The sequence below is a fragment of the Ralstonia sp. OTU4908 genome, assembly GCF_038440115.1.
GTDB lineage: Bacteria > Pseudomonadota > Gammaproteobacteria > Burkholderiales > Burkholderiaceae > Ralstonia > Ralstonia pickettii.
This window is the reverse complement of record NZ_JASATD010000006.1, coordinates 1-113,344: the sequence shown is the minus strand read 5'-3', so window position 1 is coordinate 113,344 and position 113,344 is coordinate 1. Positions and strand designations below refer to the sequence as shown.

General features: G+C 64.7%; 103 protein-coding genes, 3 tRNA genes, 1 other RNA gene and 1 riboswitch (1 of these 108 cut by a window edge). Of the genes, 65 read left to right on the top strand and 42 right to left on the bottom strand.

What is annotated here, in order from left to right:
- Positions 1–815: the 5' portion of a CDP-6-deoxy-delta-3,4-glucoseen reductase gene (locus tag AAHM38_RS07730; protein ID WP_116575464.1), read on the bottom strand. It extends 235 nt beyond the left edge of the window; the window shows 815 of its 1,050 coding nt (coding positions 1–815); its start codon is at positions 813–815; its stop codon lies beyond the left edge, outside the window.
- 80 nt (positions 816–895) lie between these two features.
- Between AAHM38_RS07730 and AAHM38_RS07725 the strand changes: the two genes are divergently transcribed.
- Entirely contained in the window at positions 896–1,897 is a 1,002-nt protein-coding gene (locus AAHM38_RS07725; protein ID WP_179817527.1) for an NAD-dependent epimerase/dehydratase family protein, read from the top strand.
- Between the two features lies 1 nt (position 1,898).
- Positions 1,899–3,566 (top strand): GGDEF domain-containing protein, encoded by a 1,668-nt coding sequence (locus AAHM38_RS07720; protein ID WP_116575463.1) that lies wholly within the window; start codon positions 1,899–1,901, stop codon positions 3,564–3,566.
- A 2-nt stretch (positions 3,567–3,568) separates the two neighbouring features.
- On the opposite strand, the gene AAHM38_RS07715 is transcribed toward AAHM38_RS07720, so the two are convergent.
- On the bottom strand, positions 3,569–5,386 hold the full coding sequence (locus tag AAHM38_RS07715) for a chloride channel protein (RefSeq protein ID WP_116575462.1): 1,818 nt from the start codon (positions 5,384–5,386) through the stop codon (positions 3,569–3,571).
- Between the two features lie 4 nt (positions 5,387–5,390).
- The gene (locus tag AAHM38_RS07710; protein WP_012762682.1) at positions 5,391–5,828 is read right to left on the bottom strand and encodes a MarR family winged helix-turn-helix transcriptional regulator; all 438 of its coding nucleotides are present in this window, start codon (positions 5,826–5,828) and stop codon (positions 5,391–5,393) included.
- Positions 5,829–6,158: 330 nt separating this feature from the next.
- Here AAHM38_RS07710 and AAHM38_RS07705 point away from each other — a divergent pair, with 330 nt between their 5' ends.
- Together AAHM38_RS07705 and dkgB are read left to right on the top strand one after the other, a co-directional pair.
- Positions 6,159–7,361 carry an MFS transporter gene (locus AAHM38_RS07705; protein ID WP_116575461.1) on the top strand — a complete coding sequence of 401 codons (1,203 nt, stop codon included), beginning with the start codon at positions 6,159–6,161 and terminating at the stop codon, positions 7,359–7,361.
- Between the two features lie 24 nt (positions 7,362–7,385).
- Positions 7,386–8,192 carry a 2,5-didehydrogluconate reductase DkgB gene (dkgB, locus tag AAHM38_RS07700; RefSeq protein ID WP_116575460.1) on the top strand — a complete coding sequence of 269 codons (807 nt, stop codon included), beginning with the start codon at positions 7,386–7,388 and terminating at the stop codon, positions 8,190–8,192.
- Between the two features lie 83 nt (positions 8,193–8,275).
- Here the strand turns inward: dkgB and ilvD (AAHM38_RS07695) are convergent, their stop codons facing one another.
- Both ilvD (AAHM38_RS07695) and AAHM38_RS07690 read right to left on the bottom strand, forming a co-directional pair.
- Complete coding sequence (gene ilvD / locus AAHM38_RS07695) at positions 8,276–10,135, bottom strand: dihydroxy-acid dehydratase (protein ID WP_116575459.1); 1,860 nt, start codon at positions 10,133–10,135, stop codon at positions 8,276–8,278.
- A 202-nt stretch (positions 10,136–10,337) separates the two neighbouring features.
- Positions 10,338–10,418: transfer RNA gene (locus tag AAHM38_RS07690), tRNA-Leu, on the bottom strand.
- 153 nt (positions 10,419–10,571) lie between these two features.
- Here AAHM38_RS07690 and AAHM38_RS07685 point away from each other — a divergent pair.
- Positions 10,572–12,563: an acyltransferase family protein gene (locus AAHM38_RS07685; protein ID WP_116575458.1), complete on the top strand. Its 1,992-nt coding sequence runs from the start codon at positions 10,572–10,574 to the stop codon at positions 12,561–12,563.
- 172 nt (positions 12,564–12,735) lie between these two features.
- Here the strand turns inward: AAHM38_RS07685 and AAHM38_RS07680 are convergent, their stop codons facing one another.
- Entirely contained in the window at positions 12,736–13,305 is a 570-nt protein-coding gene (locus tag AAHM38_RS07680) for a hypothetical protein (RefSeq protein ID WP_116575456.1), read from the bottom strand.
- A gap of 138 nt (positions 13,306–13,443) precedes the next feature.
- On the opposite strand from AAHM38_RS07680, the gene AAHM38_RS07675 reads away from it, so the two are divergent.
- Positions 13,444–13,899 (top strand): site-specific integrase, encoded by a 456-nt coding sequence (locus AAHM38_RS07675; protein WP_116575455.1) that lies wholly within the window; start codon positions 13,444–13,446, stop codon positions 13,897–13,899.
- Between the two features lie 22 nt (positions 13,900–13,921).
- Here AAHM38_RS07675 and AAHM38_RS07670 read toward each other — a convergent pair.
- From AAHM38_RS07670 to AAHM38_RS07655, 4 genes are all read right to left on the bottom strand, one after another.
- Positions 13,922–14,006: transfer RNA gene (locus AAHM38_RS07670), tRNA-Leu, on the bottom strand.
- 66 nt (positions 14,007–14,072) lie between these two features.
- Positions 14,073–14,957 (bottom strand): NAD(P)-dependent oxidoreductase, encoded by an 885-nt coding sequence (locus tag AAHM38_RS07665; RefSeq protein WP_116575454.1) that lies wholly within the window; start codon positions 14,955–14,957, stop codon positions 14,073–14,075.
- Between the two features lie 35 nt (positions 14,958–14,992).
- A complete protein-coding gene (locus tag AAHM38_RS07660; protein ID WP_116575453.1) occupies positions 14,993–16,162 on the bottom strand; it encodes an ABC transporter substrate-binding protein in 1,170 nt (389 codons plus the stop codon).
- 40 nt (positions 16,163–16,202) lie between these two features.
- Positions 16,203–17,144 carry a CysB family HTH-type transcriptional regulator gene (locus tag AAHM38_RS07655; RefSeq protein WP_012762606.1) on the bottom strand — a complete coding sequence of 314 codons (942 nt, stop codon included), beginning with the start codon at positions 17,142–17,144 and terminating at the stop codon, positions 16,203–16,205.
- A gap of 153 nt (positions 17,145–17,297) precedes the next feature.
- Here AAHM38_RS07655 and AAHM38_RS07650 point away from each other — a divergent pair, with 153 nt between their 5' ends.
- From AAHM38_RS07650 to AAHM38_RS07615, 8 genes are all read left to right on the top strand, one after another.
- Positions 17,298–18,071: a sulfite exporter TauE/SafE family protein gene (locus tag AAHM38_RS07650; RefSeq protein WP_012762605.1), complete on the top strand. Its 774-nt coding sequence runs from the start codon at positions 17,298–17,300 to the stop codon at positions 18,069–18,071.
- A 125-nt stretch (positions 18,072–18,196) separates the two neighbouring features.
- On the top strand, positions 18,197–19,858 hold the full coding sequence (locus tag AAHM38_RS07645; RefSeq protein ID WP_116575452.1) for a nitrite/sulfite reductase: 1,662 nt from the start codon (positions 18,197–18,199) through the stop codon (positions 19,856–19,858).
- 18 nt (positions 19,859–19,876) lie between these two features.
- The gene (locus AAHM38_RS07640; RefSeq protein WP_116575451.1) at positions 19,877–20,425 is read left to right on the top strand and encodes a DUF934 domain-containing protein; all 549 of its coding nucleotides are present in this window, start codon (positions 19,877–19,879) and stop codon (positions 20,423–20,425) included.
- The gene (locus AAHM38_RS07635; RefSeq protein ID WP_116575450.1) at positions 20,422–21,237 is read left to right on the top strand and encodes a phosphoadenylyl-sulfate reductase; all 816 of its coding nucleotides are present in this window, start codon (positions 20,422–20,424) and stop codon (positions 21,235–21,237) included. The genes AAHM38_RS07640 and AAHM38_RS07635 overlap by 4 nt, the downstream gene beginning before the upstream one ends.
- Before the next feature lie 10 nt (positions 21,238–21,247).
- The gene (cysD, locus tag AAHM38_RS07630; protein WP_004632053.1) at positions 21,248–22,198 is read left to right on the top strand and encodes a sulfate adenylyltransferase subunit CysD; all 951 of its coding nucleotides are present in this window, start codon (positions 21,248–21,250) and stop codon (positions 22,196–22,198) included.
- A 2-nt stretch (positions 22,199–22,200) separates the two neighbouring features.
- Complete coding sequence (locus AAHM38_RS07625; protein WP_116575449.1) at positions 22,201–23,508, top strand: sulfate adenylyltransferase subunit 1; 1,308 nt, start codon at positions 22,201–22,203, stop codon at positions 23,506–23,508.
- Between the two features lie 56 nt (positions 23,509–23,564).
- Positions 23,565–24,374 carry a uroporphyrinogen-III C-methyltransferase gene (gene cobA, locus AAHM38_RS07620; RefSeq protein WP_012762600.1) on the top strand — a complete coding sequence of 270 codons (810 nt, stop codon included), beginning with the start codon at positions 23,565–23,567 and terminating at the stop codon, positions 24,372–24,374.
- Between the two features lie 134 nt (positions 24,375–24,508).
- A complete protein-coding gene (locus AAHM38_RS07615) occupies positions 24,509–24,910 on the top strand; it encodes a 5-carboxymethyl-2-hydroxymuconate Delta-isomerase (RefSeq protein WP_012762599.1) in 402 nt (133 codons plus the stop codon).
- A 10-nt stretch (positions 24,911–24,920) separates the two neighbouring features.
- Here AAHM38_RS07615 and AAHM38_RS07610 read toward each other — a convergent pair whose 3' ends face one another.
- From AAHM38_RS07610 to lptF, 3 genes are read right to left on the bottom strand one after another with little or no spacing between them, the layout of a single operon-like run.
- Positions 24,921–25,292 (bottom strand): sirohydrochlorin chelatase, encoded by a 372-nt coding sequence (locus AAHM38_RS07610; RefSeq protein WP_012762598.1) that lies wholly within the window; start codon positions 25,290–25,292, stop codon positions 24,921–24,923.
- A complete protein-coding gene (lptG, locus tag AAHM38_RS07605) occupies positions 25,292–26,485 on the bottom strand; it encodes an LPS export ABC transporter permease LptG (RefSeq protein ID WP_116575448.1) in 1,194 nt (397 codons plus the stop codon). Before lptG ends, AAHM38_RS07610 begins: the two co-directional genes overlap by 1 nt.
- A complete protein-coding gene (lptF, locus tag AAHM38_RS07600) occupies positions 26,485–27,603 on the bottom strand; it encodes an LPS export ABC transporter permease LptF (RefSeq protein ID WP_116575447.1) in 1,119 nt (372 codons plus the stop codon). Before lptF ends, lptG begins: the two co-directional genes overlap by 1 nt.
- A gap of 114 nt (positions 27,604–27,717) precedes the next feature.
- Between lptF and AAHM38_RS07595 the strand changes: the two genes are divergently transcribed.
- The 3 genes from AAHM38_RS07595 to AAHM38_RS07585 are packed head-to-tail and all read left to right on the top strand — an operon-like array spanning position 27,718 to position 30,099.
- A complete protein-coding gene (locus AAHM38_RS07595) occupies positions 27,718–29,226 on the top strand; it encodes a leucyl aminopeptidase (protein ID WP_116575446.1) in 1,509 nt (502 codons plus the stop codon).
- A 22-nt stretch (positions 29,227–29,248) separates the two neighbouring features.
- The gene (locus AAHM38_RS07590) at positions 29,249–29,677 is read left to right on the top strand and encodes a DNA polymerase III subunit chi (RefSeq protein ID WP_024972287.1); all 429 of its coding nucleotides are present in this window, start codon (positions 29,249–29,251) and stop codon (positions 29,675–29,677) included.
- A complete protein-coding gene (locus AAHM38_RS07585) occupies positions 29,674–30,099 on the top strand; it encodes a DUF2486 family protein (protein ID WP_012762593.1) in 426 nt (141 codons plus the stop codon). Before AAHM38_RS07590 ends, AAHM38_RS07585 begins: the two co-directional genes overlap by 4 nt.
- A 55-nt stretch (positions 30,100–30,154) precedes the next feature.
- On the opposite strand, the gene ilvD (AAHM38_RS07580) is transcribed toward AAHM38_RS07585, so the two are convergent.
- Positions 30,155–31,828, bottom strand: coding sequence for a dihydroxy-acid dehydratase (gene ilvD, locus AAHM38_RS07580; protein WP_116575445.1), 1,674 nt, complete (start codon positions 31,826–31,828; stop codon positions 30,155–30,157).
- Between the two features lie 128 nt (positions 31,829–31,956).
- On the opposite strand from ilvD (AAHM38_RS07580), the gene AAHM38_RS07575 reads away from it, so the two are divergent.
- Both AAHM38_RS07575 and lgt read left to right on the top strand, forming a co-directional pair.
- Positions 31,957–32,901: a LysR substrate-binding domain-containing protein gene (locus AAHM38_RS07575; protein WP_116575444.1), complete on the top strand. Its 945-nt coding sequence runs from the start codon at positions 31,957–31,959 to the stop codon at positions 32,899–32,901.
- A 14-nt stretch (positions 32,902–32,915) separates the two neighbouring features.
- Positions 32,916–33,818 carry a prolipoprotein diacylglyceryl transferase gene (gene lgt, locus AAHM38_RS07570; protein ID WP_065859932.1) on the top strand — a complete coding sequence of 301 codons (903 nt, stop codon included), beginning with the start codon at positions 32,916–32,918 and terminating at the stop codon, positions 33,816–33,818.
- Between the two features lie 66 nt (positions 33,819–33,884).
- Here the strand turns inward: lgt and AAHM38_RS07565 are convergent, their stop codons facing one another.
- The 5 genes from AAHM38_RS07565 to AAHM38_RS07550 all read right to left on the bottom strand — a co-directional run bounded on the left by AAHM38_RS07565 (position 33,885) and on the right by AAHM38_RS07550 (position 36,390).
- Positions 33,885–34,586 (bottom strand): SIMPL domain-containing protein, encoded by a 702-nt coding sequence (locus tag AAHM38_RS07565; RefSeq protein ID WP_037028204.1) that lies wholly within the window; start codon positions 34,584–34,586, stop codon positions 33,885–33,887.
- Between the two features lie 94 nt (positions 34,587–34,680).
- Entirely contained in the window at positions 34,681–35,151 is a 471-nt protein-coding gene (locus AAHM38_RS07560; RefSeq protein ID WP_037028206.1) for an EVE domain-containing protein, read from the bottom strand.
- A gap of 163 nt (positions 35,152–35,314) precedes the next feature.
- A non-coding RNA gene (gene ssrS, locus AAHM38_RS25675) (6S RNA) lies at positions 35,315–35,534 on the bottom strand.
- 215 nt (positions 35,535–35,749) lie between these two features.
- Positions 35,750–36,067 carry a cell division protein ZapA gene (locus AAHM38_RS07555; protein ID WP_012762587.1) on the bottom strand — a complete coding sequence of 106 codons (318 nt, stop codon included), beginning with the start codon at positions 36,065–36,067 and terminating at the stop codon, positions 35,750–35,752.
- A 2-nt stretch (positions 36,068–36,069) separates the two neighbouring features.
- The gene (locus AAHM38_RS07550; protein WP_037028208.1) at positions 36,070–36,390 is read right to left on the bottom strand and encodes a hypothetical protein; all 321 of its coding nucleotides are present in this window, start codon (positions 36,388–36,390) and stop codon (positions 36,070–36,072) included.
- A 167-nt stretch (positions 36,391–36,557) separates the two neighbouring features.
- A riboswitch (cobalamin riboswitch) is annotated at positions 36,558–36,808 on the top strand.
- A 125-nt stretch (positions 36,809–36,933) separates the two neighbouring features.
- Here AAHM38_RS07550 and AAHM38_RS07545 point away from each other — a divergent pair.
- From AAHM38_RS07545 to cobC, 7 genes are read left to right on the top strand one after another with little or no spacing between them, the layout of a single operon-like run.
- Complete coding sequence (locus AAHM38_RS07545; RefSeq protein ID WP_165835779.1) at positions 36,934–38,823, top strand: TonB-dependent receptor domain-containing protein; 1,890 nt, start codon at positions 36,934–36,936, stop codon at positions 38,821–38,823.
- Complete coding sequence (locus AAHM38_RS07540; RefSeq protein WP_116575443.1) at positions 38,820–39,839, top strand: FecCD family ABC transporter permease; 1,020 nt, start codon at positions 38,820–38,822, stop codon at positions 39,837–39,839. Before AAHM38_RS07545 ends, AAHM38_RS07540 begins: the two co-directional genes overlap by 4 nt.
- Complete coding sequence (locus AAHM38_RS07535) at positions 39,836–40,675, top strand: ABC transporter ATP-binding protein (RefSeq protein WP_116575442.1); 840 nt, start codon at positions 39,836–39,838, stop codon at positions 40,673–40,675. Before AAHM38_RS07540 ends, AAHM38_RS07535 begins: the two co-directional genes overlap by 4 nt.
- Positions 40,665–41,285, top strand: coding sequence for a cob(I)yrinic acid a,c-diamide adenosyltransferase (cobO, locus tag AAHM38_RS07530; protein ID WP_065859976.1), 621 nt, complete (start codon positions 40,665–40,667; stop codon positions 41,283–41,285). Before AAHM38_RS07535 ends, cobO begins: the two co-directional genes overlap by 11 nt.
- Positions 41,285–42,349: a nicotinate-nucleotide--dimethylbenzimidazole phosphoribosyltransferase gene (gene cobT / locus AAHM38_RS07525; protein ID WP_116575441.1), complete on the top strand. Its 1,065-nt coding sequence runs from the start codon at positions 41,285–41,287 to the stop codon at positions 42,347–42,349. Before cobO ends, cobT begins: the two co-directional genes overlap by 1 nt.
- Positions 42,346–43,116, top strand: coding sequence for an adenosylcobinamide-GDP ribazoletransferase (locus tag AAHM38_RS07520; RefSeq protein WP_116575440.1), 771 nt, complete (start codon positions 42,346–42,348; stop codon positions 43,114–43,116). Before cobT ends, AAHM38_RS07520 begins: the two co-directional genes overlap by 4 nt.
- The gene (cobC, locus tag AAHM38_RS07515) at positions 43,101–43,679 is read left to right on the top strand and encodes an alpha-ribazole phosphatase (protein ID WP_116575439.1); all 579 of its coding nucleotides are present in this window, start codon (positions 43,101–43,103) and stop codon (positions 43,677–43,679) included. Before AAHM38_RS07520 ends, cobC begins: the two co-directional genes overlap by 16 nt.
- A gap of 12 nt (positions 43,680–43,691) precedes the next feature.
- Here cobC and AAHM38_RS07510 read toward each other — a convergent pair whose 3' ends face one another.
- Genes AAHM38_RS07510 through cobU form a run of 4 tightly spaced genes read right to left on the bottom strand, consistent with a single transcriptional unit; the run spans position 43,692 to position 47,217 of the window.
- A complete protein-coding gene (locus AAHM38_RS07510) occupies positions 43,692–44,648 on the bottom strand; it encodes a cobalamin-binding protein (RefSeq protein ID WP_116575438.1) in 957 nt (318 codons plus the stop codon).
- Between the two features lie 12 nt (positions 44,649–44,660).
- Entirely contained in the window at positions 44,661–45,668 is a 1,008-nt protein-coding gene (gene cobD, locus AAHM38_RS07505) for a threonine-phosphate decarboxylase CobD (RefSeq protein WP_116575515.1), read from the bottom strand.
- Positions 45,665–46,645 (bottom strand): adenosylcobinamide-phosphate synthase CbiB, encoded by a 981-nt coding sequence (cbiB, locus tag AAHM38_RS07500; protein WP_116575437.1) that lies wholly within the window; start codon positions 46,643–46,645, stop codon positions 45,665–45,667. The genes cobD and cbiB overlap by 4 nt, the downstream gene beginning before the upstream one ends.
- Entirely contained in the window at positions 46,642–47,217 is a 576-nt protein-coding gene (gene cobU, locus AAHM38_RS07495; protein WP_116575436.1) for a bifunctional adenosylcobinamide kinase/adenosylcobinamide-phosphate guanylyltransferase, read from the bottom strand. Before cobU ends, cbiB begins: the two co-directional genes overlap by 4 nt.
- A 61-nt stretch (positions 47,218–47,278) precedes the next feature.
- Between cobU and AAHM38_RS07490 the strand changes: the two genes are divergently transcribed.
- Both AAHM38_RS07490 and AAHM38_RS07485 read left to right on the top strand, forming a co-directional pair.
- Entirely contained in the window at positions 47,279–48,775 is a 1,497-nt protein-coding gene (locus tag AAHM38_RS07490; protein ID WP_116575435.1) for a cobyric acid synthase, read from the top strand.
- Between the two features lie 75 nt (positions 48,776–48,850).
- Positions 48,851–49,516 (top strand): ParA family protein, encoded by a 666-nt coding sequence (locus AAHM38_RS07485; RefSeq protein ID WP_116575434.1) that lies wholly within the window; start codon positions 48,851–48,853, stop codon positions 49,514–49,516.
- 51 nt (positions 49,517–49,567) lie between these two features.
- Here the strand turns inward: AAHM38_RS07485 and panC are convergent, their stop codons facing one another.
- From panC to AAHM38_RS07470, 3 genes are read right to left on the bottom strand one after another with little or no spacing between them, the layout of a single operon-like run.
- Positions 49,568–50,419: a pantoate--beta-alanine ligase gene (panC, locus tag AAHM38_RS07480; protein ID WP_116575433.1), complete on the bottom strand. Its 852-nt coding sequence runs from the start codon at positions 50,417–50,419 to the stop codon at positions 49,568–49,570.
- Between the two features lie 38 nt (positions 50,420–50,457).
- On the bottom strand, positions 50,458–51,339 hold the full coding sequence (locus AAHM38_RS07475; protein WP_116575432.1) for a segregation and condensation protein A: 882 nt from the start codon (positions 51,337–51,339) through the stop codon (positions 50,458–50,460).
- A gap of 38 nt (positions 51,340–51,377) precedes the next feature.
- Positions 51,378–51,566: a DUF3460 family protein gene (locus AAHM38_RS07470; RefSeq protein ID WP_012762570.1), complete on the bottom strand. Its 189-nt coding sequence runs from the start codon at positions 51,564–51,566 to the stop codon at positions 51,378–51,380.
- Positions 51,567–51,803: 237 nt separating this feature from the next.
- On the opposite strand from AAHM38_RS07470, the gene AAHM38_RS07465 reads away from it, so the two are divergent.
- From AAHM38_RS07465 to AAHM38_RS07455, 3 genes are all read left to right on the top strand, one after another.
- Positions 51,804–53,591: an autotransporter assembly complex protein TamA gene (locus tag AAHM38_RS07465; RefSeq protein ID WP_116575431.1), complete on the top strand. Its 1,788-nt coding sequence runs from the start codon at positions 51,804–51,806 to the stop codon at positions 53,589–53,591.
- An 8-nt stretch (positions 53,592–53,599) separates the two neighbouring features.
- Positions 53,600–57,508: a translocation/assembly module TamB domain-containing protein gene (locus tag AAHM38_RS07460; protein ID WP_442591166.1), complete on the top strand. Its 3,909-nt coding sequence runs from the start codon at positions 53,600–53,602 to the stop codon at positions 57,506–57,508.
- A gap of 95 nt (positions 57,509–57,603) precedes the next feature.
- Positions 57,604–58,146, top strand: coding sequence for a hypothetical protein (locus AAHM38_RS07455; RefSeq protein WP_012762567.1), 543 nt, complete (start codon positions 57,604–57,606; stop codon positions 58,144–58,146).
- A gap of 573 nt (positions 58,147–58,719) precedes the next feature.
- Here the strand turns inward: AAHM38_RS07455 and metG are convergent.
- Complete coding sequence (gene metG, locus AAHM38_RS07450; protein WP_041668518.1) at positions 58,720–60,789, bottom strand: methionine--tRNA ligase; 2,070 nt, start codon at positions 60,787–60,789, stop codon at positions 58,720–58,722.
- Between the two features lie 305 nt (positions 60,790–61,094).
- Positions 61,095–61,724, bottom strand: a complete 630-nt coding sequence (locus tag AAHM38_RS07445) for an OmpA family protein (protein ID WP_012762565.1) — start codon at positions 61,722–61,724, stop codon at positions 61,095–61,097.
- A 205-nt stretch (positions 61,725–61,929) separates the two neighbouring features.
- On the opposite strand from AAHM38_RS07445, the gene apbC reads away from it, so the two are divergent.
- From apbC to AAHM38_RS07370, 15 genes are all read left to right on the top strand, one after another.
- Positions 61,930–63,018: an iron-sulfur cluster carrier protein ApbC gene (gene apbC / locus AAHM38_RS07440; RefSeq protein WP_041668517.1), complete on the top strand. Its 1,089-nt coding sequence runs from the start codon at positions 61,930–61,932 to the stop codon at positions 63,016–63,018.
- A 4-nt stretch (positions 63,019–63,022) separates the two neighbouring features.
- A complete protein-coding gene (locus AAHM38_RS07435; RefSeq protein ID WP_012762563.1) occupies positions 63,023–63,550 on the top strand; it encodes a DUF3305 domain-containing protein in 528 nt (175 codons plus the stop codon).
- 11 nt (positions 63,551–63,561) lie between these two features.
- A complete protein-coding gene (locus AAHM38_RS07430; RefSeq protein ID WP_116575429.1) occupies positions 63,562–64,122 on the top strand; it encodes a DUF3306 domain-containing protein in 561 nt (186 codons plus the stop codon).
- Positions 64,123–64,202: 80 nt separating this feature from the next.
- Positions 64,203–66,362 (top strand): 4Fe-4S binding protein, encoded by a 2,160-nt coding sequence (locus tag AAHM38_RS07425; protein ID WP_116575428.1) that lies wholly within the window; start codon positions 64,203–64,205, stop codon positions 66,360–66,362.
- A gap of 44 nt (positions 66,363–66,406) precedes the next feature.
- The gene (locus tag AAHM38_RS07420; protein ID WP_004632137.1) at positions 66,407–67,078 is read left to right on the top strand and encodes a TorD/DmsD family molecular chaperone; all 672 of its coding nucleotides are present in this window, start codon (positions 66,407–66,409) and stop codon (positions 67,076–67,078) included.
- 235 nt (positions 67,079–67,313) lie between these two features.
- A complete protein-coding gene (locus AAHM38_RS07415) occupies positions 67,314–67,565 on the top strand; it encodes a twin-arginine translocation signal domain-containing protein (RefSeq protein WP_037028240.1) in 252 nt (83 codons plus the stop codon).
- Positions 67,566–67,632: 67 nt separating this feature from the next.
- Entirely contained in the window at positions 67,633–70,638 is a 3,006-nt protein-coding gene (locus AAHM38_RS07410; RefSeq protein ID WP_012762559.1) for a molybdopterin-dependent oxidoreductase, read from the top strand.
- Positions 70,639–70,654: 16 nt separating this feature from the next.
- Positions 70,655–71,323, top strand: coding sequence for a formate dehydrogenase FDH3 subunit beta (fdh3B, locus tag AAHM38_RS07405; RefSeq protein ID WP_012762558.1), 669 nt, complete (start codon positions 70,655–70,657; stop codon positions 71,321–71,323).
- Positions 71,320–71,565 carry a hypothetical protein gene (locus AAHM38_RS07400; protein WP_012762557.1) on the top strand — a complete coding sequence of 82 codons (246 nt, stop codon included), beginning with the start codon at positions 71,320–71,322 and terminating at the stop codon, positions 71,563–71,565. The genes fdh3B and AAHM38_RS07400 overlap by 4 nt, the downstream gene beginning before the upstream one ends.
- A 23-nt stretch (positions 71,566–71,588) precedes the next feature.
- Positions 71,589–72,752 (top strand): formate dehydrogenase subunit gamma, encoded by a 1,164-nt coding sequence (locus tag AAHM38_RS07395; RefSeq protein WP_012762556.1) that lies wholly within the window; start codon positions 71,589–71,591, stop codon positions 72,750–72,752.
- 35 nt (positions 72,753–72,787) lie between these two features.
- Positions 72,788–73,111: a hypothetical protein gene (locus AAHM38_RS07390; protein ID WP_116575514.1), complete on the top strand. Its 324-nt coding sequence runs from the start codon at positions 72,788–72,790 to the stop codon at positions 73,109–73,111.
- Positions 73,112–73,193: 82 nt separating this feature from the next.
- Positions 73,194–73,745: a superoxide dismutase family protein gene (locus tag AAHM38_RS07385; protein ID WP_037028249.1), complete on the top strand. Its 552-nt coding sequence runs from the start codon at positions 73,194–73,196 to the stop codon at positions 73,743–73,745.
- A gap of 90 nt (positions 73,746–73,835) precedes the next feature.
- Positions 73,836–74,711, top strand: coding sequence for a formate dehydrogenase accessory sulfurtransferase FdhD (locus tag AAHM38_RS07380; protein WP_116575426.1), 876 nt, complete (start codon positions 73,836–73,838; stop codon positions 74,709–74,711).
- A 195-nt stretch (positions 74,712–74,906) separates the two neighbouring features.
- Positions 74,907–75,473, top strand: coding sequence for a dCTP deaminase (gene dcd / locus AAHM38_RS07375; protein ID WP_012762552.1), 567 nt, complete (start codon positions 74,907–74,909; stop codon positions 75,471–75,473).
- 73 nt (positions 75,474–75,546) lie between these two features.
- Positions 75,547–77,826, top strand: a complete 2,280-nt coding sequence (locus AAHM38_RS07370) for an arginine/lysine/ornithine decarboxylase (RefSeq protein ID WP_116575425.1) — start codon at positions 75,547–75,549, stop codon at positions 77,824–77,826.
- Positions 77,827–77,898: 72 nt separating this feature from the next.
- Here AAHM38_RS07370 and argH read toward each other — a convergent pair whose 3' ends face one another.
- The 3 genes from argH to AAHM38_RS07355 all read right to left on the bottom strand — a co-directional run bounded on the left by argH (position 77,899) and on the right by AAHM38_RS07355 (position 80,784).
- Entirely contained in the window at positions 77,899–79,314 is a 1,416-nt protein-coding gene (gene argH, locus AAHM38_RS07365) for an argininosuccinate lyase (protein ID WP_116575424.1), read from the bottom strand.
- A gap of 103 nt (positions 79,315–79,417) precedes the next feature.
- Positions 79,418–80,137, bottom strand: a complete 720-nt coding sequence (locus AAHM38_RS07360) for an anti-sigma factor (protein WP_116575423.1) — start codon at positions 80,135–80,137, stop codon at positions 79,418–79,420.
- Positions 80,137–80,784, bottom strand: coding sequence for an RNA polymerase sigma factor (locus tag AAHM38_RS07355; RefSeq protein WP_065859905.1), 648 nt, complete (start codon positions 80,782–80,784; stop codon positions 80,137–80,139). The genes AAHM38_RS07360 and AAHM38_RS07355 overlap by 1 nt, the downstream gene beginning before the upstream one ends.
- A 206-nt stretch (positions 80,785–80,990) precedes the next feature.
- Between AAHM38_RS07355 and AAHM38_RS07350 the strand changes: the two genes are divergently transcribed.
- Positions 80,991–81,596 carry a ferritin-like domain-containing protein gene (locus tag AAHM38_RS07350; RefSeq protein WP_012762548.1) on the top strand — a complete coding sequence of 202 codons (606 nt, stop codon included), beginning with the start codon at positions 80,991–80,993 and terminating at the stop codon, positions 81,594–81,596.
- A gap of 32 nt (positions 81,597–81,628) precedes the next feature.
- Here the strand turns inward: AAHM38_RS07350 and AAHM38_RS07345 are convergent, their stop codons facing one another.
- Positions 81,629–81,871, bottom strand: a complete 243-nt coding sequence (locus AAHM38_RS07345; protein WP_257019821.1) for a substrate-binding domain-containing protein — start codon at positions 81,869–81,871, stop codon at positions 81,629–81,631.
- A gap of 48 nt (positions 81,872–81,919) precedes the next feature.
- Between AAHM38_RS07345 and AAHM38_RS07340 the strand changes: the two genes are divergently transcribed.
- Positions 81,920–82,582, top strand: a complete 663-nt coding sequence (locus AAHM38_RS07340) for an MFS transporter (protein WP_310735534.1) — start codon at positions 81,920–81,922, stop codon at positions 82,580–82,582.
- Here the strand turns inward: AAHM38_RS07340 and ppc are convergent, their stop codons facing one another.
- Positions 82,583–85,570: a phosphoenolpyruvate carboxylase gene (gene ppc / locus AAHM38_RS07335; RefSeq protein ID WP_116575422.1), complete on the bottom strand. Its 2,988-nt coding sequence runs from the start codon at positions 85,568–85,570 to the stop codon at positions 82,583–82,585.
- A 109-nt stretch (positions 85,571–85,679) separates the two neighbouring features.
- Between ppc and hemC the strand changes: the two genes are divergently transcribed.
- The 3 genes from hemC to AAHM38_RS07320 are packed head-to-tail and all read left to right on the top strand — an operon-like array spanning position 85,680 to position 90,033.
- Entirely contained in the window at positions 85,680–86,696 is a 1,017-nt protein-coding gene (gene hemC / locus AAHM38_RS07330; protein ID WP_116575421.1) for a hydroxymethylbilane synthase, read from the top strand.
- Between the two features lie 14 nt (positions 86,697–86,710).
- Positions 86,711–88,837, top strand: coding sequence for a fused uroporphyrinogen-III synthase HemD/membrane protein HemX (gene hemDX, locus AAHM38_RS07325; protein ID WP_116575420.1), 2,127 nt, complete (start codon positions 86,711–86,713; stop codon positions 88,835–88,837).
- Between the two features lie 2 nt (positions 88,838–88,839).
- Positions 88,840–90,033, top strand: a complete 1,194-nt coding sequence (locus tag AAHM38_RS07320; RefSeq protein ID WP_116575419.1) for a heme biosynthesis protein HemY — start codon at positions 88,840–88,842, stop codon at positions 90,031–90,033.
- 47 nt (positions 90,034–90,080) lie between these two features.
- Here AAHM38_RS07320 and AAHM38_RS07315 read toward each other — a convergent pair whose 3' ends face one another.
- From AAHM38_RS07315 to AAHM38_RS07305, 3 genes are all read right to left on the bottom strand, one after another.
- Positions 90,081–91,415 (bottom strand): MFS transporter, encoded by a 1,335-nt coding sequence (locus tag AAHM38_RS07315; protein WP_116575418.1) that lies wholly within the window; start codon positions 91,413–91,415, stop codon positions 90,081–90,083.
- Between the two features lie 122 nt (positions 91,416–91,537).
- On the bottom strand, positions 91,538–92,296 hold the full coding sequence (locus tag AAHM38_RS07310) for an SDR family oxidoreductase (protein ID WP_116575417.1): 759 nt from the start codon (positions 92,294–92,296) through the stop codon (positions 91,538–91,540).
- A 39-nt stretch (positions 92,297–92,335) separates the two neighbouring features.
- The gene (locus tag AAHM38_RS07305) at positions 92,336–93,772 is read right to left on the bottom strand and encodes an aldehyde dehydrogenase family protein (RefSeq protein WP_116575416.1); all 1,437 of its coding nucleotides are present in this window, start codon (positions 93,770–93,772) and stop codon (positions 92,336–92,338) included.
- A gap of 168 nt (positions 93,773–93,940) precedes the next feature.
- On the opposite strand from AAHM38_RS07305, the gene ppa reads away from it, so the two are divergent.
- Both ppa and AAHM38_RS07295 read left to right on the top strand, forming a co-directional pair.
- Positions 93,941–94,468, top strand: coding sequence for an inorganic diphosphatase (ppa, locus tag AAHM38_RS07300; protein WP_004636370.1), 528 nt, complete (start codon positions 93,941–93,943; stop codon positions 94,466–94,468).
- 301 nt (positions 94,469–94,769) lie between these two features.
- Positions 94,770–94,976 (top strand): hypothetical protein, encoded by a 207-nt coding sequence (locus tag AAHM38_RS07295; protein WP_009277435.1) that lies wholly within the window; start codon positions 94,770–94,772, stop codon positions 94,974–94,976.
- 65 nt (positions 94,977–95,041) lie between these two features.
- On the opposite strand, the gene AAHM38_RS07290 is transcribed toward AAHM38_RS07295, so the two are convergent.
- On the bottom strand, positions 95,042–96,274 hold the full coding sequence (locus AAHM38_RS07290; RefSeq protein ID WP_116575415.1) for a GNAT family N-acetyltransferase: 1,233 nt from the start codon (positions 96,272–96,274) through the stop codon (positions 95,042–95,044).
- A 55-nt stretch (positions 96,275–96,329) separates the two neighbouring features.
- Here AAHM38_RS07290 and AAHM38_RS07285 point away from each other — a divergent pair, with 55 nt between their 5' ends.
- Genes AAHM38_RS07285 through AAHM38_RS07275 form a run of 3 tightly spaced genes read left to right on the top strand, consistent with a single transcriptional unit; the run spans position 96,330 to position 98,956 of the window.
- Entirely contained in the window at positions 96,330–97,967 is a 1,638-nt protein-coding gene (locus AAHM38_RS07285) for an NAD+ synthase (protein ID WP_116575414.1), read from the top strand.
- 9 nt (positions 97,968–97,976) lie between these two features.
- Positions 97,977–98,603: a class I SAM-dependent methyltransferase gene (locus AAHM38_RS07280; protein WP_116575413.1), complete on the top strand. Its 627-nt coding sequence runs from the start codon at positions 97,977–97,979 to the stop codon at positions 98,601–98,603.
- Positions 98,604–98,617: 14 nt separating this feature from the next.
- Positions 98,618–98,956 (top strand): P-II family nitrogen regulator, encoded by a 339-nt coding sequence (locus tag AAHM38_RS07275; RefSeq protein WP_004631293.1) that lies wholly within the window; start codon positions 98,618–98,620, stop codon positions 98,954–98,956.
- Positions 98,957–98,999: 43 nt separating this feature from the next.
- On the opposite strand, the gene AAHM38_RS07270 is transcribed toward AAHM38_RS07275, so the two are convergent.
- The 3 genes from AAHM38_RS07270 to trxB form a co-directional block, all read right to left on the bottom strand.
- A complete protein-coding gene (locus AAHM38_RS07270; RefSeq protein ID WP_065859894.1) occupies positions 99,000–99,623 on the bottom strand; it encodes a trimeric intracellular cation channel family protein in 624 nt (207 codons plus the stop codon).
- Between the two features lie 45 nt (positions 99,624–99,668).
- Entirely contained in the window at positions 99,669–100,334 is a 666-nt protein-coding gene (locus tag AAHM38_RS07265) for a Smr/MutS family protein (protein WP_116575513.1), read from the bottom strand.
- Positions 100,335–100,462: 128 nt separating this feature from the next.
- Positions 100,463–101,419: a thioredoxin-disulfide reductase gene (gene trxB, locus AAHM38_RS07260; RefSeq protein WP_116575412.1), complete on the bottom strand. Its 957-nt coding sequence runs from the start codon at positions 101,417–101,419 to the stop codon at positions 100,463–100,465.
- A 209-nt stretch (positions 101,420–101,628) separates the two neighbouring features.
- Here trxB and AAHM38_RS07255 point away from each other — a divergent pair, with 209 nt between their 5' ends.
- The 3 genes from AAHM38_RS07255 to AAHM38_RS07245 all read left to right on the top strand — a co-directional run bounded on the left by AAHM38_RS07255 (position 101,629) and on the right by AAHM38_RS07245 (position 105,192).
- Entirely contained in the window at positions 101,629–103,974 is a 2,346-nt protein-coding gene (locus AAHM38_RS07255) for a DNA translocase FtsK (protein WP_116575411.1), read from the top strand.
- 98 nt (positions 103,975–104,072) lie between these two features.
- The gene (gene lolA / locus AAHM38_RS07250) at positions 104,073–104,720 is read left to right on the top strand and encodes an outer membrane lipoprotein chaperone LolA (RefSeq protein WP_116575410.1); all 648 of its coding nucleotides are present in this window, start codon (positions 104,073–104,075) and stop codon (positions 104,718–104,720) included.
- 46 nt (positions 104,721–104,766) lie between these two features.
- Positions 104,767–105,192 carry a hypothetical protein gene (locus AAHM38_RS07245; protein ID WP_116575409.1) on the top strand — a complete coding sequence of 142 codons (426 nt, stop codon included), beginning with the start codon at positions 104,767–104,769 and terminating at the stop codon, positions 105,190–105,192.
- Positions 105,193–105,209: 17 nt separating this feature from the next.
- On the opposite strand, the gene AAHM38_RS07240 is transcribed toward AAHM38_RS07245, so the two are convergent.
- The gene (locus AAHM38_RS07240; protein WP_116575408.1) at positions 105,210–106,106 is read right to left on the bottom strand and encodes a LysR family transcriptional regulator; all 897 of its coding nucleotides are present in this window, start codon (positions 106,104–106,106) and stop codon (positions 105,210–105,212) included.
- A 133-nt stretch (positions 106,107–106,239) separates the two neighbouring features.
- Here AAHM38_RS07240 and speB point away from each other — a divergent pair, with 133 nt between their 5' ends.
- The 6 genes from speB to AAHM38_RS07210 all read left to right on the top strand — a co-directional run bounded on the left by speB (position 106,240) and on the right by AAHM38_RS07210 (position 112,024).
- Positions 106,240–107,199, top strand: coding sequence for an agmatinase (gene speB, locus AAHM38_RS07235; protein ID WP_116575407.1), 960 nt, complete (start codon positions 106,240–106,242; stop codon positions 107,197–107,199).
- 31 nt (positions 107,200–107,230) lie between these two features.
- Positions 107,231–108,418 (top strand): MFS transporter, encoded by a 1,188-nt coding sequence (locus AAHM38_RS07230; RefSeq protein ID WP_116575406.1) that lies wholly within the window; start codon positions 107,231–107,233, stop codon positions 108,416–108,418.
- 90 nt (positions 108,419–108,508) lie between these two features.
- Positions 108,509–109,816, top strand: coding sequence for a replication-associated recombination protein A (locus tag AAHM38_RS07225; protein ID WP_037028287.1), 1,308 nt, complete (start codon positions 108,509–108,511; stop codon positions 109,814–109,816).
- 79 nt (positions 109,817–109,895) lie between these two features.
- On the top strand, positions 109,896–111,212 hold the full coding sequence (gene serS, locus AAHM38_RS07220; protein WP_116575405.1) for a serine--tRNA ligase: 1,317 nt from the start codon (positions 109,896–109,898) through the stop codon (positions 111,210–111,212).
- A gap of 79 nt (positions 111,213–111,291) precedes the next feature.
- Positions 111,292–111,381, top strand: a tRNA-Ser gene (locus AAHM38_RS07215).
- Between the two features lie 52 nt (positions 111,382–111,433).
- Entirely contained in the window at positions 111,434–112,024 is a 591-nt protein-coding gene (locus AAHM38_RS07210; protein ID WP_342234284.1) for a recombinase family protein, read from the top strand.
- Positions 112,025–112,222: 198 nt separating this feature from the next.
- Here AAHM38_RS07210 and AAHM38_RS07205 read toward each other — a convergent pair whose 3' ends face one another.
- Positions 112,223–113,152, bottom strand: coding sequence for a rolling circle replication-associated protein (locus AAHM38_RS07205; protein WP_342234283.1), 930 nt, complete (start codon positions 113,150–113,152; stop codon positions 112,223–112,225).
- Between the last annotated feature and the right edge of the window lie 192 nt (positions 113,153–113,344).

The window sequence follows — 113,344 nt, the reverse complement described above, 5'->3', positions numbered from 1 at the left end:
ACGTAGGTGAAGTTCGGCAGCGTGCGCGCCCATTCTTCGGCCTTGGCGTGCATGTACAGGTCTTGCGGGCGGCGCCCGCCCCAGTACAGCGTCATGGGGCGCGTGCTGCCGATGAACTGGGCATGCTCGATGATCGCCTTGATGGGCGCGAAGCCAGTGCCCGAGGCCAGCAGGATGATCGGCTTGTCGGATTCTTCACGTAGGAAGAAGCTGCCCAGCGGGCCTTCGAAGCGCAGGATGTCGCGCTCTTTCATGGCCGGGGCGCCTTCCTTGGCGCCGAAGACGTAGTCGGTAAAGGCGCCGCCCGGCATGTGGCGGATGTGCAGCTCGATCGGGCCGTCGCCGTGGGGCGGGTTGGCGATCGAGTAGCTGCGGCGCTTGCCGTCGCGCAGGAGGAATTCCACGTACTGCCCGGCCAGAAATTGCATACGCTCGGTGGCAGGCAGTTGCAGCTTGACGATAGTGACGTCCGGCGCGGCCTTTTCCAGCGACGCGACGCGGCACGGGATCTTCTTGATGGGGACATCGCCGGCGCCGTGCACTTCGCGCACTTCGATGGTGACGTCGGTGGCCGGCGTGGCACAGCAGAACAGCGCGCGGCCTTCGGTGGCCTCCTGGGCGGTCAGCGCGTTGGGCGAGTGGTTGCCCTGGACGACAGAGCCTTCGCGCACATGGCCCTTGCACGAGCCGCACGCGCCGTTCTTGCAGCCGTATGGCAGGCCGATGCCCTGGCGCAGCGCCGCTGCAAGGATGGTCTCGCCGTCTTCGGCCTGGAACTGGCGGCCGCTGGGCAGCACGTTGATCTGATAAGCCATACTACAATCCGAATATGTTGAAAAGAGTGTCTGGTCGCCCGTCTGGGCATGCAATGGTGGTCAATCCGGCAGCACGGCCGATGATGAATCAGTCAGTCGCCCGGCCATCCAAACCTGCGCCACGCCTGGGACTTCCACGCGTGCTGATCGTCGGCTGCGGCGATGTCGGGCAACGCTGCCTGACATTGCTCCGCACGCGTTTTCGCGTCTTTGCCGTCACCTCGCGTCTCGAAGGCCGCGCTGCGTTGCGCGAGGCGGGTGCCGTGCCGATTGTCGCCAATCTGGACGATGCCGCATCGCTGCGCCGCCTGCGAGGGTTAAGCCCTCGCGTGCTGCATCTGGCACCGCCGCCTGCTGTCGGCAACGACGATCCACGTACGGCCGCGCTGCTGCATACGCTGGCGCAACCGTCTCCGGATTCCACCGCCACAAAGCATCGCATTTTACCCGAGCGGGCGCGCAGGACGGGTGGCCTCACTGGCCGCTTGAAAACCCGCCTCCAAGCGCGCGCGTTCGTATATGCCAGCACCAGCGGCGTCTACGGCGATGCGGGCGGTGCCTGGGTCGACGAATCCCGCCCCGTGAAACCGCGCACCGCGCGTGCACAACGCCGCGTCGCCGCCGAACGCCGCGTGCGCTGGTTCGGTGCGGGCGGCGCTTGGCGCACGTCGATTTTGCGTATTCCCGGCATCTATGCAGCGGACCGGCTGCCCGTTGCCCGGCTCGAACGCGGAACGCCCGCGTTGCGCGCGCAGGACGATGTCTACACCAACCACATCCACGCCGATGACCTGGCCCGCGCGGTCATTGCCGCGCTGTTCCGGGGGAGACCGCAGCGCATCGTGCATGCCACAGACGCATCGGAGCTGCGCATGGGCGATTACTTTGACGCCGTGGCCGACGCGCGCGGCTTGCAGCGCCCGCCGCGCATTTCCCGCGCGGAGGCCCTCCAGCAGATCGAGCCTGCGCTGCTGTCCTTCATGAGCGAGTCGCGCCGGCTGCGCAACACGCGGCTGGCGCGCGAGTTGCGCGTGGCGCTGCGCTACCCGACGGTGGCGGATTTCCTGAGCAGCGAGGTCTGACGTGAAGGCGCCTGAGCCCGCCCCTGCAACGTCGTCGCACGGCGCCTGGCTGCGCGTTGCGCCGCTGGCGCTTTGGCTGTCGGTGGCGGTGGTGGGCGTAGGAGCGTCGTGGTTTGCCGCCTGTTTCGTGGCGGATTCGATGGGTGCGCGCGACATGCAGCAGATGGTCGATGCGCGGCGCCAGTTGGCTGCGCAGGTAGCGGAGGGAATGTCGAGCCAGATCACCGCCGACGTGGCCCTGCTGCGCGCGCTGCCGCAGACGCTCGCGCAGATCGACGCCATCCCGCGCGCGGTGGCGCGCGTCGACACCCGGCGCTGGAACTTGATGGACCAGGGCTCATGTGCCGAAGAGGCGATGTCGCACCCGGAAGTGGTCGACATCGATGCTTTCCTCAACGCCACCGCAGGCAATCTCGGGCTGGACTACGTGTGGGTCGTGAACCAACACAATTACGTGGTGCTGGCCAATAACGCCGGTCATGCCGATTCGTTCGTCGGCGTGCAGTTGAGCATGCAGCCGTACATGAAGGAGGCGATGCTCGGTGGCCTGGGCGAGCAGTTCACGATCGGCCCGGTGACGGGCGTGCCGGGCCTGTTCTTCGCCGCGCCGGTATATGACGCCGGAGGTTACCTGGTCGCAACAATGGGCACCAAAGTGAGCCTCGCGAGGCTGCAGCACTGGGTATCGCACCCGACATCGTTGGTGACCGATCCGAACGGCTTGATCATTCTGTCGACCGATGCATCGCTGGTCGGCAAGGTCCTGCCGGATACTCGCCTGCAGCACATGGGCGCCAGCGACCGGTACAACGCCTACCAACGCGTCGACTTCGAGCCCTGGCCCTATCAGCCTACCGCGAGGGCGCATCGCGATGTGCCCGCCTGGGTGCCGGCCGAGGTGCGCGATACGCTGGCCTGGCGCGAGGGCAGTGCGATGCCATCGCTGACCGTGTCGCGCAATGCCAGTGCGGACCTCACGGTCGTCGTGGCCGAGCCGCTGCCGGCGTGGGGCCAGCAAATCGCCAACCATGCGCGCAACCGCATGATCGGCTTTGTGCTGTTCGTGAGTGTGTTGGTGACGTTCGCGCTGGTGGCGTGGTCTTTGGTGCGCGAGCGGCAGCACCACCGCGTGACGCGCCATCTGAACCAGCGGCTGCAGCGCACCAACAGCGCGCTCGCCAACGAGGCGCATTTCGACCATCTGACCGGTGTGCTGACGCGCCGCCGCTTCCTGGCGCTGTTCGATACGGTGCTCGCGCGTGCGCACAATCGTGCCGAACCGCTTGTGCTCGTGCTGGCCGATCTGGATCACTTCAAGCGCATCAATGACACATGGGGCCACGCTGTGGGGGACATGGCGCTGCAGCGCTTTGCGTCGCTTGCCACGGGCGTACTGCGCAGCAGTGACTTGGTCGGGCGCTTGGGCGGCGAGGAATTTGCCATGGTGATGGGCCGCACCACGCTGGAAACCGCCACCGAGGTGGCGGAGCGCCTGCGTACGGCGGTGGCCGAGACGGACGAAAGCTTCCCGACCGGGCTGTCGATGACCGTCAGCATGGGCATGACGGTCTGCCGGCCGGGCGATACTGCCTCGGAGATGCTCAAGCGCGCCGATCTGGCGCTGTATCGCGCCAAGGAAACCGGGCGCAACCGGCACGTGGCCGGCTGAGACTAGCGCGCGACGCGGCTTGCGCGCCGGCGGCGAAGTGCGAGCTGCGTGCGCGTGCCCGACAGCGGCACGCGGCGGAAGCGCTCGCGGCGCTGTTCCTCATCAAAAAATGCCAGCGAAGGTTTGACGAGGTCGCTGCGCGAGACAATGCCCACCAGCGCGCGTGATTGTGAATCGGCCACCACCGGCAGCCGCTCCAGCCCATGCACTGCCAAGCGCGTGGCGACGATGCGGCAGGTCTCACCGGGCAGCGCCATCACGGGGGCATTCGCACCAAACAACTCGGCCACGGTGACGGCACCGCGCTTCTGGCCCGCCAGCAGCGCATCGCGGTCGAGCATGCCGATCAACGTGCCATTCGGCCCACCTCGCACCACGGGAAACGCTCGGTGCGCCTGCGTGGCGCCAAAGCGGTCGGCGAGTGTATCGGCCAGCGTGGCCTGTGCGTCGATGGTCTGCACCGAACGCGTCATCACCTCTTCCACGGCGTGGCGCTCGAGCGGGTCAACAGCGTATTCGCGATAGATGTGGAAGCCGCGTCGCGCGATCTTCTCGGTCATGATCGAGCGCGGCATGGTCAGCACGACAAAACCGTAGGACACCGCCACCGCCAGCAGAATCGGCAGCAGCGCGTTCACATCGTGTGTGAGCCCGAAGGCGAAGACGATGGCTGTGAGCGGGGCGCCCAGGACGCCGGCCAGCATGGCCGCCATGCACACGAGCGGCCACAGGCCCGGGTCGCCGCCGGGGAGCACCGGGCCGATCAACACCCCCAAGCCGGCGCCCATCATCAGCAGCGGGGCAAGCACCCCGCCCGACGTGCCCGAGCCCAGCGCGATCACCCAGATGATGGCCTTGACCACCAGCAGCGCCAGCGCCACGCGGATAGCGAGATGGTTGTGCAGCAAATCCCCGATGACGTCGTAGCCGACGCCCAGCGCACGCGGCTCGAAATAGCCGCCGATGCCGACCACCAGGCCACCGAGGGCCGGCCACCACATCCAGTGGATCGGCAGGCGGCCGAACAGGTCTTCCGTTTTGTACAGCGCCATCGACAGCGAGCGCGCCAGCGCGCCGCACAGCAATCCGGCGACCACGCACGAGCCCAGCGCAGGCAGCGTCGCGGGTGCGGTGTCCAGCGGGAAGAGGGGGCCGGGCTCCAGCACCAGTACACGCAGGAAGCCCGCCACCGCGCATGCCACCGCCACGGGCAGCATGCTGCGCGGGCGCCATTCGAACAGCAGCAGTTCCACCGCCAGCAGCAGCGCGGCCACGGGCGTGCCGAACACGGCCGTCATGCCGGCCGTGGCGCCAGCCACCAGCAGCGTCTTGCGCTCGGCGGCCGTCAGCTTGAAGAACTGCGCGAACAGCGAGCCGAGCGCGCCGCCCGTCATGATGATCGGGCCTTCCGCGCCAAACGGGCCACCGCTGCCGATCACGATGCCTGACGACAGCGGCTTGAGCACCGCCACCTTCGGCGACATCTTGCTTTTGCCGAACAGGATGGCCTCGATGGCCTCGGGAATGCCGTGGCCGCGGATCTTCTCCGAGCCGAAACGCGCCATCAGCCCGACGATCAGCCCGCCGATAAGCGGTACCGCAATCACCCAGGCGCCGAGCGTGTTGGTAGCCGGCGAGCGGTCCGCGAGCGACAGCGTCTGGAAAAAGAACAGGTTGGTGAAGAAGCGGATCAGGTTGAGCAGCACCACGGCTGCCAGCGTGGCAAACGCCGCGATGACGACCGCCAGCGCAGTGGTGCGGAACAGCGTGGTGTCGGTCGCAAAGTCGCGCCGATGCGGTTGGTGTTCAAGGGCTTGCATGACGTTACTGCTCGGCGGCTGGTTCGGTGGGTTGATCGAGGTGCGGAAGCTTGAAAGCGCGGCTGAAGGCCGACAGCTCGCTCTGGTGCAGCCCGGCCAGCAGTGCGACGAGGTGGTCGCCCTTCCTGGAGAGATGGACTTCGACCTGGCGTGCGTCGGTGTCGCTCTGGCGCCTTTCGACCAGACCCGCTTCTTCGCAGCGCGTGATGAGTGCCGCTGTGCCGTGCGGCGCGGCCTGCAGGCGCTCGGCCAGTTCGCCGACGGTGGCCCATTCGCGCCCGGCATAGCCTTTCACGTGCAGCAGCAACTGATACTGCAGGGGCGTAATGCCCTTGGCGTGGATCAGATCTTCGGAGGCGCGCAGGAAGCGACGCAGGTGGTAGCGGAAATCGGAGAGGTTCTCGAAATCCTGCTTGGACAAAGGGCGTGCGGGGGTGGACATGGCGGAATTAAAACGTTCGTGGCGGAATATATCACGATATGACATATTTTGGTGCCAACCCGGAATGCGTTCTGAGTGACACCGATTGTTGATTGGCAATCAAGACTGTTTCGTCGACGGACGGGTTTTTCTGCAAAGGTGGAGCACGCACACTACGGTCCATGCTTATTGTGCCGGTCGCGGACGCTCGCTGCTGCGACCATCGCCTTGGCGCACGCATCGGACGCATCGCATTTCCGCAGGAATCGTCGCCCGCTTGCTGAAAGGTTTGCGGAAATCGCGGCAGAGGTTCTGCCCGCTTTCCAACCCCCCTGCTTTGGAGTACACCGCATGAACCCCACCCACACTTCCGTCGAGCCCGCGCGCAGCAGCGCGACGCTGCCGTTGCTCGCGCTTGCCGCCGGCGCCTTTGGCATCGGCACCACCGAGTTTTCGCCGATGGGCTTGCTGCCCGTGATTGCCGACGGCGTGCATGTATCGATTCCGCAGGCTGGCATGCTGGTCAGCGCGTATGCGATCGGGGTGATGGTCGGCGCGCCGATCATGACGCTGCTGCTCGCACGCTGGCCACGGCGCAAGGCGCTGATTGCGCTGATGAGCATCTTCACCATCGGCAACCTGCTGTCAGCCGTTGCGCCGGACTACACGACGCTGCTGCTCGCGCGGCTCGTCACCAGCCTCGATCACGGCGCGTTCTTCGGGCTGGGATCGGTGGTTGCTGCCAGCCTCGTACCGCGCGACAAGCAGGCCAGCGCCGTCGCAACGATGTTCATGGGCCTGACGATCGCCAACGTTGGGGGCGTGCCGGCTGCGACTTGGCTCGGCCAACTGATCGGCTGGCGCATGTCGTTTGCCGCCACGGCAAGCCTCGGCCTGATCGCCATTGCGGGTCTGATTACCGCGTTGCCGAGAGGCGATGCCGGCAAGATGCCCAACCTGCGCGCCGAACTCGCGGTCCTGACGCGTCCCGTCGTGCTGGGCGCGCTTGCCACCACGGTGCTCGGCGCGGGCGCGATGTTCACGCTCTACACGTATGTTGCGCCGACGCTTGCGCAACTGACCGGCGCCTCGCCGGCATTCGTGACGGCGATGCTGGTGCTGATCGGCATCGGTTTTTCGATTGGCAACATGGCCGGCGGCCGCCTGGCCGATCGCTCGCTCGACGGCAGCCTGATCGGCTTTCTGTTGCTGCTGATCGTGACGATGCTCGCGTTCCCCGTGCTCGCCAAGACGCACATCGGTGCGGCCGCCGCGTTGCTGGTGTGGGGCATCGCCTCCTTCGCGGTCGTACCGCCGCTGCAGATGCGCGTGATGCGTGCCGCAGCTGAGGCACCGGGGCTTGCATCGTCCGTGAACGTGGGCGCGTTCAACCTCGGCAACGCGCTGGGCGCAGCGGCGGGCGGCGCCGCCATCTCCGCAGGACTGGGCTATGCGGCGGTGCCGATTGTCGGCGCAGTGATCGCCGCGTCAGGCCTTGCGCTGGTGGTTCTGCAGGTCGTGCAGCGCCGGGCGCGCCTTGCCATGAACCCCTGATTCGATTTCCCCTTGGAGCACACGATGAACAAGATTCCCGCTTTTGGCCTCGGCACGTTTCGCCTGAAGGGCCGGGTTGTCATCGACTCGGTCCGCAACGGCCTCGAACTCGGCTACCGCGTCATCGACACCGCCCAAATCTACGGCAATGAAGCGGAGGTAGGCGAGGCCATTGCCAGCTCCGGCGTGCGCCGCGAAGACCTGTTCCTGACGACCAAGATCTGGGTCGACAACTACGCCCGGAGCAAGCTAGTGACGAGTCTCGAAGACAGCCTCACCAAGCTGCGCACCGATTACGTCGACCTCACGCTCATCCATTGGCCGGCGCCCAACAACGGCGTGTCGCTCGAAGAATTCATGACCGCGCTGGCCGAAGCCAAGGCTCGGGGTTTGACGCGCGAGATCGGCGTCTCGAACTTCAATATCGCCCTGACGCAGCAGGCGATTGCGGTGGCTGGCAAAGACGCCATCGCCACCAACCAGATCGAACTGAGCCCGTATCTGCAAAATCGCAAGCTCGTCGAATTTCTGCAGCGCGAGGGCATCCACGTCACGTCGTACATGACGCTCGCCTACGGCAAGGTGCTGGGCGATCCGGTGATCGGCGCGATCGCACAGCGGCACGAAGCGACGCCGGCGCAGGTCGTGCTGGCGTGGGCGATGCAGCTCGGCTACTCGGTGATCCCGTCGTCAACCAAGCGAGAGCATCTTGCGAGCAACCTGCGCGCGCAAACGCTGCACCTGACGGACGAAGACATGGCTCAGATTGCCGGGCTTGAGCGCAACGGCCGCGAGGTTTCACCAGACGGGCTCTCGCCGCAGTGGGATTGAGCATCGCGCCACCAGCGCAATAGAAAAAGCCGCTCCGAAGAGCGGCTTTTTTCACGTGGATCGCGCGCTGGGCCCGTGTTGCATCAGTCGTCCAATTGCGACAGGTCGCGCACCGCGCCCTTGTCCGCCGACATGACCAACTTGGCGTACGCCTTGAGTGCGGCCGATACCTTGCGCGGACGCGGCTGCGCGGGCTTCCAACCCTTGGCGTTCTGCTCTTCGCGGCGTCGTGAGAGTTCTTCGTCCGACACCAGCACGTTGATCGTGCGGTTGGGGATGTCGATGCGGATCTTGTCGCCGTTGCGCACCAGGCCGATCGCGCCGCCTGCAGCCGCTTCCGGCGAACAGTGACCGATCGACAGCCCCGACGTACCACCCGAGAAGCGGCCGTCCGTCAGCAGCGCACAGGCTTTGCCCAGGCCCTTGGACTTGATGTAGCTGGTCGGGTACAGCATTTCTTGCATGCCGGGGCCGCCCTTCGGGCCTTCGTAGCGCACGACCACCACATCGCCGGCTTTGACCTTGTCGGCCAGGATGTCCGCGACCGCTTCGTCCTGCGATTCCGTCACGTGCGCCGTGCCTTCGAACACGAGGATGCTTTCATCCACGCCGGCGGTCTTCACCACGCAGCCGTCCATCGCGATGTTGCCCCTCAGCACGGCCAGGCCGCCTTCCTTCGAGAACGCATGCTCGTTCGAGCGGATGCAGCCCTCGGCGCGGTCCAGGTCCAGGCTCGGCCAGCGCGTGTTCTGGCTGAACGCGACCTGCGTCGGAATACCCGCCGGGCCGGCGCGGTAGAACGTCTGCACGGCTTCATCCGATGTGCGGACGATGTCCCACTGGTCCAGCGCATCCTTCAACGTGGGCGCGTGCACGGTGGGTGCGTCGGTGTGCAGCTTTCCGGCGCGGTCCAGCTCACCCAGGATGGCCATGATGCCGCCGGCACGGTGCACGTCTTCGATGTGGTACTTGTTCGTGTTCGGCGCGACCTTGCACAGCTGCGGCACGACGCGCGAAAGGCGGTCGATGTCCGCCATCGTGAAGTCGATCTCCGCTTCCTGCGCGATGGCCAGCAGGTGCAGGATCGTGTTGGTCGAGCCACCCATCGCAATGTCGAGCGTCATGGCGTTCTCAAATGCCTTGAAGCCGACCGAGCGCGGCAGCACGCGCTCGTCTTCCTGCTCGTAGTATTGGCGGGCGAGTTCAACGATGCGGCGGCCGGCGCGCTTGAAGAGCTGCTCGCGGTCTGCGTGCGTGGCGACCACGGTGCCGTTGCCCGGCAGCGACAGGCCTAGCGCTTCGGTCAGGCAGTTCATCGAGTTGGCCGTGAACATGCCCGAGCACGAACCGCAGGTCGGGCACGCCGAGCGCTCGACTTCCGCCACTTCCTCGTCGGAATACTTGCTGTCGGCCGCGATCACCATCGCGTCGATCAGATCCAGCTTCTTGATTTCGATGGCTTTGGTGACGGGGTTGGCGAGGCGCGTCTTGCCCGCCTCCATCGGGCCGCCCGAGACGAAGATCACCGGAATGTTCAGGCGCATGGCGGCCATCAGCATGCCCGGGGTGATCTTGTCGCAGTTGGAGATGCAGACCATGGCATCGGCGCAGTGCGCGTTGACCATGTATTCAACCGAGTCGGCAATGATGTCGCGGCTGGGCAGCGAATACAGCATGCCGTCGTGGCCCATGGCGATGCCGTCGTCCACGGCGATTGTGTTGAATTCCTTGGCAACCCCGCCCGCGGCTTCGATTTCACGCGCGACGAGCTGCCCCAGGTCTTTCAGGTGCACGTGGCCGGGAACAAACTGGGTGAACGAATTGACCACCGCGATGATGGGCTTCTGGAAGTCTTCGTCTTTCATGCCGGTGGCGCGCCAGAGCGAGCGTGCCCCCGCCATGTTGCGGCCGGCGGTGGAGGTTTTGGAACGGTATGCGGGCATTTTGGGTGCTGAAGGATGTCGATGGTGGGGCGGGCCACGCGGATAAAGGCCCTCGCGCGCCCGTGCGATCAACCTCTTGAGCCGCGCCCGGGGCAAAACCGGCATTATCCCACGCCGCGCGGGGCGTGTTGCCGGCTGCCGTTGCGTTGCCGGGCGTCCAATGAAAAAGCCGCTTCTGCGTGAACAGAAGCGGCTTGAATTCTGGTGCCCGAGGCCGGAATCGAACCGGCACGCCTTGCGGCGGGGGATTTTGAGTCCTAGTTGCCTGTACGTAAACACAGGCTTCGCTATTGGTGCTATAGGAAAATCAAGCACTTACGCGAGCATACAATGCTGTATATAACGACAGTACATTGCATGTGAAGGCAAGATTTCCCCCACCTTTGGCGCCTGCCACTTGCTAGAATCCCGGTCGCCTAGACAATGACCACACAATATGAATTACCGGGCGGATATTGACGGCCTGCGCGCCGTTGCGGTTGTCAGCCTTCTCTTGTTCCACGCTGGGTTCGAGCGGATCACTGGAGGCTTCGTCGGAGTCGATGTTTTTTTCGTCATCAGCGGCTACCTGATCACGAAGATCCTGACCGATGCATGCGCTCAAGAGCGTTTCAGCTACTGGCGCTTCTTGGAAAAACGGTTCTTCCGACTATACCCGGCACTGCTCGCCACGCTGGCGCTGACACTGATTGGAGGTTTCCTGCTCCTGTCGCCTGAGCATTTCAAGCTGCTGGGCGAGTACGCATTGAGTGCGCAGTTCTCGGCCTCCAATATCCTGTTTCTGCACAAGGCCGGGTATTTCTCTGAGGGTTCGGGGACCAATCCACTGTTGCATACCTGGTCGCTAGCTGTCGAGCAGCAGTTCTATCTGGCGTGGCCGATCCTGATCTACCTTGCGCACCGGTTGCGGGGCGCGGCAGTACCTGTAGCTGTAGGGGTTGCGGGTGTGGCCTCCCTTCTATGGTCGCGCCACCTGATCAATACCGCGCCGGATAGCGCCTATTTTTTGGTGCAGTCGCGCGTTTTTGAGTTCGCCATCGGCGCTCTTGTCCTCTGGATTCCGCGCGTGCACAAGCGATTCCGCGCGGCAGAGGAACTGCTCTTGCTGGTAGGGTTAGCTGCGATCCTGTACGCCGTGCTGATGTTCGACAAGCACACGCCTTTCCCCGGCAAGATGGCGCTGATCCCGTGCATTGGCGCCGCACTGTGTCTCTACGCCGGGCAAGCCAGATTTGCCGGTCTGCTGCTGCGCAATCCACTGGCGACTTGGATTGGAGCGATCAGCTATTCGGTGTACCTGATCCACTGGCCGGTCTTCGTTTTGTATCGCTACTACCGGTTCGGGCCGATTTCCGATCACGAGATGATGGCCATGGCCATGGTGCCGTTCCTGTTGGCCTACCCGATGTATCGGTTTGTGGAGTCGCCGATGCGTCGCCTTAGCTTCCGCCAGATGGCGCGCTCAGGTGCTGTCGTAACTGCGGCACTTTCGGCTGTCGTTGTTGGAGCATCTACATTCGCATATGCAGCCAACGGGTTGCCTTGGCGAGTCGCCAATGACAATGCGGAAGCCTTGAACGATGCCAAAGGATTCTATGAGTCCAAGTTCGGCGGCATTGGCTTCCCGTGGGAATCGGTGCTGGGCGACAAGTCGCAAGAGAAGGTGAGCGTGCTGCTCATCGGAGATAGCTTCGCCGGACACCTGACCAGTGGGCTCGACAAGGTGCTACGTGAGCGGCATCTCAAAGGCATCAGCGTCTGGGAATCTGGCTGCCTAATTTCGCCTGATTACGTTACGTCACGCAATGGAGTGGCTGATGCGGCGTGCTTGAAATCTGGCGCGCGCGCGTTGGAGTTGCTACGCACGTTGGATGTGCCCGTGATTTACGCGCAGAGCTGGGGCGGTGGCTACCAGTGGATGACGATGAGGAAGGGTGGCACGAGCCCAATCAAGTTCGCGAGCAATCAGGAGTACCACGACTTCATGGCTCGCAACGTCGAAACGCTGGCTGGCATTGCCGGACACGGTAGGCCATTCGCCGTGATGGGATCGCCGCCTGGTGATGGGTCGCGGCAGGGCGTTGATATGAAAACATGCTTGCAACGACCACGCTACATCCCATCAGACTGCCAAAATTATTTGATGTTCAAACAGGATCTGGGATACACCTACGCGGAGAACACCGGCATCAAGGCGGCACTACGTGGGGTCCGTGGCATTACCTTCATTGATCCCTATGAATTGTTCTGCAAGAACGGCGAGTGTCATGCGTTGCTAGAGAACAAGATCCCCTATGCGGATGGATTCCACCTATCGATTGATGGCTCAAAATTGGTGGCGGAGCATTTCGCCAATCAACTTTTGGGAGGTCAATCTGGAATAGTGGCGTTAGCCCCGTCGTCGGGATTTACCGAGCGCAAACAGTGATCTTTCTGGAACAGGTCAAGGAAGCGGCAAAGCACGCACGCCCACCGCTTTCCTTCCTTAACGCCTTTTCCAGCGCGGCTGCTCATTGTCTCGTTCGCGTCTCCGCCCGTCAGCACGTTTAGACCTTCATCGAGCCAACGTAGCCAATTCATGATGTAACGTCCCAGCGCGCTCATTGCTGGGCTCCCGTCTGCTGAGCCAGCAATTCGGTTTTGCGCCCGCTGTCTTGCGTGGTGCCGAAGTAATACGCTGCAGCTGCCTTGGCTTCTGCCGCTAGGTAGCCGCTGATGTTCCCGATGATCACCCAGCCCTGCGGCGGGATCTTGGCCGCCTCTTCTGGCCAGCCCATCAGAGCCACCAGCTGGGTCGCCGCGATGCCGAAGAAGCCGCCAAGGATCATGTACGCCAGATGCGCGGGCGTGCGGTCCTTGACCTGAATTTCTCGGTTGCGCGCGCTGTCCCGGTCCTTAACCTCGGCGTCGACCAACTTGTCCAGGTGGTCATAGCCGATCTGCGTCATGAACTCTTGGTGCTTGAGGTCGGCCTGCTTGAGTGCAATCAGTTGATCAGGCGTCGCACCAGCCAAGGCCGCCGTCACGTTCTCGGGCGTTGCGGTGCTGCTGTTCAAACCGAACAGATCGCAAATCGCCTTCACTGCAACCCCAGCCACCGGCGTTCCAAGTGTGCCAGCCAGCCACGGGGCAATCGTCCCAATGGCGCTCTTTACTTTTGACCAATCCATTTCACGCTCCTTTTTGAGCTAGCAGCACATCTGCATAGCGCTTTGCTCGTGCTTCAACTTGCTGCCCATATTTCGATCCTAGAATTCCAGCCGCTGCCATATCCCATTTGTTGAAGTGGATACCCGAAGCGGAGAGAGATGCTACAGATCGCTTGGGCCTGTACAGACATGCAGGCTAGGGCGGCGATCAGGATCGCGTTCTACTCGGGCATGCGACGCGGCGAAGTGCTGCGGGCCAAGCCTAGGAAGAATGGCTACTTGCTGGAAGAGACGAAGAACGGAGAGCGTCGGCTTGTGCCGATCCATCCAAAGATTGCTGTGCTGGCTCGCCGGGTCCGATTCACGATCACCGAGAACAAGCTAGGCCATGAGTTTGCGAAGGCGCGCAGGAAGGCCGAGCTAGAGCATGTGCGGTTTCACGACCTGCGGCATGCTGCGGCGTCGGAGATGGTGAATAGCGGGATCGACCTGTACACCGTGGGCCAGGTGTTAGGCCATAAGACGGTGGTTTCTACGCGGCGTTACAGCCACTTGTTGAGCGACAAACTTGCCGAGGCGGTGGGCAAGATTGGCAGAAAAACCCACATCCCATGAAGGCTGAAAAGCCAGAAATCGTTGGTGCCCGAGGCCGGAATCGAACCGGCACGCCTTGCGGCGGGGGATTTTGAGTCCCCTGCGTCTACCAATTTCACCACTCGGGCAGGTGCTGATGAGCCGGCAATTATGCCAGAAGTCCGGCCATCCGAACAAGGCGGGCCGAAAGGCGCTCAATCGGTCTGCTGCTTGTTCTGCTGCTCGAGCACGCGCAGCAGCGACGCCGTATCGTCATACCCCCAGCCGTTGGCGACCAGCTTATTGAGCTGCGAAGCCACCAGCTCCATCGCCGGCATCTGCAGGCCGAGTTCCTGGGCGATCTCGCGCACCAGACCGAAATCCTTGTCGTGCAGGCGCGCTTCGATGCCGGCGGCAAAGTTGCGCTCGGCCATCTTGGGCCCTTCCAGGTCGAGCATGCGGCTGCCCGCAAAGCCCGGGCCGATGGCAGCCAGCACACGCGACGGGTCGGTCCCCTGGGCGCGCGCAAACAGCATGGCTTCGGCAATGCCCTGGATATTGATGACCTGCACGATCTGGTTGCACGCCTTGGCGACTTGGCCCGCGCCGTGATCGCCGACGTGCGTGATCGTGGTGCCCAGCAGTTGGAGCAGCGGCCGCACGCGCTCCAGCACTTCGGCCTTGCCGCCAACCATGATCGACAGCGTGGCCTTCTGCGCGCCTGCGGTGCCGCCTGAGACCGGCGCATCCAGGAACTCCAGTCCCGCCGCTTCCAAATCGGCCGCGATCCGGCGCGTGGCCACGGCGGAGATCGTGCTGTGATCGATGCACACGGCACCACGCGGCGCGCCATGGATGACACCATCCGGCCCCAGCAGCACGCTTTCCACATCGGCCGTGGACGTGACGTTGGTGAAGATGACCTCCGCGTCGCGCGCCGCTTCAGCGGGGGTGTTGCAGGGCTCGGCGCCGAGGGTGCGGGCGTTGTCGGCGGCTTCCGGACGGCGCACATAGGCGCGCACGGTGTGCCCGGCGGCAATCAGGTGTTGGACCATCGGCGTGCCCATGTTGCCGAGGCCGATGAAGGCAATGCGTGTCATGGCGAGTCTCTGCGTATTCCGTATTCCGTATTGAGTTAGCGCGGGCCGGCGTATGCGAAACGGCCGTTCTTGATGATGCCCATCACGCGCGAACGTTGGTCGAAGCCCTGGTGATCCTGGGCATTCAGGTTCAGCACGCCGTTGGGCACGGTCAGATCGCGCGTGGTTTCCAGCGCGTCGCGCAGGGCGGCGCGGAAGGCAGGTGTACCAGGCGTGGCGCCGGTCTTGAGCGCACGGGCCGTGGCATTGTCGAGCAACTGCCACGCGCCCCATGCGTCTCCCGCGAACTGCGTGACGGTGTTGGGGCCGTACTTGGCCTCATAGCGATCAGCAAATTCCACTGCAACCTTGCGCACCGGATGGCTGGCCGGCAGCTCGCGCGCCACGACCACGGGGCCGGTCGGGAAGAGGGTGCCTTCCACGTCCTTGCTACCCACCTTCAGGAATTCGGTGCTGGCGATGCCGTGTGTCTGGTAAATACGGCCCTTGTAGCCGCGCTCCACCAGCGTGCGTTGGGGCAGGGCGGCGGGGGTGCCGGCCCCGGCAATCAGGATGGCGTCGGGCTTGGCGGCCATCAGCTTGAGAATCTGCCCCGTCACGCTGGTATCCGTGCGCGCAAAGCGCTCGTTGGCCACCACGCGCAACTTGCGCACGTCGGCCAGCTTCGAGAATTCACGCGACCAGCTCTCGCCATACGCATCGGTAAAGCCGATGAAGCCGACGGTGTGCACGCCGTTGTCGGCCATGTGCTGGGTGACGAGCGTGGCCATCTGCGAATCGTTCTGCGGCATCTTGAAGGCCCAGCGGCGCTTGGCGTCCTGCGGCTCGACGATGGAGGCAGATGCTGCCAGCGTGATCATTGGCGTTTGCCCCTCGGCCACGGCATCGAGCGACGCCAGCGCCGTCGGCACGATCGTCGGGCCAACAATCGCGTCCACCTTGTCTTCGGCGATCAGCTTGCGCACGTTGCGCACCGCCATCGACGGGTCGGAGGCATCGTCCAGCACGATGACCTGCGCGCGCTGACCGCCGATGGTCGCCGGCCACATCTGCACGGTGTTCTTGCTGGGAATGCCGATGGCGGCGGCGGGGCCGGTGGTCGACAGGACCACGCCCACGCGAATGTCGGCGCGGGCGGGCAGGGCAAGTGCGGCAGCGCTGGCAAAGAGGGCCATGCCGCACAGCAGGCGACGTCGGGTCGTCATGAAGTCTCCGGGAAGTTCAGGCATTGCGAATGCGGGCGAATCACAGCTCGTATGCTTCGTGATCGCCCGACATGAGTTGTTCGACCAGCTTGCGCGTCAGCGTTGGCGCAAACAGTTCGATGAAGGTGTAGACGAAGCCGCGCAGGTACGCGCCTTGTTTGACGCCCAGGTGCGTGACGTTGGTGCCGAACAGGTGGCCTGCCGGAATGGCGCGCAGGTTGCGGTCACGCTCGGCGTCAAATGCCACGCCGGCCACGATGCCGACACCCAGGCCCACTTCCACGTAGGTCTTGATGACATCCGCGTCGATGGCTTCGAGCACGATATCGGGCTTGATCTGGCGTAGTTCGAACGCGTGGTCGATTTTGGGCCGGCCGGCAAAGTGGTGGTCGTACGTGATGATCGGATAACCCTTCAGGTCGTCCAGCGTCAGGTGCTGGCGCGACAGAAGCGGGTGGTCAGGCGGCGTCACCACCACATGCTGCCACTGGTAGCCGGGGATCGAGATCAGATCCTTCACATGCGACATGCCTTCGGTGGCGATGGCAATGTCGGCCTGGTCGTGCAGCACCATCTCGGCAATCTGCGCGGGCGTGCCCTGCTGAATGGAAAGGCGCACCTTGGGATATTTGCGCGTGAATTCGGCGATGGCCTTGGGCAGCGCGTAGCGCGCCTGCGTGTGTGTGGTCGCGATGGTGAAGTTGCCCTGGTCCTGTGCGGCGTAGTCCTTGCCGACGCGCTTGAGGGTTTCAACTTCTTCGAGCACGCGCTCAACGGAGGCGAGGATGCGCCGCCCCGGCTCTGTGAGACCCCGGATGCGCTTGCCGTGACGGGTGAAGATATCGACGCCCAGTTCCTCTTCCAGCTCGATGATGGCCTTGGAGACACCTGGTTGTGATGTATAGAGCGCTTTTGCGGCCTCTGTCAGGTTGAATTTCTGCCGCACGGCTTCGCGCACGAAGCGGAATTGGTGGAGGTTCATGGCTGCGCGGTCAATAAGAAGAACAGGTGCGAACTGAACGCTACTTATAACCGACACCATATAAACAAACAATTTTTTATTGGTTTGGGATATGAGGCCAGTTCATTACGATGCTCGAACTTCGTGATAACACGCCCTCACTGTCCCTGCGCCATGACGCTTGCCTATACGATTTCCGGTCTGCTGGTCGGCCTGTTGGTCGGCCTGACGGGCGTTGGCGGCGGCTCGCTGATGACGCCGCTGCTGACGCTGATGTTCGGCTTTTCGCCGGCGACCGCAGTGGGCACGGACCTGGCATTCGCCTCGCTGACCAAAGGCGCGGGCACGATCGCGCATCGCAGCCACGGTCATATCCGCTGGGACATCGTCAAGCGCCTCTGCCTGGGCAGCCTGCCGGCGGCGCTGGTGACCGTGATCGTGCTGAAGAGCGCCGGCAACCTCGACGCCGAATGGATGCACGTGATTCGCCTGACGATTGGCGTGTCGGTCATCCTGACCGTGATTTCGCTGTTGTTCCGTCAGCGCGTGCTGGGGTGGTTGGCCCGCAACCCGCGCTATCGCCTGCAAGGCACGGCGCTGGCCGCAGCCACCGTTCTCGTTGGCGCGGTGCTGGGCGTGCTGGTGACGGTGTCGTCCATCGGTGCCGGTGCCGTGGGTGCGACGCTCATCCTGATTCTGTATCCCGAATTGAAGAGCGCCGAAGTGGCCGGCACCGACATCGCCTATGCCGTGCCGCTGACCGCCGTGGCGGGCCTGGGCCACATGTACCTGGGCACCATCGACTGGAACCTGCTGGTGTCGCTGCTGGTGGGCTCCATCCCGGGTATCTGGCTGGGCGCGCGCCTGTCCAAGAATCTGCCGGAACGTCTGGTGCGCGGCGCGCTTGCCGCCACGCTGACGATCACGGCCATCAAGCTGGTGTCGTGATGCATGACTTCATGCCGACCCTGCTTGACTGTGGCTGCTGTCGTTGAATCGGCAGCAGCGCCATAACGAAACGCATTCCCCCAATTGAATCGCACGCCGGCCCAGCCGGATTGGACTGAACAGTCATGTACCAATACGACGCTTACGATCACCGCCTCGTCGCCGACCGCGTCGCGCAGTTTCGCGACCAGGTGCGCCGCCGTATCGCTGGCGAACTGACCGAAGAAGAGTTCCTGCCGCTGCGCCTCCAGAATGGCCTGTACTACCAGCGCCACGCCTACATGCTGCGTGTGGCGATTCCGTATGGCCACCTGCGCGCCAAGCAACTGCGCATGCTCAGCCACATCGCCGCCGAGCACGACCGCGGCTACGGCCACTTCAGCACGCGCCAGAACATCCAGTACAACTGGATCGAGCTGGAGCAGGTGCCGGACATCCTGGCCAAGCTCGCCTCGGTCGAAATGCACGCCATCCAGACCTCGGGCAACTGCATCCGCAACATCACGACCGACCAGTTTGCCGGTGTGGCGCCGGACGAGGTGATCGATGCGCGCCCGCTGGCGGAAATCCTGCGCCAATGGTCGACGTTCATCCCGGAGTTCGCGTTCCTGCCGCGCAAGTTCAAGATTGCTGTGTCGGCCTCGCGAGACGACCGCGCCGTGACGCAACTGCATGACATCGGCGTCTACGCCTATGAGAAGGACGGGCAGACGCTGCTGCGCATCCTGGCCGGCGGCGGCATGGGCCGCACGCCGATCCTGGGCGCGATCATCAAGGAAGACCTGCCGTGGCAGCACATGCTGTCGTACATCGAGGCCGCCGTGCGCGTGTACAACCGCTACGGCCGTCGCGACAACAAGTACAAGGCGCGTATCAAGATTCTCGTGAAGGCCATCGGCGCTGAGGAATTTGCGCGCCAGGTGGAAGAAGAGTGGCAGCACATCAAGGACGGCCCGTCGACCATCACGCAGGCCGAGTTCGACCGCGTGGCGCAGTTCTTCGCGCCGCCTGCGTATGAAAAGCTGGCCGATACCGATGCCGGCTATGAAAAGGCGCTGCTGGAGAACAAGGCGTTCGCACGCTGGGTCAGCCGCAACGTGCATCCGCACCGTGTGCCGGGCTATGCCGCGGTCACGCTGTCGCTCAAGCCGGGCGCGGCGCTGCCGCCGGGCGATGCCACGGCCGAGCAGATGGCGCTGGTGGCGGATTGGTCGGAGCGCTTCGGCTTTGGCGAGGTGCGTGTCGCGCACGAGCAGAACCTGATCCTGCCGGACGTGAAGAAGCACGACCTGCTGGAGCTGTGGCAGCTGGCAAAGGAGCACGGCATGGCCACCGCCAACATCGGCCTGCTGACCGACATCATTGCCTGCCCGGGCGGTGACTTCTGCTCGCTGGCCAACGCCAAGTCGATTCCCATCGCGCAGGCGATCCAGGCGCGCTTCGACGATCTCGATTACGTGCACGACCTGGGCGAGCTGTCGCTCAACATCTCGGGTTGCATCAACTCGTGCGGTCACCACCACGTCGGCAACATCGGCATCCTGGGTGTCGATAAGCACGAAGAAGAGTGGTACCAGGTGTCGCTGGGCGGCGCACAGGGTAACGATTCGGCGATCGGCAAGATCATCGGGCCGTCGTTCAAGGCCGAAGAAATGCCCGACGTGATCGAGCGCATCATCGATACCTTCGTCGCCAATCGCACGGAAGACGAACGCTTCATCGACACCTATCACCGCATCGGCATGGCCCCGTTCAAGGAACGCGTCTACGCCCGTGCAGAAGCCTGAAAGCCGAGGGAAACGAACATGAGCAAGATCATCAAGCTGCAAAACGGTGCCCCGCAAATTGTGGCTGACGAATGGACCGTGCTGCGCGCCCCGGAAGGCGGCGAACTGACGCAAGCCGAAGTGGATGCCGCCGCGCACGCCATCGTGCCGCTGGCCTATTGGCAAGCCCACCGTGACGCACTGCTCGGCCGCGCTCGCGCCGGTACGCTGGCCGTCTGGCTCGCTCCGGACGACGAGCCATTCGCGCTGGAGGCAGACCTGCCCAGCTTTTCGCTGGTGGCGGTGGATTTCCCGGTCTTCCGTGATGGCCGTGGCTACAGCACGGCGTTCCTGTTGCGCCAGCGCCTGGGCTTCATCCGTGAACTGCGCGCTATCGGCGATGTGCTGCGCGACCAGCTCGACTTCATGCGCCGTTGCGGTTTCGACGCGTACGCCGTGCGTGCAGACAAGAACATCGACGATGCACTGAACGGCTTCGGCGAGATCAGCGTGCGCTACCAAGGCGCCGTCGACGAGCCGCGTCCGTTGTTCCGGCGTGAGCGTGCTACCGAGGCGAGCGCAGTATGAGCGAGTTCCAAGAGGCTGCCCTGTCCGAAGTGCCGGTGTCCGCAATCGGTCGCCCGGTGCTCTGGACGCGTCCGGCCTACACCGGCACGGCCGAAGCCCTGGCGGCGAAGGAAGCCGCGCTGTTCGAGCGCCTGGCTGAGATCGCTGCCAAGCACGGCGTGGCGAAGTTCGCCACCAGCCTCGCTGCAGAAGACATGGTCGTGACCGATGCGATTCTGCGCAGCCCGGAGGCCGTGCGCGCGCACCTGCCGATCTTCACGTTGCAGACGGGCCGTCTGCACGCCGAAACGCTGGAGATGCTCGATCGTGTTCGCACGCATTACGGTTACGCCATCGAGCAGTACGCGCCGGACGCTCGCGCGGTGGAAGCCTATGTGCGCGACCACGGCCTCAACGCGTTTTACGACAGCATCGAACTGCGCAAGGCGTGCTGCAACATCCGCAAGGTGGTGCCGCTGAATCGCGCGTTGAAAGACGCGGACGCGTGGCTCACGGGCCAGCGCCGCGAACAGGCGGTCACGCGTGCCGACCTGCCGTTTGCCGAAGACGACGAGGCCCGCGGCATCGCCAAGTACAACCCGCTGTTCGACTGGTCCGAGCCTGAAGTCTGGGCTTACCTCGAGCAGCACAACGTGCCCACCAACGCGCTGCACGACAAGGGCTATCCCAGCATTGGCTGCGAGCCTTGTACGCGTGCGGTGCGCGCTGGTGAGGATGTGCGCGCTGGCCGCTGGTGGTGGGAATCGCGCGACAGCAAGGAATGCGGTCTGCATGTGACAAATTCGGCGACGAATCTGTCGCAAAAGAGCTAAGGAACGGAACATGGGAGTCATGAGCGAAATCCCCGGCACGGCATTGACGCCTGTGCAGAACGAGCACCTCGACTGGCTGGAAGCCGAGTCGATTTACATCATCCGCGAGGTGGTGGCCGAGTGCCGCAACCCGGCGCTGCTGTTCTCGGGCGGCAAGGATTCGATCGTCATGCTGCATCTGGCGCTCAAGGCCTTCCGCCTGGGCGAGCGCAAGATCGAGCTGCCGTTCCCGCTGGTGCACATCGACACGGGTCACAACTACCCCGAAGTGATCACTTTCCGCGACGAGCAGGTCGCCAAGCTTGGTGCTCGCCTGGTGGTGGGCCATGTGGAGGATTCCATCAAGCGCGGCACCGTGCGCCTGCGTAAAGAGACCGATTCGCGCAACGCCGCACAGGCCGTCACGCTGCTGGAGACGATCGAATCGCATGGCTTCGACGCCCTGATGGGCGGTGCCCGCCGCGACGAAGAAAAGGCCCGTGCGAAGGAACGCATCTTCTCGTTCCGCGACGAATTCGGCCAGTGGGATCCGAAGGCCCAGCGCCCGGAACTCTGGAGCCTGTACAACGCACGCATGGCGCAGGGCGAGCAGATGCGCGTGTTCCCGATCTCCAACTGGACGGAACTCGACGTGTGGCAGTACATCGCCCGCGAGAACTTAGCCCTGCCGCCGATCTACTACGCGCACGAGCGTGAAGTGGTGCGCAAGAACGGCCTGCTGGTGCCCGTCACGCCGATCACGCCCAAGGCGGATGGGGACGTGAGCGAGGTCCTGTCGGTGCGCTTCCGCACCGTGGGCGACATCAGCTGCACGTGCCCGGTGGCGAGCACGGCCGCAACGCCGGCCGAGATCATCGCCGAAACGGCCGTGACTGAAATCACCGAACGCGGCGCCACGCGCATGGACGACCAGACGAGCGAAGCCTCGATGGAAAAGCGCAAGAAGGAAGGGTATTTCTGATCATGACAAATCAAGCATCGCACCAGGGCCTGCTGCGCTTCATCACTGCCGGTTCCGTTGACGACGGCAAGAGCACGCTGATCGGCCGCCTGCTGTATGACAGCAAGGCTGTGCTGACCGACCAGCTGCAAGCGCTGGCCAACGCGAAAAACAAGCGTACCGCCGGCGAGCAGATCGACTTCTCGCTGCTGACTGATGGCCTGGAAGCCGAGCGCGAGCAGGGCATCACGATCGACGTGGCGTACCGCTATTTCTCGACCGCGCGCCGCAAGTTCATCATTGCCGACACGCCGGGCCACGAGCAGTACACGCGCAACATGGTGACGGGCGCCTCGACCGCGCATGCCGCCATCATCCTGATCGACGCCACGCGAGTGGCGACCGTCGACGGCAAGACCGAGCTGCTGGCCCAGACCAAGCGCCATTCGGCCATCGTCAAGCTGCTGGAGCTGCAACACGTGATCGTGGCCATCAACAAGATGGACCTGGTCGACTACAGCGAAGCGCGCTTCAACGAAATCCGCACCGCTTACGATGCGCTGGCTACGCAACTGGGCCTGCACGACGTGCGCTACGTACCGGTGTCGGCGCTGCGCGGCGACAACATCGTGCATGCCTCCGAAGCCATGCCGTGGTATCAGGGCGAGCCGCTGCTGGCTTTGCTCGAAGACCTGAAGGTGGAAGAGACCGCCCCGACCGGCGACGATGCGCTGCGCTTCCCGGTGCAGCTCGTGGCACGTCAGGATGGCTCGCAGGCCGATGACTTCCGCGGCTACATGGGCCGTGTGGAAGCCGGCACGGTGCGCGTCGGCCAGTCCGTACGCGTGCTGCCCGCCAACCGTGAGACCACCGTGGCCGAAGTGCTGACGCCCAATGGCGCAGCCGATTCCGCCGGCCCTGGCGAGACCATCACCGTGCGTCTGGCCGACGATGTGGACATTTCGCGCGGCGACACCATCGTCGCGGCCCCGACGACTGCCGCCAACGCCGCCAAGAAGCTCCACGCCGACCTGTGCTGGTTCGACGAACACGAGCTGAACCCGGCCCGCAAGTACGTGCTCAAGCACACCACGGCCACCGTGTTCGCACGCGTGTCGGATGTGGAGCGCGTGCTGGACGTGCATACGCTATCGCATGAAACCGGCCGCAAGCAGATCGCGCTCAACGATATCGGTACGGTCAACATCAGCCTGCAGAAGCCGATCGTCTGCGACGCATATGGCGACAACCCGGCCACCGGCGCATTCATCCTGGTGGACGAAGCCACGCACCATACGGTGGCGGCTGGCATGATCCGTGCATTTTCCTAATGTGGATGGCGCGTGCTAAGTTGCGCGCCGCAGGAAAAAGCAAAGGAATCCAGGCAATGGAAGCGAAGACCCCCAAAACACTTGGCCACGTGAGCCTGATTGGTGCGGGCCCCGGCGCCGCGGACCTCATCACGGTGCGCGGTGCACGGTTGTTGGGCGAAGCCGAGGTCGTGCTGCATGACGCACTGGTCTCGCCGGAGGTCTTCCAGTACTGCCCGCAGGCCGTGTTGATTGCGGTCGGCAAGCGCTGCGGCAAGCGTTCGACCGCGCAGCGCTTCATCAATCGCCAACTCGTCGATCTGGCCACCAAATATCAGCGCGTCGTGCGCCTGAAGGGGGGCGATCCGATGCTGTTCGGCCGTGCCGACGAGGAACTGCAGGCGCTCGAGCAAGCCGGCATCGACTACGAAATCGTTCCGGGCATCACGGCCGCGCTGGCAGCCGCCTCCGCCATTCGCCAGCCATTGACCAAGCGCGGCGTTGCCCGCAGCGTCGCGTTTGTTACGCAAGCCAAGGCGACCGACCCGGATACGCCGCAACCCGAAGGCGCCGTGCCGGAACCCGTAGCGCAGGCCGATTCGCTCGTCTACTACATGGGCCGTGATCAGGCAGCCTCCATCGCAGCAGACCTGATCGCCCGTGGCCGCGCGCCGTCCACCCCCGCCTGGGTGGTCGAGGCTGCCACCACGCCCGAGCAGCGCTCGGCGTGCTTCACGCTGCAGCAGATGGCCGATGGTGCCGCCGCGCAGTGGATCAACGCCGAGCATCCGAGCCTGTTGATGATCGGCGACGCGTTGGCCGTGCGGGCGTCGGCGGCCGCATCCGAACCCGCGCTTGACGCGCATCCCCATAGCTTGGCCGCCTGAGCTGCGCTCGGCGCGCCAGCGCTTTCTCTCACTCCCCCTTCTTCACGCAGTCAAAACCGGCCCGGGTACAGCGACAACGCTGCCGGGCATGAGATGCTTTGACCTATTTCATTCTCCGGGGGGAGATCAGTGCCATGCCGCACGTCATCATCGAATACACCGCCAATGTCGAAGCCGATGCGCGCATTCCCGAGCTGATGCGCGTGCTCAACGATGTGCTGATCGGCTATGCGGATGTGTTTCCCATTGGTGGCATCCGCACGCGCGCGCTGCGCCTCGACCAGTACCGCATGGCCGATGGCGCGGAAGACGACGCCTTCATCCACGTGACGTTCCGCATCAAGGCGGGGCGCCGTAAAGCCGTGACGGGGCCGATCTGTGCAGCAATGTTCGCCGCCATGCGCACGCATCTGGACGACGTGTTTGCGCGCCGTTATCTTGGATTAACACTGGAGCTGGTGGAGTTCGACGCGCATGGCTTTCACGTCGAGAACAACGTGCATGCGCGCTTCGCGCGCGCGGCAGAACCGCAGTAGGGCGTCTGGTTTAGCCCAGTTGCCGGACGCAGTAACCCGCGATGGCGTCGAGTACGGCGTCGTCTTCGCCAACGGCGTCGGCGCAGCGGATGGAGAGGGCGGGATGCGCCTGCGTGCATTGCGCGACCAGCGCAGGCAGATCGCGCCGCAGGTGGCCGCCCTGGCCGAAGAACACGGGCACGATGGTGATGCTCTGCGTGCCGTTTGCGGCCAGGTCAGCGATGGTGCCCGGCAGATCGGGCGCCATCAGTTCGAGAAAGGCGAGGCGCGTGTCAATGTCGGGCTGCTGCGCAGCCAAACGCTCGCGCAGGCGGTCGAACGGTTCACGCCAGCGCGCGTCGCGCGCGCCGTGCGCAAACAGGACAAGTGCGCGGGCCGCCATCAGTGACGCTCCACCCAGCGCAGGCTGATCAGGGCCAGTGCCAGATACAGCGCGCCCGGCACGATGGCCGTGAAGATGGCCGGCCAGGTGTTCAGCAGACCGACGTGCGAGAAGAGGTTGTTCACCAGTTGGAACGACAACCCGAGCATGATGCCGCCGAACACCTTCAGGCCGACCGCGCCCGCACGTGCATGCAGATACGCAAAGGGCAAGGCCAGCGCCATCATCACCAGCACGGTGAACGGATAGACCACCTTCTTCCACAGCGCGATCTCGTAGCGCTGCGTGTCCTGCTTGTTGTCGCGCAGGTGGCGGATGTACTGGAAGAGGTCCAGCGTGGCCATGCGGTCCGGTGTGACCATCAGCACCGACAGGATCTGCGGCGTGAGTTCGGAGCGCATCTCCTGGTGCGGCAGCTTGGTCTGCTCGCCGCGGAAGTCGGGCGCCAGCGCATCGGGTGCGCCGGGCACGGCCTGCACGGTGTCTTGCGGGGCGACCGTGCCGGGCTTGCGCGGGAATTCAACGAAGCGCGTCTCAGTCACGTCGTTCAGTTGCCAGTTCTGGTGGCCTTGGTAGCGCGCCTGTTCGGCAACGCGAATCGAACTCAGGCGGTAATCCGAATCGAATTCATAGATGCGCAGGCCTTTGATGGACTGGTCCGGCTGCAGTGCCCCCACGTTGACGAAGCGCGTGACTTCGCCGCCCGTGCCGTCCGGCTTGGCGGGGCCGCGATCCTTCACCCACACGCCCGAGCGGAAGCCGGCCGACACCGTCGCGCCCAATGCTTCCAGCCGCACCTTCTGCGCGCACTCTTCCGCCTTCGGCCCGATGAATTCACCGAAGATGTACGTGACCAGTGCCAGCGGCAGCGCAATCTTGAACAACGACAGCAGCGCACGGCGCGTATCGAGCCCCGCCACGCGAAAGATAGTGAACTCCGATTGGCTCGCCATTTGCGAGAACACATAGATGGCGCTGATGAGCGCTGCGACCGGAATCACTTCGTACACGCGCGTCGGCGCCTGCAGCATCACGTGGAAGAACGCGACCAGCGTGGTGTAGCGTCCGACTACCGAGCCCAGCTCGCCCAGCATGTCGAAGAAGATGAACAGGGCCAGCACCGCAAACAGGATGAAGACGAACACGCCGTAGATCTGACGCGCGAAGTACTTCTCATAGACCGGCATCTTCATCACGCACCCGCCTTCTTGGGTGCGAAGCCCAGCAGGGCAGAAATGCCCTTCAGGCCGGCCGCGCTGTAGTGGCGGAAGCGGAACAGCAGCACCGCGCAGATGAAGGCGGCCAGGTGGATCGGCCACCAGGCCATGAACACGTTCATCTTGCCCTGCGAAACCCACGCTTGCGACAGGTTCAGCAGGTTCGAATACGTCAGGTAGATCAGCACCGCGAAGATCATCGGGGTGTAGCGCCCCAGACGCGGGTTGACGTAGGCCAGCGGAATGGCGATCAGCACGAAGTTCAGCGCCAGCAGCGGCAGGCCGATCCGCCAGACCAGTTCACCGAGGTTCTCGGGCGTCGGATTGGCGAGCAAGTCCTTGGTGGAGCGGCTCTTGGTCGGCAGCTTGGCGTCTGCCTGCGGTGGCTTGTTGGCGACCTTCACGCCGTATTTGTCGAATTCGACGATGCGGTAGTCGAGCTTGCCGGGTGTGCCTTCATAGCGGCGGCCCTTGTCGAGCACGATAAACCGGTCGCCATTGGGCATGGTCTTGAATTCGCCGGTCTTGGCCATCGCGACGCCGATCTTGTCCTGCTCGGCATTGGCGACGAACACGTTGCGGGCGTGCTTCATGCCGTTATCGACGCCCTCGATGAAGAGCACGTAGTTACCGTGCGCCGGCTCGATGAAGCGGCCGGCGGAGATCATCGACAGCACATCGCGTTGCTCGAAGCGGTCTCGGAACAGCGCGCTCTGCTGGTTGGCCCACGGCCAGCCGAACAGCGCCAGCAGCGCTACCAGCAAGATGAACGGTAGCGAGAAGCGCAGCACCGGGCGGATGAAATCCGTCAGGCTGATGCCCGAGGTGAACCACACCACCATCTCCGAATCCTTGTACCAGCGCGTCAGCACCAGCAACACCGAGATGAACAGCGTGGCGCACAGCAGAATCGCCAGGTAGCCCAGCGTTGCCAGGCCGATGAGGAGCAGGACGTCGTTCGGGTTCGCTTCGCCGTTGGCGGCCATGCCGAGAATGCGGATCACCAGGGTGGTCAGCATGAACGTCAGCAGCACGAGAAAGACGGCGCCGGCGGTAAAGGACAGCTCGCGTCGCAGGGCTTGTTCGAAAATCATGCGGATGCGGGATGGGAGGGCGAGGTCATGACCAGTGTGCGTTCCACCGGAGCCCCTGCGCAAAATCGCGGATAATATGGGCTTTCGTTGACTCGCCTCATAGAGAGAAGCGCGATGGAATTTAGCACAAAAGCCCTGGACTGGGCCAAAGCCGGCGCCCTGGCCGCCAAGAGCGATTGCCTCGTGATCGGTCTGTTCGAGTCGCAGACCTTGGCTGGCGCCGCAAAGGCGCTGGACGTGGCCACCAAGGGCCTGGTCGCCCGCCTCGTCAAGCTGGGCGACTTCGAAGGCAAGCGCGGCACGTCGCTGCTGCTGCACGAAGTGGCCGGCGTGGGCGCTGCCCGCGTGCTGCTGGTCGGCCTGGGCAAGGAAGCCGACTTTACCGACCGCGCTTACGCTGAAGCCGTGCGCACCGCACTGCGCGCGCTGGCCAGCACCAAGGCCGCCAGCGTGACATGGACGCTCACCGAGCACACCGCGCGCGACAAGGACACCGCCTGGGCCGTGTTGACCGCCGTCACGCTCATCCGCGAAGCCAGCTACCGCTTTATCGAGCGCCATCCGGAACTCAAGAGCAAGCGGGACAAGAGCAGCAACGGCCTGCGCAAGCTGGTGCTGTCGGTGCCGGCTGCCGACGCCAAGGCCGCGAGCGTGGCCGCCACCCGCGGCACTGCCATCGCCAACGGCATGGATCTGACGCGTGACTTGGGCAACCTGCCGTCCAACATCTGCACGCCGACGTACCTGGCCAACACCGCACGCCAGATCGCCAAGGATTTCAAGCTCAAGGTTGAAGTGCTCGGCCGCAAGCAGATCGAAGCCCTGAAGATGGGCGCCTTCCTGGCCGTGACCAAGGGCAGCGTCGAGCCGCCGGCGTTTGTCGTGCTGCGCTACGAGGGTGGCCCGGCCAAGCAGGCCCCGGTGGTGCTGGTCGGGAAGGGCATCACATTCGACACGGGCGGCATCTCGCTCAAGCCGGGCGAAGGCATGGACGAGATGAAGTACGACATGTGCGGCGCCGCCTCCGTGCTGGGCACGCTGCGCGCCGTGGCGGAGATGGGCCTCAAGCAGAACGTCATCGCCGTGGTGCCGACCTGCGAGAACATGCCCAGCGGCGTTGCCACCAAGCCGGGCGATGTGGTGACCAGCATGTCGGGCCAGACCATCGAGATCCTGAATACCGACGCCGAAGGCCGCCTGATCCTGTGCGATGCGCTCACCTACGTGGAGCGTTTCAAGCCGGCCGTGGTGATCGACGTGGCCACGCTCACGGGCGCCTGCATCATTGCGCTGGGCCACATCAACACCGGCATGTATGCCCGCAGCGATGCGCTGGCCGATGCACTGGTGGCGGCGGGCAAGCAGTCGCTCGACACCGCGTGGCGCATGCCGCTGGACGAGGAATACCAGGAACAGCTCAAATCCAACTTTGCGGACATGGGCAACATCGGCGGTCGCCCGGCCGGCAGCGTGACGGCCGCCTGCTTCCTGGCGCGCTTTACTGAAAAGTACGACTGGGCCCACCTCGACATCGCCGGTACGGCCTGGAAGAGCGGCGCGGCCAAGGGCGCCACGGGCCGCCCGGTGCCGCTGCTGACGCGTTTCCTGATGGACCGCGGTTGACGAGCCGGAGGCACTGCACCGTATGACCCGCGTCGATTTCCACAGCAATGTGCCCGGCAAGCTGGCGTACGCATGCCGGCTCGTGCGCAAGGCCTACGGCGCGGGCCAGAAAGTGATCGTGGTCGGAGATCCGGCTGCGCTGGAGGCGTTCGACACGCAGTTGTGGACATTCAGCCAGCTCGATTTCCTGCCGCACTGCGGCCTGCGGCATCCCCTGGCTGCGCAGACGCCCATCCTGCTGGCTGATGCAACCGAGCCTCTGGACGACGCCCCGCATCACGACATCCTGGTCAACCTGTCGCCTGAGCCGCCGGCGCTGTTCGCGCGCTTCAGCCGGTTGATCGAAATCGTGGGCGATGACGATGCCGATCGCGCCGCTGCGCGCGATCGCTTCCGTTTCTACCGCGATCGCGGTTATCCGATCCAACACCACGACGTGGGGCGCGCATGACCGACGGACGCTATCCAGGGTCCCCGGCGGACAACAACATCCCGGTTCTGACGGAGATCGTCGAACTGGAGGACGCTGCACCCGCTGTAGCGCCTGCCGCGCCGCCGCGCACGCCTGCTGAAGCCTCCAACGCAGACATTCCGCCCGCCCTGCGCGAGCAAGGCCTTGCACCCACCTCGGCCATGCCGCCCGCAGGCACCGACGCCGCCCGCGTGATGGGCGACGTGATGTGGCGTTTCCAATCCGAATGGCCAGCGCTCATCGAAGCGCAATGCCGCGCCGCCATGGAATCGCGCCTCTCGTTGCTGAGTGAACAGCTCGCAGCGGAATTGACGCGCACACTGGAGGCCCGCCTCATGGATTGGCTGGGCGCCGCGCTGGACGATGCGCTCGCCGCGCAGCAGAAGCCGCCGCAGCGCTGATCGCGCAAAGAAAAACCCGCCGTGTGGCGGGTTTTTTGTGGGTGTCGCCAGCGAGTCAATCCGTTACCGCGCCCTTGCTGGCCGTTGCCGCCAGTTTTGCAAACTTCGCCAGCACGCCACGCGTATAGCGCGGCGCCGGTTGCTTCCACGCGGCGCGGCGGCGGGCAAGCTCGTCGTCCGGTACGTTCAACTGCAGCAGCCGCTGGTGCGCGTCGATGGTGATCGAATCCCCTTCGTGCACCAATCCAATCGTGCCTCCCACGTAGGCTTCCGGTGCGACGTGGCCGACCACCATGCCCCACGTACCGCCCGAGAAGCGTCCGTCGGTAATGAAGCCGACTGACTCGCCCAGGCCCTTGCCGATGATGGCCGAGGTCGGGGCCAGCATCTCCGGCATGCCGGGGCCGCCCTTCGGCCCCAGATAGCGCAGCACCAGAATATCGCCAGCCTTGATCTGGTCGCCCAGGATTGCGCTCATCGCACTTTGCTCGTCCTCGAACACGCGCGCCGGGCCGGTGATGACCGGGTTCTTCAGGCCGGTGATCTTCGCCACGGCGCCTTCCTCGGCCAGGTTGCCTTTCAGGATGGCGAGGTGGCCTTCCTGGTAGAGCGCCTTGTCGATCGGCAGGATCACGTTCTGATCGGCGCGCGGTTGGTCAGGGACGTGCGCGAGTTCTTCAGCCAGCGTCTTGCCGGTGATGGTGATGCAATCCCCATGCAGCAGGCCGGCATTGAGTAGCAGCTTCATCACCTGCGGGATGCCGCCGGCCTCGTGCAGGTCGGTGGCCACATACTGGCCCGACGGCTTGAGGTTGCAGATGACGGGCACGCGTTGGCGGACCCGCTCGAAGTCATCGATGATCCATTCCACTTCTGCCGCGTGGGCGATGGCCAGGTAGTGCAGCACGGCGTTGGTGGAGCCGCCGGTGGCCATGATCACGGCCACGGCGTTCTCGATGGACTTGCGTGTGATGATGTCGCGCGGCTTCAGGTCGCGGCGCACGGCATCAACCAGCACGCGCGCGGATTCGGCGGCGCTGTCGACCTTCTCCTGATCGGGATTGGCCATCGTCGATGAATACAGCAACGACATGCCCAGCGCTTCAAACGAGGAACTCATCGTGTTGGCCGTGTACATGCCACCGCACGAACCGCTCGAGGGACAGGCGTTTTTCTCGATGCCCTCGAAGTCTTCTTCGCTCATGCGGCCGGCGGTGAATTCGCCCACGGCCTCGAACGACGAGACGATGGTCAAATCCTTGCCCTTCCAGTGCCCCGGCTTGATGGTGCCGCCGTACACATAGATGCCCGGCACATTGGTGCGCGCCAGGGCGATCATGCCGCCCGGCATGTTCTTGTCGCAGCCGCCGATGACGACGACACCATCCATCCATTGGCCGTTGACGCAGGTCTCGATGCAGTCGGCAATCACTTCGCGCGAGATCAGCGAGAACTTCATGCCTTCCGTGCCCATCGACATGCCATCGGAAATGGTGGGCGTGCCGAAGATCTGCGGATTCGCGCGGGCGTCCTTTATTGCAGCCACGGCGGCATCGGCCAGCTTCTGCAGCCCCGAATTGCACGGTGTGATGGTCGAATGGCCGTTGGCCACGCCGATCATCGGATTGTTGAAGTCGTCTTTTGTGTAGCCCAGCGCGTAGTACATCGAGCGGTTGGGCGAGCGCGCCACGCCCTGAGTGATGTGCTGGGAACGCTTGTTGTCTGGCATGGGGGTCTCCGTGGGGTCGGCTCTATTGTTGTAGTCAACGGCTTGGCGCCCAGCATGCGCTTGAGGAAATAGGGCGTCAAATATATTATTCATAGCTTATTGGGTCGTAAATAGTATTAATCTCCGATATGGACCTGCGCCAACTTCGCTATTTCGTAACCGTTGCCGAGGAATTGCATTTCGGGCGCGCCGCCGAGCGGCTTTCGATGACGCAGCCGCCGCTGTCGCAGCAGATTCGCGCGCTCGAAGACGAATTGGGCGTCACGCTGTTCCATCGCACGCAGCGCTCCGTGGCGCTGACGGCTGTCGGTGCGCGCTGGCTGGTTGAGGTGCGGCGTGTGCTGGCGGAGGCGAATGCACTGCCCGGGCTCGCGCAGCGGCTGGCGCGCGGCGAGGTCGGCTCGCTGTCGCTGTCCTTCGTCAGCACCGCCGATTACGGCATCCTGCCCGCCTTGCTGCGGCACTTTCGCGACGCGCGGCCCGATGTGCAGCTTCTGCTGCGCGAGGCCACCAGCGATGTGCAAATCGAAGCGCTCCTGGCCGGCGATGTGGATGCCGGCGTCGTGATTGCGCATCACGCCGGCTCCGTGCCGGGCGAGCTGGAATACCGCCCGCTGGCGCGCGAGCGTCTCGTGCTGGCGGTGCCCGCGTCGCGCGCGGCGCAATGGGGCGTGGCGCCGGGCCAGCCGATTGCGCTGGCAGATGCAGCGGCCGAACCGCTGATCATCTTCCCGCGCCGGTCCGCGCCTGCGCTGTATGACATCATTACCGGCTATCATGCCGCGCACGGCGGTCGGCCCGGGGAACCGGGGGCTGCCACGCGCATCGGCCAGGAAGCCATCCAGATGCAGACCATCGTCAGCTTGGTCTCCGCCGAGATGGGCGTCGCGCTGGTGCCGGCATCGCTATGCAATCTGCAGCGTACCGGCGTGGTCTATCTCGAACTTGCCGCGCCAAGCCCGATCATCGAGACCGGACTGGTGTGGCGGCGCGATGCGGCTTCGCCGGTGCTGCCGTGGTTCGTGGCCAGCGCCGAAGCCGTCACCAAGCTGCAAGAACACAACCAAACCTGATACCCACAGGATTCATGCTCATCCATCCGCAATTCGATCCCGTCGCCCTGCATCTGGGGCCGCTCGCCATCCGCTGGTACGGCCTGATGTATCTGGCGGCGTTCATCATGTTCCTGTGGTTCGGCCGACTGCGCACGCGCCAGCCGCACATCGCCGCCGAAGGCTGGACCGGCCGGGACCTTGACGACATGCTGTTCTACGGCGTGCTCGGCGTGATTCTCGGCGGGCGCCTTGGCTACGTGCTGTTCTACAAGCCGGATTGGTATTTCGCCCACCCGCTCGACATCTTCAAGGTGTGGGAAGGCGGCATGGCCTTCCACGGCGGCTTCCTCGGTGTGGTCGTGGCGATGATGCTGTATGCGCGCATGCGCGGCCGCTCGTGGATGCAGGTGACCGATTTCATCGCGCCGATGGTGCCGTGTGGCCTCGCAGCGGGGCGCCTTGGCAACTTCATCAACGGCGAGCTGTGGGGCCGTGTGTCGTCGCCCAACCTGCCGTGGGCGATGATGTTCCCGCAAGCACAGGGCGAAGACCGTGAGTGGCTGCTTTCGCATGCGCAAGAGGCCGTCACCAGCGGCCTGCAGGCCGTTTTTGACCAGTACCACATGCTGCCGCGCCACCCCTCGCAGATCTACCAGTTCCTCGGCGAGGGTGTGCTGTTCTTCATCCTGCTGTGGCTGTATGCGCGCAAGCCGCGGCCGATGGGTGCGGTGTCGGGCGCATTCCTCCTTGGCTACGGCGTGTTCCGCTTCGCCGCAGAATTTGCGCGTGAGCCGGACAACTTTCTCGGCCTGCTCGCGGCGAACCTGTCGATGGGCCAGTGGCTGTCGCTGCCAATGATCCTGATCGGCATCGCCATGCTGGTCTGGTCGTATCGACGTGCAGGCAACGGTGCAAAAAACCAGGCGCACGCCTGACGCAGCAACCGAGCAAAGAAAAAGCCACCGAACGTCGGTGGCTTTTCTCATGGAGCGGATCGCTGCTTATTTCAGCATCTGCACGGCGCCGGAAACCGTCACCGTGACCTGCGCCTTGCCGCCCTCGATGGGCACCGGCGCCGAATCGTACGATGCCGGAGCGGCTGCCATGCGCATCATCGGGCGCGGGCCCGGGTTGTTGCTGCCCTCGCTCACATGAACGTCGCGGATCGTGTAGCTCGTATAGCCGAACAGTTTGGTGGTCGTGAGTGCCTTGTCGCGGAACGAATTCACAGCCTGATCGATGAGCTTGGCTTCGGCCGCCGTGCGCGCCTCGCGCGAGAGCGTGAAGTTCACGTTCTGCACCTGCATCTGATTGGCCAGCTGGCCTGCCAGCTTGGACGCCGCCGCGAAGTCCTTCGACGTGATGCGCACTTCGGCACGACCGCGCCAAACGCTGATCTTGCCGTTGCGATCGGTGTTCGGATAGATATTGAAGCCGCCCGTTTCGGCTTGCACGCCTGACGTACGCTTTGCCTGGTTGATGACCTCGTCGGCCTTGCGCGATAGCGTCGTCGAGATCGCGCCCGGGTCTGCCCCTTCCTGCTCGGCGCTCAGCGTGAGCGTGACGGTATCGGTCGGCACTTCAGCCACGGCTTGAGCATCCAGCGAAAGCACGCCCGAATGATTCGTCTCAGGAGCGGCCTGTGCGAAAGCAGTCGTCATCATTGCAGTCCCCAAAATGGTTGCGGCCAGGACAGATTTCATTGTGTTCTCCCAAAAAAGCAATGTGATGCGTCTGACTGGCTGCTGCGCGCATCGTTCATCACGTTTGTAACAATTTCCCGCCGCGAACCGGCATTCACTCAGGATCGCGCATCAATTTCGTTGTGATGTAACGCCACTGCGCCGCGGTGACCGGCGTGATCGACAGTCGGTTGCCGCGTTGCAACACCGTCATGTCGGCGAGTTGTTCGTGGGCACGCAACGTCGGCAGATCGATCAGCGCGCACTTGCGCACGAACTTCACGTCGACGAGCATCCAGCGCGGCGCTTCCGGCTTCGATGCTGGATCGTGGTAATGACTTTTGGCGTCGAATTGGGTGGGGTCTGGATAGCTGGTCGAGCAGACTTCCGCCAGGCCAGCGATGCCCGGCTGCGGGCAGGACGAGTGGTAGAACAGCACACCGTCGCCAATGCGCATGCGGTCGCGCATGAAGTTGCGCGCCTGATAATTGCGTACGCCGGTCCAGGGCAGGGTGCCCTTGTCGTGCAGCGTGTCGATGCTGGCCTCATCGGGCTCGGACTTCATCAACCAGTATTGGGTGGCCATCGTGCGGGTTTCGCGCGCGAGGTGCGCAGAAGCGGAAAAGTGACGGTGTGCGCAGCATAGCAACACGGCTGCCCCCTCGCCATTGGTGGCAGGGCGACGGCGAGCGCATTCACGATAGGCAAAGAAAAAGGCGGCAGCGCACATGTGCACTACCGCCTTTTGTCGGGTCCCCACCTTGGCCGCTAGACCCGCATCCTGAACCCAAGTGAGGTTCAGAGTGGCAGCGGAAGCCGCATTTCGGGTACATCACCGGCGCAGGGAGCCCACGACTTGCGTCGCACGCTATGCACTGGAAGACGCGCTCGCCCACACGGCATATCCCGCACCAAGCAATGCTTATCGGTTCAAGGAATTAATGGCCATGGCGAACCAGGCAGGGAAACTGTCAGACGCATCATCACGCTGTGTTTCGAGCGCATGGCGATGCGTCTGAGAGATTCATCGCAGGCAACCGTTTTTCTCGACTCTGTAGCCGCTAAAGCCTTATGCTGCAAGGGTTTGCGGGAGATGCCGGAAGCCGTTGGGTGACACTATACACCCGTTCGCATCCGAACCCAAGCCCGGATGCGATCCGGTTACAAACACGTTTTGACCTTCGCTAAATGACCTCGCCGTACTGGCGCAGCGCCTCGTCCGTGCGGGCGTTCAGATCGGCCAGCTTGGCGCGAATCGTATCGATCGGCAGGGCGGAATCGGATGCGGCCTGGCGTTGCATCGACAGCAAGTCCGATGCAATGCTGATGGCGGCCATGACGGCGACGCGCTCGATGCCCTTGGTGCTCGAGCCGTTCTTGATGCGCGTCATCTGGTTGTCGACCATGGCCGCGGCCTCACGCAGCGCGGCCTCGTTATCGGCCGAGACCGCAAACTTGTAGGCCTGCCCGGCGATGTTCACTTCAATTTGCTTGCTGCTCATGCTTAGGTCTCCGAGTGCGGGGCGGGGGCGGCCGCTGTATCGTCGGCGCCGGCGGCCTGGCCGAGGAGGTCAAGCTGGCGGGCGTCGGTGGCCGTGGGCAGCTTGTCGAGAATCGATTGGATGCGCAGTTGCGCTTCTTCGATCTTGGCATTGAGCACGCTGCGATCGGCGACCATCGCGTCGCGCTCGGTCTTGGAGGCCTCGGCTTCCGCTTGAAGCCGCTCGACTTCGGCGCGCAGGCGCTGGTTCTCGGCGGCGAGCGCATCGGCGTGACGCAGCACGCGCGCGATCTTGCCGGCAAGTTGTTCGAGTTCGTTCAGCATTGGGTGTCAATCAGAATCGAGTGGGGGGATTTTAGCCGATCATGCGCGTCGCGCCTGTCCTCCATACGGATGCGCAATAGGTGGCGGCATGAGGCGACGCCGCGGGCACAGCATGCGGAGGGTGTGTTTTTACCGCGACTGCGACGGGTTTGGTGTGCCTTTTCCGTTAAACTTCGCCGCGTCCTGGTGCCCGCAGCACCATCTGCAGTTAAACGGGAAGCAGGGAGCGCGCGCCCCAAGCGATGCGCCAACCTGCGCTGCCCCCGCAACGGTAAGCGAACGCCGCGTGTACCCGCCATCTCGCCAACAAGAAGATGGGTGCCGCGCGGTCTGTCCAGATGCCACTGTTCCTTCGGGAATGGGAAGGCGGACAGGCCGCTTCGCCAGCCCGGATACCGGCCAGGACGGTGGATCTCCGAGCCGATGTGCAACCCTGGAGGGAATCACATCGAGATCCTGCTGCCAGCGACCCGCGGGGGAACGGGTCCGGCTGACGCTTCTTGTCTTTTCAACATGAGCTTGACTACAAAGCGGCCACTCCGGATGCCCCGGACGGCCATGCGCGCGCTTGCGGGCGCACTCACGGGGGTCATGGCGGGTGCAGTTGCGCCGGCCGGGGCACAAAGCAACACACAGGTCGCCAGCACGCCCGTCGGCGAGCTGAATCCGACGGTGGTGACGGCCTCGCGCAGCGAGCAGCCTCTGTCGGATGCGCTGCCGCACACGACGGTCATCAGCCGCGCTGACATCGAGCGCTCGCAGGCACTGGATGCGGTGACGCTGCTGCGCCGCGAGGCCGGCATCGAAATCGCGCAGAACGGCGGCCCTGGCACCAACGCCAGCCTGTTCATGCGCGGCGCCGGCTCCAATCAGACGCTGGTTCTGATTGACGGTGTCCGCGTGGCGTCCGGCACCTCGGGTGGTGCGCAGATCGCGCAATTGATGTCCGATCAGATCGATCACATCGAGGTGGTGCGTGGCAACGTGTCTGCGCTGTACGGCTCCGACGCGATTGGCGGCGTGGTGCAGATCTTCACGCGCAACGGTCGCGGCCATGGCCCGCTCGCCAATGCCGAGATCGAATACGGCGCCCGCAATACCAAGCGTGCGCAGGCTGGCATCAGCGGGTCGGTGGGCGAGAACGGTGATACGTCGTTTGCGGTGTCGGTGTCCGAATTCAAGACCAACGGGTTTTCGACCATCAACCCGCTGCAGGCGCCCAAGGCCAACCCGAACGACAATCCTTACACGAACAAGAGCGTGTCGGCGCAGTTGTCGCATCGTTTCTCCGCAGATTGGCAAGCGGGCCTGACGTACTTCCAGACCTGGGGCGACGTCAGCTACGACAACGCTTTCGGCAAGCCCACCGACAACAATGTTGCACACAACGTGGTGCGCTCGATGTCTGCCTATGTGGACGGCAAGGTCACGCAGGACTGGAAGACGCGCGTAACGCTGTCGCAAGGCGACGACCGCAGCTTGAATTTCACGAATGGCGTGTTGCAGGTGCCGGCGCGCTTCAATACCCGCAACCAAACAGCGAGCTGGCAGAACGACTGGGCTTTCATGCCGAATCAGCTGCTCAAGGTGGGACTGGAGCATCTGCAGACCAGCATCGACAGCGATGCCTACAACGTGCCCACGCGCAATGTCGATTCCGGCTACATCGGTTACGAAGGCAAGTTCGGCCCTCACCAGCTGCAGTTGAACCTGCGTCGGGACCGCTACTCGGACTTTGGTGGCGCGAACAGCTACTACGCCGGTTACGGCTTCGCATTCAATCCGCAATGGAAGGCGGTGGCGAGCGTGAGCAATGCTTTCCGCGCGCCCAGCTTCAACGAGCTGTACTACCCGTTCTTCGGCAACCCGAATGTACAGCCTGAGAAGGCGCGCTCAGTGGAAGGCGGCGTCGAATACAGCAGCGCGATGGGCCTGGTGCGCGTGACAGCGTTCGAGACCGACTACAGCAACCTGATCACCAGCGTGTTCGATCCGGTGGCGGGCACCTTCACGGCGGCCAACGTCAACCGCGCGCGCGTGAACGGGCTGGAGACCTCCTACCGCGGTTCGATCTATGGCGTGGATCTGCGTGCCAGCTTTACCATGCAGAACCCGCAGGACTTGTCGGCCAACCAGTTGCTGTCGCGCCGTGCGCGGCACTTCGGCAGCGTCTCGGCATACAAGACGGTCGGGCCGTTCTCGGCGGGTGTGGAGTGGAATGCGGCGGGAGATCGTCAGGATTCGACCAAGACGCTCGGCGGCTATGGCCTGCTGAACCTGGTCGGCCGCTACCAGATCACGCCTGACTGGGCAGTGTCGGCACGGGTCGAGAACGTGACGAACAAGAACTACCAGTTGATCTACCCGTACAACACGGCGTCGCGTGGGGTGTTCTTCACGCTGTCGTGGCAACAGCACGAACCGAAGCGATGACAATACCTGCACTGCCCGCACGCGGTTTTGCCTGGCGACTGTGGTCGCTGTTGGCGCTTGCGTGCGCGGTGGTGCTGGTGGCGTCGTTGATGCTCGGCAGTGTCAGACTGTCGCCTGCTGAAGTGTGGCGGGCCCTCTTTTTTGGCAATAGCGGTGGCAATAGCCTGGCCGCAGGCATCGTCACCGAGTTGCGCCTGCCGCGTGCGGGCGCTGCGTTTGCCGCCGGCGGGCTGCTGGCTTTTGCCGGAGCGCTGATGCAGATGCTGCTGCGCAATCCGCTGGCCGATCCGTATGTGCTGGGCGTGTCCGGAGGCGGCGCGGTGGCGGCGCTCACAGCAATGTTGTTTTCGCTGCCGTGGTGGGCGGTGCAGACGAGTGCCGGCGCGGGCGCCTTGCTGTCGATGGCGCTGGTGGCGGCGTTGGCGCGTCAGCACCTCTGGCGTGGTGAGCCCGGCGAGGCCAACGCGCGCCTGCTGCTTGGCGGCGTGGTGATGGCCTCCGGCTGGGTCGGCCTGATCACGCTCATCCTGACGGTTGCGCCGGAGAATAAGCTGCGCGGCATGATTTTCTGGATGGTCGGCGACCTGAGTGGCGCCGATCGTTATGTTGGTCCGTTGATGGCGCTTGTGGCCGCCGTGGCTGTAGTGCTGCCGCATGCGCGTGACCTGAACGTGCTGCTGACCGGCGAAACCCGTGCCCGTGCGCTGGGCGTGCCCGTGGCGCGTGTGCGTGCGCTGATCTACGTGGTGGCCTCGCTTTGCACGGCGGTGGCGGTCACCATTGCGGGTTCCGTCGCCTTTGTTGGCTTGCTGGTGCCGCACATGGTGCGCCTGGCGTGGACGCGCGACGTGCGCATCCACTTGCCGGCTACGGCGATGGCCGGCGGCGGGCTGCTGATGCTGGCCGACCTGATCGCCCGCACGCTGATCGCCCCGACGCAGCTGCCTGTGGGCGTGATCACCACGCTGCTGGGCGTGCCGACGTTTCTTTATCTACTGATGCGGAGCGCGCGATGAGCTGGCGGCGCTGCCCAAGTCCTGCCCCGGATGCATTCGCGCAATTGGACGCGGCGCCCGAACTGGTGCTGCACGATCTGCGAGTGGCGGTCGATGGGCGTGTGCTGGTTGAGCGCTTATCGATGACCGCCACCGCCGGCCAGCTCTGGTGCGTGGTCGGCCCGAATGGCGCTGGCAAGTCGACCTGGCTTTCGGTACTGGCGGGCTTGCGTTCGCCGGACGGCGGCAGCGTCGCGCTTGACGGTGTGCCGCTTGCCGATTGGCCACCGCTGGCGATGGCCCGCCGTCGCGCGTTTCTGCCGCAGACCTTGCACGACACCTTTCCCATCACCGTGTACGACGCGGTGATGACCGGCCGCCACCCGCATCTCGCGCGCTGGGAATGGGAGGGAGATGCCGATGCGCGCGCTGTGGATGCAGCGGTGTCAGCGCTGCAGCTGCAGTCGCTGGTACAACGCGATGTGCGCACGCTTTCTGGCGGTGAGCGTCAGCGCGTGGCGATGGCTGCCGTGGTGGCGCAGGAGGCGCGCGTGCTGCTGCTCGACGAGCCCGTCGCTCACCTCGATTTGCATCAGCAGGTTGCCGTGCTCCGCCTGCTGCGCGAAGGCTGCCGCAAACAGGGCTGGCTGGTCGTGCTGACCGTGCACGACTTGAACCTCGCGCGCCGCTTCGCGACGCATGCGCTGCTGATGGACGGCGCCGGTCACACGACCGCCGGGATCGCAGCCGAGGTGCTGACCCCCGAGCATTGCGCACGTGTGCTGCGCACGCCTATTGCCGAGGTGGCCAACGGCCGCCATACGGCCTTGATTCCTGATGACTCCGATGACGACTGAAGAGAACAATGACGCGCTGAACGAGCGCCACCGCTCGCGCATGCAGCGCAAGAAGGCCGTAGTGGATGCCAAGATCGCCGCCGCCACCGACGTGCGCGGCGTGCTGCTCGTCAACACCGGGAACGGCAAGGGCAAATCCAGCTCCGGGTTTGGCATGGTGATCCGCGCCATGGGCCACGACATGCAGGTCGGCGTGGTGCAGTTCATCAAGGGCGCGATCCCAACGGGCGAAGAGCGCTTCCTGCGCCGTTTTCCCGAACAATGCAGCTTCCACGTGATGGGCGAGGGCTACACCTGGGAGACGCAGGACCGCACGCGCGACACTGAAAAGGCGCAAGCTGCATGGGCCTGCGCACGCGAGCTGCTGAGCGATCCGACCATCGGCCTGGTGCTGCTGGATGAACTGAACATTGCGCTCAAGTACAACTACCTTGACGTGCGGACTGTGCTGGCCGATTTGCGCGCGCGGCCGCCGGCCCAGCATGTGGTGATCACCGGACGCGGTGCGCCGCCCGAGTTGATTGAGGCAGCCGACACCGTGACTGACATGACGCTCGTCAAGCATGCGTTTTCCCAAGGCATCCAGGCGCAGCCGGGAGTCGAACTGTGATGAATCAAGCCGTGCACATTCCACCATTTGACGATGCGTTGCGCGCGCGCCTGCAGGCCGCCGTGGACAGCAAGACCAAGCCGCTCGGCGCACTGGGCCGGCTCGAATCGCTGGCGGTGCAGATCGGCCTCATCCAGAACACCGACACGCCGCAGCTCACGCGTCCCGCAATGGTGGTCTTTGCCGCAGACCACGGCATCGCCCACGCCGGCGTGAGCGCGTACCCCCAAGCGGTGACTGCGCAGATGGTGCTCAACTTCATCGCAGGCGGCGCGGCCGTCAACGTGTTCTGCCGTCAGCATGGGTTTGCGCTGGAGGTGGTGAATGCCGGCGTTGCCGCGCCGTTGTGGACGGCCGATACGCCGGGTCTGGTCGATGCACCCGTTGCCCCCGGAACGCGGAACTTTGCCGCTGAGGGTGTTCAGCAAACGGCCATGACCGCCGACGAGCGCGATCGCGCCATGGCACTCGGTGCGCAGCGCGTGGCACACCACGCGGCGCTCGGGACCAACGTGATCGCGCTGGGTGAAATGGGTATCGCCAACACGGCGTCTGCCGCGTGCCTGATGGCGCGGTTGTGCGACCTTCCCGTCGCGCAATGCGTTGGCCGCGGCACGGGGCTAGACGATGACGGCCTCGCCCACAAGCGGGCCGTGCTGGAAGCCGCAATGGCCAGGCATGCTGATGTACGTGAGCCGCTGGACGTGCTTGCCTGCTTCGGCGGCTTCGAGGTTGCCGCGATGGTGGGGGCGGTGCTTGAAGCGGCGCAGCGGCGCATGGTCATCCTCGTCGACGGGTTTATCGCCACGGCCGCCGTGCTGGTGGCGGCCCGTGTGGCGCCCGACGTGCTGCGCTATTGCGTGTTCGGTCATGTCTCGGACGAACGCGGGCATCGCGCGTTGCTGGAGGTGCTCGATGCGCGGCCATTGCTGTCGCTGTCGTTGCGGCTGGGCGAGGGCAGCGGTGCGGTGCTGGCGTATCCCGTGGTCGTGTCGGCAGTGGCGTTCCTGCGCGAGATGGCGACCTTCGCCAGCGCAGGCGTGAGCGAGCGCGCATCGCCATGAATGCCTGGCGCGAACATTGGCACACGCTGTGGACGGCGGTCGGGTATTTCACCCGCATCCCCGTGCCGGCGTCGGTCGGGTTCTCGCAAGCGGGGTTGAATCGCGCGGCGCGCTACTTTCCGCTGATCGGGTGGCTGGTGGGCGCCGTGGCAGCCGTGGTGTACTGGCTCGTGTCACACACGGTGACCGCGCCAGGTGTGGCGGTGGCCGTGTCGATGGTGGCGACGCTGTTGCTGACCGGCGCGTTTCACGAAGACGGTCTGGCCGATTGCGCCGACGGCTTTGGCGGCGGCTACACGCCTGAAGACCGGTTGCGCATCATGCACGACTCGCGCATCGGCGCGTTTGGGGCGATTGCCGTGTGCATGGCGCTGCTGCTGAAGTGGCAATTGCTGAGCGCGATGGCGCCGCACGGCATTGGCATCCTCGCGGCAATGGTGGCGGCGCACGCTGCCAGCCGCGCCGCCGCCGTCAGCTACCTGCTCACGCATGACTACGTGCGGGCGGAAGGCAAGGCCAAGCCGGTGGCGCAACGGATGCGATGGAGCGACGCGTTATGGGCTGGCGCGTTCGGTGTCGTGCCTCTACTGTGGTTCGGGCCGATGTGCGCGGCGCTCATCGTGCTCGGCTTGATCGTCGCGCGCTGGCTGCTGGGCCGCTATTTCGTGCGCCGCGTCGGCGGCATCACCGGCGATTGTCTGGGCATGGCGCAGCAGATGTTCGAGCTGCTGATTCTGTGGGGAGTGCTGGCATGGATGTCATCCTGATCCGCCACGCGCGGCCCGCCATGACGGCAGGTCTCTGCTATGGCCGCACCGATCTGGAGCTGGCCTCGCCGATGGACCCGGAGCCGGCGGCCATCGTCGAAAAGCTTGCCGCGCACACGCCGCATCGTCTGCTGGCAAGCCCATTGCGACGCAGCCGCCTCACCGCCGAAGCGATGGCGCGGGCGGCGCGGCTTCCCACGGTCGAACTGGATGCGCAATTGATGGAACTCGACTTTGGCGCCTGGGAAGGTTGCCAGTGGGATGACATCCCCCGTGCGGAAATCGACCAGTGGGCGCGCGATCTCGTGCGCGGCAATCCGCATGGCGGGGAGTCGGCGGCAGAATTGTTGGCGCGCGTCACGAGGTGGGCCGAGGCAACGACTGCGATGCCGGGCTCGTGCGTGTGGGCCGTCACGCATGCCGGCTGTATGCGAGCGCTCGCGGCGCACTGGTTGCAACGGCCCCTGGCCGAGACGCTGCAATGGCCGTTGCATTGGGGCGCAGCCTGCGGCTTTCGCGTGCTGCCCGACACGTTGCCGGTGCTGCTGTTCTGGAACCGTTGACCCGCGCGTTGTTTAGCGCCCCTGCCCGTTGGTGGCTTGCGAGCCGAGGCGCCGCGCTCGGGCTTGTTCCAGGTCTTCGCACAACAGCGTTGCGGCTTCCACCAGGCGCGGGCCGAAGCGGTTGATCAGGTCACCGTTGATGCTGAAGAGATTGCCACGTTGCACCGCCAGCAATTGCGGCCAGCGTTTCCAAGCGTCAAGCGTGTCGATCGGACGGCTGCCTTGCGTGGCGCCCATGCTCGCGGTGAGCAGCACTTCGGGGTTGGCTGCGATCACGGCCTCGGGCGAAACGGTCGGCACCAGCAAGGGCTCGCCGGCAAACACATTCCGGCCGCCGCACAGCGCCAGCACGTCAGAGAAAATGTGCTGGCCGTTGAGCGTCATCAGCGGCTGTTCCCATACCTGATAGAACACCGAAACCGGCGGCCGGCTCGCGTAGCGTTGGCGCAGCGTATCGGCGCGTTGGCGGAATTGCTGCGCGGCGTCGTGCGCGCTCGCGCGCGTGTCGAGCAGTGTGCCGAGCGCCTCGATCGAGCGCGGAATATCGCGCATGCGATGCGGCTCAGAGAAGAACAGCGGAATGCCGAGCGCACGCAGGCGGTCGATCTGCTTTTGCGCGTTGCCGTGGCGCCAGACCACAACCAGATCAGGCTTGAGGGCAGCGATGCGCTCCAGATCGAGCGAGCGGTTATCCCCCACGTGGGGAATGTCGCGTGCGGCTGGCGGGTAGTCGCTGTAAGCCACGGTGCCGACGATGCGGCCACCGCCGCCTGCCGCGAACAGCAGCTCGGTCGCATGTGGAGCGAGGCTGACGATGCGTTGGGCGGGGCGCTGCAGCGTCACGGTGGCGCCGCTATCGTCTGTGACGGAAATGGCAGCACATGCCGGTGCGGCAGCGATCGTGACCGCAATGGCAGACAGGCCGCACACATACAGGCGACGGGTGAGGCGAGAGAGACGATCGGGCATCGGGGGGGCAGTTCAAGCGGAGTGCGACAGCGATGCTAGCGCATCGGCAAGGCGTTGCCAGCCAGTCTCGTCCGGGGGCAGGCCGAAGCGCAAGCCGTTGACGGGTGCATCGAACAGGCGCGTCCAGATGCCGAGGCGCGCCAGGCATGCGTGCAGCGCCTGCGCATATGCGCCGGGTGCCCAGGCAAACAGCGGTGTTGCGGCATTCGGCAACCCGTGGCGATCAAGCAACGTCGAAAGCCGCCTGCCCGCAAGCTGCAGTTGCGCCCGGGTGGCAGCTTGCCAGGCGGTATCGGCCAGCGCCGCACGCACGACGGCACGCGCCGGGCCGTTGACGGTCCAGTGCCCCAACGCGTCGCGCAGTGCGGCCAGCCGTTCCGGTGCTGCAAGCGCGAAGCCGATGCGGGCGCCCGCCAGCCCGTAGAACTTTCCGATCGAGCGCAACACCACGAGCCCCGGCGTGCCGGCAAGGGGTGCCAAAGTGGGGCCATCGTCGAGCGCTTCGATAAACGCCTCGTCCACGATCAACGTGCCGCCGCGCGCCTGTAGGCGCGTGTGCCAATCGCCCAGCGTTGCTGAAGGCAGCAAGCGTGCCGTGGGGTTGTTCGGGTTGACGACAACCAGGTGGCGTACGTCGTTCGGCAGATCGCCGAGAAAGGCCCCTTCGGGCAGCGGCACAACGTCGTGGCCGGCGCGTGCAAAGGCGGGCGCGTATTCGCTGTAGCCGATCTGCGCGATGCCGGCACGCCCGCGCGGCAGCAGGGTCGGCAGCGTGCGGATCGCCGCCTGCGAACCTGCAACCGCCAGCACTGCGCGCGCGTCGGTCACGCCGTAGTGCGCGGCGGCTAGCGCTTCGAGGCCGTCGTCTTCGGGCAGGCGCAACCACGCATCGGGTGGAATCGGCGGGATGGGGTAGCCATGCGGATTGATGCCCGTGGAGAGGTCCAGCCAGCCGCCGGCAGGCTCCCCATACAGCGCGCGTGCGGCCGCGAGATTGCCGCCGTGGACGATGCCGCTCACGACAGGCCCCACGCCAGCGTTGCAATCAAGCCAAGTGCGCCGAGCCACAACCACAACGTGCGCGTCACGAGCGTCAACGCGCGTGCGATATCTGCTGCTGTTGCTGTCTCGCCCGTGCCGAGCGACGGGCGCGCTTCTTCCACGCCTTCGTAGCGTGCTGCGCCCCCGAGCTGAACGCGCAGGCTGCCGGCGCCTGCGGCCATCACCGGGCCGGCGTTGGGGCTAGACCATTGCGGCGCTTGCGTGCGCCAGCAGTTCAGCGCATCGGCGGTGTGGCCAAGCAGCGCATAGCTGATTGCCGTGAGGCGGGCGGGAATCCAGTTGAGCACGTCGTCGATGCGCGCGGCCGCCCAGCCGAAGCCGGTAAAGCGCGCATTGCGGTAGCCCCACATTGCATCGAGCGTGTTGGCCAACCGATACAGCACCACGCCCGGCGCGCCCGCCACGACGAGCCAAAACAGCGGGGCGAAGATGGCATCGCTGCCATTCTCTAGTGCAGATTCCACGGCGGCGCGTGCGATGGGCTCATCCGTGGCTTGCGTGAGGTCACGCGAGACGATGCGCGATGCTAGGGCGCGTGCGCGCGGAACATCCGCATCGCGCAGGGCAAGCGCGATCGGGGCAATGTGTTCATGCAGGCTGCGCGCGCCAATGGCGAAATAGAGCGCAACGGCATCAAGCGCTGCCACCAGCCAGGGCGACACATCACGCGCCCCGCCGACGAGCCATCCTGCAAGCAGCACGGGCGGCAACACGGCGATCGCCCATGCAACGACGCCTACGAGGCGCGACCACGATACCGCGGCCGGTGCGCGATTCATCCAGCGCTCAATGGCTTTGGCGAGGCGCCCGAAGCCGACCAACGGATGCCAGCGCGGCACCTCTCCGAACAGCCGGTCGAGCAGCACGCCCGCAAGCGCGGCCAGCGTCACGAGCGTCCACCCGAGATCGAACACGCCCACCGACGATAAGCTCACGGTGCCGCGCCGAGTGCCGGCCCCTTGACCACCATCGGAATGCCGGCCACCAGCAGATGCACGTGGTCGGCCAGTGCGGCTAGGCGTTGGTTCAGCCGGCCCAGTTCGTCCACGTAGAACCGCGTGACAGCGCCCATCGGCACCACGCCCAGGCCGATTTCGTTGCTGACGAGGATCACCTCGCCGGGCAGCAGCGGCAGGGCGGTGAGCAGCGCGTCAATCTCGGCCGTCCAGGCTTCGGGCGGCGTGACGAGGCCTGTCTCGGGGTATTCGTGATGCTCTGAGAAGAGCAGATTGTTGAGCCACAGCGTCATGCAATCGACCAGCACACAGCCACCGTGCTGCGCGTGCGTGTAGAGCGCTTCGGCCAGGTGCACGGGCTCTTCGACCAGCCCCCAATTCGCCGGGCGGCGTGCGCGATGCAGGGCCACGCGCAATTGCATTTCTTCATCGCCCTCGCCGGCGGTGGCAACGTACGTGACGGCCCCCGCGCATTGCAGCGCGAGCTGTTCGGCGTGGTGGCTCTTGCCTGAGCGGGCACCCCCGAGAACGAGTGTGAGGCGGCGTGACATTCCGGCATTTTAGCGGGGGCGGAGCAGCCAGGCACGATAACGCCGGTGCGATAATCCGCGCATGTCGAAAGCTCCATTTCCTGTGTCGCCCACATCGCTTCGGGGCACGCTGATGATCCAGGGCACCACGTCCGATGCCGGCAAGAGCACGCTGGTCGCCGGCCTGTGCCGTGTCGCGCATCGCGCCGGTGTGCGCGTGGCGCCGTTCAAGCCGCAGAACATGGCGCTCAACAGCGCCGTCACCGCAGATGGCGGCGAGATCGGCCGCGCCCAGGCCCTGCAGGCGCAGGCGGCGGGCGTCGCGCCCACGGTCGACATGAACCCCGTGCTGCTCAAGCCCAACAGCGACACCGGTGCCCAGATCATCATCCACGGCCAGGCGCGCTGCGACCTCGACGCCCGTGCGTATCACGACTACAAGCCCACCGCCATGGCTGCCGTGCTCGAATCGCACACACGGCTGCGTGCGCGTTACGACCTTGTGCTGGTAGAGGGCGCCGGCAGCCCGGCGGAGGTCAACCTGCGCGACCGCGACATCGCCAACATGGGTTTTGCCGAAGCCGTCGATTGCCCCGTCGTGCTCGTCGCCGACATCGATCGCGGCGGCGTGTTCGCGCACCTGCTCGGCACGCTCGCTTGCCTGTCAGAAAGCGAGCGCGCGCGCGTGGCGGGCTTCGTCATCAACCGGTTTCGCGGCGACATTTCATTGCTGACGCCCGGGCTCGACTGGCTGACCGCGCAGACGGGCAAGCCGGTGTTTGGCGTGCTGCCGTATCTGCACGGCCTGCACCTCGACGCAGAAGACGCGGTGCAGACGGCACAGCGCGCAGCCTCGGCCGATGCGCTGCGCGTCGTCATTCCGGTGTTGCCGCGCGTGTCCAATCACACCGATTTCGACGCGCTGCGCGCGCACCCCCAGGTGGACGTCCGCCTGGTCGGTCCTGGCCAGCCGATTCCGCCCGCCGACCTCATCATCCTGCCCGGCAGCAAGAGCGTGCAGGCCGATCTCGCCTGGCTGCGCGCCAACGGCTGGGATGCGGCCATCGCGCGGCATCTGCGCTATGGAGGCAAGCTGATCGGCATCTGCGGCGGCATGCAGATGCTGGGGCGGCGCCTGCATGATCCGAACGGGCTGGAGGGCGCAGCTGGCAGCGTCCAGGGTCTGGGCTATCTGGATTTCGAGACCACGTTGGAGCCGGCCAAGCAGTTGCGTCAGGTGCGCGGCACCTTGGCCGAAAGCGGTGCGGCCATCGAAGGCTATGAAATCCACATGGGCGTGACCGTGGGGGCGGCTCTTGCGCGCCCCGCCGTTCAACTGGACGATGGCCGCGCAGATGGCGCGATCTCCGCCGACGGGCAGATCCTGGCGACTTACCTGCACGGCTTGTTCGACGCGCCCGAGGCGTGCCGCGCGTTGCTCGCCTGGGCCGGTGTGAGCGATGCGCGGGCGCAGGACTATGCTGCCTTGCGTGAAGCATCGCTCGAACGTCTGGCCGACACGTGCGAAGCGCATCTGGACCTCGCTGCGCTCTTCCGAACGCTGCCACGTGCGGGCTGAGCCATAATTGGCGGATGGGCAGATCCGCCGAGTGATCGACTCGGCACATGGTTCGACGAGCGCAAGGAGGCAGGCATGCCGGTGGCCGTTGTAGCGAATCCGAAGGGCGGGGTGGGCAAAAGCACGCTGGCGACCAATCTGGCCGGCTACTTTGCCGCGCGGGATCACGCCGTGATGCTGGGCGACACCGACCGCCAGCAGTCCTCACGCGAGTGGCTGGCGCTGCGCCCCGAGACCGCCAAGCCTATCCGCACCTGGGAAATCAACGCCGACCACATCGCCAAGCCGCCCAAGGGTATGACGCACGTGGTGCTCGATACGCCGGCGGGCCTCCACGGCTGGCGGCTAGCGGATCTCGTCAAGATGTCCGGCTACGTAATCGTGCCGTTGCAGCCCTCCATGTTCGACATCCTGGCCACGCAGACCTTCCTGCGCAAACTGGCCGATGAAAAGCCGGTGCGCCATGGCGAGGTCAAGCTCGGCGTGGTCGGCATGCGCGTGGATATGCGCACGCGCGCCGCTGAGCAGCTTCAACGTTTCGTACAGGGGCTGGAGGTGCCCATCCTTGGCTATCTGCGCGATACCCAGAACTACGTACAACTGGCCGCACATGGCCTGACGTTGTGGGACGTGGCGCCCTCGCGCGTGGCCAAAGACGTGGAGCAGTGGAGCGGCATTCTCGAGTGGCTCGGAGAATCGCCCCCGCAGGCCAGTGTTGCCGATACGTCGGCGGCGGCATGAAAAAAGCCCGGCATTGCCGGGCTTTGTCGTAGGACGCGACTGCCGCATCGCTCAGATTTCGAGGTTATCGATCAGGCGCGTCTTGCCAAGTTTGGCAGCCGTCAGTACGACCAGGGGTTCGCCGGCAGCGATGTTCTCGGGCGTCGGTTCTCGCAGGTCGGAGCGGCGGCGCACGGCGACGTAGTCGGGTTGCCAGCCGCGGCCACGCAGATATTCCATTGCCTTGGTGGTCACCTCTTCGTGCGACGCCTGGCCCTGCAGCACGGTTTCCAGCACGTCCTGACGCACCTGATGCAGCGTGCGGTACAGCTCAGGGGCTTCGGCGCGCTCTTCGTTGGTCAGGTAGACATTGCGCGACGACAGCGCCAGACCATCATCCGCGCGGACTGTTTCGGCGGGGACGATGTCGACCGGCAACGCAAACTGATGCGCCATGCGGCGCACGATCATCAACTGCTGGTAGTCCTTCTTGCCGAACACGGCCACGCGCGGCTGCACGCAGCAGAACAGCTTCATCACCACCGTGCACACGCCCTTGAAGAAGCCGGGGCGGAATTCGCCTTCGAGCGTGTCGCCAAGGTCGTGCGGCGGCTCGACGCGATATTCCTGCGGCTCGGGGTACATGTCGCGCTCGGTGGGCGCAAACAACACGTACACGCCTTCCTTCTGCAGTTTTTCGATGTCGTCCTGCAGCGTGCGCGGGTATTTGTCGAAATCTTCGTTCGGGCCGAACTGCAGGCGGTTCACGAAAATGGACGCCACCACCGGGTCGCCGTGCTGGCGCGCCAGGCGCATCAGGCTCAGGTGGCCTTCATGCAGGTTGCCCATGGTCGGCACGAAGGCGACGCGGTTCTGGCCGCGCAGCTGATCGCGCAGTTCCTGGATCGACGAGATGACTTTCATAGTTGTTGTGTGATTCGGCCCGATTCGGGTCGGACGAATTACGTCGGAGAATAGGCGAGGCGCACGTAAATGGGCGCGTACGGTTCGGCCTGCGTGATTTCGAGCAGCGATTCGCGTGAAAGCTCGAGCATGGCGACAAAGTTGACGACCACGATGGGCGCGCCCTTGCCGGACTGGATGGCGTCTTCGAATAGCTCGGTGAACTCCATGAACCGTGCATGCTGCAGCCGGCGCAGGATCTGGCTCATGTGCTCGCGCACCGACAGCTCTTCGCGCGAAATCTTGTGGTGCTGCGTGAGCTTGGCCCGGCGCAGCACGTCGGCCCACGCGGCACGCAGGTCGTCGGAATTGACGTCGGGATAGCGTGGCGCGAGGCTCTGCTCGATGTAGACCTGCGCGCGCAGGAAGTCGCGGCCCAGTTGCGGCACGGTGTCCAGCTTTTGCGCGGCGAGTTTCATCTGCTCGTATTCGAGCAGGCGGCGCACCAGCTCGGCGCGCGGGTCTTCGGGTTCCACGCCTTCGTCGGTCTTCTTGACCGGCAGCAGCATGCGCGACTTGATCTCGATGAGCATGGCGGCCATCAGCAGGTACTCAGCGGCCAACTCCAGGTTGGTCGCGCGAATCTGCTCGATGTACGCCAGATACTGCCGTGTGACCTGCGCCAGCGGAATGTCCAGCACATTGAAGTTCTGGCGGCGGATCAGGTACAGCAGCAAATCCAGCGGCCCTTCGAACGCTTCCAGGAAGACCTCGAGCGCATCGGGCGGGATGTAGAGATCCTGCGGAAGCTTGAACAGCGGCTCGCCGTAGAGCCGTGCAAAGGCGAGGCCATCGACCTGCGCGGGCGTGGAATCCTGATCGGGCGCCACGCTGGGCAGCTCGACGGGCAGTGGCAGCTTGTCCTGCGCGGAAGTGGTCATGCGGCGGGCGCCTGGCGGGCTGAAGGCCGGTCGGCCGATCAGTCCAGCGAATAGACGTACGGCTTTTGCGCTACGCGTGCTGCCTTGGCGCGTGCACGCTCTTCCAGGTCGATCGGGTCCTTGTCCCACAGCAGGGAGCGCCCTTGGCGCTGTTGCGCTTCCAGGTCGGGCTTCTGGGTCTTGAGTTCTTCCAGGAACTGGGTGATCTCGGACTTGTACAGGGCCATGGCGGTATGTGATGTTGGATGATCTTGCCCGCGCGGAAAGATACCGGGCGGAAAACCCGCGCATTTTACCGTATTGGCCGTCGTAACGGCCTTGGGCACGGCGCGTGCGAAACCCCTTCCGCCGATCCGGAAGGGCGCGTTCGTTGCATTTGCCTGGGCACCCGCCGGGGGCGGTATGGTCAAATACGCCTTTCCTTCGACTCAGCCGGCCCGTGGGGCGGCGCCACGCTTGCCACGATGACCGGCTCCAATCGACCATCGCGACCGTTCCGACCACCACGCTTCCGTCTTCTGGGTTTGCCCGCCGCCGCGCTGGCGGCCGGCTTTGTGCTGTCCCTCGCCTGCGCCCGGGCGCACGCTGAATACGACGTCAAGATCGATGCGCCGAAGTCCATTCGCGACTTGCTTGAGCGCCATCTGGACCTGTCGCGCTACAAAGACCGAAAGGACATCACTGACGACCAGCTCCAGTACATGGTCGAGACCATTGGCGATCAGGTCACCAAGCTGACGGCCGCCGAAGGCTATTTCGTGCCGAAGGCGACCGCGAAGCTGGACGGCCCGCCGGACCACCGCATCGTCAACGTGAAGGTCGAGCCCGGCCCGCGTACCACCATCGACAATGTGGCGCTCGACTTCAGCGGCGCCGTTACGCAAGACGCCAAGCGCATCGACGAGTTGAAAAAATCGTGGAGCCTGCAGCACGGGATGGCGTTCCGCCAAGCAGGCTGGGACAAAGCCAAGGACGACGGTCTGGCCGCCCTGCAGAGCAAACGTTATTACGCGGCCAAGCAGACGTCGTCGCAGGCGCGTGTCGATCCGGACGAAAGCAAGGCGGACCTGTCGGTAGGCTATGACAGCGGTCCGGCATATACGCTGGGGCCGCTGGACGTGCAGGGCTTGTCGCGCTATCCCCTCAGCATCATCAACCACGTGAACCCGTTGCGGGTGGGTGAGGATTACTCGGCTGATCGACTGCAGTCACTTCAGGCCGCCATCCAGGGGCAACCGTATTTCTCCAACGCCATCGTTGACCTGGGCGACGATCCGAAGAACCCGGTGAACGCGCCGGTGCGCGTGCGCGTGCGTGAGTACCCGCCCAATCGCATCACCAGCGGTGTGGGGTACGGTACGGACACGGGCGCCTCGCTGGAAGGGCGCTATCAATATCTGAACCTGTTCAGCAAGGCATGGGTGCTCGACACGCAGGCCCGCCTCGAACAACGCCGCCAGTACCTGTTTGCCGGCGTGACGGTGCCGCCTGACGACAAGCAATACGTCAACAGCCTCTACACCAGCATGGACCGCACCGACACCTCGGGCACCGAGACGCGCAGCTATCGCTCCGGCTTCAAGCAGACGCGCGTACGCGGCATCTATGAGACGTCGTTCACCGTTGATTTCTACTATGACGACCTGCGGCCAGAAGGCGCCGAGCGCCAGTTGAGCAAGGCGCTCGTGCCGGGTTTCGCCTGGACGCGCCGCGATGTGGACGACCCGCTGTTTCCGCGCCGCGGCAACATCATCACCACGCAGATCGGCGCGGCAGTGAAAGGCGTGCTGACCGACCAATCGTTCGTGCGGTCGTACAGCCGCATCCGCCAGTTCGTGCCGGTGGGGCAGCGAGACATCTTCGTCGCACGCGGCGAGCTGGGCGCTGTCATCACCTCCGGTGCCGGCGATGGGGTACCGGCCACGCTGCGCTTCCGCACGGGCGGCACGCAGTCGGTGCGCGGCTACGATTTCCAAAGCATCGGTAACGACGTCAACGGCAGCACGCTGCCGACCAAGTTCCTCGTCACCGGCGGGCTGGAATATCAACGCTGGTTCCTGCCGCAATGGGGTGCCGCCGTGTTCTGGGATACCGGCACGGCCACCGACAACTGGTCGGAGCGCCGCTGGTTCAATGGGGTGGGTGTCGGCGTGCGCTGGAAGAGCCCGGTGGGGCCGATCCAGCTCGACATGGCCTACGGCATTCAGCAGAAGCAGTTCCGGCCGAGCGTGTCGCTGGGCATCGCGTTCTGATCATGACGATGACCGATCCGCAAACGCCTGAATCGAACCAACCCGCTACACCACGTCCGGAGCGTCCGAAGCGCGGCTGGGGCCGCCGCGCGCTGCGCTGGTCCGGTGCCTTTGCTGCCCTGGTCCTGACGATCGTGCTGGGGCTCGCCGGCTGGCTGGTCTGGGCCATCCATTCGCAATCCGGCACGGCGCAGTTGTGGGCCCTCGCCACGCGCTTCGGCAACGCCTATGTGTCGGGCAAGCTGGAGGGCGGTACGGTGCGCGAGGGGCTCTCGCTGCGGGATCTGCACGTGCGTGCGGGCAGCACGGAAGTGCGCATCGACCATGTGGAAGGCCGCTGGGCCATCACGCGCGGGCCGTGGCATGCGCATTTCGCGTATCTCCGTGCGGGCAATGTCGAGGTGATCCTGCATCCGACGCCGCCCACCCCGCCGAGCGGTCCGCCCGATTCGCTGGCGCTGCCGCTGGGGCTGGATGTGGACCGCCTCGCCGTTGACCGCCTCGCCATCCGGCAGGGCACGTCGACCAGCGAGTTGAAATCGATTGCCGGCAGCCTGCACAGCGACGGCACGCACCACAATGTGCTGCTCGACGGCATGGAATCGCCCGCCGGCAAGCTGGCCGCCACGCTGCGCATGACCGGCACGCGGCCATATCCGCTCACCGGTGCGGCAACACTCGCGACGCAGTTTGAGGTCAACGGCCAGAAGCAGGACGCCTCGGTGTCGGCGCAGTTGTCGGGCTCGCTGGAAGCGCTGCATATCGACGCTACCGGCACCGGTGCCAAGCTGACCGCGCAGGCACTGATCGATGCCACGCCGTTCGGGGCGCTGCCGCTGTCGCGTGCCGTGGTGTCGGCGGAACACGTGAATCCGCGTGCGTTTGCGCCAAGCGCGCCCGAAGCGTCGTTGTCGATCCACGCGGACCTGCGCCCCGACGAGCAGGCCAAGACGCTGACGGTGGCGGGCCCCATCCAGATCGACAACGCGCAGCCCGGCGCGCTCGACAAGCAGAAGCTGCCGCTGCAATCGCTGCGTGCGCAGGTGCGGCTGAACGAAAACGATCAGCAGCTCACCGGGCTGGATGTGCGTCTGCTGGGCGGCGCGGCGCTCACGGGTGGCGCCGATGTGCAGAAGGGGCATGGCGCACTTCGCGTGGATGTGCGCCAGCTCGATCTGCAGGCGCTTCACGCATCGCTGGAGAAGACGAAACTTGCTGGCCCCATCACCGTGGAGTTTGCGGGTGGCACGCAACGCGTGGCGCTTGATCTGGCGGGCGGGGACATGCGTGCGCAAGCGAAAGCCGTGCTGGATGCGGCGCAGGTTGCAGTGGAGAGCGCCCAGGTGTCGCTGGGGCGCTCGCGGCTGACGCTGGCGGGCACGCTCAGGCATGACGACGCGCAGTCGTTCGCCTTCAAGGGCAACCTGGCGGAGTTCGATCCGTCGCGGCTGGCCAAGGTGGCCAAGGGCCGCATCAACGCCGAGTTCGATGCGCGCGGCAGGCTGGGTGAGCCGATCGACGCCGCCGTCAAATTTTCCGTGCGCGATAGCGAATACGCAGGCTTGCCGATGACCGGCGACGGCAACGTCCACCTGCGCGGTGAACGCCTGCTGCCCAGCGACGCCAGGCTCGACGTGGCCGGCAACAAGGCCAGCCTGCGCGGCAGTTTCGGCGCTGCCGCCGATCGCATGCATGTCGACATCGATGCGCCGCAGCTCGCACGCTTGCAGCTTGGCGTGAGCGGGGCAGTCACCTTGTCCGGGGATGTCTCCGGCACGATCAAGCGCCCGCAAGTGGATGCCACGTTCCGCGCCAATCAGCTTGCCTATCAGGGAAACAAGATCGACACCGCCAACGGCCGGGCGCAGATCCGCGATGGGATCGATGGGCCATTGCTGGTCGAGCTGACCGCGCAGCGCGTGACGGGCCCGAGCCTGTCGTTGCGGGAAGTGCATGCAACGGTGGACGGCACGCGCCGCGCCCACCGCTTCCGCGCCGATGCCGACGGCAACGTGCGCAACCAGCCGTTCAAGTTTGCACTGGCAGGCGACGGGGCGTTGACGCCCGGCAAGGACGGCGATGGGTGGGACGGCACGATCTCCACGCTGTCGGCGCAGGGTGCGCCCAACCTGCAACTTACGGCTCCGGTGAGGCTCGCGATGGCACCCGGTCGCCTGATGATGGGCCGTGCGGACCTGACGCTGGACCAGACGCCCATCCACATCGAGCGTGTCGAATCCGCCCAGGGCCACGTGCGCAGCGCCGGCCGTTTCGACGGTTTGCAGATTGCGCGGGTGCTGGAGCTTGTGCGCGCCTGGACGGGCCAGGCTCCGCCGGTACGCACGGATCTCGTCGTCGACGGGCAATGGGATCTGGATCTCGGCAGCACGGCCACCGGCACGGCGCGCATCGCCCGCCGCAGCGGCGATCTGTCCATCAATGCCGGCCGCGGTTTCACGGCATTGGGGTTGACCGAAGCGACCGTGGAAGCGCGTGGCGAGGGCATGCGCCTCGGGCTGCGCGGGAATGTGCAGTCGACGCGCGTCGGCAATCTTTATCTTGATGCGGGTGTCGGGCTCGTGCGTGATCCGGGACCGGGCTCCCTGGCGCTCATGGCACCCACGTCGCCGCTCTCCGGCGGCTTGACGATCAGCCTGCCGCACCTCAAGAGCATCGGCGACCTGCTGGGGCCGGACGTCGCAACGGACGGGCAGCTTGCGGCCAGCCTGACATTTGCGGGTACGGTGGGTGCGCCCAAGGTGAGCGGCTTCCTGACCGGCCAGGACATCGACGTGGCGCTTTACGATCAGGGCATCCGCCTGACCAAGGGGGTCGTGCGCGTGGCGCTCGACCAAAACGTGGTCGACCTGCAAGAGGTGGTGTTCCACGGCGGCGACGGCACCGTGCGTGCGCAGGGCCGCGTGCAGTTGGGCGAGGCGAACCCGAACCTCGCGGGCTCCATCGTCGCCGACAAGCTGCAGCTCTTTGCCGATCCGGACCGCACGCTGGTGCTGTCGGGCCAGGCGCGCATTGCAAACGACAATGACCGCGTGGCCATCACCGGCAAGTTCAAGGTCGACCGCGGCCTGTTCGATCTGCCGAAGGACGGCGCGCCTTCGTTGGGCGACGACGTGGTCATCGTCCGCCGCACCGATGCCGCCCGCAACCAGGCCGAACGCGGTGTCAAACGCGAAGAAAAGCCGGCTGGCCGCTTCAGCCCGGTGGTCGATGTCGATGTCGATTTTGGCGACAACTTCCGCTTCAAGGGTGCCGGAGCAGACCTGTCACTTGGTGGCCAGATGCACGTGCACAGCGAGCCGCTCGTGCCCCTGCGCGGCACCGGTACGATCTACGTGCGCGAGGGCAGCACGTACGAGGCGTTCGGTCGCAAGCTGGCCATCGAACGGGGCGTGCTGAACTTCGTGGGGCCAATCAACAACCCGTCGTTCAACATCACCGCCATGCGCCGTAACCAGGAAGTGGAAGCCGGCGTGCAGGTGACCGGCACGGTGCGGCAGCCGCGCGTCACGCTTGTCTCCGAACCCAACGTGCCCGATGAAGACAAGCTCTCGTGGCTGATGTTCGGCTATAGCGCATCGAACGCCGGCCTGGGTCAGCAGCAGGCGATGTCAGGCGCGGCGCTCGGCCTGCTGGGCAACGTGGCGGGCAAGAACGTGGCACGGCGCTTCGGGCTCGACGAGTTCTCGATCGGGCCGTCCGCCGCAGGCCTGACCGATCCGCAGGTGGTAAGCCTCGGCAAGGCAATCTCGGAGCGCATCACCGTTGGCTACGAGCAGAGCCTGTCGACGGCCGATTCCATCGTCAAACTGACGTGGCAGTTTTCGCGGCGTTGGTCGGTGGTGGCACGCGGCGGTACGATCAATGGCGCGTCGGTCCTGTTCAACAAGCGTTGGTAAACGGTTGGCCCGGCTGCCAGAATGGCGGCGGGTCCATGTTTCGCACGAGGAGTTCCATGCCGCATCTTCGTCAACTCGCACAAGTAGGAGTCACCATGGGCGTTCTGGCTTCATTGCTGGGGCTGTTCGGCTGCGATCAGCAAAAGGTCGACCAGGCCGTGGATCGTGTGGGCGACGCTGCCAAGCGTGCATGGCAGTCGGCCAAGCCGGACAACCTGCTGTTCAAGGGCATCGTGGTGGGGCAATCCACCGAAGATGATGTCAGGGCCACCGCCGGCCAGCCCGAGATGATCTGGGAGAGCGAGGGCGGCACGCGGCAGCTTGAGTATCCGCGCGGACCCGAAGGGACTTCAACGTGGATGGTGACGATCGGGCCCGACGGGCACGTGCAGAAGATCGAGCAGGTGTTGACGGCCGACAATTTTGGGCGCGTGCGGGCGGGGCAGACCAAGGACGACATCCGCCGGATGCTGGGCAAGCCGGGGAAGGTCGAGGTGTTCAAGCTGAAGCAGGAAGAGGTTTGGGGCTATCGGTGGATGGAAAGCGCTACCGAGCGGGCTTTCTTCAATGTGCACTTTGGGGCGGATGGGCGTGTTACGACGACTTCGCGGAGTGATGACCGGTTGAATGGGGGGTAGGAGGTTTTTGGGTTGTTGGCTCCGGTCTTTTTTGTGGTGCATCCCCTGTTTCGTACCCTGCCGGGCACGACTCACTTTTCTTTGTCTTGCCAAAGAAAAGTAAGCAAAAGAAAGGCGCGCCCGAGATGGCGACCCATCCCTTGAATTTCCGTAACCGGGCGGAGACGGGAAAAACTCGCTGCGTTCAGACAGTTTCCCGTCTTGTTTCCGCCCGCTTACGAAAATTCAAGGCGCTATCAAGGGCCTAACGTCAAAAGAAAAGGCCAACCCGTCGCGAGGTTGGCCTTTGTCGTTTGCGCTTGTGCCCAGATGGTGCGGCTTTTGTCCTTTGACTTTCCTGCCCTAGATGGCGCCTTGAATTTCTGTTGCAGGGAGGAAAAAGGAAGGGAAACTGTCTGAGCGAAGCGAGTTTTTCCCTTCCCCTTCCTGCGACATAAATTCAAGGAGTCTTTCGCCATCTCGGGCGCGCATTTCTTTGCTTACTTTCTTTGGGCAAGACCAAAGAAACTGAGTCAGCCCCGGCAGGGGATGAAACAAGGGATGCACCACCAAGGCCTATCCCAAACACACCCATTACCGCACCCGCATCCCCGGCACCGCCCCCGAATGCGGCTCAAGAATATAAAGCCCCGGCAGAGCCTTCTCATCAGCCGCCGAAGCCGCCAACACCATCCCTTCCGACATCCCGAACTTCATCTTGCGCGGTGCCAGGTTGGCAACCATCACGGTCAGCTTGCCGACGAGATCCTCCGGTGCATATGCCGACTGGATGCCCGAAAACACATTCCGCGTCTGTCCTTCACCCACATCCAGCGTCAGCTGCAGCAGCTTGTTCGATCCTTCCACGCGCTGGCAGGCGACGATCTTGGCGACACGCAGGTCGATCTTGGCGAAGTCGTCGATGGTGATGGTTTCGGCCATCGGTTCGATGGCGGCCGCACCGTTGGCGGCAGCAGCGGGTGCATCGGCGGTGGCCTGCAGCGACTGGCGGTTGGCTTCGACCAGCGCATCCACCTGCTTCTTGTCCACGCGCGTCATCAGGTGCGAGTACGGTTGGATCGGCTTGGCGGACAACAGTTGCGAGTCGATCGAGCGCCACGTCAGCGGCTCAACGTTGAGGAACGCCTCGATGCGCTCCACCGTGGTCGGCAGAATCGGCTTGAGGTACACGGCCAGCAGGCGGAACGCTTCCAGCGCGACCGAGCACGCGGCGTGCAGCTTTTCGCGGTGGGCCTCGTCCTTGGCCAGATCCCACGGCTTTTCGGTGTCGACGAATGCATTGACGGCGTCGGCCAGCTCCATCACGGCACGCAGCGCCTTGCTGTACTCGCGCTTTTCGTACAGGTCGGCGATCTGCGGGGCGGCTTCGCGCAGTTGCACCATCAGCGGATGGCCCAGCGCGGCGTCGCTCACGCGGCCTTCGAAGCGCTTGACCAGGAACCCCGCCGAACGGCTGGCGATGTTGACGAACTTGCCCACCAGGTCGCTGTTCACACGGGCGATAAAATCGTCCAGGTTCAGATCCAGGTCTTCCATCGTCGCGTTCAGCTTGGCGGCGAAGTAGTAGCGCAGCCATTCCGGATTCAGGCCGGTGTCGATGTAGCTCTGTGCGGTGATGAACGTGCCGCGCGACTTGCTCATCTTGGCGCCGTCCACGGTCAGGAAGCCGTGGGCGAACACGTTGGTCGGTGTGCGGTGGCCGGAGAACTTGAGCATCGCCGGCCAGAACAGCGTGTGGAAATAGAGGATGTCCTTGCCGATGAAGTGGTACTGCTCGGTGGTCGAGTGTTCGTTGATCCACGCGTCGAAATCGAGACCGCGCTTGGCGCACAGGTTCTTGAAGCTGGCGTAGTAGCCGACCGGCGCATCCAGCCACACATAGAAGTACTTGCCCGGCGCGCCCGGAATCTCGAAGCCGAAGTACGGTGCATCACGCGAGATGTCCCAGTCCGAGAGCTTGGCCTCGCCTTCCTCGCCGAGCCACTCACGCATCTTGTTGGTGGCTTCGGGCTGCGCCAGGTCTGCCACCCAGTCGCGCAGGAAGTTCTCGCAGCGCGGGTCGGACAGCTTGAAGAAGTAGTGTTCCGACGACTTGCGCACCGGGGTCGCGCCCGACACCACGGAGTATGGGTTCTTCAGGTCGGTCGGCTGGTAGGTTGCGCCGCAGACTTCGCACGAATCGCCGTACTGATCTTTTGCGCCGCACTTCGGGCATTCGCCCTTGATGAAACGGTCCGGCAGGAACATCTCCTTGACCGGGTCGTAGAACTGCTCGACCTCGCGCACGTCGATCAGGCCGGCTTCCTTGAGCTTGAGGTAGACGTTTTGGCACAGCTCCTTGTTTTCGTCGGAGTCGGTGCTGTAGTAGTTGTCGAACGAGACGAGGAAGTTGTCGAAGTCGCGTTTGTGTTCCGTCCAGACGCGTTCGATCAGTTGACGCGGGGTCAGGCCTTCTTTTTCGGCACGCAGCATGACGGGCGTGCCGTGTGTGTCGTCGGCGCCCACGTAGTACGTCTCGTGGCCGCGCATGCGTTGGAAGCGCACCCAGATATCGGTCTGGATGTACTCGACCAGGTGGCCGATGTGAATCGGGCCGTTGGCATAAGGCAGGGCGGAAGTGACGAGGATGCGACGTTCGGACATGGGCAGGCCAGAAAGGTGCGGGCGGGCCGCAGACAGGGCGCGGCGCGCGGAGAAGCGCATATTTTAGCGCGGCCGGCGGTCTCAGGCCGGTCGCGGACGAATCTGTGGAACGGCGGGTGCGATCATGCGCTTGGCGTATGCGTCAGAATGCCGCGGACGGTGTGGGCCCAAAAAAAAGCGCCGGTCAGTGCCGGCGCAGCTTTCCACAACGGAAAAGGAGGAGAAATCAGGTACCGCCCGGGAGGTCAGCCACGCATCGCGAGCCAGCAACGCGTGGCAAGCGGCACCTGTTTTCTATGACAGGGTTACCCCTGAATTGGTTTCAAATAAATTTCGACGCGGCGATTTTGGGCGCGGCCAGCCTCGGTGGCGTTGTCGGCAACGGGCTGATTCTGGCCTCGGCCTTCGGCGGACAGGCGATTGCGGGCCACGCCGCGGTCCGTCAGGTAGCTCGCCACGCTCTGCGCGCGCTTTTGCGACAGCGTCATGTTGTAGTTCGGGTTGCCGGTGCTGTCCGTGTGGCCGACCACATTGGCGGCCAGTTCCGGATGTTGCGTGAGCGTTTGTGCCACGCTATCCAACGGGCCGCGGAACGACGGCTTGATCACCGCGCTGTCGGTATCGAACGAGACCTGGCTCGGAATGTTCAGCTTGAGCGAGCCGTCGGGCTGCTCCGAAATCTGCGTGCCCGTGCCGGCCGTATCGCCAGCCAGCTTGGACTTGATTGCCCCCCAGTTGTAGCCGACGGCAGCACCGGTTGCCGCGCCCAGCGCACCGCCAATGGCGGCACCCTTGCCGTTGCCGACCAGCGCGCCGATGCCAGCGCCCACGGCCGCGCCAACGCCGGTGCCCATGGCGGTCTGGTTTTGCTGCTCGGTGGCGCAGCCGGCGGCCAGCAGGGCGATCAGCGAGACGGAAATAAGCTTGGCTTTCATGGTTTCTCCTACGGGTAACGGGATCGGTTCTTGTGGGTTTGCCGATATCCGGCGCATCGGAGGGATATTGAGGGGGAATCGGACGAACGATGCGCCGGCAAAATACAATAGCAAAACAGTACATAGAGTGGCCAGGGCGCCGCAAAGTTCATGCCGCGTCACCGTTGGCTCGTCCCCCATTCGCATTAGATTTCTGGAGCAAATGTTGAGCGTAACCATCGAACAGATCACCGAAGCCCTGCGCGGCGTGGTGGATCCCAATACCGGGCGCGACCTTGTGTCGTCCAAATCGGCGCGCAACATCCGGGTCGATGGCGGCGAGGTGGCGCTCGACGTGGAACTCGGCTACCCCGCCAAGAGCCAGTTCGAACCGATCCGCAAGCTGGTGATCGGGGCGCTGCGCCAGGTGCAGGGTGTCGAAAATGTGAGCGTGCAGGTGTCGATGAAGATCGTCGCGCACGCCGTGCAGCGCGGCGTGCATCTGATGCCGAATGTGAAGAACATCATCGCCGTGGCGTCGGGCAAGGGCGGCGTGGGCAAGTCGACCACCGCCGTGAATCTGGCGCTGGCGCTGTCGGCGGAAGGGGCGAATGTCGGCATTCTTGACGCCGATATCTACGGCCCGAGCCAGCCGATGATGCTGGGCATCCAGGGCCAGCCGGAGTCGGCCGACGGCAAGACGATGGAACCGATGGAGGGCCATGGCCTGCAGGCCAACTCAATCGGTTTCCTGATCGAGCAGGACAACCCGATGGTCTGGCGCGGTCCGATGGTGACCTCGGCGCTCGAGCAACTGCTCAAGCAGACGAACTGGCGCGATCTGGATTACCTCATCGTCGACATGCCGCCGGGCACGGGCGACATCCAGCTCACGCTATCGCAGAAGGTGCCCGTGACGGGCGCGGTGATCGTCACCACGCCGCAGGACATCGCGCTGCTCGACGCCAAGAAGGGCCTGAAGATGTTCGAAAAGGTGGGAATTCCCATCATCGGCGTGGTCGAGAACATGGCGGTCTACTGCTGCCCGAACTGCGGCCACACCGAACACATCTTCGGCGCCGGCGGTGGCGAGAAGATGTGCGAACAATACGGCGTGCCGTTCCTCGGTAGCCTGCCGCTGAACTTGTCCATCCGTGAGCAGGCCGATTCGGGCCGCCCGACTGTAGTGGCCGACCCCGACGGCGCCATTGCCGGCGTCTACAAGCAGATCGCACGCCGCGTCGCCATCGCCGTGGCCGAAAAGGCGAAGGACATGACGAGCAAGTTCCCGTCCATCGTCGTGCAGAACACCTGACGCCATGGAAACCACGTCGCCGCTGCCTGCTGATCGCCCCTCTGTGCGGGTGGCGGTGGTGTTGTGCCGCCGCCCCACGGCCAACCGTTGGCAGCCGTTCCAATGGCGGCTGGAGGCGGTCGTTCCCGACCTTGGCGAATACGGCACGGCGCCGCGCTGCCTGGACCGTGCCGAAGATGGGTCCGGCGAAGAGCGCTGGCTCACGCCCGGCTTTTCCGTCACGTTGTTTCGCGACGAGGCCGAGGGTTATTACTTGAACGTGACCTCAGCCGCGCCCTGCTGGTTTGTACTGTGGCGTCTGGGTGAGGCTGGCACAGCGGACGAAGGCCGCGCGATTCCGCATACGGTTTCGCTCAGTTACAACGAGGCTGGCCGCTGGCTGGACGGTGGCGAGACGGTTGAAAACGTGCCGTTGGACGCCGCGGCGCTGGAGTGGCTGCAGGCGTACGTGGCAGAAAACTACCGGCCGGAGCCGAAGAAGCGGCGCCGGCCGGAGTCGTTCCTGCCGCCGGAAGACCGCGCGAAGTTCTGAGCGAGACTGCTGTGAGCGACGAAACCTTCCTCTCGCGCTGGTCGCGCCGCAAGGCCGCCGAACGGCGGGGCGAGCCCGAACCGGAAGCGGCACCGCCCGCCGAGCCGGCCCCCGTCGTCGTGCCTGAAGCGTCGACGGCCGAGCCTACGCCCGAAGCGGCACCCCCGCTCACTCTGGAAGACGCCTCCAAGTTGACGCCATCCGATGATTTCTCGCCCTTCGTCGCGCACGGGGTGGACGAAGCCGTCAAGCGTGCCGCGCTCAAGAAGCTCTTCGCCGATCCGCACTTCAATGTGATGGACGGGCTCGATACCTACATCGACGACTATTCGCAGCCCGACCCGATCCCGCCCGAGATGTTGCGCGAGTTGCGGCACACGGCGGAATTGCGGTTGTTCGAGCCGCTGGACGAGGATGTGGCTGCGCCGCCAGGAATCGAACCGGTATCGGCCGCTGCACCTCTGGTCACGGGCGAGATGCCGCCTGAACCTGCCGATGCCGAGTCGCCCCGCGTTGATGACCCGGCGCAGGCAACCCCGCATGGCGGCGTTAAGCCGCCGTCCGTAGAATAAAAAGAAGGCCGCGCGGCAAAGACCGTGCTGCCATGTCTCCACAGCCTGCGCCATGCACGTGGGCGCTCACGCACAAATCCATGCCGACACTGCTCTGCAGTTGCAATCACACCATGCCGATCGATGCCGATGCGGTGGGCGACGCCCTGCGCGCGTCTGACGCCGCTATCGACGCCCCCAGCAAGACGCACCACCTGCTGTGCCGCCGCGAGATCGGCGCGTTCACACAGGCGCTGGATGGCACGGAAGGCGTCGTCGTCGCCTGCACGCAGGAAAAGGCGCTGTTTGCAGAAGTGGCCGCGCAGCATGAGGGTGTGACCGCACCGATCCATTTCGTCAACGTGCGCGAAACGGGCGGGTGGTCGGCAGGCGCCAAACGCGATGCGCGCGGTTTCCGTGCCAAGACAGCGGCACTGCTGGCCGTCGCTGGCTTGCCGGCGCCGGAGCCAGTGCCGGTGGTCGACTACCGCTCCGACGGCAACGTGCTGATCATCGGTCCTGCCGAGCGTGCCATGCCGTGGGCGGAACGGCTGGCCGACCAACTGAGCGTGGCGGTGCTCGTCACCGGGCGCGATCGCGCAAGGGGTCCGTTTGTCCCGCCGATGGAGCGCCGCTGGCCGGTCCACGCGGGCGAGCTGGCGCAGGTGAACGGCTGGCTCGGCGCGTTCGAGGTGAAGTGGCGCAACCGCAATCCGATTGACCTGGACCGCTGCACGCGCTGCAACGCCTGCATTGATGTCTGCCCCGAAGGCGCCATCGACGCGCTCTACCAGATCGATCTGGATGCATGCCGCGACCATCGCGCGTGCGTCAAGGCGTGCGGCGATGCGTTGGCCATCGATTTCAACCGTGTGGATGCACCGCAGGCGCTATCGGGCCAATTCGACCTGATCTTCGATCTGAACGACGCGCCGGCGTTTGCCCAGCACCAGCCGCCGCAGGGCTACTTCCATGCGGGCGCAGACGCGGGCCGCCAACTGACGGCATCGCTGGCGTTGCTGCAGATGGTGGGGGAGTTCGAGAAGCCCAAGTTCTTCCAGTACAAGGAATCGATCTGCGCGCACGGGCGTAACGGCCAAGTGGGCTGCAACGCTTGCGTGGACGTGTGTTCGGCGTCGGCGATTGCGTCGCAGTGGAAGGACGGCCGCGGCAGCGTGCGCGTCACGCCCAATCTCTGTGTGGGCTGCGGTGCGTGTACGACCGCGTGTCCGACCGGCGCCATCACCTATGCCTATCCGAGCGCGCCGTACCAGGGGCGCAAGCTGAAGACGCTGCTCGGCACGTATGCATCGGCGGGTGGGCGTGATGCCGTGGTTCTGCTGCATAACGGTGGGCGGGGCCGCACGCTGATCGAGCAACTGGGCCGTGCCGCGCGTATCGGCAAGGCCCAGGGCGTGCCCGTGAATGTGCTGCCCGTCGAGGTCTTCCATTCGGCATCGACGGGTTTGGACCTGTGGCTCTCCGCATTGGCTTACGGCGCCGCGCGCATCGCCATTCTCCTGACGGAAGACGACGCACCGCAGTACCGTGCGATGCTCGCCGAGCAGGTCGCCGTGGCGCAGGCCGTGCTGGAGGGGCTTGGCGAACCGGCGGGTGCGGCGGGTGTGGTGTTGATCGACGTGGCGGATGCCGCTGCGCTCGACGCGCGCCTCAGTGGTGCTGATGTTTCGGGCCCCCTGCGTGGCTTTCGCCGTGACATGCCGGCCGCCACCTTCGCGGTGGCCGCTGCCAAGCGCGAGGCACTCGATTTCGCGCTCGACCATCTTGCACGCCACGCCAAGGCCATTGAGGCCATCATCCCGCTGCCAGCCGGTGCGCCGTTTGGCGCCATCACCGTGAACCGCGAACGCTGCACGCTGTGCATGGCTTGCGTGGGCGCGTGCCCGTCGCAGGCGCTGCGTGATCAGGCCGAGCGGCCCGTGCTGGCCATGATCGAGCGCAACTGCGTCCAATGCGGCCTGTGCGAGACCACGTGCCCTGAAAGCGCCATCGCCCTCGTGCCGCGTTTGAACCTGTCGGCAGAAGCCCGCCAATCGGCCACGCTCAACGAGGCGCAGCCGTTCCACTGCATCCGCTGCAACAAGCCGTTCGGCACCGCGCAGATGGTCGCGACGATGCTGGCCAAGCTGGGCGCGCATCCGGCGTTCTCCGGCGCCGCCGCCGAGCGCCTCAAGATGTGCAGCGATTGCCGCGTGATCGACATGATGCAGAACGGCGAACGCCCCGGCGCCCCGCACTGAAAACCGCGCATTGAAGCCGCGCATTGAAGCCGATCTCTGATCCCATGACCGACGCCCAGCCCCTGCAATTCCAGCCCGCCGCCACGCCCGCCGACAGCGCTGAGGATCTCGCCCGTGCCGACCTGTACGGCCTGCTGGCCACGCTGTTCTTCCACGCGGCAGACGCCGATTTGCTGCAGCGCATCGCGGCCGCGCCGCTGGACCCGATAGGCGACGGCGATATCGCCGCGGCCGATGCGCAAGCCGCCGCCAGTAGTGCTCTCACCCAGGCCTGGCGAAAGCTTGTCGCCCGCGCAGGCCAGACCACCGCCGAACAGGCCGACGACGAATACACCGAACTGTTTATCGGCGTCGGCAAGCCCGAAGTGTTCTTGTACGGCTCGTACTACCAGGCCGGTTTCATGAACGAGAAGCCGCTCGTGGTATTGCGCGACGACCTGCGCCGCCACGGCCTGGAGCGCGCCGAGGGCATCACGGAAACCGAAGACCATCTCGCGACCCTGTGCGAGGTCATGCGTTACCTCATCGCCGGGGACGACGTTGCCGTGGCCCGCATCGAAGAGCAGCGCGCATTTTTCCAGCGTCATCTGGCCCCGTGGGTCGATACGGCTTGCGATGCTGTATTGCAGCATCCGCGCGCCGCGCTCTATGCCGATGTGGCGGGATTGGCGAAAGCGTTTTTTGACGTGGAGCGGCTCGCCCTTGAATTGGCATGACAGCCGTCGTCTCGGCTGCCTAAAAAATAAGCGGACGCCGAAGAGCCACGCCGGGTCAGCGTCACGGCGCTCCGGTTCAAATCCGACTCATTGAAAAAATTCATCGGTAAATCGTCAGGAAAATCCCTCGGTGAGGGGTTTTGGGCATGGTTTTCCCATGCCGTTACTCCTAAAATGTGTTGGAAAATTCCTATTACATTCGGTCATCGGTTTCAAAGAGCCGGGGAGCATCGAAATGCCAGGTCTGAACACCGTCCCTCACGCGCGCCCAGAAGCGGATTCCGCTGATGCTGCACCTACTCGCCGCCGCTTCCTGATGGGGGCGGCGGTTGCAGCCGCAGCTGCAGGCACTGCCGCGACAACCGGCCATCTGGTGCAAGCGCCCACTGCTCCGGCCACACTCGCAACCGACGCCGCGGATGACGGCGCCACCGGTTACCGGCTGAGCGAACACATCCGCAAGTACTACAAGACGACGTGGATCTGATGCGGCTGCACGCGCGCCGCTGTTGCTCCATCGTCATTGCTCGCACCCCACATCTTCAGGTGACCTCATGCTTCTGACCCGCAAACCGGCGGTACAGGACACCAAAGCCGCACCGGCTCGACGTTCAAACGGACAGGGCGCCGCATCGCTTGCTGGCAGTCTGGCGCGCAGCCTGGCCGGCGCATTGCCGACCATGGATCGCCGCACGTTCCTCAAGCGCTCCGGCATCGGCGTGGGCGCCGGCCTGGCCGCAACGCAGCTTTCGCTGGTGAAGAAATCGGTGGTGGGCGAGGCCCAGGCCGCCGAAGGTAAGGGCGATATCGTCGTGCGCCGCACGGTGTGCTCGCACTGCTCGGTCGGCTGCTCGGTGGATGCCGTCGTGCAGAACGGCGTGTGGGTGCGCCAGGAACCGGTATTCGACTCGCCGATCAACCTGGGCGCGCACTGCGCCAAAGGCGCTGCCCTGCGCGAGCACGGTCACGGCGAATACCGCCTCAAGACGCCAATGAAGCTCGTCGACGGCCGCTACCAGCGCATCAGCTGGGACCAGGCGCTCAATGAGATCGTCGCCAAGATGAACACTATCCGCCAGGAGACCGGACCGGATTCGTTCTTCTTCGTGGGTTCGTCCAAGCACAGCAACGAGCAGTCGTACCTGATGCGCAAGTGGGTGTCGTTCTTCGGCACCAACAACTGCGATCACCAGGCGCGCATCTGCCATAGCACTACCGTGGCCGGCGTGGCCAACACCTGGGGCTACGGCGCGATGACCAACTCGTACAACGACATGCAGAACGCCAAGTGCGCGTTGTACATCGGCTCGAACGCGGCCGAGGCGCACCCCGTGTCGATGCTGCATCTGTTGCATGCCAAGGAAACGGGCTGCAAGGTCATCGTGGTCGACCCGCGCTACACGCGCACGGCGGCCAAGTCGGATGAGTACGTGCGCATACGCTCGGGCACCGACATCGCGTTCCTGTTTGGCGTGCTGTATCACATCTTCAAGAACGGCTGGGAAGACAAGCAGTACATCCATGACCGCGTCTACGGCATGGACAAGGTGCGCGAGGAAGTGCTCGCCAAGTGGACGCCGGACAAGGTCGAGGAAGTGTGCGGCGTGCCTGAGGCACAGGTGCACAAGGTGGCCGAGATGATGGCGATGAATCGCCCCAGCACGCTGGTGTGGTGCATGGGCCAGACGCAGCACAGCATCGGCAATGCCATCGTGCGCGCGTCGTGCATTGTGCAGCTGGCGCTGGGTAACATCGGCAAGTCGGGCGGCGGCGCCAATATCTTCCGCGGCCACGACAACGTGCAGGGTGCGACCGACGTCGGCCCCAACCCCGATTCGTTGCCTGGGTACTACGGCCTGGCTGCCGGCGCGTGGAAGCACTTTGCCGGCGTGTGGGGCGTGGATTACGACTGGATCAAGGGCCGTTTCGCCTCGCAGGCCATGATGGAGAAGTCGGGCACCACCGTCTCGCGCTGGGCCGATGCGGTGCTGGAAAAGAACGAGCTGATCGACCAGGACCACAATGTTCGTGCCGTTTTCTACTGGGGGCACGCACCGAACTCGCAAACGCGCGGGATGGACATGAAGCGCGCCCTCGACAAGCTTGACCTGCTGGTGGTCGTGGACCCATACCCGTCGGCCACTGCGGCCATGGCCAACATGCCCGCCGCCGATGGCACGCCGCCCAATCCGAACCGCGCCGTCTATCTGCTGCCCGCCGCCACACAGTTCGAAACGTCGGGCTCGTGCACCGCATCGAATCGATCGCTGCAATGGCGCGAGAAGGTCATCGAGCCGCTGTTCGAATCGCAGCCCGACCACGTGATCATGCAGGCGTTTGCCGATCGCCTGGGCTTCGGCAAGGAGCTGTCGAAGAACTACAAGATCACGGAATACAAGCGTGCCGGCATGACATGGCGCGAGCCGGAGATCGAATCGATCCTGCGCGAGATCAACCGCGGCAACTGGACGATCGGCTACACTGGCCAATCGCCGGAACGCCTGAAGGCTCACATGCGCAACATGCATCTGTTTGATGTGCGCACGCTGCGCTGCAAGGGCGGCAAGGATGCCGAAACCGGCTACGACCTGACCGGCGATTACTTTGGCCTGCCTTGGCCGTGCTACGGCACGCCCGAACTCAAGCACCCCGGTTCGCCCAACCTGTACGACACCAGCAAGCACGTGATGGAAGGCGGCGGCAACTTCCGCGCCAACTTCGGCGTGGAGCGCGACGGCGTCAACCTGCTGGCCGAAGATGGCTCGTTCTCGCTCGGCTCGGAGTTGACCACCGGCTATCCCGAGTTTGATCACGTTTTCCTCAAGAAACTCGGCTGGTGGGACGACCTGACCGACGCCGAAAAGAAGGCCGCCGAAGGCAAGAACTGGAAGACCGATGTGTCCGGCGGCATCCAGCGCGTGGCGATGAAGCACGGCTGCCACCCGTTCGGCAACGCCAAGGCGCGCGCGATCGTGTGGAACTTCCCCGATGGCATTCCGCAGCACCGCGAGCCGCTGTATTCCACGCGGCCCGACATGGTCGCCAAGTACCCCACGCACGACGACAAGAAGGCCTTCTGGCGCCTGCCGACGCTGTACAAGACGGTGCAACAGCGCAATATCGAGAACAAGGTCTACGAGAAATTCCCGATCATTCTCACGTCCGGCCGCCTTGTCGAATACGAGGGCGGCGGCGAGGAGACGCGCTCCAACCCGTGGCTTGCCGAGCTGCAGCAGGAGAACTTTGTCGAGATCAACCCGAAGGCTGCAGCCGATCGGGGCATTCGCCACAACGATTTCGTCTGGGTCAAGACGCCGACCGGCGCCCAGATCAAGGTGCGTGCGCTGGTGACGGAGCGTGTGGGTGTCGACCACGCCTTCATCCCGTTCCACTTCTCGGGCTGGTGGCAGGGCAAGGACCTGCTCGATTACTACCCGGAGGGCGCCCACCCGATCGTGCGGGGCGAGGCCGTCAACACGGCAACGACCTACGGCTACGACTCGGTGACGATGATGCAGGAAACGAAAACGACGGTCTGCCAGATCGAGCGGTTCGCATAAGGACGGGGAGATCAACATGGCACGCATGAAATTCATCTGTGACAGCGAGCGCTGCATCGAATGCAACGCCTGCGCCACGGCCTGCAAGAACGAACACGAAGTGCCCTGGGGCGTGAACCGGCGCCGCGTGGTCACCATCAACGACGGCATGATCGGCGCGGAGAAATCCATCTCGGTGGCGTGCATGCATTGCTCCGATGCGCCGTGCATGGCGGTCTGCCCGGTCGACTGCTTCTACCGCACTGAAGACGGCGTGGTGCTGCACGACAAGGACGTCTGCATCGGCTGTGGCTACTGCTCGTATGCGTGCCCGTTCGGCGCGCCGCAGTTCCCGAGCCAGGGCACGTTCGGCGTGCGCGGCAAGATGGACAAGTGCACGTTCTGCGCGGGCGGCCCCGAGAAGAACGGCAGCGAGGAAGAATTCGAGAAGTACGGCCGCAACCGCCTGGCCGAAGGGAAGCTTCCGCTGTGCGCGGAAATGTGCTCGACGAAGGCGCTGCTCGGCGGCGATGGCGATGTGATTTCCGACATCCTGCGCAACCGCGTCATGAAACGCGGGAAGGGCGCTGAGTTGTTCGGATGGGGCACGGCTTACGGCGGCGCGCAAGGCAAGGGCGGTCAGGCGGCGCCGGCAATTCCGGCCGCACCGGCCACGCCGGCTTCGGCGTCGGGGGCGCAATCATGATCGCCTCCGCACGATCGACCAGCCTGCTGATCGCCCTGGGTGCTGCGCTGTTGCTCGGTGCTTGCGGAGAACGCTCGCAAACGGCATTCGCCTCGCACCGCAAGGACGACGCGCCTGCCTACAAGGGCGCGGAGGGCGATCCGTTCATGGCCAAGAACTGGACACCCGGCGACCGCACGAGCTGGGAGAACCAGATCCGCGCGCGCGGCCAATACCAGAACGAGTACAACAAGACGCCATGACGCGCGCAAGCGGAGGTTCGTCCATGGGCACTTCCTGGAAACACCTTGTGATGGCCGTGCTGCTCGGCGGCGTGGCGGCGTTGGCGAGCGCGCAGCAGCCGGCCACTGCGCCGGCGGCCAACACCGCCCCGGTCAATCCGGCCGTACAACCGGCGCAGCCGTTCTCCAACATCGTCTCGGAGAACGTGTTTGATCTGCAGAAGCGCGATCTCGCCAAAGAGGCGCAGGACCAGGCCGCACGCCGCGCGACGCAACCGGGCAACAACGCGCCCGTCTGGCGCGAGGTGAACTCCGACCAAGCACATTACGCCAGCATTCCCGGGTTGGAAGCCGGCGTGCTGATCCAGCGCACCGGGCAGAAATGGCGGCTATTCCGCAATGGCGTGATCACCGTGTGGGGCGGTTGGCTCATGGTGCTGGTGCCGTCGGCCATCCTGGCCTTCTTCCTTTGGCGCGGCATGATCCCGCTAAAAGAAGCGCCGACGGGCCGCAAGATCGAGCGCTTCACGCCCACCGAGCGCTACGTGCACTGGACGATGGCGATCTCCTTTGTCACGCTCGGCGTGTCGGGCATCGTCATGCTGTGGGGCAAGCATTTCCTGTTGCCGATCCTCGGTCATCAGTTGTTCGGTTGGCTGACGTATTTGCTGAAAAACCTGCACAACCTGGTGGGCCCGCTCTTCACGGTCAGCATCATCGTGGCCTTCGTGATTTGGGTGCGGGACAACCTGCCGCGCCAGGGCGACGTGAAATGGCTGCTGAGCCTGGGTGGCATGTTTGCCGGAGAGCACGGCGCCGAAGTGCCGTCGCACCGCTTCAATGCGGGTGAGAAACTCTGGTTCTGGGGCGGCCTCGTCGTCTTCGGGCTGATCCTGTCTGCCTCGGGCTGGACGCTCGATCGCATCGTCCCGGGCGTGGATTACTACCGCAGCACGATGCAACTGGCCGAGGTCATTCACGCGATCGCGGCGGTGGGCATGATGAGCATGTCGCTGGGCCACATCTACATGGGCACGATCGGCATGGAAGGCGCTTACCGCGCCATGCGTGACGGTTATGTCGACGAGGCCTGGGCGAAGGAGCACCACGAACTTTGGTACGACGACGTCAAGGCCGGCAAGATCCCCGCGCAGCGGTCCCAGCCGCCCGCGGCGTCGGCGCCGAGCGAGCAGCCCGCCAAGTCATGACGCCATCGCCTGCCACCCATTCGAGGATCCTCACCATGCATGCTTTCACGCTGACTCGCGCCGCAGGTATGGCACTTGCTGCCGCCATGCTGGGCCTGACAAGCGGACTGGCCGGCGCCAAGCTGCCGGCACCGACGGAAGAACAGAAGGCACAGGCGGATCTGGCGAAGGCCAAGGCAGCCTGGGGCGACAAGGTGGCCGCGTTCCAGACGTGCAAGGCCCAAGACAAGGCGGCGGCTTCCTACCAGGCCGGCGGTAAGGCTACGCATACGCAACCGGGCGCGCCGTGCGTGGATCCGGGGCCGTTTGTAGCCCCTGTGCCCGCAGCACCGGCAGCGGCACCGGCGGCCAAAGGGTGAACCGTTGTTGCCAATGTTGCGTGTTCAGCATCCGGCAGTACAATCGTCCGCTCCCCGAGTGAACCCTGACTGGAGGTGACACATGAAGCAACTCGTGATTGCAGTCGCCGCGATCGGCCTGATGGCCGGCTGCGCATCGAACTCCGCGTCGACGGCCAAGGCGGCGAATGCCGGTGACGGCGCCATGACGGCCTCGGCCGTGCTGGCGCCCAAGAGCGGCAGCACCGTGCAAGGCAGCGTGAAGCTCGCACAGCAAGGCGACAATCGGGTTGCCATGGCCGTGGATATTTCCGGCCTGCCGGCCAACGGCATGTTCGGTTTCCACGTGCATGAGAAGGGCGATTGCTCCTCGCCGGACGGCAATAGCGCGGGTGGTCACTTCAACCCCACCGGCCAGCAGCACGGTGATCCGCGTCAAGGCGCGCATCACGCTGGTGACATTCCGATGCTGCAATCCGATGCCAACGGCAAGGCCGTCGGTTCGATCGTTCTTTCCGGTGTGACGCTGTCGCCCGGGCCCACCAGCCTGGTCGGCCACGCGTTGATCGTCCACGCAGGCAAGGACGACTACATGACCCAACCGACCGGCAATTCCGGCGGGCGCGTCGCCTGCGGCGTGATCGTGGCGAACTGATCGCCTGCACGAGGTACCTGCCCTGGAGCAGGTACCAGCCGCACCATGCGCACGCTTGCCGTGCGCATTTTTATTTGAACGAAGACATCGATGCCGCTGCGCCCAGAACTGACCAATGCTTCCGTTCCACTGCTCGACGAGGTTGAAGTGTTCGACGAGCTGGGCCGCGCTCGCCATGTCTACATTCCCGGCGAGCGCCCGCTCACCGTCTACCTCGACAAGCGCGAACTCGTCACGCTGATGACGCTGGGCGGCGCCCCCGAAGCGCTCGTGCTGGGCTATCTGCGTAACCAGCGCCTGGTCGGCAGCATCGAAGACATCGCCTCCATCCAGGTCGACTGGGAAACCGAATCCGCAGCCGTCACCACGCGCGCCGGCATTGCCGACCTGGACGAGAAGACCGCCCGCCGCACCGTGACCACCGGCTGCGGGCAGGGCACCGTGTTCGGCTCGCTGATGGACGAGATCGACGCCATCCATCTACCGCCTGACGCCCGCATGACGCAGACCACGCTGTACCGCGTGGTCGACACCATCCGCCTGCAGCAGTCGATCTACAAGCAAGCGGGATCGGTGCATGGCTGCGCGTTGTTCGACGCGCACGGCCAACTGCTGCATTTCATCGAAGACGTGGGCCGCCACAATGCCGTGGATGCCATTGCCGGCCGCATGTGGCTGGAGGGCATGGGCGGCGGCGACAAGATCTTCTACACCACCGGCCGCCTGACCTCCGAGATGGTCATCAAGGGCGCGCAGATGGGCATTCCGTTCCTGCTATCGCGCTCGGGTGTTACGCAGATGGGCCACCAGATGGCGCAGCGGGTCAATCTGACGCTGTTTGCGCGGTGCACCGGGCGCCACTTTCTGCTCTACACGGGACGCGACCGATTTGTGGCGGAGCCGGAGATGGCCGGCTCTGTCGGGCCGCGCGGAGAACTGCCCCAGGCGGCGGAATCCGGGGGCTGATCTGCCCTGGGTGGTTCGACAAGGCCAGCGCAAGTCGTCAGCCGATACGGGGTTTTCCGTCACAGGTTTGGGAGTACAATCCGCGTTCCAAAGCGGCCCCAGCCGCGGGCCCGGCCGCTGGCGTGACCAAATGGGGACAGTTTTCGCATCGCGAAGGCTGCCCCCATTTGTTCATCCAAGGTATCTGGACGCTCCATGAGCATCAAATCCGACAAGTGGATCCGCCGCATGGCCGAGCAGCACGGCATGATCGAGCCGTTCGAGCCCGGCCAGGTGCGCGAATCCGAAGGGCGCCGCATCGTGTCCTACGGCACGTCGAGCTACGGCTACGACATCCGCTGCGCCGACGAATTCAAGATCTTCACCAACATCAACAGCACCATCGTCGATCCGAAGAACTTCGACGAGAAGTCGTTTGTCGACTTCAAGGGCGATGTGTGCATCATTCCGCCGAACTCGTTCGCGCTGGCCCGCACGATGGAGTACTTCCGCATCCCGCGCACCGTGCTGACCGTGTGTCTGGGCAAGAGCACGTATGCGCGCTGCGGGATCATCGTCAACGTCACGCCGTTCGAGCCAGAGTGGGAAGGCTACGTGACGCTGGAGTTCTCCAACACTACGCCGCTGCCTGCCAAGATCTACGCTGGCGAAGGCTGCGCGCAGGTGCTGTTCTTCGAGAGCGACGAGGAATGCGAAACCTCGTACAAGGATCGTGGTGGCAAGTACCAGGGCCAGCACGGTGTGACGCTGCCCAAAACCTAGTGTTTGTAGTCCGTTTCCGCGCGTTCAGGCGTATCCGGAGCGGTGCCTTTAGCTTCATCCATAAGGAACCACGATGAAATTCCGTTTTCCCGTCATCATCATTGACGAGGACTTCCGCTCCGAGAACATCTCCGGGTCGGGCATTCGCGCGCTGGCCGAGGCCATCGAAACCGAAGGGATGGAGGTCATCGGCCTCACCAGCTATGGTGACCTGACCTCGTTTGCGCAGCAGTCGAGCCGCGCGTCCACCTTCATCGTCTCGATCGATGACGACGAGTTCATCAATCCCGACAACGAGAAGCCGGAACCAGAGGCGGTCGAAAACTTGCGCGCCTTCGTGGCCGAAGTGCGCCGCCGCAACGCCGACATCCCCATCTTCCTGTACGGCGAAACGCGCACCTCGCGGCACCTGCCGAACGACGTGCTGCGCGAGCTGCACGGCTTCATCCACATGTTCGAGGACACGCCCGAGTTCGTGGCCCGACACATCATCCGTGAAGCGCGCAATTATCTGGATTCGCTGCCGCCGCCGTTCTTCAAGGCGCTGATCGACTACGCGCAGGACAGCTCGTATTCGTGGCATTGCCCGGGGCACTCGGGCGGCGTGGCGTTCCTGAAGAGCCCGGTGGGGCAGGTGTTTCACCAGTTCTTCGGCGAGAACATGCTGCGCGCCGACGTCTGCAACGCGGTGGAAGAACTCGGCCAGTTGCTGGACCATACGGGCCCGGTTGCCGCGTCTGAGCGCAACGCAGCGCGTATCTTCGGTTCGGACCACATGTTCTTCGTGACCAACGGCACGTCGACGTCGAACAAGATGGTGTGGCACGCCAACGTGGCGCCCGGCGACATCGTGGTCGTCGACCGCAACTGCCACAAGTCGAATCTGCACGCGATCATGATGACGGGCGCGATTCCCGTGTTCCTGATGCCGACGCGCAACCACTTCGGCATCATCGGCCCGATCCCGAAGAGCGAGTTCGAGCCGGAAACGATTGCCAAGAAGATCGCCGACCATCCGTTTGCCAGCAAGGCCAAGAACAAGAAGCCGCGTATTCTGACCATCACGCAGGGCACGTACGACGGCGTGCTCTACAACGCCGAGATGATCAAGAACATGCTGTCGACCGAAATCGACACGCTGCACTTTGACGAAGCGTGGCTGCCGCACGCGTCGTTCCACCCGTTCTACGAGAACATGCACGCGATCGGCCACGGCCGTCCGCGCAGCAAGGACGCGCTGGTCTACGCCACGCAGAGCACGCACAAGCTGCTGGCCGGTCTGTCGCAGGCCTCGCAGATCCTCGTGCAGGATTCCGAGACGCGCAAGCTCGATACGTATCGCTTCAACGAGGCGTATCTGATGCACACGTCGACGAGCCCCCAGTACTCGATCATTGCCTCGTGCGACGTCGCCGCGGCGATGATGGAAGCGCCGGGCGGCACCGCGCTGGTGGAAGAGAGCATTGCCGAAGCGCTGGACTTCCGCCGCGCCATGCGCAAGGTTGAGCACGAATACCTGGGCACAAATGGTGGCAACGGCCGCGGCGACGACTGGTGGTTCAAGGTCTGGGGCCCGAACGATCTGTCGGACGAAGGCATCGAAGAGCGCGCAGCGTGGATGCTCAAGGCCAACGAGCGCTGGCACGGCTTCGGCAACCTGGCCGAAGACTTCAACCTGCTTGACCCGATCAAGGCCACCATCATCACCCCGGGCCTCGACGTGGACGGCAAGTTCAGCGATTCCGGCATTCCGGCCGCCATCGTCACGCGCTACCTCGCCGAGCACGGCATCATCGTCGAGAAGACCGGTCTGTACTCGTTCTTCATCATGTTCACCATCGGCATCACCAAGGGCCGCTGGAATTCGCTCGTGACGGAGCTGCAGCAGTTCAAGGACGATTACGACAACAACCAGCCGCTGTGGCGTGTGCTGCCGGAATTCGTGCGCCAGTATCCGCAATACGAGCGCATCGGCCTGCGTGAACTGTGCGACAGCATCCACAGCGTCTATCAGGCCAACGACGTGGCCCGTGTGACGACCGAGATGTACCTGTCGGACATGGAGCCGGCGATGATCCCGTCGGACGCCTGGGCCAAGATGGCGCACCGCGAGACCGAGCGTGTCGCGATCGACGATCTGGAAGGCCGCATCACCGGTATCCTGCTGACGCCGTATCCGCCGGGCATTCCGCTGCTGATTCCGGGCGAGCGCTTCAACAAGACGATCGTGCAGTACCTGCAGTTCGCACGCGAGTTCAACAAGCTGTTCCCGGGCTTCGAGACCGATATCCACGGGTTGGTCGAGGAAGAGGTCGACGGCAAGATGGGGTATTTCGTCGACTGCGTGCGCTGAGTTTCAGTCGCACAAACAAAAACGCCGCGCTGAGTTGATCAGCGCGGCGTTTTTGTTTGAAGCGACTGCGAATTACTCAGCCAGCGCAGCCCGTGCAAACGCAATGGCTTGCTTCACCTGCTCCGGCGCCGTTCCGCCGATGTGGTTGCGCGAAGCGACCGAGCCTTCCAGCGTCAGCACGGCGTGCACATCGTCGCCGATCAGGTCGGACTTGTCGCCCAGGCCGCAGATGTCACGCAGCTGCGCGACGGACAGATCCGCCAGGTCGCAGCGTAGGTCGTCGCACGCGCGCACGGCGTGGGCCACGGCTTCATGTGCATCGCGGAAGGGCAGGCCGCGCTTGACCAGGTAGTCGGCCAGATCGGTGGCGGTCGCATAGCCCTGCAGCGCGGCGGCACGCATCGCGTCGGCCTTGACGGTGATGCCCGGCACCATGTCGGCAAAGATGCGCAGCGTGTCGACTACCGTATCCACGGTGTCGAACAGCGGTTCCTTGTCTTCCTGGTTGTCCTTGTTGTAGGCCAGCGGTTGGCCCTTCATCAGCGTGAGCAGGCCGATCAGGTGGCCGTTGACGCGGCCCGTCTTGCCGCGTGCCAGTTCGGGCACATCGGGGTTTTTCTTCTGCGGCATGATCGAGCTGCCCGTGCAGAAGCGGTCGGCAATGTCGATAAAACCCACACGCGGGCTCATCCACAGCACCAGCTCTTCAGAGAAGCGCGAGACGTGCGTCATGATGAGCGCGGCTGCAGCGCAGAATTCGATGGCGAAGTCGCGGTCGGACACGGCGTCCAGCGAGTTGCGGCATACGCCTTGGAAGCCGAGTTGCTGTGCGACAAATTCGCGGTCGATCGGGTAGCTCGTGCCGGCCAGTGCAGCGGCACCCAGCGGCAGGCGGTTGACGCGGCGGCGGGCGTCGAGCATGCGCTCGGTGTCGCGCGTGAACATCTCGACGTAGGCCAGCAGGTGGTGGCTGAACACCACCGGTTGCGCAACCTGCAGGTGCGTGAAGCCTGGGACGATCGTGTTGGTGTGTTGCTCCGCCAAGTCCAGCAGCGCGCTGCGCAGGGCCTTTAGCAGACCGACGATGTTGTCGATCTCGCTGCGCAGCCACAAGCGGATGTCGGTGGCGACCTGGTCATTGCGCGAACGGCCCGTGTGCAGGCGCTTGCCGGCGTCGCCCGCCATGGCGGTCAGGCGCGCTTCGATGTTCAGGTGCACGTCTTCCAGGTCCAGTTTCCACTCGAACGTGCCGGCCTCGATCTCCTGGCGGATCTGCGCCATGCCCTGTTCGATGGCGGCGCGATCGGCTTCGGCGATGATGCCCTGCTTGGCGAGCATGGCGGCGTGCGCGAGCGAGCCCTGGATGTCGAACAGTGCGAGGCGCTTGTCGAAGAACACCGACGCGGTATAGCGCTTGACGAGATCGGACACCGGCTCGTTAAAGCGGGCGGACCACGCTTCGGCCTTCTTGGCGAGTTGGGAGGTCATGGGCGGACAGCTGGAGGAGCGCGGCCGACGAAGCGTCAGCCGCAAATTCAGGAAACCCCGATTATATCGCCCGACAGGCCTTCCGGCCCCCGCGCCAGGGTGCCTACAGCGTGCTGTCGATCAGCGCGCCCTTGAAGACCACCGGCCCGGTCGGCCCCTCCGGATTGGGCGAGCCGCCACGCGGCTCTACGCTGATGGCAAGCGCCGGCACCTGCCGCAACGGCTGCGCTACCGTCAGCCGCACGGCGCGCTGGTGCCCGATCACGCCAAGTGACTGTGGATGCTCACCGGGCGGCAGCGCCCAGAGCTGCAAGGCCTGTTCGGTATTGAGCGGCGTGGCATCCAGCCGCTTGAGCGACAGGGTGCCCGTGCGCGCATCCCAGGTGACGAGGACGGCCGCCTGGGCCTGCGCGTCCTGCAGCACGGCCACGGCGTTGGCGACAGGCGCCTCGCGCAATTGCTGCGCCAAACGCAGGTTCAGCCCGATCGCCACCGCCGCGACCACCGCCGCGACCGCCGTGGCGCTGCGCCAGAAGCCCGCGCCTTGCCAAAGCCGTTGCCAGAGCGCCCCCCGCTCCGGCGCGGACTCGCGCCAGCCGAGTTGCACTTCGATGCGGCGGAGAATGTCCGGCCGCGGCACTGTCGCCGGTTGAAGCGAGGGCAGGTCGGCCAGATAGCGCTGCCAGCGTTCCACCGTCGCCCGTGTGGCGGCGTCGTGGCGAATGATCTGCTCGAAACGGCGGCGTGCGCCGGCGCGCAGCGTTCCGACCGCGTATTCAGCGGCCAGCTTGTCGACAAGTTGGGGGTGGCGGCGCGGGTCCATTACGGTGCTCCAAGGCATTCGCGCAGGCGGTCGAGGCCGCGTCGCATCCACGATTTGACGGTGCCCAGCGGCAGAGAGAGCGCCTGCGCCAGCTCGCTGTGCGACAGGTCACGCAGATAGGCGAGCGACACGACCTGGCGCTGTTTCGGGTCCAGGCGCTTGAGGCATTCGGCCAGCGCGCGGGCTTGCTGACCGGCGAGCGCGATGTCCGCAGGGCCAGGAGCGTGGTCGGCCAGGACATCGGCGTAGGTGTCGTCCAGCGGCACGGATTCCTGTACGCGCTCGGCATGCTGCCGGCGCAGGCAATCGAGTGCACGGTTGCGCACGATGGTGGTCATCCACGTCATGGGGGCGGCCAGATGCGGACGGTAATCGCCGGCATGGCGCCAGATGTTGACGAAACTTTCTTGCAAAACGTCCTCGGCCCAGTCCTTCCTGACCAAGATACGCAGCGCGAGCCCAAACAGTTTCGGTGCGCAGCGCGTGTATAGCGCGCGCAGGGCGTCGCGGTCGCCCAGGCTGGTGCGTTGCAGCAATGCCGCCAGCTCTTCCGCGTCAGCGCTCGGGGGGCGCGCCGACGCGGACGTTGCCGGCGGGTTGGCAGGTTGCTCGGCGGGGTCTTCGGCGGAGCGCTGATAGGTGAGCACGTGGGCAGTTTTATGTGAACGGTTTTGCCCAAAGTGTAGGTAGAAACCGTGCTCGTGGGTGAATTCACGTGAAAGGCGCTGAGGTTTTTTTGCATCCAGTTGGGTACGCCCTTCGTACAAGCGATCAGGCGCTCGATAAACGCCCGCGATTCGCACTTCGTACCGCACGGGTCGCGCTTCCTTCCCACAATGCAAGGAGATCGACGATGGATACGACCCAAGAGACGGATCAATTGGCGACCGACAGCACGCGCATCGACGCGCGCCGCCGCGTGCTGCTGCGCGCCCCGGGGCTGATGGCGCTGGGTTCGATGGTTGCGGTGTCGCTGGGGCAATCGATGCCGGCCTGGGCGCAGACGCAATCCGGCAGCGTGAAAGACGACGTCAACATCCTGAACGTGGCGCTGGGGCTTGAGTATCAGGCCATCGCCGCCTATCAGGTGGGCGCGGAAAGCGGCCTGTTGCAAAAGCCCGTGCTCGCAACGGCGGTGAAGTTCCAGGGCCAACACAAGGCGCATGCGGCAGTGCTGTCGGGCGCGATCTCCAAGCTGGGCGGCACGCCGGTCATGGAGAAGACGGTGGCGGAATACAACTTTCCGGTCAGCCAGTTGAAGTCGCAGGCCGACGTGCTGCGTTTTGCCGCCGGGCTGGAGAAGGGGGCTGCCTCGGCCTACCTAGGGGTGATACCGAGTTTCTACACGCGCGACCTTGCCAAGGCCGCCGCCAGCATCCTGGGCGACGAGACGATGCATTGGGCGGTGCTGCTTTCGGCGCTGGGTGAAGACCCGGTGCCGGTGGCGTTCATCAGCTAAACAGTTTGTTGGGCCGCCACACCGGCCGCTCGTTACGGTGTGGCGGTTTTTTTTGCCGCGTCGAACGCTTCGACGATGCAATCGAGCAAGGCACGTACGCGTGCGGTCTTGTGCAGATCGGCGTGCGTCACGAGCCAGACGTCCTGCATGCTACGGCGGTTGGGCAACACACGCACAAGTTGCGGATAGATCTGCGCACGCCAGCACACCAGTTCGGTCATCCCAATGCCGGCGGCTACCGCCTCGAACAGCGCCAGCGCCGAGTTGCTCTGCAAGACGACGCGCCCGGTGATGCTTGCGGCGCTGTGTTTGGCCGCGATCGAGTGGCCGGCGCGCTGTTCGTCCTGGCCGAACGTCAGGCGCGTGCGCCGCTGGTGCCGCTGGCCTGGCTGGGGCATCGCACGCTGGGCGCGGTCAACGGCGTGGGGTTCCTACTGAATTTCGGCTATTACGGTGCCCTGTTCGTGCTGAGCCTGCATTTGCAGAACGTCGAACATCTCAGCGCACGCCAGACGGGCCTCGTCATGCTGCCGATGGCGATCAGCCTGTCGGCGGGCAATATCTTCGCGGGCAAGTTGATGGCGCATTTTTCTATGCCGACGATGATGCTCAGCGGCCTCGTGATCGGCGCATCGGGTTTGCTGGCCACGTCGGCTGCGCTGACAGGGCAGGTGCACCTTTGGGTGGTGAGCGCAACGATGATGGCGTATGGCGGCGGTACCGCGCTGGCGATTGCGCCGATGACCTCGACGATCCTGGCTGCGGCGCCGGGCGAGCTGGCCGGCACGGCGTCGGGCTTGCTCAACGCCGCGCGGCAGACGGGCAGTTTGCTGGGCGTGGCAGCGGCGGGCGCCGTCGTGACGGTGGTGCCCGAGCTGGCGCACGCCTCGCCGATGGTGTTTGGCCTCATGACGCTGTCGTACGCCGGCGCGATGGCGATGGCGTGGATCAGCCGACGGCCGGCCGCCACCGCGCTGGCTGCCTGATCAGCCGCTGTTACGAAGGCCCGCGGCAATCCCGTTGATCGACAGATGGATGCCGCGCCGCACGCGCGCATCGTCACTGCCGGCCTTGCCCGAGCGGAAGCGCTTGAGCAGTTCGACCTGCAAATGGTTCAGCGGGTCGAGGTACGGGAAGCGGTTCTTGATGGAGCGCGCCAGCAGCGGGTTGTCGGCCAGGCGCTCCGACTGTCCCGTGATGGCGGCCAGCATCTGCTCGGTCAACGTGAACTCCGCAGAGATGCGCGAGAACACCGCGTTGCGCAGCTTGCGGTCGTCGCACAACTGGGCGTAGCGCGACGCCACGTTCAGGTCGGCCTTGGACAGCACCATGTCCATGTTCGACAGCAGGTTCGCAAAGAACGGCCACTGCTTGTGCATGCGCTTGAGCGTGGTCAGGCGCGCAGCACGGGCCTTGGCGTTGCCGGCGTCATCGAGCCAGCGCTGCACCGCGCTGCCAAAGCCGAACCAGCCCGGCAGCAGCAGACGGCACTGGCCCCATGAGAAGCCCCACGGAATGGCACGCAGGTCTTCGATGCGGCGGTGTTTCTTGTCCATCAGCTTGCGCGAGGCCGGGCGCGAACCCAGGTTCAGGTCGGCAATTTCGGTGATCGGCGTGGTGGCGAAGAAATAGTCCTTGAAGCCGGGCGTTTCGTAGACGAGGTTGCGGTACGCGGCAAAGGCGTTGTCCGACAGCGCCTGCATGGCTGCTTCGAACTCTTCAAGACCCTTCGGGCGGTTGCGCGTCGGCAGCAGCGTGGCTTCCAGCGTGGCCGCGACGATGGTTTCCAGGTTGCGCCGGCCGATCTCGGGGTTGGCGAACTTGCTGGAGATGATTTCGCCCTGCTCGGTCAAGCGGATCTGCCCGTTCACCGTGCCCGGCGGCTGCGACAGGATGGCCTGGTAGGTCGGGCCGCCGCCTCGGCCCACCGTGCCGCCGCGGCCATGGAACAGGCGCAGGCGCACGCCCTTGCGCTCGAACAGCTCCACCAGCGCCAGCTCGGCCTTGTACAGCTCCCAGTTGGAGGTGAGGAAGCCGCCGTCCTTGTTGGAATCCGAATAGCCGAGCATGACTTCCTGCTCGTTGCCCTGCGCGGCCAGTACGGCATCGAAGCCGGGCAGGGCAAGCAGATCGCCCATGATCTGCGAGGCGTTGCGCAAGTCTTCGATGGTCTCGAACAGCGGGATCACCATCACGTCCAGCCCCACGCCAGCGCCATTGGCATTCGCGCGGAACATGCCGGCTTCCTTCTGCAGCAGCATCACTTCGAGCAGGTCCGACAGCGTCTCGGTGTGCGAGATGATGTAGTTGCGCACGATGCGGTTGCCGTAGCGGGCACGCACCTCGCGCGCGGCGCGGAAGATGTCGATCTCTTGCGTAGTCTGCTCGCTGTACGCATGGAACGGCAGCGTCAGCAGACGCGGCTGTTGCAGCTCGCGCAGCAGCAGGGTGCGCTTGTCGGCTTCGGACAGTGCGGCGTACGCGCCTTCCACGCCCGCCACCTTCAGCAGCTCGGCGACGGTCGCTTCATGCACGTCAGACACCTGCCGCAAGTCGATCGACGACAGGTGGAAGCCGAACACATCGATCGCGCGCGCCAGCGATGCCAGTCGCGCATCGGCCAGCACTTCGCCGTGGTGCGCCGCCAATGAATCGATCACGATCTGGATATCGGCGCGCAGTTCTTCTGCGTTGCTGTAAGCCGGAGCGGGCCCGACGGCGTGGCGCCCAGCGTCTTCGCCCGTCAGCTCGCGGCACGTGGCGGCCAGGCGCGCATACACGCCAATCAACGCCCGGCGGTATGGTTCGTCCGCGCGGTGTTCGGAATGGTCGGGCGAGCGCTCGGCCAGCGCCTGCAGTTCCGCGCTCACATCCACCAGCGAGGTCGACATCGACAGTTCCGCACCGAGCGCGTGGATCTCTTCCAGGTACCACGCCAGGATCACGCTCGCCTGCTTTTGTGCGGCGTCGCGCAAGGTCGTTGCCGTCACGAAGGGGTTGCCGTCGCGGTCGCCGCCGATCCACGAGCCCATCTGGAAGAAGGGCGGCAGCGGAGCCGGCTCGCCGCGTGCGCCGCGGCGCGGGAATACCGTCGCGATGTCTTCTTCCAGCTCGCGGTACAGCGCCGGGATTTCGCGCAGGAAGGTGGTCTGGTAGTACGACAGCGCGTTCTCGATCTCGTCTGCCACCATCAGGCGCGTGGTGCGCAGCATGCGCGTTTGCCACAGCTTGGTGACGTGGGCGCGCAGCAACGCGGTGTTGCGCTCGCGTTCACGCGTGGTCAGCGGTGCGTCGCGTTCGGCCAGCAAGCGCGCGATTTCGCGTTGCGCATCGAGCGTGCTCTTGCGCTGCACTTCGGTCGGGTGCGCGGTCAGCACCGGCACGATCAGCGCGGATTCGAAGAATCGACGCAGCACATCGCCCGACAGGCCCTCATCTGCGGCAGACTGCAGCGCGCGCATCAGGCTGCCCGGCTGCGGCGGCGATCCGGCCAGCGCATGCACGCGGCGGCGGCGATTGTGATGCTGGTCTTCAGCGATGTTCGCCAGATGCGAGAAGTAACTGAAGGCGCGCACCACCGATGTGGTTTGGTCACGCGAGAGCTTTTTCAGCAGCCGGTCGAGATCCTGCTCGGCCTGGCGGTCGCCGTCGCGGCGGAAGCGCACAGCGGTCTGGCGGATGGTCTCGACCGTTTCGAAAACGGTGCCGCCTTCCTGGTCACGCAGCACGTCGCCCAGCAGGCGCCCGAGGAAGCGGATGTCTTCCTTCAGCGGCTGATCCTTGGCCGCGGCGCTGCCCGACGAGCGTCGGGAAGTGGGGCCGAGTGATGCGCCATTGGCTTCGTCCGCGCCATTGGCCTGGACCACCGGTTTCGCGGCGGGCTTGGCTGTCTTGATGGCCTTGGGGGTCTTGCTGGTCTTGGCGGGGGCGGTGGTCGCGCGCGAGGAAGCGCGGCGCGCGGCGGGCTGCGTCATGGTGTCTCCTAGGTTGGGTGCTCGAAGGTGCCTGAAGGGCCCTCGTTTCTGTATCACTTCAACGTGATAGCCGGACAGTCGCGAAAAAGCTGCGTGCTACCATTGCCGCATGTCTTCCAACGCCCGCCCGACTTCCCGTCAATCCCAGCTTGCAACGACTCCTGCAGCCCAGGCGCCGACCAAGCTGGTCATTGCCTCGCGCGAAAGCCGGCTCGCCCTCTGGCAAGCCGAACACGTGCGTGCTGCATTGCAAAAATACTATCCCGCGTGCGACGTGTCCATCCTTGGAATGACCACGCGCGGCGACCAGATTCTCGACCGCTCGCTCGCCAAGGTGGGGGGCAAAGGTTTGTTTGTGAAGGAACTGGAAGTCGCGCTGGCCGAGGGCCGTGCCGATCTGGCGGTCCATTCGCTCAAGGATGTGCCGATGGAACTGCCGGAAGGCTTTGCGCTGTCGACCATCCTCGAACGCGAAGACCCGCGCGACGCCTTTGTTTCCAACGACTACGCCGATCTGGCTTCGTTGCCTGCCGGCGCCGTGGTGGGCACGTCTAGCCTGCGCCGCGAGGCTTCGTTGCGGGCGCGGTTTCCGCATCTGGTCATCCAACCGCTGCGGGGCAACCTCGATACGCGTCTCGGCAAGCTTGACCGCGGCGACTACGCCGCCATCATCCTGGCCGCCGCCGGGCTCAGGCGCCTTGGGCTGGCTGATCGCATCCGCTCGACCATCGCGCCAGAAGAATCGCTACCGGCAGCAGGGCAAGGCGCGCTCGGCATTGAAATTCGCGCGGATCGTGAAGAGGTGCGCGCGTGCCTCGCGCCGCTGCACGATGCGCCGACAGCGCTGGCTGTAACCGCCGAGCGCGCCGTTTCCCGCATTCTGGGCGGTTCATGCCAGGTGCCGCTGGCCGCGTTCGCGCAGTGGTCGGGCGCAGGCACCTTGCGCCTGCGTGCCTTTGTGGCGTCGCAGGACGGCACCCGCAAACTTGCCGCAGATGGCGAAGCCACGCCATCCACGCTGGCCGATGCCGACGCGCTGGGTGTGCGCGTCGCGCAGCAGATGCTGGCAGGCGGCGCACGCGACATCCTCTCCATGCTGGGCGCCGACGCGCCACCCGCTACCTAACCGCACGGCCCGCCATGGACGACCACTTGCCACCGCGCTTGTCACCATCGTCGCCCGCATCCAGCTCGCCGCCTGTTCAACCGGCACCCCCGCCCGTGGTGGTGGTCACGCGGCCGCGTGCACAGGCGCCCATGCTGGTGGCTGCGCTTGAGCGCCACGGCCTGCGCACGCACCAGTTTCCGCTGCTCGACATTGCGCCGACGCCCAATCTCGACGACTTGCGTGCCGCGTTGGCTGATCCTTCGCGCTATGCGCTCGTCGTGTTCGTGAGTCCTAACGCCGTGCAGCAGGCATTTGCCGCCATGCCCGAGGGGTTCCGCTGGCCGCAGGATGTGCCGGTGGCGGTGGTGGGCCCCGCGAGCGCACAGGCGCTTGCCACGCACGGCGTCGCACCGCCCGCGCACCGCGTGATCAAGCCCGACACGCATGCCGACGATGCCCGCCAGGATTCAGAGGCGTTGTACGCGCGGTTGGACGTGCCTTCGCTCAGTGGCCGTGAAGTGTTGATCGTGCGCGGCAACGGTGGCCGTGAATGGCTGGCTGACCAACTGCGCGAAGCCGGTGCATCGGTCCGCACGGTGGAAGCCTATCGGCGCAGCGTACCGGTACCCGATGCCGCCGCGTGGCTCGCGTTGCGAGCCGTGCTGTCGGCCCGCCACGCCTGGACGCTCACCAGTTCAGAAGCGGTCCGCAATCTCGATGAACTGGCCCGCGCCAATTTGTCTCCTGCGGATCTGGATACGCTGCATGGCGCGCCCTGCTTTGCTTCGCATGCCCGTATCGTCGAGCAGGCCGAATCGCTGGGCTTTCGCGACGTGACGCTAACCGGCGCCGGTGACGACCGCCTGCTTGCCAGCGTGCTGGCCTGGGCCGGTCCTGTTGCGTCGCCCGAGCATGCCCCGCCAACGGTGCCGGATGATTCAAACCCGTCTACTTCTTCTTCCACTGTGACGCAGACTCCCGTTCCCTCGTCCGCTCCGGCTTCGACATCTGCACCGGAATCCGCGCCAGCTGCGGCCACGCCCAGTCCGGCTCCTGCGCCAGCAGCATCGCCGGCGGCGTTTGCACCGACCATGACGGTCAACCATGCGCCAGCCCGTGGCGGCTGGTTGATTTGGGTGGTGCTGGTGGCCGTCGTGGCGGCGGTTGCCGCGCTGCAGGTGCGCAATGAGCGCCTCGCGCGCGAGATCCGCCAACACGCCCAAACCAACGAGGCACTGGCGCAGGAGATGCGCGTGCTGTCGCGTGCGGATCAGGATTCGGTTTCCCAACTGCAGCAGAAGTTCGGCGCACTGGATGCCCGCACTGCGGAAACGCGCGATCGCCAGGCCGCCCTCGAGCAGGCCAACCAAGACCTTCTGCGCAACCGCGATGACTGGCAGCGCGCCGAGATCCAGCGGTCCCTGGAAGTCACCGCCGAACAGCTGCAACTGACGGGCAACGTTGCTGGAGCTTTGGCCGCACTGCAAACGGTCGACGCTCGCCTGGCCACGCTCGACAAACCGCAGTTCAATGCCGTGCGCAGGGCGGTATCGCGCGATATGGCCAAGCTCAAATCGATGCCGTCCTTTGATCTGGCCGGTGCTGCGCTGCGGTTGGATGACGCCATCAACGCGGTCGATACGCTGCCGCTCGTCTCGTCGGCCCAGCCGCTGGAGGCGGAACAGGCTGCGCAGGCGCCGCATACTGTGGCGAAACCCTCGAAGAATGCCAAGGCACACGCTGCGTCGGCGCCCGTTGCCTCGACGCCGCCAAACGCCGGATGGTCGGCAGGCGTGCGCGCTTGGTGGGGCCGCCTGTGGAACGACGTGCGCGGCGAACTCGGCCAGATCGTACAGGTGCGCCGCGTCGATCAGACCGAGGCACTGCTGCTGTCTTCCGACCAAGCGTGGTTCCTGCGCGAAAACCTCAAGCTGCGCCTGATGAATGCGCGCCTGGCGTTGCTCTCGCGCAATGAAGCCGTGTTCCGCGCCGATCTCGGTCGCGCCGATACGCTGCTCGCACGCTACTTCGATACGCAATCTTCGCGCGTGACCACGGTGCAGAATCAGCTCTCGCAAGTGCGCGCGATGGTTGGCACGCTGCAAGTGCCGACGCTGGCCGACAGCCTTGCCGCCGTGCGCGGTTCGGGCAAGGAGTGAGCATGCGCTGGGTATTCTGGGTCGCGCTCCTGTTTGCCGCCGCCGTGGGGCTGGCGCTGTTTACCGAACTCAATCTGAGCAACGTCGTGCTGTTCTACCCGCCGTACCGGGTGGAGATGTCGCTCAACTTCGTGCTGGCTGCGCTGCTGGCGACCTTCGTGGTGCTGCATCTTGTGATGCGCCTTTTCCACCATGTGGCCGGTATGCCAGCGCGTGCCGCGGCGTATCGCGAGCGCAACCGCATTCTGAAGGCTTCGGCGGCGCTGCGCGAAGCGATGGAAAGCCTGTTTGCCGGCCGCTTCGGCCATGCGGAACGCCAGGCGCGCGAAGCCCAGGCCTGGGAGCCGCAGCGCGAAACGGCCGCGCTGATCGGCGCCCGTGCCGCACACCGCATGCAGGAGACCGAGCGCCGCGACGCGTGGATGGCCGAAGTGTCCTCGCCCGATCGTGAGCAGGCGAAGCTTGTGTCGATGGCCGAACTGCTGGTCGATGCGCGCGATGCGGAAGGCGCGCTCGAGAAGATCGCGCAACTGCAATCGCAGGGTTCGCGGCAGATTCAGGCGCAGCGCATTGCGTTGCGGGCGCATCAGCATTTGAAGAACTGGGGCGAGGTGCTGCGCCTCACGCGCGCACTGGAAAAGCGCAACGCCATCCATTCGGTGCTGGCCGCGCGCCTCAAGCAGATGGCCTGTGAAACGCTGCTGGCCGAGCGCCGGCACGATGCCGATGCCCTCAACAGCTTCTGGCGCGAACTCACTCCGGAGGAGCGCCGCTCACCGCGCATCGCTTCGCAGGCGGCGCTGTACTTTGCGCAGCTGGGTCGCACCGATGATGCGAAACGCATCGTCGAAGACGGCCTGAAGGCCCATTGGGATGGTCGCCTGATCCGCCGCTATGCGGATTGCGCAGTGCCCGGCAAGGCGTTGCCGCTGATCCAGCAAGCCGAGAAATGGCTTGGCCAGCATCCGGTGGATGCCGACCTGTTCTACACGCTCGGCATGCTGTGCTTCAAGGAGCAGCTCTGGGGCAAGGCGCAGTCGAGCCTGGAATCGGCGTTGAAGTATGCCGATGCAGACCATTCAGGCAACCTGCGCGCCCATGCGCACCTGGCACTGGCGCAGATGTTCGAGCAGACGGAACGGATGGAAGAGGCCCAGCGACACTATCGGCAAAGCGCCTTGCTTGCCGTGAAATGACAAAGGCCGGGAGACCCCGGCCCTTTTTTTTTTGCTGATCACGACGCCTATTTGTTCACCATCCGTGCCGGCACGGAAAGCGTGAGGATCGCACCGAGCACCATCGACGCGGCCAGCATGTACATGCCCGAATCGGTGCTCTGCGTGGCGTCTTTCAGCCAGCCGACGGCGTAGGGGCTCAGGAAGCCCGCGAGGTTGCCCAGCGAATTGATGAGCGCAATGCCGGCGGCCGCGCCGGTCCCCGCCAGGAATGCGGTCGGCAGGCTCCAGAACAGCGGCAACGTGGTCAGGATGCCCATGGTGCCGAGTGTGAGCGCCGCCATGGCCAGCGTGGTGTCGGTGTGCCAGACGGCTGACAGTACGAGCCCGACCGCGCCCGCCACGGCGGGAATCGCGATGTGCCAGCGGCGCTCGCGCAGGCGATCGGCGCTGCGGGCCACCAAGACCATCGCGACGACGGCCGCGCCGTACGGAATCGCCGTCAGCAAGCCCACTGAGAACGGATCGGCCACGCCGGTCTGCTTGATCAGCGTGGGCAGCCAGAAGCTCACGCCATACAGGCCCATCACGAAGGTGAAGTAAATCAGGCTCATCAGCCATACGCGCGGGCTCGCCAGGACGGTGCCGATGGGCGGGTCTTCCTTGTCGGCGTCTTCCGCGGCGATGTTGCGGGCGAGCAGGGCCTTCTCTTCGTCGGTCAGCCACTTCGCGTGGGTGATGCGGTCGTCCAGATACGCCAGCACGAAGATGCCGACGATGATCGACGGAATGCCCTCGATCAGGAACATCCACTGCCAGCCGGCCAGGCCGTAGACGCCGGCAAACGCCTTCATCGCCCAGCCCGAGATGGGGCCGCCGATCACGCCCGACAGCGCAATCGCCGTCATGAAGAAGGTGGTGGTACGCCCGCGCCGCTGCGCCGGATACCAGTACGTCAGGTACAGGATGATGCCCGGGAAGAAACCGGCTTCCGCCAGGCCGAGCAGGAAGCGCATCACGTAGAACATGGCCGGCGTGGTCACGAACATCATGGCCGCCGAGATCAAGCCCCACGAGATCATGATCCGCGCGATCCAGATGCGCGCGCCCACGCGGTGCAGGATCACGTTGCTCGGCACTTCAAAGAGGAAGTAGCCGATGAAGAAGATGCCGGCGCCAAGGCCGTAGATGGTCTCGCTGAACTTGAGGTCGTTGAGCATCTGCAGCTTGGCAAAGCCCACGTTGACGCGATCGAGGTACGCGACCACATAGCACAGAAGCAGGAACGGAACCAGGCGCCACGTCACCTTGCGGTAGGTGGCTTCTTCCAAAGCGCTTGTGGACTGTGGCGGCAGCGTGCCTGCGCCGCCGACCGGTGAGGTGGGTGGGGTGGTGGTGGCCATCGGGTCTCCAGAGTTTTTGTGAGTTCAGGCCGAGCGCTCCTCGTTACCTACCCCGGCCTGGAAAACCGCCACAGCATTCTGCGCTTCTCCGGGGGGCGCGCCAAGACGCCCGCCGGCAGGGTTTATACGCAGCGCCCGCCGTCCACCTCCAGGCACGCGCCGGTAATGAACTCGGCTTCGTCCGACGCCAAGTACAGGCATGCGTTGGCCACATCCTGCGGCGTGGAGAGCCGCCCCATCGGGATCGTCGCCAGGAAGCGCGCGCGGTTCTCGGGGGTGTCGGGTACGCCCATGAACTGCTCGATGAGGCCCGTTGCGCCCATCACGGGATTCACGCAGTTCACGCGGATCTTGTCCGGGCCCAGCTCGGCCGCCATCGCCTTGCTGGCTGTGATGACGGCGCCTTTGCTGGCGTTGTACCAGACGAGCCCTGGCCGCGGCCGGATGCCCGCCGTGGACGCCACGTTGACGAACACGCCGCCGCCGCGCTCCCGGAAGTGCGGGACGATGTGATGCGCCGTCCAGTAAATGCTCTTCACGTTGACGGCCATCACGCGGTCGAACTCGTCTTCGGTGATCTGCAGCAGGGGCTTGTTCTTGTGCGTGGTGCCGGCGTTGTTCACGACGATGTCCAGATCGCCATAGCGCGCCAGCGTGGCGCCCAGCAGCTTGGCAACGGAGTCCCCATTCGAGACGTCGGCGTGCACGAAATGCGCATCGCCGCCGGCCACGCGAATGGCACTGGCCACGCGTTCACCGGCCTCCGCATTCAGGTCATTGACGACGACGCGCGCGCCCTCGCGGGCAAAGGTGTTGGCAATGCCTTCTCCGAAACCCGAACCCGCGCCCGTAACGATGGCGATCTTGCCGGCAAGCCGCATGGTGTCTCCTCGTGTTGTGGGTGGATGCTGCCTTGCGCTTCAACCGTGGCGGATGGCGATGGTCTTGAGCGTGGTGAAGCCGTAGAGCGCTTCAAAGCCCTTTTCGCGCCCATGGCCCGATTGGCCTGTTCCGCCGAAGGGCAGTTCAACGCCACCGCCAGCGCCGTAGTTGTTGATAAAGACCTGGCCGGCCCTGAGCTTGCGCGCAAGGCGCATCTGGCGGCCGCCGTCGTTCGTCCACACGCCGGCCACCAGGCCGTAAGGTGTGCCGTTGGCCAGGGCCAGCGCTTCGGCTTCGGTGTCGAACGGCATGGCGGCCAGTAGCGGGCCGAACACTTCCTGCTGCGCGAGGCGGTGCGTGTGCGGCACATCGCGCAGCAGCATCGGCGCCTGGTAATAGCCGGTCTCGGGCGCCTCGGGCACCACCTGGCCCTGCGCCATCACCGGAATATTGGCGTGCTGCGCATCCGAGACGAAATCCCACACGCGCTGCTGCTGCTTGGGGTTGATGAGCGGGCCGCAATCCAGATCCAGCGACGACGGGCCGACCCTGATCGATTCGAACACCATGGCGAGCCGGCCCAGCATTGCCTCGTACATGCTGCGCTCGATCAGTACGCGGCTGCCTGCAGAGCAGGTCTGGCCGGCGTTCTGGATTATGCCGTTCACCACGGCCGGAATGGCCGCTTCCAGATCGGCATCGGCAAACACGATCTGCGGAGACTTGCCGCCCAGTTCCAGCGTGACGGGCACGTGGTTTTCGGCGGCCGCTCGCACAATGGCCTTGCCCGTTTCCGGCGACCCGGTGAACGACACATGGTTGATCCCGGGGTGCGCCGCCAGAGCCGCGCCGGCTTCGTGGCCATAGCCGGTCACGATGTTGAGTGCGCCATCGGGCAGGCCGGCCTCGGCGGCCAGCTCCGCCACGCGCAGGACCGACAGGCACGCGTCTTCCGCGGGCTTGACCACGCACGCGTTGCCGGCCGCCAATGCGGCGCCCACGCTGCGCCCGAAGATCTGCATCGGGTAATTCCACGGGATGATGTGCGCGGTCACGCCATGCGGCTCGCGCACGGTCAGCACGGTGGTATCGGCCGGGTAGGGGATGGTCTGCCCGTGGAGCTTGTCGGCGGCGCCGGCGTAGAACTCGAAGTAGCGGGCCACGGCGCGGGCATCGGCGCGCGCCTGGCGCATGGGCTTGCCGGTGTCGCGGGCTTCCAGGCGGGCGAGTTCTTCTTCGTGATCGGCCAGGCGCAGGGCCACGCGCATGAGCACGCGGCCGCGCTCGGCGGGCGCCAACTGGCCCCAGACGCCCTCGAACGCACGCCGCGCGGCATGCACGGCCACGCTGATGTCGGTGGCGTTGCCGCGGGCAATCTCGGCAAAGGATTGGCCGTCGGACGGATCGAACACCTTGATGCGCATCCCCGAATCGGGCGACATCAGACGGTTGGCGATGAAGTGCTGGGCATGCATGGGGGGTTCCTGCAAAGATCGGCAACGCGCGATTTTCGCACGCGCGCGCGCCGGGTAGGGCAAGCGGCCGGGTGTGAGGGGCTATAATGCTCGCCGACAGTTTTTTAGGCTTCTTTCCAACCATTTGCGTCGCGTTTTTACGCACTTCGCGCATTCCGGAGCATTTCCATGAGCTTCAACAACGTCTCGCCGGGCAAGGACATCCCCAACGACTTCAACGTCATCATCGAGATCCCGGCGCAAAGCGATCCGGTCAAGTACGAAGCCGACAAGGAAACCGGCCTGCTGTTCGTAGACCGCTTCGTTGGCACCGGCATGCGCTACCCGGCCAACTACGGCTTCATCCCGCAGACGCTCTCGGGCGACGGTGACCCGGTCGACGTGCTGGTCGTCACGCCGTTCCCGCTCATCCACGGTTGCGTGGTGCGCTGCCGTGCCCTGGGCATGCTGAAGATGACGGATGAATCCGGTGTGGATGCCAAGCTGGTTGCCGTGCCGGTCAACAAGCTGAGCCCCGCAACGGCCCACATGACCGACCTGTCGGACGTCGGCCAGAACCTGCTGGATCAGATCAAGCACTTCTTCGAGCACTACAAGGCGCTGGAAGCCGGCAAGTGGGTCAAGGTCGAAGGCTGGGGCGGTATTGAGGAAGCCCACAAGGAAATCGCCGACGGCGTTGCCAACTATAAGAAGTAAGCAATTTCACGATTTCGCTGTACGGCGTGTCTGACAAATCCCGGCCTCCGGATGGAGCGCCGGGATTTTTTCTTTGCAAAGCCGTCATCGGTGTAACGCGCGGAGATTCGTCGACTCGCATCGGGGCGCCATCTGTGGCCGGGTGGGCCCGTTGTATGCGTTCCATGGTATTTTTCACGCATAGCGCATACTTACCGCCCGGTAGTTCTGCTACACAGAGATTTAAGAAACGCTCATTTGCCCATCGGAAACGACCCCTCTAGACTCCCGGGCAAGTTTGACTCCAACCCCCGGTACTGCGATGTTGAACAAGACTGTTGTCGTTCCCGTGCTCTCCGCCGTGGCTATGGCGGCATTTACCGCGTGGGCGCTGCTGGTTGGGCCGCCGGACGCAGCCCACGCTGGCGAGCGTGCCGTCGCATCGCCCTCCATGGCTGTCCCCTCCATGGCGGTTGATTCGAACGCCGCACACTGCGTGATCGCCCAGCAGAAACCTGCCGAGCACTAAGCTGCGCCACCGCGTCCGCCGTTCGTGCGGGCGCTGTCTTTCCCCCCTCCGCTGTTTTCCCCCTGCTAGTCCGATCCCGGCCGCTGCCTGAACGGCGAGCGGTCCGTCAGTTCGTCCAGATACGCTTCCATGCCGGCCGTTTCGCGGTCGAGGAACCTGCCCACGGCATCGGCAAATGCGGGGTGCGCCAGCCAGTGTGCCGACAGCGTCGCCACGGGCTCGAAGCCGCGTGCCATCTTGTGTTCGCCTTGCGCACCACCTTCGAACGTGCGGATGCCGTGCGCGATGCAGTACGTCAACGGCTGGTAATACGCCGTCTCAAAGTGCAGGCAGGGGTGATGCTCGATCGCGCCCCAGTAGCGGCCGTACATGACGGACGCCTCGGGGCGCATGTCGATCACCAGCAGCGCGCTGGCGATGTCATTGCCATCACGCGAGGCGATCACCAGGAGCAGGTTTTCCGGCATCGTCCGAGCGATCTGGCGGAAGAACTCCAGGTTCAGATACGGCGACGAGTGATGCTCGCGGTAAGTGGTGCGATAGCACCGGTGGAAGAAGCGCCAGTCGGCGTCCGTGGCGGCTGCGCCGGGGACGTGACGGAAGGTGATGCCGGCCTCATGCACGCGGCGACGCTCCGCGCGGATATTCTTGCGCTTCTTCTGTTCCAGCGCGGCCAGGAAGTCGTCGAAGCTGGCGAAGCCCGGATTGCACCAGTGGAACTGCACGCCGTGCCGCAGCAGCATGCCGGCGCTGCGCAGTTGCTCGGCTTCACCGGCAGTGGGAAACAGCACATGCAGCGATGACAACGCGCTCTGGCGCGCCACTGCCAGCAACGTTTCGACCAGCGCTGCGCGCGCAGCCGCATCCCGCGCCAGCAGCCGCGCGCCCTGCACCGGCGTAAAAGGGATGGCCAACAGCCATTTCGGGTAGTACTCGAGCCCGTGCTGCGCGTACGCATTGGCCCAGGCCCAGTCGAAGACGTACTCGCCATAGGAGTGGCCTTTCACATACAGCGGAACAGCGGCGGCGAGCGCTTCACCGTCGGGGCCGTCTTGCCACAGTGTCAGGTATTGCGGCGACCAGCCGGTGTCGGGCGACGCGCTGCCGCTCGCATGCAGGGCGTGCAGGAAATCGAAGCGCAGAAAAGGCGTTGCCTCGGGCTGCAGGGCGAGCAGGGCATCCCAGGCATCGCGGCCGATGTCACGCAGATCGGTCACAAGTCGCGTGCGATAATCGGCCAATTCGTGTCGCGAACCAGCGCGCGCTTGAGGCTCGGGAGCAAGGGGGCGAGAGGTCATGCCGCCGATTCTAATTCGAGCTTCGGATGCCGCGCTTGCAATCCACATTGCCCCCATGACCGTCTCTGTCGCTCTCGCCCAGATCAACTGCACCGTCGGCGATTTCGCCGGCAATGCTTCCCGCATCGTCGCCGCCGCGCGCGAAGCGCACCAGGCTGGTGCGCGCATCCTGCTCACGCCGGAACTGTCGCTCACCGGTTATCCGCCCGAAGACCTGCTGCTGCGCCCGGCCTTTGTCGATGCCAGCGCCCGTGCGCTTGATGCGCTCATCGCCGAGCTGGCGGCCTTCCCGGGTTTGCACGTGCTGATCGGGCACCCGCAACTCTCGCTGGAAGCCCCGGCGCCCGGCGTGCCGCCCAAGCCCACGAACAGTGCCACGGTGGCCGTGGATGGCCGTGTGGTCGGCCGGTACAACAAGCTGGAACTGCCCAACAACGAGGTCTTCGACGAGAAGCGCTACTTCCAGCCCGGCACCGAGCCCTTCGTGTTCGAAGTGGAAGGCACGCGCTTCGGCGTCATCATCTGCGAAGACGCCTGGTACGCCACGGCCACGGCCTATGCCAAGGCCGCCGGCGCGCAGGTTGTGTTGATCCCCAACGCCTCGCCGTACCATCTCGACAAGGAAGACCTCCGCGAGCGGATCATCGGTGCCCGTGTGAAGGAATCGGGCTTGCCGCATGTGTATGCAAACCTCGTCGGCGGGCAGGATGAACTCGTGTTCGACGGGGGCTCGTTCGTGCTTGATGCCGAAGGCAACGTTGTCGTGCGGATGGGGCAGTTTGTGGAGGGCGTCGGCTACGTTCAGTTCGACGGCGGACGCGCCCTGCCGGGTACGATCGTGCCGGAGGCCTCGCTCGAAGCCCAGGTGTATGAGGCGCTCAAGCTGGGCGTGCGCGACTATCTCGGCAAGAACGGCTTCCCGGGCGCGATCATCGGCTTGTCGGGCGGCGTCGATTCGGCGTTGGTGCTTGCGATTGCCGTCGATGCGCTGGGCGCCGACCGTGTACGCGCGGTGATGATGCCCTCGCGCTACACGGCAGATATCTCGTGGGTGGACGCGCGCGACATGGCGGCCCGCCTTGGCGTGCAGTACGACGAAATCGCCATCAGCCCGATGTTCGACGCATTCAAGGGCGCACTGGCGGAGGAGTTCCGCGGGCTGCCCGAAGATGCGACGGAAGAGAACATCCAGGCGCGCATTCGCGGCACGCTGCTGATGGCACTGTCCAACAAGAGCGGCCGGATCGTGCTGACGACCGGCAACAAGAGTGAAATAGCGGTCGGCTACTGCACGCTGTACGGCGACATGGCCGGCGGTTTTGCTGTGATCAAGGACATCTTCAAGACGCTGGTCTACCGACTGTGCCGCTACCGCAATTCGTTGTCGGAGGTCATTCCCGAGCGCATCCTGACCCGCGCGCCGTCGGCCGAGCTGCGTGAGAACCAGACCGACCAGGACAGCCTGCCCGAATACGATGCGCTCGACGCCATCGTGCAGCGCTACATGGAGCAGAACCAGCCGGTGGCCGACATCATCGCGGCCGGGTTTGCCGAGGCCGACGTGCAGAAGATCGTGCGCCTCATCAAGATCAACGAGTACAAGCGGCGTCAGGCGCCGGTGGGCATCCGCGTGACGCAGCGGGCGTTCGGGCGCGACTGGCGGTATCCGATTACGTCGCGCTTCAAGGAGTAAGCCGCCGCCATGCTCGACTACTACGCCAAGCGCGCCCCTGAATACGAGCGCATCTATACGAAGCCCGAGCGGCAGGGCGATTTGGCGTGGTTGAAGACGCGCGTGCATGATCTGACGCGCGGCGCGCGGGTGCTGGATCTGGCGTGCGGCACCGGTTTCTGGACCGAGCCGATGACCGACGCGCGCAGCATCGTCGGCGCGGACTACAACGACACCGTGCTGCGCATTGCGCGTGGCAAAGGCATCGCCGGGGCGTCGTTTGTGCGCGCCGACAACGATGCGCTGCCGTTCGTGCCCGGCACGTTTGACGTGATGACGGCGGGCTGCTGGTGGTCGCATGTGCCGCTGCAGCATTTGCGTCAGCACGTCGAAGGGCTGCATCGCGCGCTGGGGCCCGGCGTGCGTGTGCTGTGGTTCGATAACCAGTATGTGTTCGGCTCCAGCACGCCCATTGCCTACAGCGACGAACATGGCAACACGTGGCAGCGCCGCCCCTTGCGCGATGGCAGCGAGCACGATGTGCTGAAGAACTTTCCCGACGATCCGATGCTGCTGCAGACGGTGGCCGGCATCGCCCAGGATGTGCGCATTAACCGGCTCCAGTATTATTGGACGCTCGAATACCTCACCAACTAGCCAGCGAGACACCCATGAAACAGATCACCGCCATCATCAAGCCCTTCAAACTGGACGAAGTGCGCGAGTCGCTCGCCGACGTGGGGGTGACCGGCCTGACCGTCACCGAGGTCAAGGGTTTCGGCCGCCAGAAGGGCCACACCGAGCTGTATCGCGGTGCGGAATACGTGGTCGACTTCCTGCCGAAGATCAAGATCGAGGTGGTGGTGGCCGAAAGCCAGGTCGAAAACGTGATCGACACGATTGTCAAGGCGGCCAAGACCGGCAAGATCGGCGACGGCAAGATATTCGTGATGCCGGTGGAGCAGGTGATCCGCATCCGCACCGGCGAGAAGGACGAAGCAGCGGTCTGAAGCCGCAGTGTTTGGCCGGCGCGCTCGCGCCGGTCAGCGTGGGTCAACGCGGCAGGGTGATGTTCCAGCGCAGCGTCACCAGCCGCCCGATCACGATCGCCAGCGTGGCGATCACCACGGACACGCTCGGCAGCAGGTCCGTGTGCGTCAGCCCGACGTAAAGGAAGCACCCGAGAAACGCGCACGTTGCGTACGGGTGATTGTCCCGCAGCAGCATGGGCACTTCATTGCAGACCACATCGCGCAGCAGGCCGCCAAAGGCCGCCGTGATCACGCCCATCATTACCGACACGAAGATCGGCACGCCCGCATCAAGCGCCAGTTGCGTGCCGAGCACGCCAAAGAGCCCCAAGCCGATGGCGTCGGCCACGATCAGCACGCGATCGGACACCAGCTGACTCACCAGCCGGATCACCCAGTTGGCGAACAGGCTCATCACGAACAGCGCGAGCAGGTATTGCTCGTGCTCGATCCAGTAGAAGGGCCGCCGATCCAGCAGTAGATCGCGCAGCGTGCCGCCGCCAAACGCGGTCAGGAACGCGACGATGAACGCGCCCACGGCATCGAGCCGGCGCCGTTTGGCCTCGGCCAGTCCCGAGACGGCAAACGAAAAGACCGCGAGGATCTCCACCCAGTGCATCACCAGCTGCAGGCGCGTCACGTGCATATGCGTGTTGTTCTGTTGTGAGCCGTTGAGCGGGCGGATTGCGCCTCAGGAGCCGTACGGCTGGCGCAGCAGTACCAGCACCGCGCCCGCGCCACCGGCCGTGTTGCGTGGCTCGACAAAAGCGATCACTTCTTCCTTCTGCACCAGCCACGAGCGCACCTTGCCCTTGAGCACCGGCGTTTTGTCGGGCGAGCCGAGGCCTTTGCCGTGGATCACGCGCACGCAGCGGATGCCGCGCTGTACCGCCCGGCGCAGGAAGGCGGCCAGCGCCTCGCGGGCTTCTTCGCGGCGCATGCCGTGCAGGTCGATCTGGTCTTGCGTGGCCCACTCGCCGCGGCGCAACTTTTTGAGCACGTCGTCGCCAATGCCGGGGCGCCGGTAGGACAGCGTGTCGTCGGTTTCGAGCAAGTTGTCCACGTCGAATTCATCCGACAGGGAATCGCGCAGCACGGTCTGCTCTTCGGCGCGCGAGTGCACGGGGTCGGGCGCGGGCGGATTGCGCGGATGTTCGACGCGCTTGTTCTGGCGCAGCGCGCTGACCTCGCCGATGCTGGCTCGGAACACGTTGGCCTCTTCGGCGGCCTTGCGTGCAGCGGCTTCAGCGCGCTGCCGCTCGGCTTCGCGTGCCTCCGTCTCGTGCTTGAGCTGGTCACGCAGACTGGCCAGGTCGGTCAGGCTGAGCTTGTTGGCGGGGGAGGAGGCGCGTTTCATGATGAAGGGGGGCGAGCACATCGAGGTGGAGCGTCCGTCGATTATACGAAGGCGTCGCACACGGCAAAACGGCCGATGGTCACCCATCGGCCGCGTTGTTTGCGCCCATGAAGCCGGGGCGGTGAAGCTTATTCCAGGCTTTCCAGGTAGCGCTGGGCGTCCAGCGCGGCCATGCAGCCCGTGCCGGCGCTGGTGATGGCCTGGCGGTAGATGTGGTCCTGCACATCGCCGGCGGCAAAAACACCCGGGATGTTGGTGGCGGTGGCCATGCCGTCCAGGCCGCTTTTCGTACGGATGTAGCCCGTGTCGTTCATATCGAGCTGGCCGCGGAAGATGTCGGTGTTCGGTTTGTGGCCGATGGCGATGAACACGCCCGCCACCTTGATCTCTTCGGTCTTGCCTTCGTTTTCGTGCGTGCCTTTCAGCCGGGCGCCCGTCACCCCGGAGTCATCGCCCAGGATCTCGTCGAGCACCATGTTCGTCTTGATCTCGATCTTGCCTTTCTTCTCCTGCTCATGCAGTCGGTCGATCAGGATCGGTTCGGCGCGGAACTTGTCGCGGCGGTGGATGAGCGTGACCTTGCTGGCAATGTTGGCCAGGTACAGCGCTTCTTCCACGGCGGTGTTGCCGCCGCCCACCACGGCCACTTCCTGGCCCTTGTAGAAGAAGCCGTCGCACGTGGCGCAGGCCGACACGCCGCGGCCCGCAAAGGCTTCTTCCGACGGCAGCCCCAGATATTGGGCCGAGGCGCCGGTGGAGACGATCAGCGCGTCGCAGGTGTATTCGCCCGAATCGCCCACCAGACGGATCGGCTTTTCCTTCAGATGCGCGGTGTGGATGTGGTCGAACAGCACTTCGGTCTTGAAACGCTCGGCGTGCTCCAGGAAGCGCTGCATCAACTCGGGGCCTTGCAGGTGTTCCTTGTCAGCGGGCCAGTTTTCCACGTCGGTGGTGGTCATGAGCTGGCCGCCCTGCGCCAGGCCGGTGACCAGCACCGGGTTCAGGTTGGCCCGGGCAGCGTAAATCGCGGCCGTGTAGCCGGCGGGGCCGGAGCCAAGGATCAGCACTTTTGCGTGTTTTGCCATGATGCGTTCGGAGTGTGCGCGGCACGAGGGGTGGAGCGCCGCCGTGCAGGCTAGGTGAGGGTGATGGGCGCCATTATAAAGTGGCACCCCCTCGTCCGCCCGGTTGTAAATTCCAATGGCGGTGATAGGGCCGCGTTACAATCGTTGGCATCGTATTTGTGCTGTCCCAAGCCGCGCGGCCTCGTCCAAGCGGCGCACCCGTCTCCCGCATGGCTCGAGCTTCCACCACTCCGACAACCCGCACCGATCCGTCTGCACTGCCGTCCCGCATTGGGCGGCTGCTGGGGGAGGTCCGCTGGTTCCTGTTGCTGGCGGTGACCATCGCCTTCCTGATCATCCTTCTGTCATACAACCGGGCCGACCCTGGTTTCACCCACGCCAGCCAGGTCGACGAAATTCGCAACCTGGGCGGCCGCGTGGGCGCGTGGCTGGCCGATCTGCTGCTGTTTGTCTTTGGCGCGTCCGCCTACTGGTGGGCGGTGCTGCTTGTGCGCAAGGTGTGGCGCGGCTGGCGCGAGCTGATGTCGGACGAACGCCTTCCGCGCACCTCCACGGCGCGTGTTGATGCCAGTGTCACGTGGATCGGCTTTGCGCTCATCCTGGCTTCCAGCATGGGCTTGGAAGCCATTCGCATGTACTCGCTGCACATGAAGCTGCCGCGTGCACCGGGAGGCGTGCTGGGCGATGTAATCGGCGGTGCGATGCAGCATTCGCTGGGCTTCACGGGCGGCACGCTGGCGCTGCTGTTTGCATTCCTGGTCGGGCTGTCGCTGTTCTTCCATTTTTCGTGGCTGAACCTCGCCGAGCAGATCGGTGCGGGCGTCGAGATGCTGTTCGTCGGCTTCAAGACGCGCCGGGAGAGCAAACAGGACCGGGCCATCGGCGAGGCGGCCAAGGTCGAGCGCGAAGAAGTGGTCGAAACGCGCCGCGTGCGCATTGAAGAATCGCCGCCGGTGCAGATCGTGCGCCCGACCGCCGTGGTCAAGAGCGAGCGCGTGGAGCGCGAGAAGCAGCAGCCGCTGTTTGTCGACATCCACGATTCCGACCTGCCGCCGCTGGCGCTGCTCGATCCGATCCCGCCGGTTGTGGAGACCGTCAGCGCCGAAACGCTGGAATTCACCTCGCGCCTGATCGAGAAGAAGCTCAAGGATTTCGGCGTGGAAGTGCAGGTGGTGGCGGCCTATCCGGGCCCGGTCATCACGCGCTACGAAATCGAACCTGCCACGGGCGTCAAGGGCAGCCAGATCGTCAACTTGGCGAAGGACCTGGCGCGTTCGCTGTCACTGGTGTCGATCCGCGTAGTCGAGACGATTCCGGGCAAGAACTACATGGGCCTGGAGCTGCCGAACCCGAAGCGCCAGGCGGTGCGCCTGTCGGAGATCCTTGGTTCGCAGGTCTATAACGAGAGCGCATCGCAGCTTACGCTGGCGCTGGGCAAGGACATTGCCGGCAAGCCGGTCGTAGCCGATCTGGCGAAGATGCCGCACTGCATGGTGGCCGGCACCACGGGTTCCGGTAAGTCGGTCGGCATCAACGCGATGATCCTGTCGCTGCTGTACAAGGCGAAGGCGGACGCGGTGCGCCTGATCCTGATCGACCCGAAGATGCTGGAGTTGAGCATCTACGAAGGCATTCCGCACCTGCTGTGCCCGGTCGTGACCGACATGCGCCAGGCCGGCCACGCGCTCAATTGGGCCGTGGGCGAGATGGAGCGGCGCTACAAGCTCATGAGCAAGATGGGCGTGCGAAACCTGGCCGGCTTCAACAAGAAGATCGAAGAAGCCGCCGCGCGCGAAGAAAAGATTGCCAACCCGTTCAGCCTGACGCCCGACGCGCCGGAGCCGCTCGACAAGCTGCCCATGATTGTCATCGTGATCGATGAGCTGGCCGACCTGATGATGGTGGTCGGCAAGAAGGTCGAAGAACTAATCGCACGGATTGCGCAGAAGGCGCGTGCCGCCGGCATCCACCTGGTGCTGGCGACGCAGCGTCCGTCGGTGGACGTGATTACGGGCCTGATCAAGGCCAACGTGCCGACGCGGATCGCGTTCCAGGTCAGCAGCAAGATCGACTCGCGCACCATTCTCGACCAGCAGGGGGCCGAGGCACTGCTCGGCATGGGCGACATGCTGTATCTCGCGCCCGGCACCGGCTTGCCGGTGCGCGTGCACGGCGCGTTCGTGTCGGACGAGGAAGTCCACCGCATCGTCGATAACCTCAAGGCGCAGGGCGAGCCAAACTACATCGAAGGCATTCTCGAAGGCGGCGTGGCCGATGGCGAGAGCGGCGGCGATGGCTTTGGCGGCGGCGCGGGCCTTGTCGGTGCCGGCGGCGGCGAGGCCGACCCGCTGTACGACCAGGCCGTCGACGTGGTGCTCAAGAATCGCCGCGCGTCGATCTCGCTGGTGCAGCGCCACCTGCGCATCGGCTACAACCGCGCCGCACGCCTGCTCGAGGACATGGAAAAGGCGGGCCTTGTGTCTGCCATGTCCGGCAACGGCAACCGCGAAATCCTGGCGCCCAACCGCAACGGCAACGTCGTCGAAGAGGAATGACGCTGCCCGCATTTGCAGTTACATCGCGTTACCGCGCGGGCGGAATGTTCCGGCGCGGCCGGCCACTAACAACAAGATCAACTAAAACCGGAATTCCTATGTTTGTGTTGAAAGCACGTCACCTGATGGCCGCCGGGCTGGTCTCGCTGGCGGCATGGTCTGCCGGCGCCTATGCTGGGGCAGTCGAACAGCTCAACGCCTTCGTGAGCAACGTCAGCACCGCGCGCGGTGAGTTCGTGCAGCGGCAGGTGAAGGGCGGCACCAACGGTAGCCCGCTGCGCGTGGCCGGCACGTCCAGCGGCGATTTCGTTTTCTCGCGCCCGGGCCGCTTCGTCTGGCGCTATGTGAAGCCGTACGAGCAGCAACTCTCGGCCGACGGCCAGACGCTCTACATCTTCGACAAGGACCTGAACCAGATCACGGAGCGCAAGCTTGATGCCTCGCTGGGCTCCAGCCCGGCCGCCATCCTGTTCGGCAGCAACGATCTGGCCAAGAACTTCACGCTCAAGGAAGGCGGTACCAAAGACGGCATCGACTGGGCTGAACTTACCCCCAAGGCCAAGGACACCCAGTTCGAACGCATCGCCATCGGTTTCCGCAGCGGCGAGCTGCAGGGGATGGAGCTGCGCGATGCCTTCGGAAACACGACCTTGCTGACGTTCTCGAACATCCAGAAGAATCCGCAACTGCCGGCCAACGTGTTCCGCTTTACGCCGCCCAAGGGGGCTGACGTCATCAAGCAATGACGCGTGCAGGCCGGCGCCGTTGCTGTCCTAGACCAGGAGACCGACCATGCCTTTGCCGTTCACCACGTCGCTGCACCGAGCCGCCGCCGTAGCCGCTGCAGCGTCAGCGGCAGCCGTGTTTGCGGGATGCGCCTCCACGGGTGCGTCCCGTTTTGACGTCGACTCCTTCCTTGCCGCGCCTGACACGGTGCTTGCCGAGGCCTTGGTCAACAAGGATTTCCTGCACGCGACCGAGCTGCCAGGCGCCGAGTGCAGCGCCTTGGTGAAAGGCCACGCCGGGCAGGTCGTGCCGATCCAGGCGCCGGTCGATCCGCGTCTGCCTGAGGCTGCGGCGCACCAACCGTTCGTGATTCAGCCACCGGCCAGCGAGAGCGTCTGGCTGCTGCTGCGCGCGCCCAACGGCACCCAGTCGTGTCATGGGCCGCTGCCGGCCAAGGCGTTCATGGAATTGGTGCAACGGGCATCGAACTGACGGATTGCCCCGCCTTTTCAGGCGTGGGCCGCTTTCATGTCGGCAATGAAGGCGGCCAGCAGATCATTGCGCCGGGCGTCGCGGCGCACCACCATGTCGAACGGCACCTCGTAGCGCATGGCAGCGGGTGCCAACGGCGTCAACAGGCCCTGTGCCACATACGGCGCCGCAAAGTGCTCCGGCAGGTAACCCAGGTGCCGGCCTGAAAGCACCAGCATGGCCACCGCTTCCATGTTGTCGGCCACCGCAGTCACCGGCCGCTCGGCCGGCGACCCCGCCGCTTCGGGCAGGGGATAGCTGCGCCACGCCCACGCGTGCGCCAATGCCTGCGCGGGCGTCACGTCCCCAGCCTTGCTGAACAGCGGATGGCCGCGCCCCGCATACGCAAGCTGTGTCTCGTGGAAGATCGTGGTGTAGTCCAGCGCCGGCACGCGGTGCCAGAAATAGCCGATCGCCATGTGGATCTTGTTGTCGAGCAGCAGTCCTTCCAGCTCCCCGGGCGGTCGTACCGAAACCGTGAAATGCACGGATTCATCGCGCTCCCGAAAGCGCTCGATGGCCTGGCTGATACGCGCATTCGCGTTGACGGGCGCATGGCCGATCAAGCCGAGATTCAACGTGCCTACCAGCGTGCGACCCACCTTGCGGGCCTCCGCGCTGAAGACGTCAAGTGCGCCCAGCAGCTTGCGTGCGGAATCGACGAAGCGTTCGCCGCGCGCGGTGAGCCGGAAGCCGCTGCGACCGCGCTCGCATAGCCGATAGCCGAGTCGCGTCTCCAGTGTGGACAGGTGCGTGCTGATGGTGGATTGCCCCACGTTCAGCGTTGCCTGGGCAGGGGTGATGCCGCCCGCATCGACCACGGCGAGGAATACGCGGATCAGTCGCAGATCAAGATCGGAAGCTTGTCCAAGCACAGTGGTCGATACATCGATATATATCGATGTTTGATTCGGAGATTTCGCATTCTACGTGCGAAATCCATCGGCAAGAATGCAGTGTATTGACACTACTTACATCGTTTCAGGACGATGTGACCATGCAACTGCCATGAACGACCGCGCCGACCTCTTCCAGCCCGCTTCGGGCAACGCCATGCCGCGCTTTGGCGGCATTACGACCATGATGCGGCTGCCTGCCGCCACGTCTGCCGCCGGGTTGGACGCGTGCTTTGTCGGCGTGCCGTTCGACCTTGGCACGTCCAACCGCAACGGCGCACGGCTCGGGCCCCGGCAGATTCGCGCGGAATCCGTCCTCCTGCGGCCGTACAACATGGCCACGCGCGCTGCGCCGTTCGACTCACTGCGCGTGGCCGACATCGGCGACGTGCCGACCAACCCATACAACCTGCATGACTCGATCGCGCGCATTGAGGCGGCTTACCGGGAGATCATTGCCGACGGCTGCCGGCCGATCGGCCTGGGCGGTGATCACACCGTCACGCTGCCCATCTTGCGTGCGATGCATGCCAAGTACGGCCGCATCGGCCTGATCCACGTGGATGCGCATGCCGACGTCAACGACACGATGTTCGGCGAGAAGATCGCGCACGGCACGCCATTTCGCCGCGCTGTGGAAGAAGGGCTGCTCGATTGCAGCCGCGTCGTGCAGATCGGCCTGCGCGGCACCGGCTACGCGGCCGAGGATTTCGACTGGTGCCGTGACCAGGGCTTTCGCGTGGTGACCGCCGAGGAATGCTGGCACCGCTCGCTCACGCCGCTCATGGAAGAGGTGCGCGCTCGCGTACAGGGTGGCCCCGTCTACATCAGCTTTGACATCGACGGTATCGACCCCGCTTATGCGCCCGGCACCGGTACGCCGGAAATTGGCGGCCTGACCGTGCCGCAGGCGCTGGAGATCGTACGCGGCGCACGCGGCCTCGACATCATCGGGGCGGACCTGGTCGAGGTGTCTCCGCCGTATGACCCGTTCGGGACGACGGCTCTGCTGGGCGCCAACTTGGCGTTCGAGATGCTATGTGTGCTGCCCGGCGTCGAATACCGAGCCTGACGCGACACCTATAAGAACGGAGAGGAGACCCATGCAAACAGCGCAATCGACGGCCCAGCCGCGCCGTGCGGCGATGGCATCGTTCATCGGCACCACGATCGAGTGGTACGACTTCTACAGCTACGCCACGGCGGCGGCACTTGTCTTCGGGCCGCTGTTCTTCCCGGGAGAGAACCGCTTGCTGGGCCTGCTGGCTTCGTTCGGCTCATTTGCCATCGGGTTTCTTGCCAGGCCTATCGGCGGCGTGCTGTTCGGTCGCATCGGCGACAAGCTCGGCCGCAAACGGGCGCTGATGGGAACGCTCAGCCTCATGGCCATTGCCACGGTGCTGATCGGCTGTCTGCCCACCTATGCGCAGGCCGGCTGGATTGCGCCGGTCGCGCAGCTGGGCAGCGCCGGTGGCCTGATCCTGTCGATGCTGGCGTTTTCCGCCGTCAGCCGGCTCGAGCCGGAGGCCTTCCTGGCGTGGGGCTGGCGCTTGCCCTTCCTGGCGAGTGCCGTGCTGCTGGCCGTGGGCTTTGTCATCCGCATGTCGGTCAACGAATCGCCGGCGTTCGAGGCGATGCAGGCGTCCGGCGACGTGGCGAAGCAGCCGCTGGCGGAGGCGCTCAAGGCATGGCCGCTGATCGCGCTGGCCATCGGCGCCAACGTGTACGGCATCGCGGGCGTGTACTTCAGCAACATCTTTATGATTTCGTATGCCACGCAGTACCTGCAGCTTGATCGCGCGATGATTCTCGACTGCATGTTCTGGGTGGCCGTGCTGCAGTTCTTCGTGCAGCTTGGTGCGGCCACGCTGGCCGACCGTTTCGGAACGCGCCGCATGCTGGTCATCCTCGCGGCCTTCGCGATGGTCGTGCCGTTCATCATGCTGCCGCTGGTCCGCATGGGCGAGGCGCATACCGTGTTTGCAGGCGTGGCCATCGCAACGCTGGCCGAGTCCGGCTATTACGCGATCATCGCGGGCTTTGTCAGCGGCATGTTCGCGGCACGCATCCGCTACACGGCGATCTCGTTGTCGTATCAGGTGTGCGGCGCCTTTGCGGGTGGCCTGACTCCGCTGCTTGCCACGGTGCTGGCTGATCGCTTTTTCCCGCTGTGGTGGCCAATGGCGATCTTCTATGCCGGTTTTGCGGCGCTGTCGCTGATCTGTGTGCTTTCGATCGGCCGGAGCAGGCCGGCCGCAGAGGCGTCGGCGTTGGACGCACGCGCCGCCTGACGTTCCCGGGAGAACCGGCCGGCGGGCGGATTCTGCGACAATCCCTGCATGAACGCTTCCGCATCTCTCTTCCCGGACGCACCCGCCCACATGCCGCTGGCCGAGCGCCTCCGCCCCCATTCCGCCGACGATGTGATCGGCCAGCAGCATCTGCTGGGGCCCGGCAAGCCGCTGCGCGTGGCTTTCGCCTCCGGCGAGCCGCATTCGATGATCCTCTGGGGGCCGCCCGGCGTTGGGAAGACCACGCTCGCGCGGCTGATGGCCAATGCGTTTGACGCAGAATTCATCGCACTTTCCGCCGTGCTGTCTGGCGTCAAGGACATCCGCGAGGCCGTGGAGCGTGCGGAGCAGTTTCGCGCCAATGGCCGACGCACGCTCGTCTTCGTCGACGAGGTCCATCGCTTCAACAAGAGTCAGCAGGACGCTTTCCTGCCGCACGTGGAAAGCGGGCTGTTCACCTTCATCGGCGCGACGACGGAAAATCCCTCGTTCGAAGTGAACGGCGCATTGCTCTCGCGTGCTGCGGTGTACGTGCTCAAGAGCCTGTCGGACGACGAGCTGAAGCAGCTTGCCGAACGTGCTCGCCAAGAGCTGGGCGGGCTGGAGTGGACGCCCGCCGCACTCGGTGCCATCGTCGCGTCGGCCGACGGCGATGGCCGCAAGCTGCTCAACAACATTGAGATCGTCACCCGCGCTGCGCGTTCGCAGGCCGAGGGCGATACCGTTCCGGTGATCGACGAGGCGCTGCTGGCCTCTGCGCTGTCAGAAAACCTGCGACGCTTCGACAAGGGCGGCGACGCCTTCTACGACCAGATCAGCGCGCTGCACAAGTCCGTACGCGGCTCCGATCCGGACGGTGCGCTGTACTGGTTCTGCCGCATGCTCGATGGCGGCGCCGACCCGCGCTACCTCGCGCGCCGTATTGTGCGCATGGCCTGGGAAGACATCGGCCTGGCCGACCCGCGCGCCGGGCGCATCACGCTCGACGCAGCAGAAACGTACGAACGCCTGGGCTCGCCGGAAGGGGAACTGGCGCTGGCCCAGGCGGTGATCTACCTGGCCATCGCGCCCAAGTCGAACGCCGGCTACAACGCCTACAACGCGGCGCGGGCTTTCGTCAGCCAGGACAAGTCGCGCAACGTGCCCGTGCACCTGCGCAATGCGCCGACCAAGCTGATGAAAGAACTCGGCTACGGCCATGCCTACCGCTACGCCCATGACGAGCCCGAGGCCTACGCCGCTGGCGAAACCTACTTTCCCGACGATTTGCCGCCGCAGAACTGGTACGTGCCGACGCCGCGCGGCCTGGAAGGCAAGATCGGCGAGAAACTGCGGCACCTGCGCGAGCTGGATGCGCAGTGGCATGCCCAGCACGACAAATCCTCCCGCAACAAATAAGCCCCACGGGCCGGTACGATAAAATCCGTCTTTTCGATCGTTCAGATCGCTCGCCATCTCCGGTTTTTCTTTTCCCACCATGCTTGATATCCAACTGCTGCGCAAAGACATCGACGCCGTCGCCGCGCGCCTCAAAGATCGCGGCTACGTGCTCGACGTCGCCGGCTTTGCCGCACTCGAAGCGGAACGCAAGGCCATCCAGACCCGCACCGAAGAGCTGCAGGCCCGCCGCAACAGCCTGTCCAAGCAGATTGGCATGCTCAAGGGCAAGGGCGAGGACGCATCGGGCGTGATGGCCGAGGTGTCGGGCATCGGCGACGAGCTGAAGGCGTCTGCCGCGCAACTCGACGTGGTGCAGGCGAAGTTGCAGGACCTGATGCTGTCGATCCCGAACCTGCCGCACGAAAGCGTGCCGGCCGGACGCGACGAGACGCAGAACGTGGAAGTGCGCCGCGAGGGCACGCCGCGCACGTTCGATTTCCCGGTCAAGGACCACGTCGATCTGGGCGCCGCGCTGGGGCTGGATTTTGATGCGGGCGCCAAGCTGTCGGGCGCGCGATTCACCGTCCTGAAAGGGCAGGTGGCGCGCCTGCATCGCGCGCTTGCGCAGTTCATGCTCGACACGCACACGTTGGAGCACGGCTACACCGAGGCGTACGTGCCGTACATCGTCAACGCTGCATCGATGCGTGGCACCGGTCAATTGCCGAAGTTCGAGGAGGATCTTTTCCGCGTGCCGCGCAAGATGGGGCACAGCGCCGAAGGCGAAGACGGCGAACGTGTCGAGAACTTCTACCTGATCCCGACCGCCGAAGTGCCGCTCACGAACCTCGTGCGCGATGAGATCGTCGCCGCCGATGCGCTGCCGATGATGTTCGCGGCGCATTCGCCGTGTTTCCGTTCCGAAGCCGGCTCGTACGGCAAGGACACGCGCGGCATGATCCGCCAGCACCAGTTCGACAAGGTGGAGATGGTGCAGATCGTGCAGCCCCAAACGTCGTTCGACGCGCTGGAAGCCATGACGAACGCCGCGGAGAACATCCTGCGCAAGCTGGAATTGCCGTTCCGCACCGTCGTGCTGTGCACCGGCGACATGGGCTTCGGCAGCACCAAGACGTACGACATCGAGGTGTGGATTCCGGCGCAGAACACCTACCGCGAAATCAGCTCGTGCTCGAACATGGGCGACTTCCAGGCGCGCCGCATGCAAGCGCGTTTCCGCAACGCGCAGGGCAAGCCGGAACTGGTTCACACGCTCAACGGCTCGGGCCTCGCGGTGGGCCGTACGCTGGTTGCCGTGCTGGAGAACTACCAGAATGCGGATGGCTCGGTCACGGTGCCGACGGTGCTGCGCCCGTATCTGGGCGGCCAGGAAGTGCTGAAACCGGCTGCTTGATGGGTTGTGTGGGCCCTCTTGATTCGGGCCGTAAAATTCTGTTATAGTCGCGGTTTAGCGATTCAGCGACCCAGTTACCGGAGAGGTGGCAGAGTGGTCGAATGTACCTGACTCGAAATCAGGCGTACCGGCGACGGTACCGTGGGTTCGAATCCCACCCTCTCCGCCATACCCGCCTAGCCAAGTTAGACTACCGAGAAACAACAGTTTCGAGGGGGTCTATGTTGTACGGCTACGCACGAGTCTCAACGCAGGAACAAGAGACTCACGCACAAACCGACGCACTCGCGAAAGCAGGCGTCGGTTTTATTTTTTCTGAGAAACGGAGCGGTGGCACCACCATCGGCAGACCGGAGCTTGAGAAAATGCTGCGCGTCCTTAAGCCGGGCGACACCGTCGTTGTCTACAAGCTGGACCGCATCGCGCGATCGCTTAAAGACCTGCTGCGCATCATCGAACGAATAGAAGAGAAAGGCGCGCAGTTTCGGTCGCTGACTGAATCGCTCGACACCACCACGCCAGCCGGCCGCATGCTGTTTCACATGGTCGGGGCGTTCGCCGAATTTGAACGCGAACTCATCCGCGAGAGAACCCGCGCAGGCATGGCTGCAGCTGTCAAACGCGGTGTAAAGCTCGGTAGGCACTATGCGCTTACGGCACAACAAGAGGCGGAAGCACTACGCCTCTGGCAGTCCGGCAACATGACGAGGACAGCGATAGCCAGACAATTCGGCGTACACCTCAGCAGCATTAAACGTGCAATTAAGCGCCACAAAGAACGCCAACAGCCAAGCCTGTTAGACGCAGCATAAACATCGGAGAGGAAACCATGGGGATTCACGACCGAGACTGGTACAGAGACGCAATCCGACGACGCGAAGCACGCGAAGAACACACCAAACCAGTTCGCCCCAAGCCAACATCACAACCGATGCATTGGACGCTCCACCTACTAGCATGGGGCGCAGCAATCCTACTGGCCTACGCTCTAGAAAAGAAAATACTCTGGCCTACAGTGGAACGGGTTTTGACGCACTAGCGAAATACGAAGATCCGTCAAGCGCGACGAAGCATCGAATGTCCGCGATATCAAACTCAGCGCACAGCGTGGCCAACACATCTTTAATGGCATCGGCACAGTCGCCACGACTGCTCTCAATCGCATAAACGACGGCCTCAGGCACGTTGATGCCACGGCTTGTGTAGTACTTCTTTTTATTGAAACGCGTATCCGCAATCTCTTTGCCGATGTACTTGGCGATGTAGCTAGCAAGCGCATCGAGCTTCCACTGCTTCCCGAAGTGCGCGCCCTGCGGATTTCGGATGTGGCAATAGCCCTTGCCACGCCCGCCGACCACCTTCAGCCACGCACGCCGCGCGAGGTTGAGAGCAGCGCGACCTGACACGGCAACATGCATGTGCCATGCGCCACGTTTCTGAGGCTCAGGAACCGCGATGTAGTGAAACTCACGGTGCCGAGCCATGACCCGCCGAAACGCGTCCCAGAGCTTCAGGAAACGCTCCAGATCGGTAATGCACTCACGAGTGGTCAACGTGATCATGTGCGTAACGCGGGCCGTCTTGCAGCGCAGACGCACGTTCTGCTTCGCACGCTTCGCCGCTGACTTCACGCTTGCGGCACGAGCATCCTTGTCTTCCTCTGTTTCAGGCTTCGCGCCGCGCGCACGGCGGGGCAGATTACGCAGATCGCCAAGGCGCTGCACAACCGTACGGCGGTAGCCACTGAACTCCACGCTACCGTCTTCAAATGCCCGCACCTTAGCGATCATGTCGTGACGCGCCGGGCCTTCCGGCCAGAACTCCGCATCGGACTCTTCGCGCTCGATCCTGCGAACCTCTACGCTCGCCCGGTGCGCGTCGCTCCCCCAAATGGACGCTTGGCCGTCTACATAGTTTTCTGCTATCGTAGTTTCACGCATGGTAGGGTGTCCAACCGTTAGAGCTACCGTGTAGGCCCCGAAGCGTTGGCGCGCTTGCGGGGCTTTTTCTTTGGCCGGCCAGCCCACGAACCCTTGGTACGCTTGGCTTTCCGTCCTTTCTTTCCGTTAAGTGTTATTACTACAAGTAGGGCGGGCCTTCGGCGGTACGAATTTTCGTGTTGAGAGTTGGCC

Bases quoted from the DNA above. Each gene is read 5' to 3' on its own strand.
- lgt (WP_065859932.1), top strand. From the start codon at position 32,916: ATGCTCATCCATCCGCAATTCGATCCCGTCGCCCTGCATCTGGGGCCG.
- AAHM38_RS07385 (WP_037028249.1), top strand. From the start codon at position 73,194: ATGAAGCAACTCGTGATTGCAGTCGCCGCGATCGGCCTGATGGCCGGC.
- AAHM38_RS07230 (WP_116575406.1), top strand. From the start codon at position 107,231: ATGCAAACAGCGCAATCGACGGCCCAGCCGCGCCGTGCGGCGATGGCA.
- AAHM38_RS07625 (WP_116575449.1), top strand. From the start codon at position 22,201: ATGACAAATCAAGCATCGCACCAGGGCCTGCTGCGCTTCATCACTGCC.
- AAHM38_RS07225 (WP_037028287.1), top strand. From the start codon at position 108,509: ATGCCGCTGGCCGAGCGCCTCCGCCCCCATTCCGCCGACGATGTGATC.
- AAHM38_RS07550 (WP_037028208.1), bottom strand. From the start codon at position 36,390: ATGCTGAACGAACTCGAACAACTTGCCGGCAAGATCGCGCGCGTGCTG.
- AAHM38_RS07245 (WP_116575409.1), top strand. From the start codon at position 104,767: ATGCCTTTGCCGTTCACCACGTCGCTGCACCGAGCCGCCGCCGTAGCC.
- AAHM38_RS07595 (WP_116575446.1), top strand. From the start codon at position 27,718: ATGGAATTTAGCACAAAAGCCCTGGACTGGGCCAAAGCCGGCGCCCTG.
- AAHM38_RS07475 (WP_116575432.1), bottom strand. From the start codon at position 51,339: ATGACCACTTCCGCGCAGGACAAGCTGCCACTGCCCGTCGAGCTGCCC.
- AAHM38_RS07615 (WP_012762599.1), top strand. From the start codon at position 24,509: ATGCCGCACGTCATCATCGAATACACCGCCAATGTCGAAGCCGATGCG.
- ppa (WP_004636370.1), top strand. From the start codon at position 93,941: ATGAGCTTCAACAACGTCTCGCCGGGCAAGGACATCCCCAACGACTTC.
- cysD (WP_004632053.1), top strand. From the start codon at position 21,248: ATGGGAGTCATGAGCGAAATCCCCGGCACGGCATTGACGCCTGTGCAG.
- AAHM38_RS07470 (WP_012762570.1), bottom strand. From the start codon at position 51,566: ATGGCCCTGTACAAGTCCGAGATCACCCAGTTCCTGGAAGAACTCAAG.
- metG (WP_041668518.1), bottom strand. From the start codon at position 60,789: ATGTCCGAACGTCGCATCCTCGTCACTTCCGCCCTGCCTTATGCCAAC.
- cobU (WP_116575436.1), bottom strand. From the start codon at position 47,217: ATGTCACGCCGCCTCACACTCGTTCTCGGGGGTGCCCGCTCAGGCAAG.
- lolA (WP_116575410.1), top strand. From the start codon at position 104,073: ATGTTTGTGTTGAAAGCACGTCACCTGATGGCCGCCGGGCTGGTCTCG.
- AAHM38_RS07410 (WP_012762559.1), top strand. From the start codon at position 67,633: ATGCTTCTGACCCGCAAACCGGCGGTACAGGACACCAAAGCCGCACCG.
- AAHM38_RS07380 (WP_116575426.1), top strand. From the start codon at position 73,836: ATGCCGCTGCGCCCAGAACTGACCAATGCTTCCGTTCCACTGCTCGAC.
- dkgB (WP_116575460.1), top strand. From the start codon at position 7,386: ATGAACAAGATTCCCGCTTTTGGCCTCGGCACGTTTCGCCTGAAGGGC.
- serS (WP_116575405.1), top strand. From the start codon at position 109,896: ATGCTTGATATCCAACTGCTGCGCAAAGACATCGACGCCGTCGCCGCG.
- AAHM38_RS07675 (WP_116575455.1), top strand. From the start codon at position 13,444: ATGCTACAGATCGCTTGGGCCTGTACAGACATGCAGGCTAGGGCGGCG.
- speB (WP_116575407.1), top strand. From the start codon at position 106,240: ATGAACGACCGCGCCGACCTCTTCCAGCCCGCTTCGGGCAACGCCATG.
- fdh3B (WP_012762558.1), top strand. From the start codon at position 70,655: ATGGCACGCATGAAATTCATCTGTGACAGCGAGCGCTGCATCGAATGC.
- AAHM38_RS07555 (WP_012762587.1), bottom strand. From the start codon at position 36,067: ATGAGCAGCAAGCAAATTGAAGTGAACATCGCCGGGCAGGCCTACAAG.
- trxB (WP_116575412.1), bottom strand. From the start codon at position 101,419: ATGGCAAAACACGCAAAAGTGCTGATCCTTGGCTCCGGCCCCGCCGGC.
- AAHM38_RS07255 (WP_116575411.1), top strand. From the start codon at position 101,629: ATGGCTCGAGCTTCCACCACTCCGACAACCCGCACCGATCCGTCTGCA.
- ilvD (WP_116575459.1), bottom strand. From the start codon at position 10,135: ATGCCCGCATACCGTTCCAAAACCTCCACCGCCGGCCGCAACATGGCG.
- AAHM38_RS07455 (WP_012762567.1), top strand. From the start codon at position 57,604: ATGGGCGTTCTGGCTTCATTGCTGGGGCTGTTCGGCTGCGATCAGCAA.
- AAHM38_RS07445 (WP_012762565.1), bottom strand. From the start codon at position 61,724: ATGAAAGCCAAGCTTATTTCCGTCTCGCTGATCGCCCTGCTGGCCGCC.
- cobO (WP_065859976.1), top strand. From the start codon at position 40,665: ATGACGACTGAAGAGAACAATGACGCGCTGAACGAGCGCCACCGCTCG.
- ppc (WP_116575422.1), bottom strand. From the start codon at position 85,570: ATGACGCAGCCCGCCGCGCGCCGCGCTTCCTCGCGCGCGACCACCGCC.
- AAHM38_RS07270 (WP_065859894.1), bottom strand. From the start codon at position 99,623: ATGCACGTGACGCGCCTGCAGCTGGTGATGCACTGGGTGGAGATCCTC.
- AAHM38_RS07205 (WP_342234283.1), bottom strand. From the start codon at position 113,152: ATGCGTGAAACTACGATAGCAGAAAACTATGTAGACGGCCAAGCGTCC.
- AAHM38_RS07415 (WP_037028240.1), top strand. From the start codon at position 67,314: ATGCCAGGTCTGAACACCGTCCCTCACGCGCGCCCAGAAGCGGATTCC.
- AAHM38_RS07725 (WP_179817527.1), top strand. From the start codon at position 896: ATGATGAATCAGTCAGTCGCCCGGCCATCCAAACCTGCGCCACGCCTG.
- AAHM38_RS07655 (WP_012762606.1), bottom strand. From the start codon at position 17,144: ATGAACCTCCACCAATTCCGCTTCGTGCGCGAAGCCGTGCGGCAGAAA.
- AAHM38_RS07435 (WP_012762563.1), top strand. From the start codon at position 63,023: ATGGAAACCACGTCGCCGCTGCCTGCTGATCGCCCCTCTGTGCGGGTG.
- AAHM38_RS07645 (WP_116575452.1), top strand. From the start codon at position 18,197: ATGTACCAATACGACGCTTACGATCACCGCCTCGTCGCCGACCGCGTC.
- AAHM38_RS07310 (WP_116575417.1), bottom strand. From the start codon at position 92,296: ATGCGGCTTGCCGGCAAGATCGCCATCGTTACGGGCGCGGGTTCGGGT.
- AAHM38_RS07490 (WP_116575435.1), top strand. From the start codon at position 47,279: ATGTCGAAAGCTCCATTTCCTGTGTCGCCCACATCGCTTCGGGGCACG.
- AAHM38_RS07635 (WP_116575450.1), top strand. From the start codon at position 20,422: ATGAGCGAGTTCCAAGAGGCTGCCCTGTCCGAAGTGCCGGTGTCCGCA.
- AAHM38_RS07350 (WP_012762548.1), top strand. From the start codon at position 80,991: ATGGATACGACCCAAGAGACGGATCAATTGGCGACCGACAGCACGCGC.
- AAHM38_RS07590 (WP_024972287.1), top strand. From the start codon at position 29,249: ATGACCCGCGTCGATTTCCACAGCAATGTGCCCGGCAAGCTGGCGTAC.
- AAHM38_RS07400 (WP_012762557.1), top strand. From the start codon at position 71,320: ATGATCGCCTCCGCACGATCGACCAGCCTGCTGATCGCCCTGGGTGCT.
- AAHM38_RS07290 (WP_116575415.1), bottom strand. From the start codon at position 96,274: ATGACCTCTCGCCCCCTTGCTCCCGAGCCTCAAGCGCGCGCTGGTTCG.
- AAHM38_RS07210 (WP_342234284.1), top strand. From the start codon at position 111,434: ATGTTGTACGGCTACGCACGAGTCTCAACGCAGGAACAAGAGACTCAC.
- lptF (WP_116575447.1), bottom strand. From the start codon at position 27,603: ATGATTTTCGAACAAGCCCTGCGACGCGAGCTGTCCTTTACCGCCGGC.
- AAHM38_RS07540 (WP_116575443.1), top strand. From the start codon at position 38,820: ATGACAATACCTGCACTGCCCGCACGCGGTTTTGCCTGGCGACTGTGG.
- AAHM38_RS07520 (WP_116575440.1), top strand. From the start codon at position 42,346: ATGAATGCCTGGCGCGAACATTGGCACACGCTGTGGACGGCGGTCGGG.
- AAHM38_RS07710 (WP_012762682.1), bottom strand. From the start codon at position 5,828: ATGTCCACCCCCGCACGCCCTTTGTCCAAGCAGGATTTCGAGAACCTC.
- AAHM38_RS07465 (WP_116575431.1), top strand. From the start codon at position 51,804: ATGACCGGCTCCAATCGACCATCGCGACCGTTCCGACCACCACGCTTC.
- AAHM38_RS07425 (WP_116575428.1), top strand. From the start codon at position 64,203: ATGCCGACACTGCTCTGCAGTTGCAATCACACCATGCCGATCGATGCC.
- AAHM38_RS07680 (WP_116575456.1), bottom strand. From the start codon at position 13,305: ATGGATTGGTCAAAAGTAAAGAGCGCCATTGGGACGATTGCCCCGTGG.
- AAHM38_RS07315 (WP_116575418.1), bottom strand. From the start codon at position 91,415: ATGGCCACCACCACCCCACCCACCTCACCGGTCGGCGGCGCAGGCACG.
- AAHM38_RS07485 (WP_116575434.1), top strand. From the start codon at position 48,851: ATGCCGGTGGCCGTTGTAGCGAATCCGAAGGGCGGGGTGGGCAAAAGC.
- AAHM38_RS07265 (WP_116575513.1), bottom strand. From the start codon at position 100,334: ATGAAACGCGCCTCCTCCCCCGCCAACAAGCTCAGCCTGACCGACCTG.
- AAHM38_RS07545 (WP_165835779.1), top strand. From the start codon at position 36,934: ATGCCCCGGACGGCCATGCGCGCGCTTGCGGGCGCACTCACGGGGGTC.
- AAHM38_RS07610 (WP_012762598.1), bottom strand. From the start codon at position 25,292: ATGGCGGCCCGCGCACTTGTCCTGTTTGCGCACGGCGCGCGCGACGCG.
- AAHM38_RS07640 (WP_116575451.1), top strand. From the start codon at position 19,877: ATGAGCAAGATCATCAAGCTGCAAAACGGTGCCCCGCAAATTGTGGCT.
- AAHM38_RS07575 (WP_116575444.1), top strand. From the start codon at position 31,957: ATGGACCTGCGCCAACTTCGCTATTTCGTAACCGTTGCCGAGGAATTG.
- argH (WP_116575424.1), bottom strand. From the start codon at position 79,314: ATGACCTCCCAACTCGCCAAGAAGGCCGAAGCGTGGTCCGCCCGCTTT.
- hemC (WP_116575421.1), top strand. From the start codon at position 85,680: ATGTCTTCCAACGCCCGCCCGACTTCCCGTCAATCCCAGCTTGCAACG.
- dcd (WP_012762552.1), top strand. From the start codon at position 74,907: ATGAGCATCAAATCCGACAAGTGGATCCGCCGCATGGCCGAGCAGCAC.
- AAHM38_RS07285 (WP_116575414.1), top strand. From the start codon at position 96,330: ATGACCGTCTCTGTCGCTCTCGCCCAGATCAACTGCACCGTCGGCGAT.
- AAHM38_RS07320 (WP_116575419.1), top strand. From the start codon at position 88,840: ATGCGCTGGGTATTCTGGGTCGCGCTCCTGTTTGCCGCCGCCGTGGGG.
- AAHM38_RS07295 (WP_009277435.1), top strand. From the start codon at position 94,770: ATGTTGAACAAGACTGTTGTCGTTCCCGTGCTCTCCGCCGTGGCTATG.
- AAHM38_RS07685 (WP_116575458.1), top strand. From the start codon at position 10,572: ATGAATTACCGGGCGGATATTGACGGCCTGCGCGCCGTTGCGGTTGTC.
- cobT (WP_116575441.1), top strand. From the start codon at position 41,285: ATGAATCAAGCCGTGCACATTCCACCATTTGACGATGCGTTGCGCGCG.
- AAHM38_RS07585 (WP_012762593.1), top strand. From the start codon at position 29,674: ATGACCGACGGACGCTATCCAGGGTCCCCGGCGGACAACAACATCCCG.
- AAHM38_RS07280 (WP_116575413.1), top strand. From the start codon at position 97,977: ATGCTCGACTACTACGCCAAGCGCGCCCCTGAATACGAGCGCATCTAT.
- AAHM38_RS07275 (WP_004631293.1), top strand. From the start codon at position 98,618: ATGAAACAGATCACCGCCATCATCAAGCCCTTCAAACTGGACGAAGTG.
- AAHM38_RS07305 (WP_116575416.1), bottom strand. From the start codon at position 93,772: ATGCATGCCCAGCACTTCATCGCCAACCGTCTGATGTCGCCCGATTCG.
- AAHM38_RS07395 (WP_012762556.1), top strand. From the start codon at position 71,589: ATGGGCACTTCCTGGAAACACCTTGTGATGGCCGTGCTGCTCGGCGGC.
- lptG (WP_116575448.1), bottom strand. From the start codon at position 26,485: ATGAAGATGCCGGTCTATGAGAAGTACTTCGCGCGTCAGATCTACGGC.
- AAHM38_RS07715 (WP_116575462.1), bottom strand. From the start codon at position 5,386: ATGCAAGCCCTTGAACACCAACCGCATCGGCGCGACTTTGCGACCGAC.
- cobA (WP_012762600.1), top strand. From the start codon at position 23,565: ATGGAAGCGAAGACCCCCAAAACACTTGGCCACGTGAGCCTGATTGGT.
- AAHM38_RS07370 (WP_116575425.1), top strand. From the start codon at position 75,547: ATGAAATTCCGTTTTCCCGTCATCATCATTGACGAGGACTTCCGCTCC.
- AAHM38_RS07705 (WP_116575461.1), top strand. From the start codon at position 6,159: ATGAACCCCACCCACACTTCCGTCGAGCCCGCGCGCAGCAGCGCGACG.
- AAHM38_RS07460 (WP_442591166.1), top strand. From the start codon at position 53,600: ATGACCGATCCGCAAACGCCTGAATCGAACCAACCCGCTACACCACGT.
- AAHM38_RS07560 (WP_037028206.1), bottom strand. From the start codon at position 35,151: ATGGCCACCCAATACTGGTTGATGAAGTCCGAGCCCGATGAGGCCAGC.
- cobC (WP_116575439.1), top strand. From the start codon at position 43,101: ATGGATGTCATCCTGATCCGCCACGCGCGGCCCGCCATGACGGCAGGT.
- AAHM38_RS07565 (WP_037028204.1), bottom strand. From the start codon at position 34,586: ATGAAATCTGTCCTGGCCGCAACCATTTTGGGGACTGCAATGATGACG.
- hemDX (WP_116575420.1), top strand. From the start codon at position 86,711: ATGGACGACCACTTGCCACCGCGCTTGTCACCATCGTCGCCCGCATCC.
- ilvD (WP_116575445.1), bottom strand. From the start codon at position 31,828: ATGCCAGACAACAAGCGTTCCCAGCACATCACTCAGGGCGTGGCGCGC.
- AAHM38_RS07390 (WP_116575514.1), top strand. From the start codon at position 72,788: ATGCATGCTTTCACGCTGACTCGCGCCGCAGGTATGGCACTTGCTGCC.
- AAHM38_RS07660 (WP_116575453.1), bottom strand. From the start codon at position 16,162: ATGACGACCCGACGTCGCCTGCTGTGCGGCATGGCCCTCTTTGCCAGC.
- AAHM38_RS07535 (WP_116575442.1), top strand. From the start codon at position 39,836: ATGAGCTGGCGGCGCTGCCCAAGTCCTGCCCCGGATGCATTCGCGCAA.
- AAHM38_RS07510 (WP_116575438.1), bottom strand. From the start codon at position 44,648: ATGCCCGATCGTCTCTCTCGCCTCACCCGTCGCCTGTATGTGTGCGGC.
- AAHM38_RS07665 (WP_116575454.1), bottom strand. From the start codon at position 14,957: ATGACACGCATTGCCTTCATCGGCCTCGGCAACATGGGCACGCCGATG.
- panC (WP_116575433.1), bottom strand. From the start codon at position 50,419: ATGAAAGTCATCTCGTCGATCCAGGAACTGCGCGATCAGCTGCGCGGC.
- AAHM38_RS07650 (WP_012762605.1), top strand. From the start codon at position 17,298: ATGACGCTTGCCTATACGATTTCCGGTCTGCTGGTCGGCCTGTTGGTC.
- AAHM38_RS07420 (WP_004632137.1), top strand. From the start codon at position 66,407: ATGACCGACGCCCAGCCCCTGCAATTCCAGCCCGCCGCCACGCCCGCC.
- AAHM38_RS07360 (WP_116575423.1), bottom strand. From the start codon at position 80,137: ATGGACCCGCGCCGCCACCCCCAACTTGTCGACAAGCTGGCCGCTGAA.